Here is a 115,343-nt window from a genome sequence, read left to right on the forward strand (position 1 = left end):
ACCGAAGACGGGGTATCAACATATCTGGCGTTGACTTTTGGCACGCTGTTGAGTTCTCAAGGAACGGTCGCTTCCTTCGTACTCACCCTCTCGGGCTTTCCTCCGGGCGCTTCCCTTCGGTGTTTCCGACTCTATCAGATCTTTTCTCGATCCGATTTCCTCGGTGCTTTCCAGGTTTCCGCGTGTTTCTCGCGGTTTCCTTTCCGGCGGTTCCGACTTTATCAGAAGTTCTGAGTCGGTTTTCCCACCCGCTCCGGGCATCCGTGTCCAGCGCGTGAAGTGCTGGGGTTCCCGGTTGGGCGGAGCCGTAAACGTACTGGAGCGGGGCGCCTAGATGCAAATCGAGGCGCCCCGCTCGGGTGATGCTCCCGACGGGTCGTCAGACCTCCACGACCACAGGGAGGATCATCGGCCTGCGGCGATACGTGTCGGAGACCCACTTGCCGAGGGTGCGCCGGACGAGTTGCTGGAGCTGGTGCGGCTCCACGACGCCGTCCTGGGCGGACCGCTCCAGCGCCTCCGTGACCTTCGGGATGACGTCGGCGAAGGCCGAGTCCTCGATACCGGAGCCGCGCGCCTGGATGTGCGGGCCGCCGGTGATCTTGCCGGTGGACGAGTCCACGACCACGAAGACCGAGATGATCCCCTCGTCACCGAGGATCTTGCGGTCCTTGAGGGCCGGCTCGCCGACGTCGCCGACGGAGAGGCCGTCGACGTAGACGTAACCCGCCTGGACCTTGCCGGAGATCTTGGCCTTGCCCGCGACCAGGTCGACCACGACGCCGTCCTCGGCGATGACGATCCGGTCGTGCGGGACACCCGTCAGCGCGCCCAGCTCGGCGTTGGCACGCAGGTGGCGCCACTCGCCGTGCACCGGCATGAGGTTCTTCGGTCGGCAGATGTTGTAGAAGTACAGCAGCTCGCCCGCGGACGCATGGCCGGAAACGTGCACCTTGGCGTTGCCCTTGTGGACGACGTTGGCGCCCCAGCGGGTCAGGCCGTTGATCACCCGGTAGACCGCGTTCTCGTTGCCGGGGATGAGCGAGGACGCCAGGATCACCGTGTCGCCTGCGACGATCCGGATCTGGTGGTCCCTGTTCGCCATCCTCGACAGCGCCGCCATCGGTTCGCCCTGTGAGCCCGTGCAGACCAGGACCACCTCATGGTCGGGGAGGTCGTCCAGCGTCTTGACGTCAACGACCAGGCCCGGGGGCACCTTCAGATACCCCAGGTCCCTCGCGATGCCCATGTTGCGGACCATGGAGCGGCCTACGAAAGCGACCCGGCGGCCGTACTCGTGGGCCGCGTCCAGGATCTGCTGGATGCGGTGGACGTGGCTGGCGAAGCTCGCCACGATGATCCGCTTGCGCGCGCCGGCGAAGACCTGGCGCAGCACGTTGGAGATGTCGCGCTCGTGCGGGGTGAAGCCGGGGACCTCGGCGTTGGTGGAGTCCGTGAGGAGGAGGTCGATGCCCTCCTCGCTCAGCCGCGCGAAGGCGTGCAGGTCGGTGAGCCTGTTGTCCAGTGGGAGCTGGTCCATCTTGAAGTCGCCGGTGTGCACCGCCATGCCGGCGGGGGTGCGGATGGCGACGGCCAGCGCGTCCGGGATGGAGTGGTTGACGGCGATGAACTCGCAGTCGAAGGGGCCGATGCGCTCGCGCTGCCCCTCGGCCACCTCGAGGGTGTAGGGGCGGATCCGGTGTTCCTGGAGCTTGGCCTCGATCAGGGCGAGGGTCAGCTTGGAGCCGATCAGCGGGATGTCCGGCTTCTCGCGGAGCAGGAACGGGACACCGCCGATGTGGTCCTCGTGGCCGTGCGTGAGGACGATGCCCTCGATGTCGTCGAGGCGGTCCCGGATGGACGAGAAGTCCGGCAGGATCAGGTCGATTCCGGGCTGCTCCTCCTCGGGGAAGAGCACTCCGCAGTCGACGATCAGCAGGCGGCCGCCGTACTCGAAGACCGTCATGTTTCGGCCGATCTCGCCGAGACCGCCGAGCGGGGTGACCCGCAGGCCCCCCTCGGGGAGGGGCGGGGGCGGGCCGAGTTCGGGATGCGGATGACTCAAAAGACTCTCCTCACCACACGCGCCACGTACCGGTGGGGCACGTGGCGCGTGAGACGTTCGTGCAGAAGCAGTTGTCGTTGTGGGATGCGGGCACCGGTGGCCCGTCTATTCTGTTGATCTTCAGTTGTGAAGCCCGTGTGGTGCCAAGTCTGTTGTCAGAGCTGTACCCCGCCGGCGGCAAGATCGATCTTGAGCTGCGCGATCTCCTCGGGCGAGCACTCGACCATGGGTGAGCGCAGCGGCCCGGCGGGCAGTCCCTGGAGGGCGAGCGCGGCCTTGGTGGTCATGACGCCCTGGGTGCGGAACATGCCGGTGTATACCGGGAGCAGCTTCTGGTGGATCTCGGTGGCCTTGACGACGTCGCCGGAGACGTACGCGTCGACGAGGGCCCGCAGGTCGGGGGTGACGACGTGGCCGACGACCGAGACGAAGCCGACCGCGCCCACGGAGAGCAGCGGGAGGTTCAGCATGTCGTCGCCGGAGTACCAGGCGAGGCCGGACTGGGCGATGGCCCAGCTGGCGCGGCCGAGGTCGCCCTTGGCGTCCTTGTTGGCGACGATCCGGGGGTGCTCGGCGAGCCGGACGAGGGTCTCGGTGTTGATCGGGACGCCGCTGCGGCCGGGGATGTCGTACAGCATGACCGGCAGGCCGGTGGCGTCGGCGACGGCCGTGAAGTGCCGGTACAGGCCCTCCTGCGGAGGCTTGTTGTAGTACGGCGTGACGACCAGCAGGCCGTGGGCGCCGATGCGCTCGGCCTGGCGGGCCAGCTCGATGCTGTGGTGGGTGTCGTTGGTGCCGACGCCGGCGACGACGTGGGCGCGGTCGCCGACCGCCTCCAGTACGGCTCGTACGAGGTCCGCTTTCTCCGCATCGCTGGTGGTGGGGGACTCGCCCGTGGTGCCGTTGATGATCAGGCCGTCGTTGCCTGCGTCCACCAGGTGGGCGGCGAGCCGCTGCGCGCCGTCGAGGTCGAGTGCGCCGTCCGCCGTGAAGGGCGTGACCATGGCGGTGAGGACCCGCCCGAAGGGGGTCTGCGGAGTCGAGGTCGGAGCCATGGGTAACACGCTACTCGGTGCCCACTGTGCGGTCTGCCCTCGGGGGGTCGGGTAAGTCAGGACAAATGCGGAGCCCGGCACTGCCTGCTCGGGGGTTCAAGCAGTGCCGGGTCCGTTTGATCAGGCTAGATGAACTTCTCTAAATGCCGCAATACGGACACTTCGCCAGGCTGATCCGTACATCCGTTCCGGGCGGGGGAACAGGGCTTCGTAGGCCTTTCTTACGGGGCCAGACCCTCTTACGGGGCCACGCGCCCGTTCGCGTTGAAGGCGGCGTGCGTCAGGGGCATGAGCTTCGCCCACTCCGCCTCCATCTTCTCCCCGACCATCTCGATCTCCCGCTGCGGGAAGGACGGCACCTTGGCCAGTTCGTGCTGGGTGCGCAGGCCGAGGAAGTGCATCAGGGAGCGGGCGTTGCAGGTGGCGTACATCGAGGAGTAGAGGCCGACGGGCAGGGCCGCGCGGGCGACCTCGCGGGCGACGCCCTCGGCGAGCATCTTCTGGTACGCCGCGTACGCCTGCTCGTAGGACTCCCGCAGCGTGCCGCTGACCGCCTCGTGCTGGGCCGGAGTGCCCTCGACGAAGACGTACTTGCCCGGGCGCCCCTCCTGCACGAGCTTGCGGTCGGCGCCGGGGACGTAGAAGACCGGCTGGAGCTCCCGGTAGCGGCCGGACTCCTCGTTGTACGACCAGCCGACCCGGTGCCGCATGAACTCGCGGAAGACGAAGATCGGGGCGCTGACGAAGAACGTCATCGAGTTGTGCTCGAACGGGCTGCCGTGCCGGTCGCGCATCAGGAAGTTGATCAGGCCCTTGGAGCGCTCGGGGTCCTTCTTCAGCTCGTCCAGGGACTGCTCGCCGGCGGTGGAGACGCGCGCGGCGAAGAGGACGTCGGCGTCCGAAGCGCTGGACTTCACCAGCTCGACGGTGACGTCACTGCGGAACGTGAGCGACTCGGGGGTGGTCACGGGGGTCGGGGTCCTTCCCATCACAGCTGTGGTTCGCGCCCACCTTACGGGGCACCCGCCCGGGCCACGGCAGTACCCGGCCACACACGGCAGTCCCGGACCTCAAAAATCCCACCACGGATTTTTTCCGACATGGGCACCTTTTGTGTCACTCGAGCGTCTGTATCGGTGAGGCCCACTCGTTCGACCCGAAAACGTTGATCCCGAAAGGAGACGTACCCGCGATGTTCCGTCGGCGTGACCCCGTGCCCTTCGCCTTCCTGGCCGAGGCGGACAGGTTCCGGAGCAATGTCACTCCCCCGCCCCGTCCGCGGGCGTCCTTCGGGGAGATAGCCGGGCGCTGGCTGCTGGGGCTCACCCTCGTCGCCGGCCTGGCGGGGGCCCTGATCCTCGGGATGCCGGCGATGTCCGCTCCGTCCAGTACGCCGGCGCAGCAGTCCCAGGCCTCCCAAGGGCACTGAGCTCTTCCGGCGGCCCAAGGGTGGTGGGCGGGAACAGCGGCGGATAGCCTCACCGGGCACAGCCCAAGCACGCACCGAGTGAGGACCAGCCGTGCCCCTGTCCTTTCTGACGGCCGACCGCACGTTCGAGGCCGCGCCCGAGAGCGCGCTGCCGTACGACGACCGGGAGCGCTGGCGGCGCCCCTACCGTCCCGGTCCCTGGCGGGTGGGTGTGGCGGCGCTGGTGCTGCTGCTCGCCTCCTTCGTGATGTTCTCCGCGGTGGCCATCGCCCTGACCCGCTCGGTGTCCTCGGCCGGGGCGGTCCTGATCGCCGGGCTCGTGGTCATCGCCGGCGCGCTGCGGCTGCTGCGCATGGGCGTGTGGGTGAGCGGGCGCGGGCTGCGCCACGTCGGCTTGCTGATGACGCGTACGGTGCCGTGGGCGCGGGTGGTCTCGGTGCGAACGGTGCAACAGCCGGTGCGCTGGCTGGGGTTGCCTCGGGCGGTGCAGGGGCAGGCGCTGACGCTCGTACGCAAGGACCGGCCGGCCGAGGACACGTCGCCGCTGTTGACCACGCACACGCTGGACTTCCTGGGCCGGCCGGCCGCGTTCGATCGCGCGGCTGACACGGTGGAGGCGTGGGCGGCGGAGTACGTGCGCGGTTGACTCTGTCGGGCAAGGCCGTGCCCTGGGGTGGGCGGCCGTCCCCTGGCTGCGGCCACGTCGAGGCTGGTCGCGCCCACGCGGCGAAGCCGCACATCGACGCAGCCCCGCGCCCCTTCGGGGTGCTCAGACCTCGGCCGGATTTCCGTCGTGCAGGGCGATGGCCCGTTGCATCGCCTTGCGGGCGCGGGGCGTGTCGCGGGCGTCGTGATAGGCGACGGCGAGGCGGAACCAGCAGCGCCAGTCGTCGGGGGACGCCTCGGTCTCGGCCTTGCGCTTGGTGAAGACCTCGTCGGCGGAGTCGCGGTCGATCCGGCCGCTGGGCAGCCGCTTCAGCTCGTCCACGGGCAGCCCGCCCTCGGCGTCGAGTTCGGCGGCGAGAGCGTTGGCCCTGCGGACGAACTGGGTGTTCTTCCACAGGAACCACAGGCCGATGACCGGCAGGATCAGGACGGCCACGCCGAAGGTGACCGTCAGGACCGTGCCGGACTCGATGAGCATGACGCCGCGGCTGCCGACCAGGACGAAGTAGAAGACCAGGACGGCGGCCGTGACGAGGTAGGTGATCTTCGCGCGCATCGGAGGGTCTGTCTCAGCTCAGGTCCAGGAAGTGCTCCAGGCCCAAGGTCAGGCCCGGAGTGGTCACCACGCGGCGGGCGCCGAGCAGGATGCCCGGCATGAAGCTGCTGTGGTGCAGGGAGTCGTGGCGGATGGTCAGGGTCTCGCCCTCGCCGCCGAGCAGCACCTCCTGGTGGGCCAGGAGGCCGCGCAGCCGTACGGCGTGGACCGGGATCCCGTCGACACTGGCGCCCCGCGCGCCGTCCAGGGCCGTCACGGTGGCGTCCGGCGCCGGGGCCGTACCGGCGGCCCGGCGGGCCTCGGCGATGAGCTGAGCCGTGCGCGTGGCCGTACCGCTCGGCGCGTCCACCTTCTTCGGGTGGTGCAGCTCGACGACCTCGACCGACTCGAAGTACGGCGCCGCGAGCTGGGCGAACTTCATCGTCAGCACGGCGCCGATGGAGAAGTTCGGTGCGATGAGCACGCCGGTCTCCGGGGAGGCGGCGAGCCAGTCCTTCAGCTGTGCGAGGCGCTCCTCGGTCCAGCCGGTCGTACCGACGACCGCGTGGATGCCGTGGCGCACGCAGAAGTCGAGGTTGTCCATGACGGAGTCCGGGGTGGTCAGCTCCACGGCGACCTGGGCGCCCGTATCCGCCAGCGTCTGGAGCTTGTCGCCCCGGCCGAGGGCGGCGACCAGCTCCATGTCCTCGGCGGCCTCGACCGCCTTGACCGCCTCGGACCCGATCCGGCCCCTGGCACCGAGGACCGCCACGCGCAGCTTGCTCATCTCTTGTGCTTCCTTACGGGAGGTGTTCAGGCGACGGCGTCGTGCAGCCGCGCGGCCTGCTTGTCCTTCAGCGGGCCGATGACCGACAGCGACGGGCGCTGTCCCAGGATGTCGCGGGCGACCGAGCGGACCTCGTCCGGGGTGACCGCCGCTATCCGGTCCAGCATGTCGTCCACGGACATCTGCTCGCCCCAGCACAGCTCGCTCTTGCCGATGCGGTTCATCAGCGCGCCGGTGTCCTCGAGGCCGAGGACGGTCGAGCCCTGGAGCTGGCCGATGGCGCGGGCGATCTCGTCGTCGGTGAGGCCGTTGACGGCGACGTGGTCGAGTTCGTCGCGGCAGATCTTCAGCACGTCGTGCACCTGGCTCGGCCGGCAGCCGGCGTACACCCCGAACAGGCCACAGTCGGCGAAGCCTGAGGTGTACGAGTACACGCTGTAGGCGAGGCCGCGCTTCTCCCGGACCTCCTGGAAGAGGCGGGAGGACATGCCGCCGCCGAGGGCGGTGTTGAGCACGCCCATGGCCCAGCGGCGGTCGTCGGTGCGGGCGAGGCCCGGCATGCCGAGGACGACGTGCGCCTGCTCGGTCTTGCGGCCGAGCAGCTCGACCTTGCCGTACGTGCGGATCGTACGGCTGCCGTCGCGCGGGCCGATGGGCCGCGCGTCGAGGCCGTTGAAGGCGCCCGCCTTCTCGAAGGCCGCGCGGACCTGTCGTACGACCTTGGCGTGGTCGACGTTGCCGGCGCAGGCGACCACCAGGTGGGTGGGGTCGTAGTGCTTCTTGTAGAAGCGGCGGATGCGGTCGGCGGTGAGGGCGTTGACCGTGTCGACCGTGCCGAGGACGGGGCGGCCGAGGGCGTTGTTGCCGAACATGGTGTGCGCGAACAGGTCGTGCACACAGTCGCCCGGGTCGTCCTCGGTCATGGCGATCTCTTCGAGGATCGCGCCGCGCTCGACGTCGACGTCCTCCTCGAGGATCAGCGAGCCGGTCAGCATGTCGCAGACGACGTCGATGGCGAGCGGCAGGTCGGTGTCGAGCACGCGCGCGTAGTAGCACGTGTACTCCTTCGCCGTGAACGCGTTCATCTCGCCGCCGACGGCGTCGAGGGCGGCGGAGATGTCCAGCGCGCTGCGCTTGGCCGTGCCCTTGAAGAGCAGGTGCTCCAGGTAGTGCGTGGCGCCGTTCAGGGCCGGGGTCTCGTCGCGGGAGCCGACGTGCGCCCAGATGCCGAAGGTCGCGGAGCGGACCGAGGGCAGGGTCTCGGTGACGATGCGCAGGCCGCCCGGGAGGGTGGTCTTGCGAACCGTGCCGATGCCGCCTGTGCCCTTGATGAGGGTTTGGGTACGGGCGACGGCCCGCGCCTCCGAAGAGGGGCGGGCCGTCACCTTGGAGCTACGGGACGTCACTGCTCGGCGTCGTCCTTCTGGTTCTCGTCGGAGCCTTCCTCGCCCTCGATCACCGGGACGAGGGAGAGCTTGCCGCGGGAGTCGATCTCGGCGATCTCGACCTGGACCTTCTGGCCCACGCCGAGGACGTCCTCGACGTTCTCCACGCGCTTGCCGCCGGCCAGCTTGCGGATCTGCGAGATGTGCAGCAGACCGTCCTTGCCGGGCAGCAGGGAGACGAACGCACCGAAGGTGGTCGTCTTCACGACCGTACCGAGGTAGCGCTCGCCGACCTCGGGCATCGTCGGGTTGGCGATGCCGTTGATCGTGGCGCGGGCGGCCTCGGCGGAGGGGCCGTCGGCGGCACCGATGTAGATCGTGCCGTCGTCCTCGATGGTGATCTCGGCGCCCGTGTCCTCCTGGATCTGGTTGATCATCTTGCCCTTGGGGCCGATGACCTCGCCGATCTTGTCGACCGGGATCTTGACGGTGATGATCCGCGGGGCGTGCGGGCTCATCTCGTCGGGCCGGTCGATGGCCTCCATCATCACGTCGAGGATGTGCAGGCGGGCGTCGCGGGCCTGCTTGAGGGCCGCGGCCAGGACGGAGGCGGGGATGCCGTCCAGCTTGGTGTCGAGCTGGAGGGCGGTCACGAACTCCTTGGTGCCGGCGACCTTGAAGTCCATGTCACCGAAGGCGTCCTCCGCACCGAGGATGTCGGTGAGGGTGACGTAGTGCGTCTCGCCCTCGATCTCCTGGGAGATCAGGCCCATGGCGATACCGGCGACCGGGGCCTTCAGCGGCACACCGGCGTTCAGCAGCGACATGGTGGAGGCGCAGACGGAGCCCATGGACGTCGAGCCGTTGGAGCCGAGGGCCTCGGACACCTGACGGATCGCGTACGGGAACTCCTCGCGCGTGGGCAGCACCGGCACCAGGGCGCGCTCGGCGAGGGCGCCGTGGCCGATCTCGCGGCGCTTCGGGGAGCCGACGCGGCCGGTCTCACCGGTGGAGTACGGCGGGAAGTTGTAGTTGTGCATGTAACGCTTGCGGGTCACCGGGGAGAGGGTGTCCAGCTGCTGCTCCATGCGGAGCATGTTGAGGGTGGTGACGCCCAGGATCTGGGTCTCGCCACGCTCGAACAGCGCGGAACCGTGCACCCGCGGGATGGCCTCGACCTCGGCGGCGAGGGTACGGATGTCCGTCACCCCACGGCCGTCGATGCGCTTCTTCTCCTTGATGACGCGCTCACGGACCAGGGTCTTGGTCAGCGAGCGGTACGCGGCGGAGATCTCCTTCTCGCGGCCCTCGAACTCCGGCAGGAGCTTCTCGGCGGCGAGCCCCTTGACGCGGTCCAGCTCGGCCTCGCGCTCCTGCTTGCCGGCGATGGTGAGCGCCTGGGCGAGCTCGGGCTTGACCGCGGCGGTCAGGGCCTCCAGGACGTCGTCCTGGTAGTCCAGGAAGATCGGGAACTCGCCGGTCGGCTTGGCGGCCTTGGCGGCGAGGTCGGACTGGGCGCGGCACAGGACCTTGATGAAGGGCTTGGCAGCCTCCAGACCGGCGGCGACGACCTCCTCGGTCGGCGCCTCGGTGCCGCCCTCGACCAGCTTGATGGTGTTGTCGGTGGCCTCGGCCTCCACCATCATGATCGCGACGTCGCCGTCCTCCAGGACGCGGCCCGCGACCACCATGTCGAAGACGGCGTCCTCGAGCTCGGTGTGCGTGGGGAACGCGACCCACTGGCCGCGGATCAGCGCGACGCGGACGCCGCCGATCGGGCCGGAGAAGGGCAGACCGGCCAGCTGCGTGGACGCGGACGCGGCGTTGATCGCCACGACGTCGTACAGGTGGTCGGGGTTGAGCGCCATGACGGTGCAGACGACCTGGATCTCGTTGCGCAGGCCCTTCTTGAAGGACGGGCGCAGCGGGCGGTCGATCAGCCGGCAGGTGAGGATCGCGTCCTCGGAGGGCCGGCCCTCACGGCGGAAGAAGGAACCGGGGATCTTCCCGGCCGCGTACATGCGCTCCTCGACGTCCACCGTCAGCGGGAAGAAGTCGAGCTGGTCCTTGGGGTTCTTGGAGGCGGTGGTGGCCGACAGCACCATGGTGTCGTCGTCCAGGTACGCCACGGCGGACCCGGCGGCCTGCTTGGCCAGACGGCCCGTCTCGAAGCGGATGGTACGGGTGCCGAAGGCGCCGTTGTCGATGACGGCCTCGGCGTAGTGGGTCTCGTTCTCCACTAGCGTTTTCTCCGTTACATATCGTCTTTCGTCCCTTGGCTGCCCGTGTGGCAGGGGGACTGCGGTGGAGAAGCGCGCCGTGCGGTGCGGGCCGGTCTTCGATCGAAGCACCCGGGGCTCGCTTCCCCCCGGGGGCCACTACCGAGGACCGGCGGCGGCGAGGTGCGCTTCTCCTCGTTCTGTGTCGTACGTCGTTGTTCTGTGTCGTACGTCGTTCTGTGTCGTGCGTATTGCGTTGTGCTACCACACTACAAAGCGTGAGTGACACTCCGCACGTTTCCGCATGTGCGACAGAGGTCGCCGCGCATACGACGAAGGGAGCGGTCCCCGGGCCCTGCCCGGAACCGCTCCCTGTCACGGCGTCCTACTTGGCGCCCGCCGCACCACGGCGGATGCCGAGGCGGTCGACCAGCGTACGGAAGCGCTGGATGTCCTTCTTCGCCAGGTACTGCAGCAGGCGGCGGCGCTGACCGACGAGGATCAGCAGGCCACGGCGGGAGTGGTGGTCGTGCTTGTGGGTCTTGAGGTGCTCCGTCAGGTCGGAGATCCGACGGGAGAGCAGAGCGACCTGGACCTCGGGGGAGCCGGTGTCACCCTCCTTGGTACCGAACTCGGCGATGATCTGCTTCTTCATAGCGGCGTCGAGCGACACGCGTACTCCTCATAGTCTGTTGAGTGCCACCGAGTGCCCCCGGTCTACATCTCGGGGGAGCTTCCGTTACTCGGGAGGCGGGATCCGCTGGGCGCGGCCTCCAGGGCCCCTTCAGGGGCTCCGGGGGTGCGTACACAAACGGCCGTCACTCAGGGTACCAGGACGTTTCGACCGTCCGTGTCAGTGGTCGCGCCTGGCGTTCCAGACCAGGACAGCCACGACCACGACGACCAGGACGAGGACCCACACCCAGACGTCGCCGCCGCCGGATCCGTGGCTCCCGTAGTGGTGGTAACCGCCGGAATAGCTGCCGTGATAGCTGCTGTGGTGACCGCCGCCCCGCCCGCGGCCCAGGGCGAGTACGCCGGTCGACGGGAGGGACCATGGGGCGGTGCCAGGCATGCTCATGGCCCGGAATTTACGTGGGCATGGCATGCCATGGGCGCGCCCGTTGCGCGCCTGTGACGAAACCTCCGCCCTCCGGGCACAAGCGGCCACCCGTGGGCCCCGCGTGTCCGGCCGGACCCTCCTCCAGGCGTTGACCAGGCCGTTTCACGGTACGCGTGCGTGGCCTCCCAGTAGGGTGACAACGCAACGCCGTCCGTATGCCGAAGGGGGCCACTTCACCATGGCCGAGACACAGGGCACGAGCGCCGCGACACCGGCGCCGGAATCGCAGGAAGACGTCAAGGCACGCAAGGAGCGGGAGCGGGACGAGCTGTACGCGCTCGACATCTCCGGCGTCGACTGGCAGTGCGCGCCCGGCACGGAGGAACACGAGGAGCGGGTCGAGATCGCGTACCTGCCCGACGGGGCGGTGGCGATGCGCTCCTCCCTCGACCACGACACCGTGCTGCGCTACACCGAGGCAGAGTGGCGGGCGTTCGTGCTGGGGGCGCGGGACGGGGAGTTCGATCTGGAGCCGACGGAGCGCAATGGGGGGCTGGCGGCGCAGTGAGCAGTATGTGAAAGGGGGCGGCACGCACGCGTGCCGCCCCCTTTCACATACCGGTGTTCCCTAGCTGGTCATCGCCCGTGCACGGGCGTACACGTCGAACACGGCCAGCGCCAGCGGGACGAGGGTGAGCAGGACGAAGCTCTCGGCGATCTCCAGGAAACGGCCCCAGAAGGGGGTGACACCGCGGCGCGGAGTGATCAGACCGATCGCGGTGACCAGGGCGGTGGCCGCGCCGACCGCGGCGGCGAGCCAGATGCTGCGGATGTCGAGGGACGAGGTGTCACCCTGGACGGCGTCGATCAGATAGCCCCTGGGCGGGTTCAGGGCAAGCCCGAGGCCGAGGAAGACGAGGGCGGCGAGGCCGGCCGCCAGGGTGGCGCCGACCTGCGCGGTGTAGCGGAACAGGTGCGCCCGCATCAGCATCGCCACGCCGGTCGCGAGGGCCAGGAGCTGGGCCCAGGTGTTGCTGGAGAAGCCGAGGACGATCGACGCGCCGACGGCGACGAGGGCACAGCCCCCGACGAGGCCGACGAGGAGTTCGTGGCCGCGCCGGGCCCGGGCGGCCACCCGCTCGGCGTCCACGGGCTCCTGAGGGACGGGCTCGCCGGTGTCGTAGCCGCCGCGGGAGGGGTTGGGCGGTTCGAAGCCGATGGGCAGCCGCGCGAAGCGCATGGACAGGCCCGGCAGGAAAGCCAGCGCGACGACGGACAGGGGGGCGCAGATGGCGGCCGTCTCGATGGGCTTCAGATCGGTGAGGGTCGCGATGAAGGTGGTGACCAGACCGATGGCGGAGGCGAAGAGGAACGCCACGAAGGGTCCGTCGCCGCCGGGCGACACAAGGGTGAGCACCAGGGAGGCGACGAGGACCGCCGTGCAGGCGAGCAGGAACTGGAGCCGTCCGATGCCCTCGTGGTCGGCGAGCGGCAGCAGCCCCGAACCGGCCACGCCGATGTTCGGCAGCGCGCCGAGTCCCAGCGCGACCGCGGAGCCCCGGTCGTCGTACACGCGCGCGCGTACGCAGGCGATGGTGACCAGCAGGATGCCGGTGACGCCCGCGATGATGCCCTGCAGGCTGTGCATGTCGTGGTGGATCTGGGCGCTCCAGGCCACGAAGGCGAGCAGCGCGGGCAGGATGCCGCCCGCGACGAGGCCGGCGGCGCGGGTGAGGTCGCCGCTCCACAGGGTGCGGTCGCGGGTGACGGCGGAGGCCACCGCCTCGGAGACGTCGTCGAGGACGGCGGGCGGCAGCGACTCGGCGAACGGGCGCAGGGTGAGCAGCTCGCCGTCGAGGATGCGCTGTGCCGTGAAGGACCGGGCGCCGTCGAGGACGGTGCCGTCGCGCCGTACGAGGTGGTAACCGACCGGGGCGCCCTCGTCGGGGCTCTGCTGGGACAGGCGCAGAATCTCCGGGTAGAGGTCGGCGACGGGTACGTCGTCGGGCAGCGCCACGTCGATGCGGCTGTCGGGCGCCACGATGGTGACCCGGCAGAACCCGAATCCCATGCCCGCCCCGGAAGGGGCTCCGGTGCCGTGTCCGCCGGTCGCGCCGGCCGGCGCGGAGGCCGTCATGCTCACCTGCTGTTCCCCCTCGTCGGTGGTGGGCGGCCTGCGGTGCCGCCGCGCACCTTCCGCCCGTAAAAATCCTGTGTAGGTTGTGCGGCGCCACGCGCTCCACCGGTGAACCGAGCGGTCGCATCCGGGGTTTGCGGTCGGGCGCCTCCTTCGAACCGTTGCGGATTGCCCGGGTTTTCCCGGAACGATTCGCAACTGCTCACGCGTCTCACCGGCACCCTACCGCCAGCCGTTGTCGGTGGTTGTCAGTAGGATCGCGCTTCGCGATCGACGTTCGCCTGACACGGGGCGGTGGACGAAAAATCTCGGTCCGGCAAGGGAATTGGTGCGTAGTGAGCCACATCGTCGTCAAGCGCCCACCGCGGGCACTGCCGAAGGAAGTGCCCACGGACGAGGTCATGCTGCAGGCTCCGCCGGAACTGCCGCGCGGCCAGCAGGAAAGCGCTTGGATGCAGCTCCTGCCCATGCTCGGCATGGGCGGGTCCGTGGTGTTCTTCTTCAACCCCCAGGCCCAGCCCTTCATGAAGATCATGGGCCTGCTGATGGTGGCCTCGACGATCGCCATGGGCATCTCGATGCTGGTCCGCTACCGCCGCGGCAACCAGGGGCAGATGGCCGACATGCGCCGCGACTACCTGCGCTACCTGTCGCAGACCCGGCGCGACGCACTGGACACCGCCAAGGCCCAGCGCGACGCGCAGTACTACCTGCACCCTTCGCCGGAGCAACTGTGGGCGCTGGTCGCCGAGGGCAGCCGGGTGTGGGAACGGCGCACCGGTGACGAGGACTTCGGACAGGTGCGCGTGGGCCTCGGCCCGCAGGCCCTGGCCACTCCCCTGATCCCTCCGCAGACCGCCCCCGTGGACGAGTTGGAGCCGCTGACCGCGGGCGCCATGCAGCGCTTCCTGGTCACGCACAGCACCCTCGACGAACTGCCGATGGCGGTCTCGCTGCGCGCCTTCTACCACGTGACGATCAGCGGCGAGCCCGGCACCGTGCGCGGCGCCGCCCGTGCCGTCACCGCCTCCCTCGCCGCCATGCACTCCCCCGAGGACCTGGTCGTCGCCGTCGTCGCCGAGCGCCGGACGGCGCCCGAGTGGGAGTGGGCCAAGTGGCTGCCGCATGTGCAGGCGCAGGGCCTCGCCGACGGCGCCGGCAGCATCCGGCTGATCACCACCGACCCCGTCGAGCTGGAGGACCGGCTCGCCGCCCGTCTCCAGGGCCGCCCGCGCTTCCACCCCGGTGGCCCCCCGGTCCCGGAGCAGCCGCACGTGGTGGTCGTGCTCGACGGTGTCTCCCTGCCCCCGACCTCGCTGCTGGCCAGCCCCGAGGGCATGCAGGGTGTGACGGTCCTGGAGGTCGTGCCGGGCGACCTCACCATCGGCCGGGGCGACCTGTCCGTCATCGTGCAGCCCAAGGAGCTGCGCCTGGAGTCGGCGCACGGCATGGTCTACGAAGGGACCCCGGACGTCCTGTCGTACGAGGCCGCGGAGGCGCTCGCCCGTCAGCTGGCGCCGCTGCGGATGGCGTCGGGTGGGGACGACGACGAACCGCTGCTCGCGAACCTGGAGTTCACCGACCTGCTGAACCTGGGCGACGCGGCCTCGGTCGACCCGAAGCGGACGTGGCGGCCGCGCTCGCAGTCGGAGCGGCTGCGGGTGCCCATCGGTGTCGGTGAGGACGGCCGGCCGGTCATGCTCGACCTCAAGGAGGCCGCGCAGGAGGGCATGGGCCCGCACGGCCTGTGCGTCGGTGCGACCGGTTCCGGCAAGTCGGAGCTGCTGCGCACACTGGTCCTCGGTCTCGCGGTGACCCACTCCTCCGAGACGCTGAACTTCGTCCTCGCCGACTTCAAGGGCGGCGCCACCTTCGCGGGCATGGCCCAGCTGCCGCACGTGGCGGCCGTCATCACCAACCTCGCGGACGACCTCACCCTCGTCGACCGCATGGGCGACTCGATCCGCGGTGAGCTGAACCGCCGCCAGGAGCTACTGCGCGACGCGGGCAACTACGCCAACATCCACGACTACGAGAAGGCCCGCGCGGCGGGCGCCCCGCTCCAGCCGATCCCCTCCCTCGTCCTGGTGATCGACGAGTTCAGCGAACTGCTGACCGCCAAGCCGGACTTCATCGAGATGTTCGTGCAGATCGGCCGCATCGGCCGTTCGCTGGGCGTGCACCTGCTGCTGGCCTCGCAGCGCCTGGAGGAGGGCCGCCTGCGCGGCCTGGAGACCTATCTCTCGTACCGCATCGGTCTGCGCACGTTCTCGGCGGCCGAGTCCCGCGCCGCACTCGGCGTCCCGGACGCCTACGAGCTCCCGAACGTCCCGGGTTCCGGCTTCCTGAAGTTCGGCACCGACGAAATGGTGCGCTTCAAGGCGGCGTACGTATCCGGCGTGTACCGCACGAGCTCGCAGCAGGCCGCGGCGCTCGGCGGACCGCTGCCTGTCGACCGCAGGCCCGTCCTGTTCACCGCGGCCGAGGTGCCGGTGCAATACGCGGCGGTCCCGCAGCAGCGTCAGGAGGCCGCAGCGGAGCGGCAGGACGACGCCCTCGCCGACACCGTGCTCGACGTGATCGTGCGGCGCCTGGAGGCGCAGGGTCCGGCCGCCCACCAGGTGTGGCTGCCCCCGCTGGACAGCCCGCCGTCGCTGGACGCGCTGCTGCCGGGCCTGGCCCCGGTGCCCGGCCGTGGCATGACCCAGCCGGGCTACGAGGGCGCGGGCCGGCTCGTGGTCCCCGTCGGCCTCATCGACAAGCCCTACGAGCAGCGGCGCGACCCGCTGTGGCTCGACTTCGGCGGCGCGGCCGGCCACATGCAGATCATCGGTGGCCCGCAGTCCGGCAAGTCGACCCTGCTACGCTCGATCATCGCGTCGTTCGCGCTCACCCACACCCCATACGAAGTGCAGTTCTACGGGCTGGACTTCGGTGGTGGCGGCATGGCCGCGGTGGCCGGCCTGCCGCACGTCGGCGGCGTGGCCTCGCGCCTCGACCCGGAGAAGGTCCGGCGTACGGCGGCCGAGGTGTACGGCGTCATGACCCGGCGCGAGGAGTACTTCCGCTCCGCAGGCATCTCCTCCATCGCGGAGTTCCGCACGCGCCGGGCGCGCGGCGACATCTCGGTGACCGACCAGCCCTGGGGCGACGTCTTCCTCGTCATCGACGGCTGGGGCAACTTCCGCACGGATTACGAGGCCCTGGAACCGTTGGTCCTGGACATGGCGCAGCGCGGTCTCGGCTACGGCATCCACGTGATCATCACCGGGTCGCGTTCGATGGAAGTCCGGGCGAACCTCAAGGACCACCTGATGAACCGCCTCGAGCTGCGGCTCGGTGATCCGATGGACTCGGAGATCGACCGCAAGATCGCGGCCAACGTGCCGACCGGCGTGCCGGGCCGCGGCCAGACGCCGCAGAAACAGCACTTCATGGCGGCCGTACCGCGCATCGACGGCCTCTCCTCCGACACGGACCTGGCGGAGGCGACGACGGCTCTTGCGGCCGAGGTCACCCGCCACTGGCAGGAGCCCGGCGCACCGGACGTACGCCTGCTGCCGCGCGAGTTCCCGGCGACCCAGCTCCCGCCGGGCGACCGTTTCCCGAACCGGGGCATCTCCTTCGCGCTCGACGAGGACAACCTCGAGCCGGTGTTCGTGGACTTCGAACAGGACCCGTTCTTCCTGGTGTTCGGTGAGAGCGAGTCCGGCAAGTCGAACCTGCTGAAGCTCATCATCAAGCGCCTCACCGAGCGTTACGACGGCCACACCTGCAAGCTGTTCGTCGTGGACAACCGGCGCTCGCTGCTCGGGGTGACCCCGGACTCGCACCTGGCCGAGTACATCCCCATGTCGAACCAGATGCAGCACCACATGGACGCGCTGGCCGACCTGATGCAGCGCCGCACGCCGACGGCCGACGTCACCGCGGAGCAGCTGCGCAACCGCAGCTGGTGGCGGGGGCCCACGGTGTACGTCGTCATCGACGACTACGACCTGGTGTCCACGTCCAGCGGCAACCCGCTGGCAGGCCTGACGGAACTCCTCCCCTTCGCCCGCGACGTCGGCGTTCGCTTCATCATCGCCCGCTCCACGGCGGGCGCCGGCCGCGCCGGCTACGAGACCTTCATGCAACGCATCAAGGAACTCGGCGCGCAGGGTGTGGTCCTCGCGGGTGATCCGGCCGAGGGCGAACTGCTGGGCGGGGTCCGGCCGCGGGCGATGCCGGCGGGACGGGGGATCTTCGTGTCACGGAAGCGGGGGAAGCCGATGGTGCAGGTGGGGTTGGTGGAGTCCTGAGAGGCCCTCGCTTTCGGAGTCGTTGTCGGCAGTTGCTGTTGGCTCGACCTGGATGCCGCGGATCGTTCTGGTCCGCGGCATCCTGCCGTTGTGCGCAGGGCCGGCGTGGAGGCCCTGCGCGTATTCGGCAACGCCGCTGTGCCCATCCCGGCATCCTGCTATTTTACCTGCGCTAGACAATTCAGAGGGAAGCGCCAGACGGTCCCTAGGGAAGTCGATGACCCAGCGGGCGCTGCACGGGGGATGATCACCATGGCATGGGACGAGTGGGAGCAGCTCAAGGCGGACGCGCAGGCGCGTCGGCAGGGTGGGGAGACCCACATGCGCCTCAACCAACTGGCTCCCGACAGTGGAGGCGGCGGCGGAAGCACCCGCGGTGACCTCACCGTCCACCAGAAGGACCTCGTCGCGATCGGTTCCGCGGCGCACGAGCTGTTCAATGACTTCAGCCACTACAGCGATGGCGCCCGCCTGTCCTCCATGAAGGCGGCAGGAGGGCTCAAGAGTCAGGGCTTCGCCATCGGAGCCGCCCTCGATCACGTCGCCGAGCACTGGGTCGACCAGGTGCAGACGCTACTCGATGCCTGCGCCCACATCTCCAATCACCTGCGCTACACCAAGAACCAGCATGCCGCCGACGAGTCCTACATCGCCGGCACGCTGAGCAGCATCTCCCAGCTGGACCACGGCTTCGACGAGCGGAAGGGCAGCTGACGCAATGGATCTGGATGCGTTGCGCCATGGCAACTTCGCACAGCTCGGTGAGGCCATCACCGACTGGGAGAGGATGACCAAGGATCTCGCGACCCTGGAGGACGACGCCCGCAGAAAACTCAAGGGCACGGCCGACAAAGCACGTTGGGCCGGCGTCAACGCCCAGGTGAGCCGCGAGTTCATCGACAAAACGGCGCAGGAGTTCGCGGACGCCCACACGCAAGCGGACTCCATCACGAAGATCCTCAAGGACACCCGTGGCGAACTCGTCGGCTTTCGCGACCAGCTGAACGACACCCTCGAACGCGCACCTTACAAGTACTGCACCGTCATCGACACCGGTCAGGGCACGTTCACCGTCGCCGGGAATCCCCGTCCCGACTGGGCCTCCGATCCGAGCGGCGAGACGAGCGCCGTCAGCCAGAAGGACGTCGACGACCTGCGCAACGAGATCCAACGTATCCTCAACAAGGCGACCGAAAGCGACAACACGGCGGCAAAGGCGCTCAAACTTCTCGTCGACCAGGCCAAGTACGGCTTCTCCAGCGCCCACTACGAGAACCGGGACGAAGCTGCCAAGGCAGTCGCGGACGCCGACCGGATGGCCCGAATCCTCGCGAAGAACCCGCATGACGTGACCACCACAGAGCTCGCGTCACTCAACTCCACCTTGGCCAAGTACAAGAACGATCCCCTCTTCGCGGAGGAATTCGCCACACAGGTCGGCCCCAAGAAGGTACTCACCTTCTGGGCCGGCATCGCCGATCCCTACCAGGGCACGTACGACCCCGACCGCGCCAAGCAGGCCAAGCAACTTCAGAAGAACCTCGGGACCACCATCGGTCTGGCCACGCTCTCCGACAGCGACAAGATGCAGAGCTGGGAGAAGCAGATGATCAAGCTGGGTCCCGACCAGCTCGGCATCGACGACGCCAGCAATCCGACCGGGTACGCCGTCGTGAGCAACCTCATGCGTTTCGGCGACTACGACGACCAGTTCCTCAACGACTACGGTGACAAGCTCCTGGCGTACGACAAGAAGGTCAACGGCGAGGGCATCAACCTCTGGGTCAACAACGCCAACCAGGGCGACCTCAATTACTGGGGCTACAAGAACGACCGTGGCCGCGACCCCGTGACCGGGTTCCTGGAGGCGCTGGGCCACAACCCGGATGCGTCCACGCAGTTCTTCGAACAGCCCGAGGGCGCAGGTGACACCGTCAACAAGGACTCCGAGGTCAACGACCATCTGAAGTACCTGACCACGGAACGCGTCTGGGTGTCTGACACCACTCTCGACGGCAAGCATGATTACGTTGCCGGACGGGACTCGCTGGGGCGTGCCCTCGAAGCGGCCACCACTGGGTACTCGGCCGACGCCAGCGCGAAAGACGTTGTTGCGGGCGACCGACGCACTGCGGCCACGGCGGGGGTCATGGAGCAGGTCGTCTATCTCTACGGAGGTGAGGACGGGCCGAAGATGCTGCATGACCAGCCCGAACTCGCCGACAGTCTGGGCAAGATGGGCGGTGCGTACATCGATGACATCGATTGCGAACTCTCTGGAATCGGCGACCACGGCAAGGACGCAGGCGACTTCCCCGCTCGGTACGCGGGGCGCGCACACTTCGGAAACCAAGGAGCCATCGATTTCCTGAGCGTTCTCGGACAGGACGAGAGCTCGCACAAGGTTGTGACGACCGCCCAACACCTCTACACCTTGAGCATGCTGGATGCGCACCCGCCGACCAGCGATGCGAACATGGACCACGCACGAGACATCATGACAGTGGGTGCGGAATCCCGCGGTATCTTGGACAACTCTCGTGTACAGCAAGCAGAAACGACCTACGGCCAGAATTCTGAAGACGCCAACAAGGCACTGGGCCGGTCGGCCGACTGGAAGAAACTGATGGTCGGAGCAGTCGTCGCAGGAGGTGTGGCAGCCGTTCCCCTCCCTGGCTCAACGGCCGCCGCTCTCTTCATCGCCCCGCTCGCGGCGGACACGGCCACCGACGCGGCCAACACGCTACTCGGACAGCAAATCGACAAAGCCACGGACGACGCGGAGTCCGATCCGCTTGTCCCCTCGCAGATGACCAGCCGCCAATTCTATGGCCAAGGAACGGACGACCTTGGTTCGACCTATGACTCGTACTTCAAGGGCCACCCGGAGGCGAGGGACAAGGCTGACGACCAGCAATGGGTCCAAGAGGTGAAGAGTAGCTATTTGGGTACCGGATCACATGAAAACGACTATCGAGGCCGACCGCCGTACAAGGATTGATCAGGGATGGAAGATGCAAGCTGGGGCTGGATACAGTAGGCGCAGCACGGCCCTTTTTATCGCTGCTGTGACACTGCTCGTCGGCGGTTGTGGAGACAACTCCAAAAAGGGCGACACGGAAGAGTCGGGCACGGGTGCCGCCACGAGCAACATCTGCGACGGAACGCTCGACGCCACAGCCGCGGAAGCGCTACACCGGTTGACCGGCACGTCTCGTTTCGACGAAGGTACGGGAGCCAACGAGGAAGGTGAGCCGCGCAAGTTTTCCTTGAGGAACGCGGTCGAGCACCTGCACGACGAGTACCGCAAACGAAGCGCCTGCTGGGTGTACAAGACGGATGACAACAGCGGGGAACCGCTTCTCGAGATACGGTTCTCGGCATCGAGCAGCTATCCATCGGCCACGCAGAAGGAATCCAGCAGCGACCGGAGCCGGTATCCGCTGGGCGTGTATGCTCAGGCAGGGCCCGATGGGGCCGATCTGTTCTTTCAATGCACCACCAAAGCATCATCCAAGAATGCGTACATCGGCGATACGAAATATGTGAAGGCAGAGCTGTATTCCACCGCAGCCAGGCTGCTGCGGGGCGACAGTTCCAACAAGGACCGAATGACGATTCTCAATTCCATTTCCCGCAAATTGGCGCAGGAGGCAGGGTGCGCTTCCGAGGCCGATCTGCCGGCTGTGGTGACCTCTCAGTAATTGCGCAGGACATTCTCCTGGTCCGCGTTACTGTGCAGAATTTTGGTCATGCTCTCACCGCTCAGAACGTCGAAAGGGCGATGACCGAGCTGTCGTGCATGACGAAAACGCGGTTTCCGGCGGCAGCCAGGCGAGCGTAGTCGGGATCGGGGACCGTGTAGCTCCGTGAGTCCTTTCCGTCCGAGGCCCGCACGGCATTGATCAACAGCTGGGGTCCATACCCGTTGCTGGTGTTGCCGAACGTCCAGACGCCGTGGCCCTGCCGTACCACAGGGCTCCCGTAATTGGCGTTTTGAGAGGCCTCCCACCGCACCTTGCCGCTGTCCTTGCCCAGGCACCTGGTGCTGTCACCCGCGTTCGTGTAGACCGCGTCCGCGTAGACCGCGGCGGGGCCCCACTTGTACCCGTCCGTCGACCAGTCGTCGAGCTTGGTGTTCCAGATCCTCGTTCCGTCACTGAGCCGGCGAGCGTCCATGGACTTGCCGTTGATGTACACGGTGTCGTCGTGGACGACCGGGCTGACCGTGAGGTCCTCGTCCTGATCGAGGCGGGTCCAGGCCGTGCTGCCGTCGCTGGTGTGCACGACGAGCACGGTGCCGTCCGCAGCCGATATGACCAGCCTGCCCTGGGCGGCAACGGCAGGGGCGAGCAGATTCCCGCGGAACCTCGTGGGGACGGCAGCCGTCCAGCGGATCCTGGCGTCGGAGCGGTTCACGCTGCGCAGCCTGTGGTCCTTCGTCACGAAGTACACCGCGTCGTCGTCGGCCGCGAGCAGCGCCAACGCCTCCGCTGCCGGGCACGTCCACTTGGGTTCGCCCGTGGACGGCACGAAGGTCCGTAGGACGCCCTGGTCATCGGCGCCGATGACCAGCCGGCCGGAGAGAGGCAGATAGCCGCTCCTCGTACTGAGGTGAGGCGCGCTCCAGCGGCGCTTGCCGTTGGTGATGTCGAATCCCGCGATGCCGCCGGTCGCCACACCGAAGACGATGACGTCCCCGATCGGCAGCAGCGTCTGGGAGTAGGCGTCCGCCTCCCCGTGCACTTCCCAGAGGTCCGTCGGCTGGGCGTCGTTGTTGATCGGGTCCTTGATGCCGAGGGGGTCCAGCTTCTGCGCAGGGACGGGCACTGCCTGTGGAATGTCGAAGGGGTCGCTCTTCGTGCTCCTCGATCCACCGCGTGATCCGAACCACCACGCTGCCGTGCCGCCCCCGCCTGCCAGGGCCACGCCTCCGGTGGCAAGACCGGTGAGCAGGCGCCTGCGGGAGACGGAGGGAGCCGTCTCTGTCGTGACCGGTATGGGCAGTCGGCGGGCCGCGGCCTCTCGCTCTCTGATGGCATCGGCGACCGGTCCACGCCGCCACACCCGATCGGCCCCCTTGGGCGCCCCCATGGCCTGGACGATCTGAGGCGGGGCAGGACGCATGGCCGGGTCCTTGGCCAGGCAGGGCAGGATCAGCGCCTGCAGATGCGGTGGGATGCCGTCGAGTTGTGGGTCGCCGTGCACCACCGCGTACTGCACGGCCGCGACATGCGAGCCCTCGTACGCCCGTCTGCCCGTTGCCGCGTAGGCCAGAACCGCGCCGAGCGAGAACACGTCCGCCGACGGAGTCACCCGTCGGCCGAGTACCTGCTCGGGGGCACCGTACCCCGGAGTGACGGGCACCTGCCCGGTCGTGGTGAGGGTCAGCCCGTGCTCGGGTCGGGCGATGCCGAAGTCGATGACGCGCGGTCCGGCCGAGGTGAGCACGATGTTGGGCGGCTTCAGGTCACGGTGAATGAACCCCGCCGCATGAATGTCGGCCAGCGTCCGGGCGAGTGCGGTGGCAAGGGAGCGCAGCGCCGGCTCATCCAGCGGTCCGTAGGAGTCGACTGCCTGGTCCAGAGTGAGTCCCGCGAGAAACTCGGTGGCGATCCACGGCCGTCCACCCTCGGTCCAGGCGCCGAGCACGTTCGCGATGCCGTTGCTCCGCACCGCCTGCGCGGCCTGCGCCTCGCGCACGAACCGCTGGGCGAGGTTGGTGTCGTGGGTGAGCTCGGACCTGAGCACCTTGACAGCGGCAAGGCTCCCGGCGCCGTCCTGGCCGACGTAGACCTTGCCCATGCCGCCTTCGCCGAGAACGCCGAGCACGCGATAGGGACCGAGGCGTAGAGGGTCGCCGGTACCGAGGGGTTTCATGGTGGGTCCTTCTGCCCGGGGGCGGTGGGAGCGGCCGAACGGCGACGCCTCGTCCTGCGCCGTTACGCATGGCCGGTGTTTCGCCGCTTCGAGGTCACATCACTGGAGGGGATACGCGGTCAGGTTCTGGCTGTCCACGCCGAGGACCAGCTTCGAGTCCGGGTCCGCGTAGAACTGTTTGCCGCTCGTCTGGTACGTCAGCGAAGTCGTGTGGTTCGACAGGCTGATGGCGCGTAGCAGGGTCCCGTTCTTGTAGTACGCGTAGCGGGTGCCGAGGACGGGCGGCCAGGCGGTGGATGCCTCGGCCACCTCCCCGCCGCGCTCGGTCCAGAGCACCTTTCCGCTGCGCGCGTCCACCGCCGTCAGACCGGCGCCGGCGCCCACGGCGTACAGGATGCCTGCCTTCAGCACCGGCGGACCGTACGCTTGTTCCGTCGAAGTCTGCCACGTCACGGCCCCGTCGCTCAGCCGCAGCGCCTTGAGCCGACTGCCACCGAGATACAGGTGATCGCTGTTCGCGGCGATCACGCATCGCAGGGACTCCGCATCGTCGATGCCGTACGGCTGCTCCCACAGGACTGCTCCGGTCGAGGCATCCCGTACGACGATGTGGACGGTCTGGTCCTCCACCTGCTGCAGCGTCACCAGGCGGCTGCCGACGGCCTGCGCGGCGAGGAAGTGCAGGCTCGTACTCAACTCGAACCGAACGGGCAGCGGCTTCGACCACAGGAGCTTGCCGGTCTCGATGTCGGCGGCCCCCAGGATGGAGGTCTCCCCTTTCGAGAAGGTGCCACCTCCGTCATACTTCCCCTTGCCTACGACGACGTACGCGACGCGGTCTGTGACGCTGAGGAGTTGATGTGTCGGGAGTTCGTCGTTGGTGCCCGCGAACCGGGCCAGGGCCTTGATCGTTTTCCCGTTCTTCGGATTGACGGTCTGGAGCGTGACGGCGGACCCGATCCCGGTGTCGCTTTCCTCCCCGATCGAGAGCCGGTAGAGCCGACCACCCACCACCAGCGTCTGCCAACTGTTCTCTTCGAAGTAGCTGTCCCACTTGCGGACTCCGCTCTCCGGGCTGACGCCTTGGGTCCCACCGCCCGTGGGAATGACGATCATTCCGCGGACTGCCCGGGGGACGGGCCCTCCCAAGTCAGAATTGAGCACAGTGCCGAACGTGTACGTCCAGAGCGGCTCGATGTTCTGCGTCTTGTGGCTGCTGCTCTTCGTGTTCGTGCCACCGCCGGCCCGCGCTGGGGTGCGCTCCTGCCACCACCACGCGCCTCCGCCCGCCGCCGCGCCGACGGCGAGTGCGCCGCCGAGGGCGAGGAACCCGCGGCGCGACGGGCTACGGCCGACCGCCGTGGTGCCCACCGCGGCCTCCCCACCGCCCGCCGGCGCGGGCAGCCGCTGTGGCACCAGCCGCCAGACGTCGGCGGCCCGGCGCCCGATGTCCGCGAGCAGCCCGGGCGGCAGATGCTCGGCGAACTCGCCCGTGCCGTCGTGGAGTTGAACAGCGAGCTGTGCCGTGGTCGGTCGCTCCCCCGGATCCTTGGCCAGGCACTGGGCCAGCACCGGCGCCAGCGCGGCCGGTACGCCGCTGAGGTCCGCCTCCGCGTACCGCACCCGGTACAGCAGATCCGCCGCCTGCCCGTACCCGAACGGGCCGCGCCCGGTCGCCGCGTACACCAGCACTCCGGCGAGCGCGAAGACATCGCCGGCCGCGTCGTGCTCCTGCCCGGTGGCCTGTTCCGGCGACATGAACGCCGGCGTACCGACGGCGGCGCCGGCGCTGGTCAGCCGGTCGTCACCGATCGCCCGCGCGATGCCGAAGTCGATGACCTTCGGTCCGTAGGCGGTCAGGAGGATGTTGGACGGCTTGAGGTCGCGATGCACGACGTCCGACCGGTGCAACTGGCCGAGTGCCGAGCACAGGGCGGCGCCGAGGGCGCGTACGGACTGCTCGGGCAACGGTCCCCCGGCCTCGACGGCCTCGTCGAGTGGCGGCCCGAGCACGTACTCCGTGGCCAGCCAGGGCGTCTCCGCGAGCGGATCCGCGTCCATGACCCGGGCCCCGAACTGCTCGCCGATGACCCGGGCCGCATCGACCTCCAACCGGAAGCGGGTGCGGGCCGCCGGATCGGTGGCGATGGCGGCGTGCATGGTCTTCAGGGCGACGGTACGACCGCCGGCGGAGCGTGCCACGTAGACGGTGCCCATGCCTCCGCTGCCGAGCCGGGCTATGAGCCGGAAGGGGCCGAGGGCAACGGGGTCGTCGTGGGTGAGAGGAGTCGGCATGGGTTCTTGTCGTCAGTGGCTGGGGTGGGGTACGGGGGCCGGGGACGGCGCTTCGCCGGGCGGCCAGGACATATGCGCGAGTACCGGCGCCGGCAACTGCACCTCGGCGGCCAGGACGGACGCCGACTGGTGGACGATGGCGGCGACGAGTCGGGCGGGCAGCCAACCGGGGCTCAGGAACGTGTCCGCATGCGTAGGGGGAGCGAAACCCACGGGGCCGTCCGGTTGACAGCCTCCTGCCAATTCGTCGACGACTTCGGCGAGTTGGGGCCGGTGTGCCGGGTCCCGGGACAGGCACCTGGCGACCATGGAGCGCAGCGCGAGCGGCAGCTCCTCACGTTCCGGCATCGTGTACCCCGTGGCGGCGTAGGCGAGCGTAGCGCCGAGCGCGTACACGTCGCCCAGCGGGCGTGGCTGTCCACCCGCGGCCTGCTCGGGCGGCAGGCTGCCGGGATCGAGCCCGGGTACGTCTTGCCGTGCGGCGCCGTCCGGCGCAGCGGCCCGTACCGCTCCGAAGCAGGTGAGCCGGGGTCCGTCCGCGGCGATCAGCACGGCGGCCGGGCAGAGTCCCGCGTGGGTCAAGCTCTGGCCGTGCATGATGGCGAGGTTCTCGGCCAGCGCGATGCCCAGCGCCCGGACCGTCTGCTCGGGGAGCGGGCCGCCGTGGACGGCGAGGGCGACGGGCAGCGGAAGCGCGGGCAGGTACGGACGCGCATGCCACGCAGGCTCGCCCGGGGCGGCGAGTTCGACGGCCGGGAGGACCCAAGAACCCAGGAGATAGCGGGAAGCATCGGCTTCGGCCAGGAAACGGTGCGGGTCGGCCGTCGCCAGAGGGCTGCTGAGCAGTACGGTGCGGTCGCCGTCGGCGCTGCGGGCGATGAAGCGGTGCTCGGGGACGGGCGTCTGCGCGGGAAGGCCGGAGTCGAGCCGCGTGACCACCGTGTACGGGCCGATCTGCCGGGTACCTCGGGTACTCGGTCCATTGCCTGACGGGCGCATGCTCACTCTTTTGTCCCTCTTATTCGACAGCCCGGCCTTTGTCGCTCGGCACAGCAGCAGGGTGGGCGCCTCCCGCGCGCGCCCACCCTGGAGTTGCTTCTGCGAGCCGTGTCCTACTGGAAGTAGGAGGCCGCCTTCTTGTCGCCTTCCATGTACGTACCGCCGGACTGGGCGACGACGTGTCCGATGCCGGCCAGGGCCTGGTGGATGTCGTTCGCTTCCTTGTCCCAGCGCTGCAGCTTCTCGTGGAAGGTGCCCTGGGCCTGGCCCTCCCAGTACTGCAGGCTGTTCACCACCAGGCTGCGCAGGTCATGCAGATCCGACTCGAGCTGGCTCGCCTGGTTACCGATGCTGGTCGCCGCGGTGTCGAGCCCGTCGTAAGTGACTGAGAGGCCCTCAGCGTTGTTGGCCATGCCTGTTTACCTCGTCTCGCTGGTGTGTAGCTGGTGAGTGCGCCGGTTGCCCGGCAGATGTCCTGTGTCTCGCTCGACTCAGTAGGAGCTCAGGGAGGACGTCGGAACGGTGGAAGCGCCGTCCTGGAGGTCGATCTTGTTGACCGCCGCGCGGACCTCGTCTTCCTTGCTGTCCTTGATGTTGCGCGTCGTGGTCATGGCCTCGATGACGTCGCCGAGGATGTTGCCGATGTTGCGCAGCGACTGGTTGATCTCGTACTGCTTCTTGTCGAACGCGGCACGGCCAATACCCTGCCACTGGCCCTCGAGACCGTCGATGACGCCCTGAAGCGCGTGCACGCGCTTCTGGATGTTCTCGTACTTCTCGAGCATCTGCTTCTCGAGACGGATTACTGCTTCATCTTGGAGCTTCTGCTTTCCGCCGGCCATGGTCGGCCCTGCCTTTCGTGTGTCCGTTGTTGATGTGAAGGTTTCGGCTCACCAGTGGTGCTTAATGCTTCGAGCGGTGAGCGAGCAGTGCCTGCCCTTGGCCGAACGGCACTGGGCTGCTACGGCAGTTGATGTTGAGGGGCTCACCTGGCTCGACGTGCTCGGGCGATGGCCAGAGCGCCGCCGCCGACCACGACGACCGCGCCAACGGCGCCCAGTGCGATCCAAGTCGTGTTGCTGCTACCGCCACTTGACGACTCCGCGCTCGATCCTGCCGCCGAGGTTGCGCCGGTGGAACCCTTCTCCTGGGCTTGTGACGAGGCTGATGCAGAAGGAGAAGAAGAGCCCTTGGGGGCTACAGGGGCCACGCTTTCCCACTCACGTCCGTCCTGTTTCTGCAGCGGATCGACATTGGCAGGGCCGGGATCGTAGTTCTTGTCTGCCAAAACCAGGCGAGGACGGATGACTCCGTAGCCGAGGTACTTGCTCGGCTTGTCCTTCGGCCAGGTGCGTCCAGCGGTGTCGAGAAGGGCCCGCTCGACCTGGTACAGCGTCCAGTCGGGGTGTGCGGACCAGATCAGGGCGGCGGCGGCGGCGGTGAGGGCGGTGGCCGGGCTCGTACCTTTGTAGTTGTCGCAATACGAGCGGAAGGTGCCGTCACACCAGCCGGGGTATCCCTCACCAGGGGCTGCCACGTCGGCATAGCCCCCGCTCGAGGAAAAGCCCGACACAGTGAGGGACTTGCCGACAGACGCGACACCGAGGACGTATGGATACGCTGCGGGATAGTCGACTTGGCCGTTCTTCCCCGCGTTACCGACTGACGCGATCAGCAACTTGCCCTTTGAGAGTGCATATTTGACAGCACCCTCATCCTCATTGGCGACCAATCCGCCGAGTGAGATACTGATGATCTTTACGTCACTATCCGCAGCAGCCCTCAGTGCCGTATCGACATCCGGAGTCCGGGCCTTTTCCTGCGCCCCCTTGAGGCCGTCGAGCTTGACGCGGAACGGAACGATCTTCGCACCTGGGGCCAGCCCCTTCAGCCCACCGCCCGCGCCGGTACCCGCGATCAGCTCGGCCATGGTTGTGCCGTGACCCAAGTAGTCGTCCGTCACGTGGTAGGCCACCGCCTTGGGGACCTCATCGGTCAGAACCTGACCCTTGAGTGACGGGGTGTTCGCGTTCACCCCGGAGTCGATGACCGCGATCTTGACACCCTTCCCCGTGCTCACCTTCCACATCTGTTCGGCTTGCATGGGGCCCAAGTACCACTGCTTCGACTGTTCGTCGGATGCGGCGGCACTCGGGGCCAAACCGACGGTCACAACGGTCAGGGCACCAACTACCGCACCCACCACGCGCACTCGTCTTCCGCAGCGCGCCCTGCGGATCTCAGCCTGGTCGGCTCGTCGGCTGGTCCCTGACTTCATGGCGTTGAATGTCCTCGCTCGCGTTCAGTTGATGACCGGCGGCACATCGCGCCGGGGGCTGTTCGGCAGGTGGGTCTCTTCGTCTTCGACCAGGTAGTCGGGCCGCGCCGTCCCGTCCGTCCTTCGATCCTCGCCAGGCCGTCCGTTGTGGCCTGCGCCGCGCGTGAGACCGGTGCCACCACGGGTCATGCCGTTGCGCTCGGCTCCCGCCTCGGACGTGCGTGCGCTCGGCCGCGACGTGACAGCCTCGGGCGTTCCCGCGCCGACTCGGGAGCCAGTCGCCCCGGACCGCGCCGTGTACTCGGACTCGGGCATGCCGACGACACCACGCTGGCCAAGCCGACCAGTCGCGGGACGGGAGTTGGCCTCTTCTTCGCCACCGATGACCGTGCCGCGCGGAATCCTGGACCCGTTCTTCGACGACGGATTCGTACTGGAGGGCCGCCCCCCGACCACTCCGTTGGAGCGGCCGGCACCGGTGGTCGGCCCGCCAGTCGCACTCGATGCCGCCGTGCCTGCGGGGCGTGGCGTACCGCCCGTGATCCCTCGCCCCATGGGGGAGGTGCTCCTTGGTCCGGTACCGGTGCCCCTGACGGCGGACTGGCCAGTCGACGTAGCCCGACCCACCTGGTCCATGGGCCCACGCCCTGTGGAACGCCCGGAGCTCGGGTTGGTCAACTCGGACGTACTCGCCCGCCCTTGAGCGGTCGGAGGATTGCGGAACCCGCCCGCGCCGCTCAAGCCGCGGCCGGAGGACGCATTGGGCAATGGAAGCCTGAAGCCACCGCCGTCGAACACATTGGGCTGGCCGCCGGTTGTGGGAGGCGTGCCCGTGACCGGCGGAGTGTCGGGCCCCGGGGTGGTGGTCGTGGGCGGTGGCAGCGTACCGGTGGTGTCGATATGCGTACCAACAGGCACGTCGGGGTGCGTAACCCGGTCCGCGGCATGGCCTACAGGTGCTGGTGTGCCACTTGCGTCGGGCACAACTGCGTGATGCACCGGGGCCACCGTCGCATGATGCGCTCCGACCGCGCCTGGGCTCTGGGCTCCGGAACCATGCGACGCCGAGCCCTGCGAAGCGGAATCGACATATGGAGCGGGCTTGGGCACCCCGACGTTCGGAAGGCCGCCGAAGTCAGGCGCGCTCTTGTGCAAGTCCTGCAGCGATTGGTTCGACACCGCGTAGTAAGACGCCAAGCGGTTCATCTGGTTGAGCGCCTCTTGGCGGTGCTTCTCCACCGTTACGGCAGTGGCGTACCCCTCTTTGTCCGCCGCCTTTTCGGCCGCCGTGAATTTTTCGGGTCGCGTCGAAACCGCTCTCGTGTCGCGGGGAAGCCGCATGGCATTTCGAACAGACGCCAGACCCTCGGCAGCGGTGGCGATCGAGTCCCCGGCGCCGCCCGCGAAGTCGGCCAGTCCGTGTGCGTGCTTGACGAGATTGTCGCCCCATGTACGGAAGTCGTCGCCCGCCTTGCCGACCCAGACAACCGTATCGAACTTGCCCTTGAGTGTTTCAGCTGCCTTCCTGATGGCATCGCGCGCGTCCCAGAGGGCCCGACCGGAGGACTCGAGGTCCTCCGGGTTCGTCTGCTCCACCAGGTCGAGCATCGCGTTCAGGTCATAGTTGTCGAATTCCGTGCGCTTGACCATGGCCTGCCCGTACGGGGTGGCCTTGGCAACAGAGCGAAGGATCTCGACGGGATTGAAAAAGAGGCCGCCGGTACTGGGCTGGTCCCCGAGGCCCCGGGCGAAGTCGGTGAACTTGTTCTCGGCGGAGACCCGATCCATGTCCGCCTTGTGCTTGTCGGTCATGCTCAGATCGCCCCCTTCTCGCCGCCGCCGGTGTTAGTGGCGCCACCAGTGTTCTCGCCGCCGCCGGCATTCTTGGCGCCCTGCGAATCGAGTTGCCTGATCTCCGCCTGGATCTCGTAGAATCTGCGACGCTGCTCTTCCTCAAGGTTGTCGAAGGTGCCGTTGGCCCCCTTGACGGCGATGCCGATCGCCTCGATCTGCAGATGCAGGGCCTTGGAAAGGTTCGTCAGCTCCTCGTGGACCGCGTTGAAGGTCCCGTACAGAGCGTCGGCCTCATGGAAGGCTGCAGACCCGCCGCGGAGCGACGTGTGCCGGATCGTCTGCTCACCGACTCGCGCCGGATTGCCGGCCGACCCCTCAAGATCCTTCAGGACGCTGTCCACCGTCTTGACGAACTGCGTCAGGGCGTCACCACTGACCTTGAGGTTCGCCGCCGACACGCCCCCCACCATGTCTGCCGGAAGCACGACACTCCTCCCCGTTTCCCCGTACACCATCGGCCCTGACCGAGGCGAGCCCGGTCATCGTCCGCTCGCCGTACGATCGCAAAGTAAGCCGCGACTCACAGCACTTGACCACTGTAGTCAACCTGCCCAACGGGTCCAACATGCATATGTGTTGACTCGGTTACGAGACTGCACCAGCCGCGGCAGTTTGCCCGATTTGGGGCCGCCTGATAGGGATGAGTGGGTGACTGGCCGTGCACATTCGCAGGCGTTGCACCGACTTGAGCGCCATCGACCCGGGCCCGATGACGCCGGCTCCAATCTTCGCAGAACTTACACACGCGACCGATCGACGCAGCTCGCCTGCGCGCTTGCAGCTCCCCTTGGAGTCGCGGAGGTCAGCCACCTAATCGCGGCAGAGTCACCACCGCTCCAGATGCCTACGACCAAGCGGAAGGCTCCACTCTTTACGTCACCCAGGTCCGTCATAATCTGGGGTCATGGACCAACTGGCTGGGATCGTCGTGAAGGTACTGCTGTTCTCCTTCATCGCGGGCATGTTCATCCTTGTGTTCACCGTGTCTGCGCGTGGACGCAAGAAGGAAGAACGGATCAAGCAGGAGCACAAGCAGCTCTCCGGGATCGCTGCGGAACGTGGATGGACATATGCGACACGCGCGGGTGGCCAAATCGACCAATATTGCGGTGTGGGGCCCATGCCGGGGAAGGGGAGCAATCTGACCGCCTGGCACTACACCACGGGGGAGTTCCGCGGCCGCCCCTTCAAGTGCTTCGAGCACCGCTATATCAATCCCATGGCATCCGCTGACGCCGTAGATCGCAAGCAGCCCATCATCGAGACGGTCTTCGTCCTCACGGCTCCCGGCTCGGGACCGTCCCTGGAGATACTCCCTCCGAGTCGCCTGGACGCCGTGCTCGACCGGAGAGCCAGGATGCAGCTCGGCGTACCGGAATTCGACCAGAAGTTCCGGATCGTCGCCAAGGATGGTGATCTCGTCCAACGCGCCTTGAGCGGTGCTGTGGTGCCCTTCCTGCTCTCGGACCCCCGAGCCGAGAAGTCCCCCCTCCAAATCCGTAACAACGAACTGTTCACCTGGTACACGGGCACCTTGTCTCCGCAGGCCGTCGACGAGAAGCTGAACTTCCTGTGTGATGTCGTGGATCGGATTCCAGCTCAGGCTTGGGCCGCCGCCTGAGCAATGGGTATGCCCCTTGCTCGATGACGCCGACCCACCTGGAAATGGGCCCATGGCGACTTCTAGGTGGGGTCGGAGGGGTCTTCCTCGGCCGGTCGCACAGTCCGCAGAAACGTCTTGAAGTCCTCGAGTACCGCATCGATCTGGGTCGGCTTCGCAGTGAGGACGAGTTCGATCACCGCGCGATTGGCCGGATTCTTGACGTCCTCCATTCCGAGGTACACCTGGCTCTGGAACAATTCCAGTGGCTCTCCCCTCAGAGTGGTGTGCAGGAGGAGATTCTGGACCACGCCAGGAGCATCAGTCAGCCCCGGGATGTCCGGCGTGCCCACTTCGGTCTTCTTGAGGACCTCCACGGTCCCCGCCTGCCCCAGTCTCTGTACCGACTCGTCGGCGATCTGCCACATGGTGGCACTGTCGTTACGCATCCCACCGGCGATGGAGATGTTTGCCGTGAAGCCGTCGATGGAGGCGGGATGGAGCGCGACAAAGGCAGCACCGGGTGCTCCCACCTCGTCTGGAGGCGCGGCCTGCCAGCCATCCGGCAGCGAGAACGAGATCTTGACCGGCAGCGTGGTCGTCATGGTGAATCCATTTCCTTGATGAGCATCAGTTCAGCCTAGAGCCAGCTACCGACCGTGTGGTCCCAGGCGTCACCCACCGCGTCGGCGGCGTCATCGACCGAGTTGAGCACCTTGCTGGGATCGACGGTGACATCGAAGGAAACCTTGCCGCCGATACCCAGACCGACTCCAAGATTGCCGCCGATGGTGAACTTGCCGTCCTTCATTCCCGCGTCGACATCGGCCGAAGCACCCACGCCCGCCCATGCCTCACCAGTGACACCAGCACCGACACCGGCGACATCGCCGGAGACCGTCCCAGTGGCTTTGGCTCCGGCGAACGCCTCCGCGCCGGCGTGCAGGCCATCCTTGCCGACGCCGACATTCGCGGAGCCGTCGACTCCGACATAGGCCTTCCCGTTGGCTTGAGCCTGGGCCAAGCCGTACTTCACACTGCCGCTCGCGGTGGCTTGCGCCAGATACGCGCTTCCCGAAACGCCCGCTTGCACTCTCCCGTTGGTGTAGCTCGCACCGGCCGTTCCGTTCACTCCGAGCACGGAGACGCCGGCTTGTCCCTGCCAGTCGGCCCCACCCCACGAAGCCTTTCCGGCGGGAGTGTTTGCCGACCAGACGTCTGCGTTGCCCGTCCATTCGGCGATCTTGACCGTCAGATTCGGCTTCCTGCCCGATCCTGCCGCCTCATCGTCGTCGGACGGCGGGGTCTTGTCCCGGATGTACCAGTTGCCGTCAGCGTCCTTGCCCCACTCCTTGTTCTGGCGCCACCGGCCGGCTTCGCCACCCAGCCACTTCTGCTTCTCCTGCTTCCACCGTTTCTCGCTGGTCTTCCCGACCCCGTGGTCCTTCATCCACTTGAGGTCATCAACCTGTGAACGGAGCGCCACGAGCCAGCCAGGGCTGTGGGCGGCGTCCGCCGAGAGATCTTTCAGCTTCTTGGTGAGATTGTCGGCCTCGGACTTGAGCTGTTTGAGCGCGGAATCCAGTGTCGTTTGCGCCGCATCGTGATTCCCGGACTTCCACTGGTCGATCGCTGTCTGGGCTTGGCCCTGCGCCCAACCCAGCGTTCCGGAGTACGACGTGACCGCGGTCGCTGCGTCCGACATCGCGTCGGCCGCGAAGTACCAGTTGGCCTTCTCCTTGGCCAAGACGGGCCAAAAGACGTCATGGGCCGTACCGGTCCAACCCGGGATCTTCAGATCCCGCAAACCGTCACCAATCGTGTTGAACTTCTTCGACCAGCCGGTGAGGGTGGTGGCGAGATCGTGCAGCTTCTTGGTGTCTCCTGGGACGAGTTCCTTGGGATCCGTTGTCGACCCGAGCGCGGTTGCCATTGATTCGAATTCCCCGTCTCTAACCCAGTTCCGTCTTAACCGAATTCGCCGCGTCGCGGATGGCCTCGTCCGTCTCGGTGAAGTCGTTGTTGGCCTTGTTCAGCCCGCCTGCCAGGGTCGCCCCGCAGTCGGCGAGGTACTGGCCTCCCAGCTGCCAGGTAGCGCAGAACGTGAGCAGAGCGGCGGCCGCGTCGTCATTCCCGATCGCGGAGCCCTGCTCGGACGCTCCCTCCAAGTCCAGCTTCTCCACCGGGGTGAGGCAGTTCAGGATGTCCGAAGCTCCCTTCTTCAGAACTCCCGGCCCAACTCCCAAATCAGCCGTCACGAGATTCCCCCGTTCCTCTTCCTTTTTTTCAACTCCCGCTGGAACCACAGGTTTTGGCGACCAGCCAGCTCAGGCTAGCACTCGGCCGAGCTCCGCTGATTCGGAGTCACATCTCCTCCGCAAGGGCGGTTTTCACGCCCTGGATGCAGTCTTGACGCTATTCCTTCATAATTGAGGAAGAGTTACGAACAGCGTGAAGGGGTTATGGAATCACGCCCCGGTCTTTGCTGGTGCGAGGCTGCAAGTATCCTGCGGGTTGCCCTCTTTGCTTGATCACCTGAAATGGAGCCCCACATGACCACGGGCCGCGTTACCGCAGCAGCCTGGAGCCTCTCGGCCATCACCGTCGGTGTACTGCTCGCCGGCTGCTCGGGTTCGGTGAGCGTGGGAAAGTCCGAGCCGAAGGTGTCTGCCGCCAAGCTGGCCACCACGGTTTCCGAGCGGCTCGCCGCGCAGACGGGCCGGCCCAAGCCGCACATCACCTGCCCCGAGGACCTCACCGGGAAGGTGGGCACCAGCACCCGTTGCAAGCTGACCGCGGACGACGGCAGCACGCTGGGGGTGACGGTCACCGTCACTTCCGTTCAGGGCTCCCAGATCAACTTCGACATCAAGGCCGATGACAAGGCCTCCCCGGCGCCCAACTGACCGAGGCGTTCTTCGCAGGTCGACCCCATGGGATTCTTCGACAGTGCGGCCTGCTACCGGAGTGACGGTCGACGGAGCCGCCGGGCTGCCGATCTTCGTGCAGTCCCAGATCAGTCATAGCGCGCGGATCCGGATGCGGCCGGACCGCATGGCGCACGAGGTGCGCGCTCTTGAGGAGCAGTGGGAGGTCAAGCGGGTCGGGACGCCGACGAGGCTCGAGATCTCGTCGGAGTACACCCGCGGACCGAGCCGGACCGTGAGCCGCGAGTGGACCATCGGACGGGGTGAGAGCGGTCGGCTCGAGGCGACCGAGAGCTTCCGCTTCGACAGTGCCGAGTTGCGCGAGCCGCTGCGCGACACCGTCCTGAAGTCCGGCTGGACCTGGCGCGGAGTGGTCTTCGGCAAGCTGTGACGTCAGCCGGCGCGCCCACCACTCCCCCGGGTCAGCACTCGCCCTTCTGTGTCGTCACTGCGATCCCGTCTCCCCGGTACGTCAGTGAACTCTCCCCACCGTTGGGCCCTGGCGGGGGAGTAGTCGTCCTTCTTGAAGCGGCTGCGCTCGAGGTGGGTGCAGAACGACGCGTCCGCGCCGTCCGCCGTGACGGTGAGGTGCGCGTCGTCGGCCGTATCGGCGTCGGACGGGGTGACGGTCACGCCGGTCTGCGGGGCGTCGCCGCCGGCGTACTCGACCACTTTGTCCTTGAGCAGGGACGCGTAGTCGTAGAAGTAGAGCGGCGTGCCGGAGTCGTCGACGGTGAACCGGTAGCCGTTCAGGTCGTCCGTGGCCTGACGTACCGGGTTGGTCAGCTCGCTGTCGTCCCAGGACGTGCGGTCGGAGACGCCGAAGCCCTGGACGGCGGTGTAGATGCCATAGCAGGCGAGGCTCACGAAGAGGATCCGCGCCAAGACGAAGGCGCCGTCGGGCAGCTCCGGTGCCAATGGACTGATGCGCGCGCCAGGCCCGTACCCGGTCCGATTTCACGTAGGCCATGGCCAGCAGCACGGCGGACAGGAACAGGCCCAGCACGTTCAGCTTGTCCAGGGCGTTCATCGCCCGGACTGCAGCCTCCCGCGCCTACGCCGTGCGTCCCGTACCGCCACCGCCGTACCGCTCAGCCCGGCGACCAGGACGAGGACGCCCACGACCACGTAGGTCGCCATGCGGCTGTTGTGTTCCTCCGCCGTCTCGCCGAAGTGCAGGGGCGTGATCGACGGGGCCTCCGCCTTGGACACGCCGCCCTCGGGCTGCGGGGACTGGACGGGGTGCTCCGGGTCCACGTCCGACAGTGCCTTCACCGGGTCCACCACGCCCCAGCCCACCAGGCGGTCGTGGCCGGGGATCGAGCGTTCCGCGCTCTGTTCGATCTGGGCGACGACCTCCTGGGCCGTCCAGTTGGGGTACTTGGCCTTCAACAGGGCCGCCACGCCTGCCACATAGGGGGCCGAGAAGCTCGTGCCGTTGTCCGAGCAGTGGCCGCCGCCCGGAACCGTGGAGATCATGTCGACGCCGGGAGCGGCGACTCCCACGAATTCTCCCGACTGTGAGAACGGCGCCCGTTCATTGTTGCGGTCGGACGCCGCCACCGCCAGGACGCCCTGGTACGACGCCGGGTAGGTCACCTTGACGTTGCCGCCGAGGCCGTCGTTGCCGGCCGAGGCCACCACCACGACCTTCTGCGCCAGGGCGTAGTCGATGGCGTCCTTCAGCCTCGAGTCCTTCGGGTCGAGCGCGTTGGCCGTGTCCTGGGAGATGTTGATGACGCCCGCGCCGGCGTGGACCGCGTAGGTCACCGCATCGGCCAGCGTGTCCGCTGTGCCGTCGCCCTCGGCGTCGTTCTGCTTGATCGGGATGATCTTCGCGTCCGGGGCCAGGCCGACGAATCCCGTTCCCTTCATCGGGCGGGCCGCGATGATGCCCGCCACGCGCGTGCCGTGGCCGACCGTGTCCGTGGTGCCGGAGTTGTTGCCGCGGTCGATCTTCTCGCCCTTGGAGTTGTGGGCGGGCAGCAGATTCTTGCCCTTCGAGGCGGCCACGGCCCCGGTGAGCTGCCGGTTCTTGACGTCGACTCCGGTGTCGATCACGGCCACCTGGACGCCCTTGCCGGTCGACAGCGCCCACAGCTCGTCCAGGTTGACGCGCTGCAGCGCCCACGGCCGGCCCGCGTACGGCTTCGACGGGAACGTGCACTGGCCGTCGTCCGCCAGGGCCGGGGCGGCGGGGAGGGCGATCACCGTCGTGGTCGCGGTGAGGACCGTCGCAGCGGCCAGGGCCGCAGCCCGTGCCGCGCTCCCCGGCGTGCTTGCCTTCGCCTTCAGCATGATTCCGTTCTCCTCCGCCCCGCGCTAGGAGCCCTGCGGCTGCCGCGCCGCCGCCTCCGACAGGCGCGGGCCCGTCGGCAGGAACGTCGACCACTCCATGGGGACGGGGGTGGGAGTCACCTTCTCGTAGCCGAGGTGGGTCTGGGCGATCCTCGCCTCCTGCAGTTCTTCCTTGCGCTTGTTGGCGGAGGTGCCGATGCCCTCGTTGTTGCTGTCGCTGTCGCTGTTGGACTGCAGGGCGTAGCGCAGGCCGGTGTCGGTCACCAGGAAGACGCCGCCGACCGAGGTCTCCGTGCCCTGGAACTGGCGGTAGAGCTGGCCGGAGCCCGGGGTGACGTAGCCGCTGGAGGAGCCGGTGGGCAGCTGGGCGGGGAAGTCCGTGCCCACCCACGTGGACAGGGTGGTGCTGCCCTTGGCCCCGACCGAGCGCAGGACGTTGCAGACCGTGTTGCGGCCGCTGGTGGCGCTGGAGCCGTCGTTCACCGTCCTCGGCTCGTACGTCGGCCAGTTCTTGTCGCCCTCGAACGTGGTGCTGTCGGCGACCGCGCCGGGACTGACCTGCTGTGCCTCACCGGCCTGGCCGACGTTCACGAGCTGCCCGCTGTTGAGCAGGAGCGTGGCCGTGAACTCGGAGACGCGAGCCACCTTGCCCTGCAGTACGACGTAGTACCGGAGGGCGTGGCCGTCGTACGCCTTGATGACCTCGCCGACCTTGTCGTACTGGTCCGGCAGACCGGCTCCGGCCTTCGCGCCGGGCGTGCCCGGGATGTGGGGGATCGAGACCGCGCTGCCCTGGTGCAGGGTGGCGAGCCACTCCTGGGAGACGCGCTGCGGGGCGCGGCCCTGGGTGTCGAGGGCCTTGAGCAGTTCCTTGTCGTCCGGGTTCTCGATCTGGTAGGCCGTGCCCTGCGCGTCGACGACGTACTGGGTCTTGCCGTCCGGCGCGACGACGTACATCAGATCGCCACGGCTGAGCCGGTCGGGTCCCTCCGTCTTGGACCATTCCTTGTTCGCGAGGACGAAGGCCGCCTTCTGGATGGCCCGGCCACCGGCGCCGGGGCGCTCGCAGACCGCCCAGCGCTTGGCTGCCGAGGCCTCGTCCGGCGCGGGCAGGCGGTCGGGGGCGTAGGGGATGCCGATGGTGACGCCGTGCGGGGGCTTGCCGCTGTCCAGGACCTTCTCGTCGACGGTGATGACGCTGTCGTTCTCGGGGCTGAGCAGCAGCTTTGCGGAGGCCATGTTGAGGACCGGGTGCAACTGCACCTGCTTGCCCGTCTTCAGCACGACGTACCGGGTCGTCGACTCGCTGGCGACGATGACGTGTTTCTCCGGGTCGTCCCACCCCTTGGGCGCCGCCGGACTGAACATCCCGATCGCGCCGAACACCGCGAGGACCACGGCGCCGACGACGAGGCCGGGCACCAGTGCGCCCAGCGGCTTGGGGGCGCCCTCCTCCGAGCCGGAGGGCGAAGGCTGAAGGAATGCCGCGAGCGTGCGGCGCTTCGCGAAGGTGTAGGCGCTGAGTTCGTCCCGCCGTGATGCCATCTGTGTCCGCTCTCTCCCCGTTGCGGAGCCGTGGGGGACCTGTGAAGATCCGTCCCCCGCCCTCGGTTGCCTCTGGTGACTCGACTGTCAGACCCGCCCCCTACTATGCCTGTTGCGTGGTGGTGCTGGTGGCACGGGTAGGGTGCTCACGGCTTGAAGGGACCGGAGCTCAAAGGGTTTCCGGGTGAGTTCGGGGGTTTTGGAGTGATGGCTTCCGCAACGCGGACCCGGTCGCGATCGCAATCGGGATCACGACCTCGTCGCGCGCGCCGGTCGGGTGCCCGTGGCCCGGATTCCTCTCAGCCCATCACCCAGCAGGCACCGGCGGCCTACCAGGGTGCGTTCGCGCCGCATCCGGAGTCGCGTTCGGGCCGTGGCGGTTCGTTCGCGCTGCAGCGGCTGGTGCTGCTGGAGATCGCGGGCGCGCTCGTGCTGTGCGGGTGGCTCGTGGGGACGATCGCGCTGATCGCCGTCGCCCCGGTCGCCGTGCTGTTCGTGGTGCTCGCGGTCGTACGGCGCCGGGGCCGCTCCCTGCCGGAATGGCTCAGCACCCTGCTGGCCCTGCGGGCCCGCAACCGGCGGGCGGCGAGCACACCGGTGCCGCCGGGGACCGACGCCGGACTCGCGCCGGCGGTGGAGTGCGACCCGACCCTGCGCACCTACAGCTACAGCCGCGGTGACGACCGCGACCAGCGGCCGATCGGCATGGTCGGCGACGGCGGCTTCCTGACCGCGGTGCTCCAGGTGGAGTCGGAGGCCGGCGCGCTGCGCGCGGAGCGGGGCCGCAGACCGCTGCCGGTGGGTCTGGTCCGGGACGCCCTCGAAGTCGACGGGATCCGGCTGGAGTCGGCGCAGATCGTCGTGCACACCCAGCCCGCGCCCGCGCTGCACCTGCCCCAGCAGTCGGTGGTGGTCAGCAACTACGCGCCGCTGCAGGCCCAGACCGGCTCCCCGGCGGTCCGCATCACGTGGATCGCGCTGAAGCTGGATCCCGAGCTGTGTCCGGAGGCGGTGGCCGCGCGCGGCGGCGGACTGACGGGCGCGCAGAAGTGCCTGACCCGCTCGGCCGAGCATCTGTCGAGCCGGCTGACCGGCGCCGGGTTCCGGGCGAGCGTGCTCACCGAGGAGGAGCTGACGGCCGCCATCGCGACGTCCGCGTGCGCCAACCCCATGGTGACCGCCCAGGCCGGGCGCGGCGAGGCGCCGCAGCGCCGCACCGAGGAGTCCAGCCGCAGTTGGCGCTGCGACAACCGCCGGCACACCACGTACTGGGTGCGCCGCTGGCCCCAACTGGGCGGATCCGGCGGCTCGCTGGCGCAGTTGGTGGCGCAGCTGACCGAGGTCCCCGCCCTCGCGACGACCTTCAGCCTGACCCTGGCCAAGGGCGCGCAGCAGAACGTGGCCATCACCGGCCATGTGCGCATCACCGGCCGCAGCAACCAGGAACTGACCGACGCCCGGCGCAATCTGGAGCAGGCGGCACGGCAGACGCGGACCGGGCTCGCCCGCCTGGACCGTGAACAACTCCCCGGTGTTCTGGCCACCCTGCCGCTCGGAGGTGCCCGCTGATGGCCCTGTCGACCTCTCCCACGCCGTCGCGCACGAGTTCGCCGACGCCGGGCCTCGGCGAACGGCTGCGCACCGGCTTCGGCCTCCTCGGCCCCCGTCACCCGCGGCACGCGCTGCCCGTGGAGCAGGCGGACGCGCTGTCCCTGCCCATCGGCGACGACGGCGTGGTGGTCGGCGTCAACGCCGAGGGCCAGCCCGCCGTGCTCGGGGTGAACCGCCCGACGCCGTACGACATCGTGCTCATCGGCGGCCTGTGGACCGCGCAGGTCGTGGCGCTGCGGGCGGCCGCGACGGGCGCGCGCGTGGCCGTCGAGACGGGGCGCGCGCAGGCCTGGATGCCCATGGTGCACGCCATGGGCGGCGGGCAGAACGGCCTCGCGGTGTACGACGTCGGCCGTGTGCCCCCGCAGGGCGCCTCGGCCGGTACACCCGTGCTGGTGGTGCGGGACTGCGGCATGCGGCCGCCGCGCGGACGCGTGGTGTCGGCTCCCTGGCAGTCCGTGCTGACCCTGCTGCCGTATCTCAGCCCGGTCGCGCCGCGGTTGATGCGTCAGGCGCGCCTGGTGGGCGTGCAGCGGGTGTCGCCGGACGAAGCGGTGGAGATCGGCCGAGTGATGGGACTTCCGCGCCCCGAACTCGAGACGCTGCCCACGCTTCCGGACGGAGTGAGCCTCTGGTGCACCGAGCGGGACCGGCAGTACGTCGTGACCCGGGCGACCGACGCCGAAACGGGACTGCTGGGCGTGGCACGCCGGATGGACTGACACGTCCAACTTGCCTGGTTTTTCACGACCGCTCGTGTCACGTTTTGGTGTATATCCGCATCCGCTGTGGCGGTCTTCGGCCCGGTGTGACGCGTCGGACGGGCAGGAAGGGGCAGACGGGCCTGCCAGCGGCGTCGCTTTGGTGATTAGGCTGGGGTCGGGCAGTGCGCGCGCTGCGACGCAGGGGTCCGGTGACCCAGGGGGAAGCCCGGCGAATCGTACGACAGGAACGGTCGCCCCCAAGCACGGCATGAGGGTGTTCGACCACACCAGGAGGAACTGTGAACAGCGATCGGGACGGGATCCGCGGGGGTTGGGACACACCCGACGACGACCAGACCGACGCGGAGTCCGCCATCGAGATGACGGGCGAGTTCACCATCGACTACGCGCCGCCCGCCTGGTACACGCAGAACGCGCAGGGCGCGTCCGGTGCGTCTTCGTCGACTCCGGCGCCCCCGCCACCCCCGCAGGGCGCCCCGTTCACCCCGCCTCAGGGGACTCCGTACGCGCCGCCGCCCCCGCCGTCCCCGCCGGCCCAGGGTGCTCCCTACGCCGCGCCCATGCCGCCCGCGCCGCCCGTCGGGAACCCCGTCCCGATGCCGCGGTTGCCGGAGGGCTTCGAGGCGCAGCAGCCGCAGGCCGCGCCGCCGGCTCAGCAGGCGCAGCCGGAGGCACCGGCGCCCGCGGTCGAGCCGGAGACGAACAACGGGGACCTGGAGAGCGGGGCCACCATGCGGTTCTCCGCCGTGGCCCTGAAGCGCGAGATCGCCGAGATCGCCGAGCGCGCGGCCGCGATGCGGGACGGCGTCGGCGACGAGGGCGCCGCGGAGGCGGAGGGTACTACCTCGGGCCCCGCCGGTGCCGAGGGCGACACGTCCGAGGCGTCCGCGCAGGTGGTCTCCGCCGAGGGCGCCGAGGAGGGGGCGGACGCGACGTCCACTGACGTGGTCTCCGTGGGGGCCGGTGCTGGGGACGGCACCGGTTCCGGGCACGATGCCGGTTCCGGGGAGGATGCGGCCCTCCCCGACGCCGATGAGGAGGAAGGCGAGGGCGAAGGCGAGAGCAAGGCCCAGGTCGAGGACACGGTCGAGGGCGACGCCGGTACCGAGGCCGCGGACACCGACGGTGCTCCGGACGGGTCGGCCGCCGACACCGACGCCGACAGCGCCGGGGCCGCCAACGCCGGGTCCGGCGACGCCGAGTCCGACGCTTCCGGCGTCACCGACGGCGTGGCGCAGGGCGCCGTCGCCGCCACCGAGGCCACCACCGACGCCGCCGTGCAGAACGGCGCGCCTCAACCCGGCGTACCGGAGAACGGCGCCCAGCCCGGCGGCACCTCGCAGACTGGCGCCCCCCAGGCCGCCGCCGTACCGCCCGCGCCCGCCCAGGACGCCCGGCCCGGCTGGACGCCTCCGCCCGCGCCGCAGAGCGGGGTGCCTCCGTTGCCGCCCTCCTACCAGCCCGCGGCGCCCGCTCCGGCGGCGCAGTGGCCCGCGCAGCAGCCCGGTCCGATGCCGGGGCAGCCGCAGCCGGCGCCCGCGCAGGGCCCCGGTGGCGCGCCCGGCCAGCAGCCGCCGTTCCAGCCGCAGGCCCCGCAGCCCGCGCCCGCCGCCTGGCAGCAGCCCAACCAGGCGAACCAGCCGAACCAGCCCGGTACGCCCACCGCCGCGCAGCCCGGTCAGTCGAACCCGGCCGGCCAGCCGGCGGCGGGCCCGGGACCGCAACCGAACCCGGCGAACCCTGCCGCAGCGGGTGGTTACGGCTTCCCCCAGCCCCCGGCCCCCCAGCCGGACCCCAACAGCCCACATGCGGCTGGCGGTTACGGCTTCCCCCAGCCCCCCGCCCCGCAGCCCAACCCCAACGCCCCCCACACAACTGGCGGTTACGGCTTCCCCCAGCCCGGCCACCCCCAGCCCCATCCCCAGCCCCAGCCCCGGCCAGGCGGTTACGGCTTCCCCCAGCCCCCCGCCCCGCAGCCCAACCCCAACGCCCCCCACACAACTGGCGGTTACGGCTTCCCCCAGCCCGGCAACCCCCAGCCCCAGCCCCAGCCAGGCGGTTACGGCTTCCCGCAGCCCCCCGCCCCGCAGCCCAGCCCCAACAGCCCCAATCCGGCCGGTGGTTATGGCTTCCCGCCGCCTCCGCAAGGCCCGGACGGCGCACCCGCGGCCGAGGGGCAGCAGGCCTCCCAGGCACCTCCGGCACCCGCGGCACCCCCGGCCCCGCAGGCCCCCCAGGCGCCGGTGGATCCGCGGTCCGGGGCGGCGTGGCCGCAGCCTGTGCAGCACGACCAGCGGCAGCCGACCAACCCCGGTGCCGCACCGCTCGGTTACACGGCCGCCGTGGAGCTGTCCTCGGACCGGCTCCTCAACAACAAGCGGCAGAAGGCGAAGAGCGGGCGGCCCGCGGCGGCGGGCGGCCGGTTCAAGCTCGGTGGCAAGAAGGAGGAGGCCGAGCGGCAGCGCAAGCTGGAGCTGATCCGCACCCCGGTGCTGTCCTGCTACCGGATCGCGGTCATCAGCCTCAAGGGCGGCGTCGGCAAGACGACCACGACCACCGCGCTCGGCTCCACCCTCGCCACCGAGCGGCAGGACAAGATCCTCGCCATCGACGCCAACCCGGACGCGGGTACGCTCGGGCGGCGCGTGCGCCGGGAGACGGGTGCCACCATCCGTGACCTCGTGCAGGCGATCCCGTACCTGAACTCGTACATGGACATCCGGCGGTTCACCTCGCAGGCGTCCTCCGGTCTGGAGATCATCGCCAACGACGTGGACCCGGCCGTCTCGACCACGTTCAACGACGAGGACTACCGGCGCGCGATCGACGTCCTCGGCCGGCAGTACCCGGTCATCCTGACCGACTCGGGCACGGGCCTGCTGTACAGCGCCATGCGCGGGGTGCTCGACCTCGCCGACCAGCTGATCATCATCTCCACGCCGTCCGTGGACGGTGCGAGCAGCGCCAGTACGACGCTGGACTGGCTGGGCGCGCACGGCTACGCCGACCTGGTCTCCCGCTCGCTCACCGTGATCTCCGGTGTCCGTGAGACCGGCAAGATGATCAAGGTCGAGGACATCGTGGCGCACTTCGAGACGCGCACGCGCGCGGTCGTGGTCGTGCCCTTCGACGAGCATCTGGCCGCCGGTGCCGAGGTCGACCTCGACATGATGCGGCCCAAGACGCGCGAGGCGTACTTCAATCTCGCCGCACTGGTCGCCGAGGACTTCGTACGGCACCAGCAGGCGCACGGCCTGTGGACCAGTGACGGCAACCCGCCGCCCGTGGCCGCCCCTCCGATGCCGGGCCAGCAGATGCCGGGCCAGGCCTATCCGCAGGCCCCCGGCCAGCCGTACGCCCCGGGCCAGCAGCCGTACCCGCCGCAGCAAGGGCAGCCGTACCCGCCGCAGCAAGGGCAGCCGTACCCGCCGCAGCAGGGGCAGCCGTATCCGCCCCAGCAGCCGGGGCAGCCCTACCCGCAGGCCGCTCCGGGCCAGCCGTATCCGCCGCAGCAGGGACAACCGCCCCAGTCGCCCGAGGTGTACGGCTACCCGCAGCCCCCGCAGGGCCAGCAGCCTCCGCAGGGCCCGCCCCAGCAGTAGGCGGCACGACCAAGGGCGGCCGGTGCTCGTCGCACCGGCCGCCCTTGTGTGTCGTAGAACCGCCGGAGGCCTACTCCTCCGCCGACACGATCTCCCGGCACCGCTTCACATCCGCGGCCATCTGCTCCAGCAGGGCCTCCAGCGTGTCGAACTTCGCCTGGCCGCGCACATAGGCGAGGAAGTCGACGGCGACGTGCAGGCCGTACAGGTCGAGGCCGACGCGGTCGATGGCGTACGCCTCCACCGTGCGCTCGGTGCCGTCGAACTGCGGGTTCGTGCCGACGGAGATCGCGGCCGGCATGGCCTCGCCCTCGACGTGCAGATAGCCGGCGTAGACGCCGTCGGCGGGGATGGCGGTGTGCGGCAGCGTCTCGACGTTGGCCGTCGGGAAGCCCAGTTCGCGGCCGCGCTGGGCGCCGCGGACGACCACGCCCTCCACCCGGTGCGGGCGGCCCAGGATCTCGCGGGCGCCTTCGACGTCGCCCTCGGCGACCAGGCGGCGGGTCAGGGTCGAGGAGAACGGGAGGCCGCCGCCCGCCTCGCCGGTGACGTACAGGTCGACGACCTCGACCTCGAAGTCGTAGATCTTGCCCTGTTCCGTGAGGAATTCCACGTTGCCGGCGGCCTTGTGGCCGAAGCGGAAGTTCGGGCCCTCCACGACTGCCTTCGCGTGCAGCTTGTCCACCAGGACCTTCACCACGAAATCGGCGGGCGAGAGCTTCGAGAACTCGGTGGTGAAGGGCAGGATGAGGACCGCGTCCACGCCCAGGTCCGCCATCAGCTCGGCGCGACGGTGGTGCGGGGCGAGCAGCGGCGGGTGACTGCCGGGGCGGACGACCTCGCTGGGGTGCGGGTCGAAGGTGACCACGACGGCCGGGACGCCCAGCTGGCGGGCGCGGTCGACGGCGTGCTTGATGATCAGCTGGTGGCCGCGGTGGACGCCGTCGTAGGAACCGATGGTGACGACGCTGCGCCCCCAGTCCTGGGGGATGTCCTCCAAGCCACGCCAGCGCTGCACTGTGACCGCTCCTCGAACCCGTGTCCATGTCGATGCCTAAGACTTGCGCAGGTCTAAGGGTGCCATGCCGGGTGCCCCGGGCCCGCATCGGTATCGGGGCTGTGACCGGGCGCACGTCCCTGGCGGTCCCTTTCTCGTCCCTTGTCCGGCCCTTTGCCTGGCCCTTTTCTCGTGCCTTTGCCGCGCCGCTCACGCCGGTACGCGGACGCCGGCGAGGTTCTCGAGCGTGCGGCGGGTGCTGGGGCCCACGACGGCGGCCCAGTCCTCCGGGGTGGCGGCCAGCCAGCGCGCCATCGACGCGGCGAACCCGGGCACGTGCCGGCCCAGGTCGACCAGGCCGCGGTCGAAGCGGGTGGCGCCCTCGGGGGTGCGGACGAGGAGCAGACCGGTGCGGTGGACAAGCCCGCGGACCTCCTCCTCCCGCCCGTCCCCGGCGCCGTGCTCGGCGGCCGCGTGCAGGACGGCGTCCAGCACGGACGGTTCCTGTTCCCGGGCGAGCAGGAACTCCAGCAGCTCGCGGCGCAGCGCGCCGGAAGCGGGGGTGCCGGCGGCGGCGAGGACGGTGGCGAGGGCGGCGCGGAGCTGTTCGGGGGCGTCCTCGAGCAGGCCGGTGACCAGGGGCAGCAGGACGGGGCGAACGGTGGGGCCCTGGGCGAGGCGGCGGTCGACGTGGGCGGCGAGGTGACCGGCGGTGTGCGGGCGCAGCCGTACCGTCTCCCGCAACAGGGGCGCTACGCGGCGGGCGAGGGCCGGGGTGGGGACGTCGGTGAGGGTGCGCAGCGCGTCCCCCGCGAGCGATGCGTCCCCCGCGTGCCCCATGAGCGGCGGGTCCCCCGCGTACGGCACCTCCTCCGCGAACGACGTCTCTCCTGCGTGCGGGCCGTGCAGCCGGGCGCGGAAGGCCGCCAGGACCGGTTCGGGATGGGTGGTCAGGGCGGGGGCGAGGGCGCTCGCCGGGATCTGCGGGTCGCCGGCGGCGAAGTGCCGCAGGGCGGCGGCGAGGTGCCGGTCGCGGGTGTGCGGGTCGCGGACCAGCTGGGCGAGGGCGCCGCCGTGCAGGGTGCGGTCGGCGGGGCGGGCGAGCAGGGCGAGCGCGGCGTACCGCAGCAGCTCGCGGTCGGCCTCCGAACGGACGTGCGGGGCCGCGCGCAGGCCGTGGGCCACGGCCGCGACCCGGCGGGCGGGCCGCTCGTCGTGCGCCCAGCGGTCGACGGCCCGGCAGACGGCCGACGGCTCGTCCTCTGCGAGGGTCGCGAGCAGTTCGTCGGCGCGCCGGTGCGCGCAGGCCACCAGGATCTCGGTGAGGTCGTCCAGCGCGGCGTGCCGGTGGGTGTGCAGCAGGGCCTGCGCGGCGGTCGCGACGGTGGCGTGCGGGGTCGCGGGCAGCGGCCGTTCGTCGTCGAACCAGCGGGTCAGCCCCGGCTGTACGACGGCGGGGGCGGCGGCGAGCAGCCGGGCGACGGCGTCCAGGTAGCGCTCTCCGGACTCCGAGGCCGTCTGGGGGGCCGGGTCGGCCAGCACGAGCCGGCGCAGCAGATCCAGCCGCTCGCTGTCGCACACCGGCAGCTCGGTCCAGAAGCCGGGGCCGAACTCGGCCGGCACGGGCCGCTGTGCGCGGCGCCAGGCGACGATCCGGTCGGCGAGCAGCCGCAGCACCTCGGTGTACGGCGTCGCGTCCGGGACCTCCAGCAGGGTGCGGGCGAGCAGCCGTGCGGCCCACCAGGAGCCGGGGTCGCGGTCCAGGGCGTCCGCCAAGTCCCGGAGCCGGGCGGCCAGTTGCCGGTCTCCGTGCTGTCGGGCGAGGAGCAGCAGGGCTTGGACGACGGGGCCGACGCGATGGTGCGGCACCGGCACGGGAGCGGTCTCCAGGTCCGCACGGGGGTGGTGGACCAGGGCGCGCAGGGCCTCGTCGAGGTCGAGGTGCATGCCCTGGATCCAGTCGGCCAGCTCCTCGTGCGCGAAGCGGTAGCCCCGGCCCGCCGGGACGAGCAGGCCCTCGGTCAGTACGGCGGACGCCCAGCCGGTGCCGCCGCCGAGCCGGGCCGGGGCGGGGCCCCAGGGGAACACCGCCTCGAACGACTCCCGGTCCAGCTCGCCCTGCCCCGGGCCGAGGCTCCGCCGGGCGGCCTCGTGCACCTGCCCGGCCACGCGAGCGGCGAGCCGGCGTACGGCGGTGCCGCGCAGCCCGCTCTCCGCGGCGAGCCGGACCGCGATCCGCAGGCACATCAGGTCCAGGTGGGCGGAGAACACCGCGTGCCGGTCGACCGGCCCCGCGATCTCCGCATCCGGGTTGGTGGCCCGGACTTCGGACAGCAGCCGCAGGGTGAGCGGATGCCGGGCGTCACACTCGGCGAGGACGCCATCGGGGATCGCGAACCGGACGCGCGCCAGACGGGCCTCGTCCGCGGTCAGATCGGGCAGATGAAGGCAGGGAGGGAGGGGTGCGGTCGGCCTGCTGGGGGCAGGGGCGGCGGTGCATGGATCGGTGGGGGCTTCGGGAGCCGTTGCCGTGGGAGTCGCGGTGCCTGCCTGAACGGCGGGATCGGCACCATCGGCCGAGGCGGCGGACACTGCCGGGCCGGCCGGGGTGGCCGAAGCCCCGGGAATCCCCGACCCCGCGGACCCGGCCGGAACCATGGGATCGGTGTGGGCGGACGTGGCCATGGAACCGGTGCGGGCAGCCGACGCCCCGGGACCGACGGGGGCAGCCGGAGCCGCAAGGCCGGTAACAGCATCGGCCGAGGTAGCGGGCACCGCCGGGCCGGCCGGGGTGGCCGAAGCCCCGGGAATCCCCGACCCCGCGGACCCGGCCGGAACCATGGGATCGGTGGGGGCGGACGTGGCCGTGAAACCGGTGCGGGCAGCCGACGCCCCGGGACCGACGGGGGCGGCCGGAGCCGCAAGGCCGGTAGGGGCGCCCGGAGCCACGGGACCGGAAGGGGCATCCCCAGCCACCAGACCGGAAGGAGCGCCCGGAGCCACATGGCCGATCGCGGCGCCCGGAGCCACAGAACCGGGACAGGCAGCCCCAGCCACCAGACCGGAAGGGCCCGCCGGAGCCACCGGACCGGGAGGGGCGGCCCAAGCCAGCGGATCGGAAGCGGCCGTCGGAGCCGCGGATCCGGCCGGCGCGGGGGTGGCCGCGCAATCGGCCGGAGTCGCCCAACCGGCCGGGGCCGCGCAAGCGGCGAGCGTGCCGGGAGCCGTGAAGCCGGTCCAGGTCTCGGGTGCGGCGGACCCTGCCGGAGCCCCGGGAGCCGTCAAGCCGGTCCAGATCTCGGGTGCGGCGGACCCTGCCGGAGCCCCGGGAGCCGTCAAGCCGGTCCAGGTCTCGGGTGCGGCGGACCCTGCCGGGGCCCCGGGAGCAGCGGAGCCGGCTGAAGCCGCCGGAGCCGGCGGGGTGGCGGAGGCCGCGGGGGGTGTCGGCGTGTGCAGCACGTCGGTGGGGAACTCCGCTCCCGCTCGCTCCCAGTACTCCTCCCGGCAGGCGATCGCCAGGCGCGCCCCGGTCCGGCGCAGCCAGGCGGCGGTTCGCCTGGTCCAGTCGGGGAGGTGGTGGGCGAGGACGGGGGGCATCTCCTCGGGGCCGTCCAGGAGGAGCAGGAGCGGGCGGCCGGCCCGCGCGGCCAGATGGGCCAGGTGTTCGGGGGTGAGGTCGCCGAGGGATTCGGGAGGCATGGAACGGGCGGCGGCGACGATCCTCGCGGCCCGTTCCAGCGTGCGGCGGGCCGCGTCGGCCACGGAGACGTCGGCATCCTCCAGGTCGGCGCCGCGCAGCCACAGCGTGGGGGCGGGCCGCTCGCCGCGGGCCCGGCGCGCGGCGAGGGCCGCGAGGGCCGTCGTACGGCCGCTGCCGGGGGCTCCGACCAGCCCGAGCACGGCCCGCCCGCCGTCCTCGAAAACGGCCAACTCCCGTGCCACACCATGGCGTTCGACCGGTTCCACAGCGCCGGCGAGAAGGCCCTGCGGGCCGTCCTGGCCGACCGAGGTGGCGGTCAGCTGCAGAATCCCGGCGAGATTGAGGTCGTCGCCGTAGGCGGGCACGGTGGCCGCGTTGCGGGCGAGCAGCTCACCGAGGGGGCCGTCGGCGGGCCGGACCGGCACCGCGAAGCCCGTGTCACGCTGCGCGGAGGTCAGGGCGGTGCCGAGGACGCCGACCACCGCGCCGGTCTCCGCGTCCAGCACCGGTCCCCCGGCCGCCCCGCCGCCCAGCCGCAGCGCGTCCTGCCCGGCGGTGCCGATCGCCAGTTCCAGTGCGTCCTGGAGGAGGTGGAAGCGGTCGGTGGCGGTGTACGTCACCTCGGTGGCGGCCAGCACCCGCGCCTCCCGCCAGCAGCCCGCGAGGATCCGTACATAGGTTCCGGCGTCGATCCGTTCCCGCACGGACAGCGGCAGTGGATCCGAGTCCAGGCCCTCCGTGCGGACGAGCGCCAGGTCGCGCTCCGGCAGCGGGATGACGGCGTCGGCGGCGACCACACAGGTACGGTCGCCGCCCGCGACCTGCAGCACGAGCCGGGGCAGGCCGTCGACCGTCTCGTGGCTGGTGAGCAGGGTCCCCTGGTGATCGGCGAGGAAGCCGACGCCGCGGGGGCGGCCGGCGAGGTCGCGGATCTGGACGAGGGCGGGGTCGGGGTGCGGGTCCCGGCCTGCCGGGGGGTTCGAGGGGCCTGTTGTGGCCTCCGGGAAGTCCGAGAAGCATGTGGCGCCGCCGACAGCTGCGGCCCCAGTGGTGTATCCGGTGCTGTATCCAGTCGTGTATCCGGTGGCGGCCGCGGCGCTCCTGCCGTCCCTGCGGTTCCGCTCTCCCCGTCGGAAGCGGTCCCCCGCCTCCCGCGAACCGGCAGCCGCCTCCCGCGAACCGGCAGCCGCCTCCCGCGAACCGTCCGCCGTCCCCCACGGACCGTCCGCCGCCGGCCGGCGACCGCTTCCGGTGCGCCGTCCCGCCATGGCCGTACCTCCCCGCCCGAGCTCACGCGCACCGTCTCCCGTCGCGCTGTTGTCGACGGTAGGCGGGCGGTGATCGGCGGGACAGATCGCGTGGCGAACGCGCCCCCTTCCGCTCCCCCGGTTCACTCCGAGCGCCTGCCCGGACGGGTGAATAGGCGGGAGCCGTTGGATAACCCTAGAGGTGGGGGAACCGAGGGGGGACCGTGGAGCGGCGGCAGGGGCACGCCCCGTGGCCGGCCGCCGCTCCACGGGCAGGCGCCCAGGGCAGGAGTCCGCGCGGATGTCCCGGCGGATGTCCCGGCGGACGTCAGCCGAAGACGGCCAGGCTCTTGGCCTTGCCCTTGTACTCCTCGACGAGCGCGAGGAAGCGCCCGTCGGGGTCGAAGACGGCGACGGGGCCGGAGCCCGCGTACGCGTCGGGCATCTCCAGCCGGACGCCGTTCAGCAGCAGCCGGGCGCGCCGGGGATCCACCTGCCAGCGCGGGAACGCGGCCCCGGCGGCGTCCGCGATCGGCAGCACGGTCAGCTCCTGCTGGAGCTGGTCCAGCGTCTTCGCCGTGTCGATCTTGTACGGCCCGACGCGCGTCCGGCGCAGCGCGGTGAGGTGGCCGCCGACGCCGAGGTCGGCGCCCAGGTCACGGGCGAGGGCGCGGATGTAGGTGCCGGAGGAGCAGACGACGGAGACGATCAGATCGAGGACCTGGGTGCCGTCGTCGGTCACGGCGTCCCGGACGTCGTACACCGTGAAGGAGGAGACGGTCACCGGGCGGGCGGGGATCTCGAAGTCCTCGCCCTCGCGGGCCCGCTTGTACGACCGTACGCCGTCGATCTTGATGGCGCTGACCTTGGACGGGACCTGCATGATCTCGCCGGTCAGCTTGGCGATCCCGGCGTCGATGGCGTCCCGGGTCACCTTGGACGCGTCGGTGGACGAGGTGACCTCGCCCTCGGCGTCGTCGGTGACGGTGTTCTGGCCCAGGCGGATGGTGCCCAGGTACTCCTTCTCCGTGAGGGCGAGGTGCCCGAGGAGCTTGGTGGCGCGCTCGACACCGAGGACCAGGACGCCGGTCGCCATGGGGTCGAGGGTGCCGGCGTGGCCGACCCGGCGGGTCCGGGCGATGCCGCGCATCTTGGCGACCACGTCGTGTGAAGTGAAGCCCGACGGCTTGTCGACGATGACGAGGCCGTCGGGCGTGGTGTGCTTCTGGGTCATTCCGCGGCGTCGCCGTCCGTCTCGGTCGTGTCGTCCTCGGCCGGCTTCTTGTAGGGGTCCGGGCCGGCGGCGTATGTCGCGCCGGTGGCCGTCTCGCGGACCTTCTCGTCGGACTGCCGCGCCTTGTCGAGGAGGTCCTCGATGGTCCGGGCGGTGTCCGGGAGGGCGTCCGCGACGAAGGTCAGGGTCGGCGTGAACTTCACGCCGGCCGCGCGGCCGACCTCGGAGCGCAGGATGCCCTTGGCGCTCTCCAGGCCCGCAGCCGCGGCCTTCCGCTCCTCGTCGTCGCCGTAGACCGTGTAGAAGACGGTCGCCTCCCGCAGGTCACCCGTGACCCGGGTGTCCGTGATGGTGACGTGCGAGCCGAGCCGCGGGTCCTTGATCCCGCGCTGCAGTTTCTGGGCCACCACCTCCCGGATGAGGTCCGCCAGCCTTTTCGCCCGCGCGTTGTCGGCCACTGGTCCGTCTCCCGTTCTTTCTTCTTCTCGTGTCGCTGTGGTCTGGTCGTCGGTCGTCGGTTGTCGCCGCGCGACCTCAGTCGTCTTCGCCGTGGAAGCGGCGTCGGACGGACAGCAGCTCCACCTCGGGGCGGGCGGCGACCAGCCGTTCGCACCGGTCCAGTACGTCGGTGAGGTGCGCCGCGTCGCCGGAAACCATGGCGAGGCCGATGATTGCTCGCCGGTGGAGGTCCATGTGGTCCACCTCGGCCGCGCTCACCGCGTACTTCCGCTGGAGTTCGGCGACGATCGGGCGGACGACGGAACGCTTCTCCTTCAGCGAGTGGACGTCGCCGAGGAGGAGGTCGAAGGACAGAGTCCCCACGTACATGTTGTATGCCGGGTATACCCGCCGGTACGGGATCGATGGCCTGGAGCCACGTTACCGCTTCGGCCGACTGTGGCTCGACCGGGTTTTCCGGGCACCGGTGGCTGCGGTGCCGCCTGGGGGCTCCGCCGCCGGACCCCCGTTTCCCACCCCGCCCACCCGACACTGGCGAATGTGAAAAACCGGGAGTCCGGGGGCGGAGCCCCCAGCAATGCCGCGCTGGCCGACAGGACCGCAGTCCCGCCGGCCAGCAGCAAACCGTCGGCGATTACGCCCGCGGCTTCTCCCGCATCTCGTACGTCGCGATGACGTCGTCGACCTTGATGTCGTTGAAGTTGCCGAGGTTGATACCGCCCTCGTAGCCTTCGCGGATCTCGGTGACGTCGTCCTTGAAGCGACGCAGGCCCTCGATGTTGAGGTTCTCCGCGATGACCTTGCCGTCGCGGACGAGGCGCGCCTTGGTGTTGCGCTTGACCTCGCCGGACCGGATGAGGACACCGGCGATGTTGCCCAGCTTGGACGACTTGAAGACCTCGCGGATCTCCGCCGTACCGAGCTCGACCTCTTCGAACTCCGGCTTGAGCATGCCCTTGAGGGCCGCCTCGATCTCCTCGATCGCCTGGTAGATGACCGAGTAGTACCGGACGTCCACACCCTCGCGCTCGGCCATCTGCGCCGCGCGGCCGGCCGCACGGACGTTGAAGCCGATCACGATGGCGTCGGAGCCCATCGCCAGGTCGATGTCGGACTCCGTGACCGCACCGACGCCGCGGTGCAGGACGCGGATGTCGACCTCTTCGCCGACGTCCAGCTGGAGCAGGGAGGACTCCAGGGCCTCGACGGAACCAGAAGCGTCACCCTTGATGATGAGGTTGAGCTGCTGGATCTCGCCGGCCTTGAGCACCTTGTCCAGGTCCTCGAGGGAGACGCGGCGCGTGCGCTTGGCGAAGGCCGCGTTGCGCTCGCGGGCGGCGCGCTTCTCGGCGATCTGACGGGCCGTACGGTCCTCGTCGACCACCAGGAAGTTGTCGCCCGCACCCGGGACGTTGGTCAGGCCCAGGACCTGGACCGGCGTCGACGGGCCGGCCTCGGCGACGTTGTTGCCGTTGTCGTCGAGCATGGCGCGGACGCGGCCGTAGGCGTCGCCCACCACCATCGTGTCGCCGACCCGCAGCGTGCCTCGCTGGACGAGGACCGTCGCCACGGCACCACGGCCGCGGTCGAGACGGGACTCGATCGAGATGCCCTGCGCGTCCTGGGCCGGGTTGGCCCGCAGGTCGAGCGAGGCGTCGGCCGTGAGGACCACGGCCTCCAGCAGCGAGTCGATGTGCAGACCCTGCTTGGCGGAGATGTCGACGAACATGGTGTCGCCGCCGTACTCCTCGGCCACCAGGCCGTACTCGGTCAGCTGACCGCGCACCTTGGTCGGGTCGGCACCCTCGACGTCGATCTTGTTGACCGCGACCACGATCGGCACGTCGGCCGCCTTGGCGTGGTTGAGCGCCTCGACCGTCTGCGGCATGACGCCGTCGTTGGCCGCGACGACCAGGATCGCGATGTCGGTCGACTTCGCACCACGGGCACGCATGGCGGTGAACGCCTCGTGACCCGGGGTGTCGATGAAGGTGATCTTGCGCTCTTCGTCGTTGACCTCGGTCGCGACCTGGTAGGCACCGATGTGCTGGGTGATGCCACCGGCCTCGCCCGCGATGACGTTCGTCTTGCGGATCGCGTCGAGCAGTCGGGTCTTACCGTGGTCGACGTGACCCATGACGGTCACCACCGGCGGACGGACGACCAGGTCCTCCTCGGAGCCCTCGTCCTCGCCGAACTCGATGTCGAAGGACTCGAGCAGCTCGCGGTCCTCCTCCTCCGGGCTGACGATCTGAACCGTGTAGTTCATCTCGTCGGCGAGGAGCTGCAGGGTCTCGTCGGAGACGGACTGCGTCGCGGTGACCATCTCGCCGAGGTTCATCATGACCGCGACGAGGGACGCCGGGTTGGCGTTGATCTTCTCCGCGAAGTCGGTGAGCGACGCGCCGCGGGAGAGACGGATGGTCTCGCCGTTGCCGCGCGGCAGCATCACGCCGCCGACGCTCGGGGCCTGCATGGCCTCGTACTCCTGGCGCCTCTGCCGCTTCGACTTGCGGCCACGACGCGCGGGACCGCCGGGACGGCCGAAGGCGCCCTGCGTGCCACCGCGGCCACCGGGACCGCCGGGACGGCCACCGAAGCCGGGACGGCCACCGCCGCCACCGCCGGGACCACCCGGACGACCGGCGAAGCCACCGCCACCGCCGCCACCCGGACCAGCCGGACGACCGGCGAAGCCGCCACCGCCGCCACCGGGACGGGCGAAGCCGCCGCCACCCGGACGACCGCCGCCGCCACCGGGGCGACCGCCGCCGCCGGGACCGCGGCCGCCGGGGCCACCGCCGCCCGGACGCGGGCCGGCAGCGGGACGCTGCGGCATCATGCCGGGGTTCGGACGCGGACCGGCCGGGCCGGGACGCGGACCGCCCTGCGGGCGCGGCATGCCGGCAGGCGACGGACGGGAACCGCCCGGAGCCTGCGGACGCGGACCGCCGCCCTGCTGGCCGGGGGCCTGCGGACGGGGACCGGCGCCGGGGGCACCGGGACCGCCGGGACGCGAGCCGCCCTGCGGGCGCGGGGCCTGCGGGCGGGCCATGCCGGTGGAGCCACCGGAGGTGAAGGGGTTGTTGCCCGGGCGCGGACCGGCCGGACGGGCACCCGGACGCGAGCCCTGGCCGCCGGCACGCGGGGCACCCTGGCCCGGACGGGCCTGGCCCTGGCCGGGAGCCGGACGGCCACCGGGCTTCGGGGCACCAGGACGGGCGCCGGGACGCGGACCCTGCGCGGCCGGGGCCTGCGGGGCCTGGGCGGCCGGCGGAGCGGTGAACTCCGGGGCGGCCGGAGCCGGACGCGGCGCGGGCTTGGGGCCCGGAACCGGACGCGGACCCGGGGCCGGCGCGGGCGCCTCGGGGGCCGACGGGGCAGCGGGCTGCTGGGCAGCCGGAGCCGTCGCCGGCTTGGGGGCCGGCGGCCTCGGGGCAGCCGGACGGGCCGCCTGCGCCGGGGAGGGCGCGGCGGGCCTGGGGGCAGCCTTGCGCGGGGCGGGCTTACCGGCGGACTTGCCGTTGCCACCGCCCTGGAAGGCGTCGGTCAGCTTGCGTACTACGGGCGCTTCGATGGTCGAAGACGCCGAACGGACGAATTCACCGAGCTCCTGGAGCTTGGCCATGACGACCTTGCTCTCAACGCCGAACTCCTTGGCGAGTTCGTAGACCCGGACCTTAGCCACTTCGCTCCTTTGAGGTCCGGGTGAAGCCGGACCGTCGCTAGTTCATGGGCGTACTCATCGCGTACTCATCGAGTGCTCATCGCAATCTCGACCTGCTTTCGACTCGCGAGGTACCAGGCCGCACGGGGTTCCGTACGGCATGTCTTACGGTGTTGCCTGCTCGGCAACTGTTGTCTGCTCGACGTATTGGCGCAACGCCTTTGTGTCGAGCGGCCCCGGGGCGCGCAGTGCCCGCGGGAACGCCCGGCGGCGTACCGCCTGGTCGAGACAGACCAGGGCGGGGTGTACATACGCACCCCGGCCGGGCAGCGTACCGCGAGGATCGGGGGCGCATGCGTCCTCGATCTTCACGATCCGCAACAGATCGTTCTTGGCCGCCCGCTCCCGGCACCCCACACAGGTGCGCTCAGGGCATGCCCGGGCTTGCGTCCGGCCAGACACAGTTAAGTCTACCTCCCCGCACCGACCTCACCCCTTCGGGGGAAAGATCGAACGGTTGTTGTCGTAAACCAAGCGACCTGCGGCCCGGATCTATTCCCGGGGCCGCCCGGTTACCCAGCGTCGTTCGGTGCTACACCGGTGTTACTCGGCCACCTGTTCGGTGTCGGGCCGGATGTCGATCCGCCAGCCGGTGAGCCGGGCGGCGAGGCGGGCGTTCTGCCCCTCCTTGCCGATCGCGAGCGACAGCTGGTAGTCCGGCACGGTCACCCGGGCGGAGCGGGAGGCCAGGTCGACGACCTCCACCTTGCTCACCCGAGCGGGTGACAGGGCGTTCGCCACCATCTCGGCCGGGTCGTCCGACCAGTCGACGATGTCGATCTTCTCGCCGTTCAGCTCGCCCATCACATTGCGCACCCGGCCGCCCATCGGACCGATGCAGGCGCCCTTGGCGTTCAGGCCCGAACGGGTGGACCGTACGGCGATCTTGGTGCGGTGACCGGCCTCACGGGCGATCGCGGCGATCTCCACCGAGCCGTCGGCGATCTCCGGCACCTCCAGGGCGAAGAGCTTCTTCACCAGGTTCGGGTGCGTACGGGAGAGGGTGACCGACGGTCCGCGGACGCCCTTGGCCACCCGGACGACGTACGACCGCAGCCGCATGCCGTGCGGGTAGGTCTCGCCCGGCACCTGCTCCTGCACCGGCAGGATGGCCTCCAGCTTGCCGATGTCGACCAGCACGTTCTTCGGGTCGCGGCCCTGCTGGACCACACCGGTGACGATGTCGCCCTCGCGGCCGGCGTACTCGCCGAGCGTGGCGTCGTCCTCGGCGTCGCGCAGCCGCTGCAGGATCACCTGCTTGGCGGTGGTGGCCGCGATCCGCCCGAAGCCCGACGGCGTGTCGTCGAACTCGCGCGGCTCCTGCCCCTCTTCCAGGTCCTCGGGGTCCTCCTTCGCCCACACGGTCACATGCCCGGTCTCCCGGTTGAGCTCCACGCGCGCGTGTCGGCGGCTTCCCTCGGTGCGGTGGTAGGCGATGAGGAGGGCCGACTCGATCGCCTCGACCAGCAGGTCGAAGGAGATCTCCTTCTCCCTGACCAAGCCCCGCAGGGCGCTCATGTCGATGTCCACGGCTACGCCTCCTCTTCTTCCTTCATGTCCTTCTTGACCTTGTCGTCCTTGCGGCTGAACTCGACCTGCACGCGCGCCCTGGCGATCTCCGGGTAGGCGAGCCTGCGGTTGGTGGCCTTGCGGCCCTTCACCCCGGGCACCTCGACGTCGAGGCCCTCGTCGTCGACCTGCACAATCCTGGCGACCAGCTCGCCGCCCTCGGTCAGCTGGAACTTCACGAGCCGTTCGGTGGCGCGCACGAAGTGCCGGTGCTCGGTGAGGAGGCGCTCCGCGCCGGGGGTTCCGACCTCCAGGTCGTACGCCGCGTCACCCATCGCGTCGGTCTCGTCGAGCTTCGCCGAGAGCGCACGGCTCACATCGGCGATGGCGTCCAGATCGGCTCCGTCGTCGGAGTCGACGACCACGCGCAGCACCCGCTTGCGTCCGACGGAGTCCACGGCGATCTCTTCGAGATCCAGACCCTGGGAGGTGACGAGCGGTTCGAGCAGCTCTCGCAGCCTCTCGCTCTGGGTGGTGCTCATCCGGGTGACTCCTCGGCCGCGTGTGCTGTTGTGGGATGGGTCGCGTGTCTGGTCAAAGGGTATCCGGTCGCGGGGGGTGTTGCGTGTTGCCTCCGGCGGTAGGACCGGTTCGCCTTCGAGCGCGGGTAGCTGGGGTTTTCGGGCGGGTGCGGGTTGTGGGGGCCGTTCGCGCCCACGCGGCACAGCCGCATATCGATGCAGCCCCGCCCCCTTGAGTGGGTGCACCGAGCCGGTGACATCGGGCAAGGGGACGCGAGGGTACCGTGATCAACGGCGGGCGCTCTTCCCGCCCGTGTGTTCGTACGAGCCCCCGAGGACGTCTGCAGTGCCGTACCCCTCGTCGCCGCGCATCCCCTCGGGGCCGCGCAGAAGATCCCTGCTCGCCTCGGCCGCCGGGGCCGCCCTGCTGGTGGGGTGTTCGGCTGAGCCCGACTCCGGCGGCGGCGGTGGCGTGTCGGTGACGGAACGGGCACGCGCACGTGCGGCACGGGACAGCCGGGAGCTGCTCGCCCGGTACGACGCCGTGCTCGCCGTACACCCCGGCCTGGCGGAGCGGCTGGGCCCGCTGCGGGCCCAGGTCGCCGCCCACAGCGCGGCCTTCGGAGGGTCCACGACGCCCACGCCCACCATGTCCTCGGCGTCACCGACTCCTGTGCCGGCCACCGAGAAGGACGCCCTCGCCGGCCTGGCCGCCGCCGAGCGCTCCCTCGCCGACCGGCGCGCGGGGGCCCTGCTGGAGGTGCCGGGCGAACTGGCGCGGCTGCTGGCGTCGGTGGCGGCGGCCGGGGCCACGCACGCGTACCTGCTGACGGAGGGGGCGAAGTGAGCGACGAGGCGAGGTCGGCCGAGCTGAGGGCGCTGCAGGCGGCGCTGGCGGCGGAGCACGCGGCGGTGTACGGCTACGGAGTCGTCGGCGGCAAGATCAGCGCGGCCCGCCGGAGCGAGGCACGGGCGGCGTACGACGCCCACCGGGCACGCCGGGACGCGCTGACCCGCGAGGTCCGCGACCTGGGCGGGCAGCCGGTCGCCGCGAACGCCGCGTACGCGCTGCCGTTCCCGGTGGGCGACTCGGCCGCGGCCGTGCGGCTCGCCGCGCGGCTGGAGGAGCGGGTGGCCGGCGTCTACGCGGACCTGGTGCGGGCCGCGACGGGCGCGCGGCGCGGCTCGGCCGCCGCCGCGCTGCGGGAGGCCGCGGTGCGCGCGGTGCGCTGGAGCGGGGAGAGCGTAGCCTTCCCTGGGCTCGCCGAGCGGTCCTTCGGCGAAGGGACCGGTGCGGCCGGTACGACACCGTCGGCCTCCGCCTCGGTGTCTCCGTGACCCCGTAGGCGCCCGTACGACAGGACACCCGGACCGGATTGGAAGGGAACGACTCGCGCATGGCTTTCGAACCGCCGCCGCGCCTGGTACGGGCGCTCGGTGAGACGGCACCGGCCGGGGACGACTGGCTCGCTCAGCTGCCGGCGATCGCCGAACGGGCCGTTGCCAGGCGCGAGTTGACCGTGGAGCGGGTTCAGGTGCCGGGCGGGCGCAGCAGTCTGGTGGTGCTGGTGCGGCGGGCCGACGGCACCCCGGCCGTGCTGAAGCTGGCCCCGCCCCGGGCCCGTCCGGAGAGCGAGCGGGCGGCGCTGGCGCACTGGGCCGGGCTGGGCGCCGTACAGCTCCGGGAAGCCGATGCGGAGGAGGCGGAGGAGGGGGTGCTGCTGCTGGAGCGGCTGCACCCGGATGTGTCCGTGCGTTCGCTGCCGGAGGCGAAGGCGCTGCTGGAGGCCGCGGGCACGCTGCGCCGGCTCTGGGCCGAGCCGCCGGCCGGCCAGGCCTTCGAGACCGTCGCCGAGCGCACGGGGCGCCAGGCGGCGGCGATGCGGGCGGGCGCGGAGGCCGACCCCGAGGTGGCACCGCTGGTCGACGCGGCGCTCGCGGCCCGCGAGGAGCTGCTGGCGGCGCCGCCCGAGCACCGGTTGCTGCACGGTACGTTCCGGCAGAGCAAGGTGCTGGCCGGGGAGCGGATGCCGTGGCTCGCGGTGGGCCCTGATCCGGTGGTGGGCGAGTGCGCGTTCGATCTGGCGCGGTTGGTCCGCGACCGGGTGGAGGACCTGATCGCGGCACCGTCCGGCCCGTCGACGACCCGGCGGCGCATCAAACGGCTCGCGGAGTCGCTGGAGGTGGAACAGGAGCGGTTGCGCGGCTGGACCCTGTTCCGGGCGGTGGAGTCCGGTGTGCGGGCGCTCCGCGTGGGCCGGCCGAAGGACGCCGAGCTGCTGCTGGAGTTCGCCGGCTGGTTGTAGACCGGTGAACGTCGAAGAAGCCCCCAAGCTCTGCGGAGCTTCGGGGGCTTCTTCGACGGTTTCTCTCGCTACGCCGTCAGGCGGGCGATCGCGTCCTCGACCGTCAGTTCCTCGCGCTCGCCGGTCTTGCGGTCCTTCAGTTCCAGGACGCCCTCGCCGGAGCGGCGGCCGGCGACCAGGATCTGCGGGACGCCGATCAGCTCGGAGTCGGTGAACTTCACGCCCGGGGAGACGCCGGCCCGGTCGTCGACCAGGACGCGGAGGCCGGCGGCGGCCAGCTTCTCGGCGACGTCGAGGGCCAGCTCGGTCTGCAGCGCCTTGCCGGCGGCGACCACGTGCACGTCGGCCGGGGCGACCTCCTTGGGCCACACCAGGCCCTTGTCGTCGGCGCTCTGCTCGGCGATGGCCGCGACCGCGCGGGAGACGCCGATGCCGTAGGAGCCCATGGTGACGCGGACCGGCTTGCCGTTCTGGCCGAGGACGTCGAGCTTGAGGGCGTCGGTGTACTTGCGGCCCAGCTGGAAGATGTGGCCGATCTCGATGGCGCGGTCCAGCTTCAGGCCGGTGCCGCACTTCGGGCAGGGGTCGCCCTCCTGCACGACCACGACGTCCACGTACGCGTCGACCTCGAAGTCACGCCCGGCGACCACGTTCTTGGCGTGGGTGTTGTCCTTGTTGGCGCCGGTGATCCAGGAGGTGCCGGGGGCCACGCGCGGGTCGGCGAGGTACTTCACCTTCTCGCCCAGGCCCTGCGGGCCGACGTAACCGCGGACCAGGTCGGGGCGGCCCGCGAAGTCCGCCTCGGTGACCATCTCGACGACGGCCGGCGCGAAGTGCGCCTCGACCTTGTCCAGGTCGACCTCGCGGTCACCGGGCACGCCGACGGCGACGATCTCGCCGTCCACCTTCACCAGCAGGTTCTTCAGCGTGGCGGAGGCCGGGACGCCGAGGGAGGCGGCCAGCGTCTCGATGGTGGGGGTGTCCGGGGTGGGGATCTCCTCCAGCGCGGGCACGTCCGAGGCGTCGACCGGCTCGAGCGCGTAGGTGATCGCCTCCGTGTTGGCGGCGAAGTCGCAGTTCGGGCAGTCCGCGAAGGTGTCCTCGCCGGCCTCGGCCGGGGCCAGGAACTCCTCCGACTTCGAGCCGCCCATGGCGCCGGCGGTGGCGGCGCAGATGCGGTAGTCCAGGCCGAGGCGCTCGAAGACGCGCTGGTAGGCCTCGCGGTGCAGGGCGTACGACTGCGCGAGCCCCTCGTCCGCCAGGTCGAAGGAGTACGAGTCCTTCATCAGGAACTCACGGCCCCGCAGGATGCCGGCGCGGGGCCGGGCCTCGTCACGGAACTTGGTCTGGATCTGGTACAGGATCACCGGCAGGTCCTTGTAGGACGTGCACTGGTCCTTGACCAGGAGGGTGAAGATCTCCTCGTGGGTCGGGCCGAGGAGGTAGTCGCCGCCCTTGCGGTCCTTGAGCCGGAACAGCTCCTGGCCGTACTCGTCCCAGCGGCCGGTCGCCTCGTACGGCTCCCGGGGCAGCAGGGCGGGGAGGGTGACCTCCTGGGCACCGATGGCGTCCATCTCCTCGCGGACGATCCGCTCGACGTTGGAGAGGACCTTCTTGCCGAGGGGCAGCCAGCTCCAGATGCCGGCGGCCGTGCGGCGGACGTAGCCGGCGCGGACGAGGAGCTTGTGGCTGAGGACCTCGGCGTCCGCCGGGTCGTCGCGCAGCGTCTTCGCCATCAACTGGGACATGCGCTGGACCGGTGCGTTCGCCATGGTTCTCGTACTCCTGCCGGGTAAGGGTGATGGCATAGGAGGTTAGCCGGGCGGCCTGTGCCGGTGGAAATCGGATTCGTCCCGCCTTCATCCACGGCGCAGGGGCAGGTGGGCGCCCATCACCGCGTACGGCTTCGGCGCGCTCGGGAAGTGGACCTGGCGGGCGAGATCGACATAGCCGAGGGAGAAGTACAGACCGCGGGCGGGGCTGTCGGCGTCGATCGCCGAGAGGATCGAGCGCGGCTCGCTGGCGGTGTCGGTGATCATGGTGATCAGGCGCCGCCCGATGCCCCGGTTCTGGTGGCCGGGGTGGACGTGCAGCTCGGTGATCACGAAGGAGTCGTCCAGCCAGAAGTCGTTGCCGGTCGCGCGGAGGTACGGCTCCACGACGGTGGACCACCAGTGGGTGCGGGAGTTGGGCATGCCGTAGACGAAGCCGACGAGACGCCCGCCGGCGCTCGCGCCGAGGGCCCGCGCGCCCGGGAACTGCATGTGGCGCTGGACGATCTGCCGCCGTACGGCGACCTCGTCGGCGCCCAGCCCGAAGGCCAGCGCCTGGACGGCCAGGGCCTCGTCGACGCGGGCAGCGAGGTCCAGGGGGCCGATCACGAGGTCCATGCCGGGAGCGTACAGCCGGTTCAGAACAGGACGCTCATGAAGGCGCCGACCTCCTGGAAGCCCACGCGCCGGTACGTCCTTCTCGCCGCCGTGTTGAAGTCGTTCACGTACAGGCTGACCACCGGGGCGACGTCGGCGAGGGCATAGCGCAGGACCGCCGCCATGCCGGGGGCCGCAAGGCCCCTCCCCCGGTACTCGGGGGCCACCCACACGCCCTGGATCTGGCAGGCCTGGCTGGTCGCGGCGCCGATCTCGGCCTTGAAGACGACCTTGCCGTGCTCGTCGAGGCGGGCGAAGGAACGGCCGGAGCCGACGAGTTCGGCGACGCGGGCCTGGTAGAGCAGCCCGCCGTCACCCGCCAGCGGCGATACGCCCACCTCCTCGGTGAACATCGCCACGCACGCCGGCATGATCGTCTCCATCTCGTCCTTGCGGACGCGGCGGAGATAGGGGTCCGGGGCGATGTCGGCGGGCATGCGGTCGGTGACCATCAGGGGCTGGTGGGCGCGGACCTCGCGGGCGGGGCCCCACTGGGGTTCGAGCAGGCGCCACAGCGCGGCGGTGGCGTCGGCGGGGCCGACGATCGAGGAGCAGCGCCGGCCGGCCCTCCGCGCCCGGTCCGCGAAGGCGCGCACGGCGCGCGGGGTGGCGCACACCGGGACCAGATTGGCGCCCGCGTAGCACAGCGACGTGAGCATGCCGTCCTCGTACCAGCCCCACATCTCGCCGCCGAGCCGCCACGGGTCGAGGCCCGCGACCTGGACCCGCGAGGTCACGAAGGCGTTCGCGACCGGCTCGCGGTGGAGGACGGCGAGCGCGGCGTCAAGGTCGCTCGGTTCGAGCACCCGTGAGGTGGTCTGGGTCAACACGTGCGGGGCCTCACCCTGAGGGTTCTGCTGGTCCGGGCACTTTACCCCGAGGGTTTGTGGAGCGCTTCCGGGTGAGAACGGCTCTGCAGGACGACCAGCCGGGGTGGGCTTCGCTGCCCCTGGAGCGGTGATGAGAACAAGCGGCGCGCCGAGCCGGTGCAGGTCACCACGCCAGTTGAGATGAACGGAACGCAGTCTATTTCAATCTTCGTTTATGTACGGCCACTCAAGCAAAGCTCGATCTGCACTGTATTGAAACCCTGTGCGACCCATTTGTGCGGAGGCTGGTCCGGGTAACGGGTGAGGTCCAGGCGAAGCTTCAAGGTCGGTCCGTCCACCACCCTTCCGGCTCGGGGTACTCGGAATGCTGTGCGGTCCCTGGAGCCTTGCCGGTTCGTGGATTCTCCCACACTTCCGTCACTTCGCGTGAACACGTATTCCCGCGTCATTACCGGATTGCGTGAGGCATCCATGGGAGATCCGAATGAGGGAGTCAGGCAGCTAGCCGTCGGTGCAGTAGGTCATGTGTCGATGCCCCGAAGCCGCCGTGCGATGTCGATGTCCCGCTGCAGTGCGCTGAGCCGGGGCGGCTCTCGGCTGGCGTCGAGGACGACGACATGCAGGCGATCTCCTACCTGGGGTGGTGCGGTGCTTTGATCCCACCAAGAAGGATGCTTCACCTGATCGATGAATCCGGTCTCGCCGTCGGCGTCGACCTTTGCCCCCACAGGGGCTACTGCGACCACAGTCACGTCAAGCTCCTGATGATTGCGGAACGTCATTTCGGTCCTCCGAATATGGAAACCCAGCTGCGTCCCTGGGTCAGCTCGTTGAACCGATCCAGCTTTTCCACCGGAATTTCGAACTCCAGGCGGGGCGCTCCATTGGGGCCGTTGTAGTCGTGAATCTTCGCATGCTCGCCGAATTCCTCAAGGAACGACGGATGCATGTCATATTTAACCATTCCCTTGGCGAAGTTGGCGCCTGTCGGCCCAGCGTATTCCGCTGCGACGGCCCGTTCGCCAAAGTAGATCTTCCCGTCGGACATGATGCCGCCGCCGATGTCCACCCCGGGCTGGTGGTTGGCCGGATTCGGGCCGTTCGCGAGTTCGTATTCCGCATGCGCTCCCTTCGGGGTCCGGTAGATCGCAATGTAGTCCGGCGCCAGACCCAGGTAGTCCGTCCACGACAGGGGGTTCGGCACATACGTAGAGGCGTTGGGTGCCGGTGCGAGGCCGAGGGGATCGGGGGTAAGGTACCGGGCGGTTTCAGGGTCGTAGTGGCGGAAGTAGTTGTAGTGGAGGCCGGTTTCCGGGTCGTAGTACTGGCCCGGGAAGCGGAGGGGTGTGTAGGTGGTGCTGTTTGCCGCCCATGCCGTTGTTCCCCAGAGCGTGCTGCGGGTGCGCCAGGCAATCTCGCCCTGTTCGTCTATGAGTTCGTTGGGGGCGCCGACGAGGTCGGTGACTATGGCGAAGAAACGGGAGTCGATCTCGTCCTGCGGGGCTTCGGCCGGTGTGATGCGTTCCGTCTGGGTGAGGGGACGTAGGCCCTCGTGCTCCCAGGTGAGAGTGACCGGGTTGAGGAGGGACGAAGACGTCGTCGTCTGTTCACAGAGAGTTGTGCCGTCCCAGGTGAAGTCCACCCTTTCCAGCACCGTTTCGCCGTCCGAAGCGAGGCGGAGTTTCGCGGTGCGGCGGCCCAGGGGGTCGTAGGTGTAACGCCAGCGGGCGCCGTCGGGCGTGACTACCGAGGTCAGGCGGTCCTCAGTGTCCCATTCGTAGCGCCAGGTGTCCGGCTTCTTCGACAGGCGGGTTTTCTGGCGGAGGGTGATGCGGCCGAGAGCGTCGTGTTCGTAGCGGACATTGCCGGCGCGGGTGATGCGCGTGCCCGTGTAGGTGCGGGGGCCCGTTGCCTCCGTGCCCGGGTGGTTCGTCGGCCAGACTGCCTCGGTCTGGTTGCCCGCCTCGTCGTAGGCGTAGCGCTCGGTCCAGTTCGCCGCGTGGACCGCCGTCACCCTGCCCGTCGCGTCCAGGTCGAAGCGGCGGGTGCCGGAGAGGTGGTCGTCTATGGCGGTCAGGTTGCCGTCGGCGCGGTAGGTATACGCCCTGCTTTGCAGCATGCGGCCTTCGGCGCCGGTCACCGACTGGGTGGTCAGGCGGCCCAGGGGGTCGAAGGTGTGGGCCAGGGTGATCGTTTCGGCTATGTGGCGGGTCAGTTCGCGGCCCGCCTCGTCGTAAGTGAAGTCGATCGTACGGCCGTTGGTGGTCAGCTGGGCGCGGTTGCCCGCCGCGTCGTACGTCCAGGTGCTGTGGGCGCCGGTGGGGGTGGTGCGGGCGGTGCGGCGCCCCAGGGCGTCGTAGGCGTACGTCACCGTCCGGCCGTCGACCGTCTCCGAGTGCAGGCGGCCGTAGCGGTCGCGCAGCAGCGTCAGTGTCGTGCCGTCCGGGCCCGTGGCCTGGGCAAGGTGGTCGGTGAAGTCGTAGGCGTAGGTGGTGACGGCCCCTGCGGCGTCCTTGGTCGTGATGCGGCCCAGGGCATCGCGTTCGAAGCACGTCAGTTCGCCGAGGGCGTTCCGGCGTGAGGTCAGGCGGCCGGCGGTGTCGTAGGCGTACGTCAGCGTCCGGTCGTCGAAGTCCGTCTCCGACAGCAGACGGCCGGCCGGGTCGTAGGCGTACTCCCACGTCAGGCCCTGGGGGTTCGTGACCTTCGTCAGGCGCAGTTCCGCGTCGTGGGCGAATTCGTAGCGGACGCCGTCCGGGCCCGTGCGGGCCGACAGGAGATCGAAGTGGGTGTATTCGAAGTGGGTGACGCCGCCGATCGGGTCGGTGTGGCTGGTGCAGTTGCCCTCGCCGTCGTACGTCCAGCTCTCCGACGTGCCGTCCGGGGCCGTGCGGCGCGCCAGGTGGCCTTCCACCGTCCATTCCAGGTGGGTCGTCGCGCCGGTCGGGTCCGTGATCGCGACTGGGCGGCCGAAGGCGTCCCGGGTATAGCGGGTGACTGCGCCAAGTGGGTCCGTGACCTCGATGGGCAGGCCCGCGCGGTTGCAGCTCACCCTGGTCGTGTGGCCCAGGGGGTCCGTCACCGATGTCAGGTGGCCGGCCTCTGTGTAGGTGAAGTGCGTTGCCTGGGCCGCCGGGTCCGTCATCGACGTGCGGTTGCCCCGCTCGTCGTACGTGCGGCGGCGGGCGTTGCCGTCCGTGCCGGTCACCTTCACCGGCAGGCCCAGGTCGTCGTACTCCGCCCTCGCCTCGCGGCCGTCCGGGCGGATGACCGAGATCAGGTTGCCCTCGTCGTCGTAGCGGAACGAGGTCGTGTGGCCCAGCGGGTCCGTCGTGGACAGCAGGCGGTTGTAGCGGTCGCGGGTGAAGTGGGTCGCCGCGCCCAGCGGGTCGATCTCCGTGACGACCTGGCTGTTGGCGTTGATCAGGTAGCGGCGGGTGTGGCCCTCGCCCGTCACCGTCGTGGTGACCCGGTGGCCGGTCGCCGGGTCCGTGTCGTCGTAGGAGAGGCGCAGGGCCATGTGGCCGTGGGAGCCGCTCTCGGCGATGCAGCGGTCCCGGTCGTCGTACTCGTAGGTGTAGCTGCGGTCGTTCGTGTCCGTCCAGGACACCACCCGGGCGCGGTCGTCGTAGCCGAAACGCAGGGGCGCGCCCGAGGAGTTGATGACCTCCGTCAGGTGGCCTTCGGGAGAGTAGCCGTACTGCTTGATCTCCTGGTCCGTGCCGTCCGGTGCCGCGCCCGCCAGGTGCAGGGCCGTGACCCGGTCACCGGCTGTCGTGATCTTCAGGCGGTTGCCGCCGGAGGAGGCGATCGCCAGCGGGGTGCCTTCGGCGTCGTACTCGAAGGTGAGCCAGTTGCCGTTGCGGTCGTCGATCTGCTCGATCACCGCGCGGTCTTCGCCCTGGTCAGCGAAATGCCAGACCCGGCCCGAGCGAGGGTCCGTGACCGTGTAACCGCCGTCCACCCGGGCCAGCGGCCAGCGGTTGCTGCCGTGGGTGGGCAGGGTCGGGGCGCCCGGCTCGGGGTGGGGGTAGGTGAGGAGGAGTCCGTCCTCGGTGACGAAGATGACTCCCCCGGCGTCGATCGACAGGTGCTGGTCGACCGTGGAGGACCAGGACGGGCCGAACCAGTGGCCCAGGCGATAGCCGGATTCGACTCGGCGGGTGAAGACCAGGGGCAGGGTGCCGGGCAGGGTGATGTCGGTCTGCGGCAGGTACATCTTGCCGGTGATCAGGTCGACCGGGTCGGTGTTGTCGTCCTGGACCTTGTTCTTCGGGTTCTCCGCCACACCCTCCGGGTCCTCACCCGCGGCCTGACGGGCCGTGCTCCGCGCGTCGCTCGCGGCCACGTCACCCAGCCCGTCCAGCTCACTGGGCAGCGCACGGGCACCGGGGATCGAGATGCCGTCGAAGAGGGCACCGAAGCCGCCCGCCTCGCCGGCGACCTTGGCCATGGCGCCGGCCCCGCCGAACATGCCGCCGAACACCATCCCGGACGTCGCCGCGTCGCTCGCCTCGTCCAGGCTGAAGCCCTTGCTCTCGCCGGTGGCGATGGCGACCGGCTGACTGACGGCCAGGTCGACCGTGACCGACTCCACGCCGCCCATCGCAGCCGTGGCCAGGGTGGTGCCCGCGATCGTGGCGATCTCGGTGGAGACCTCGATGCCCAGGGTCCCGGCCAGTTCCACGATGCCGGCGGTGGCCGCCGCCGCAGCGCCCTCGGAGATACCGGCCGTGAAGATGGCGAGCGCCGTGCCCGCGACGATCGTCGCGCCGACGATCTCCAGCTCGTGTTCCAGGCGTGTGACCGCGTGGTGGACGGCGTCGGCGTACTTGTCCAGCGCCTTGGCCATGTCCCGGGCGCCGTCGGCCATGTCCTTCAGCCAGCCATGGCCGTTGTAGTAGTAGCGGCGCCAGAACGGGTCGTCGAAGGCGGAGATCGCCTCGCCCTTGTTGTCCTCGATGATGTGCCGGGCCGTCTTGTTCGCCGCCGACAGCACGTCCTCGATGTCGTCGGCGAAGGTCCGCCACGCCTTGGCCGCCTCCCGCAGCCCGTCCTCGTCGGCGGCCGGCCACCACATGCCGGTCATGTCCTGGACGATCTGCTTCGCCTTGTCGGCCGCGCTCACTTGGCCTGGCCTCCGCCCTGGCCGCGGCCCTGCACATGGATCCGGCTGAACATCGAGCGGACGAGTTGCTCGTTGTCGATGTGGCCGTCCGCCATGTCGCTCATCGCCTCATGGATGCTGGCCAGACCCTGGGCGAGGATGTGCGCCGCGTTCTCGATCTTCGTGACGTTCGGGCCGTAGGCGTTGTGGAACTGCTTGCCCTGCTTGTCGTCGCCCCACGGCGAACCGGCCGCGGCGAGCGCCGTCTTGAGCTTGGTCAGCGCCTTGGTGAGGTCGGTGCTGTGCGTCTGGAAATGCGGAGCCGTCTGCTTCAGATCGGCGATCTTGATATCGAGTATCTTGCCGTCGCCGCCGCTGCCGCCCTGGTCACCCATGGTGCCGCGTCCCTCCCCGTCAGTCTGCTCACCAGCCCGAAGACACTAGTGGACAAGACGAGTTCGCAATCGGGAGCGGCACCAAAGGGACGGTAAAGCGCAATTCAAGCTTGGACAAGATCGAGGAACGCCTGCCATGCAGCGGCGGACAGCGCGAGGGTGGGGGCCGTGGCGGGGTTCTGCTTGGAGTCCCGTACGTGGATGGTGGTGGGGCGGGTGGCGACCTCGACACACTCGCCGCCCTCGCCGTCGCTGTAGCTGCTCTTGAACCACACCAACTCGGTCGGCTCTTCGACGTTCATCTCTCTCCCAGCAACTTCTCTACGAGGGCCAGTGATTCACGCGGAGACAGGGCCTGGGCCCTGAGGGGACCGTACCGCTCCTCCAGTTCCCTGACCGTCGAGCGATCGATGAAGAGACGACTGCTCTTGTACGCCTCCACGTACGCGATCCTGCGCCCTTTCGTCGTCTCGATCAAGGTGAATCGTCCGGAGAGGGCCGCATGCTCCTCGCGACCGTCCGGCATGACCTGGATCTCCACGTTGGACCGCTGACCGATGAGCAGGATCTGCTCCAACTGGCCTCGCACAACGTCCCGTCCGCCCAGCCCCTTTCGCAGAACCGCCTCCTCCATCACGAAGGTGATGGTGGGCATCGGTTTCCGCCCGAAGATCTCCTGGCGGGCCAACCTGGCCGTCACGCGCTGCTCGATGGTCGCCTCGTCCAGCGGCGGACGCCGAACAGTGAAGACCGCCCGCGCGTAGTCCTCCGTCTGCAGCAGACCGGGCACGGTCTGCACAGCAAAGAAGTGCAACGCGACCGCCTTCTTCTCCAGCGCCGCCGCATCCTGGAAGAACGCCGGATACTGCGCCTTCTCCATCTCCTCGATGAAATCGACCAGCACCCCCTGCGCACCCAGCACCTCGTCGGCCTGCATGATGAACCGGGCCGACGGAATGCGTCTGCCCTGCTCGAACGACGCGACGGTCGCCGCCGAGTACCCGGTACGGGAACCGAGTTCGGCACGTTCCATGCCCGCCTGAGTCCTCAGCCGCTTCAACAGCCGCCCGAAGATGAGCGGGACGGCCGAGTCCGGCCCCGACTCCCCCTCCGGCTCCGGCGCTTCGGGTTCTGCCTGTACTTCCTCGCTCACGCACACCCCCAATTCCCTCGCGCCGTCATCGGTCACGGCGCGCCCGTGTACAGCCGCACCACACGCTCATACAACGCGCGTTGGTCAAGGTGCGGCCGCTGTTCAACGTTACTGAGCGTGCGCGAACGTAAGCGACATGAAGTCAGGAATCTCCACCCCCGAGTTCGCCATGCGGTTCACCTCCACCCCGCGCGGCGCCCGGCTCGCCCGGCGGCTGGTCTCGCTCCGGCTGGACGAGTGGGGGCACGCCTACGACAGCCCCGTGAACGAAGCCGTCACGCTGATCGCCGCCGAACTCGTCGCGAACGCGGTCCGGCACGGTCACGTACCCGGGCGGGACTTCCACCTCCGGCTCACCGAGTCGTACGGCACCCTGCGCCTGGAGGTCTCCGACACGCGTACTGAACGGTTGCCCGAGGTGCGGGTGCCGACCGACGAGTCCGGCCGCGGCCTGCTGCTGATCAAGGCGCTCGCCGACAAGTGGGGCGTCACGCCACGGCAGCCAGGCAAATCCGTCTGGGCGGAGGTACACGTGAGTCCCGCCACCCAGCGGTGACGGGACTCACGAAGGCCGAAAGGATCAGCCGGCCACCGACACCGACGGCTCGCCCGACTCCACGCCCTCGTCCTGCATCTGCTCGGCCAGCTTCATGGCCTCCTCGATGAGGGTCTCCACGATCTTGGACTCGGGGACGGTCTTGATGACCTCGCCCTTGACGAAGATCTGGCCCTTGCCGTTGCCGGAGGCGACACCGAGGTCGGCCTCGCGGGCCTCGCCGGGGCCGTTGACGACGCAGCCCATGACGGCGACGCGCAGCGGGACCTCCATGCCGGTCAGGCCGGCCGTGACCTCCTCCGCGAGCTTGTAGACGTCGACCTGGGCGCGGCCGCAGGACGGGCAGGAGACGATCTCCAGGCCGCGCTGGCGCAGGCCGAGCGACTGCAGGATCTGGAGGCCGACCTTGACCTCCTCGACGGGGGGAGCCGAGAGGGACACGCGGATCGTGTCGCCGATGCCCTGGGAGAGGAGCGCGCCGAAGGCCACCGCCGACTTGATCGTGCCCTGGAAGGCGGGGCCCGCCTCCGTCACGCCGAGGTGGAGGGGGTACTCGCACTGCTCGGCGAGCTGGCGGTAGGCCTCGATCATCACGACCGGGTCGTTGTGCTTGACGGAGATCTTGATGTCGCGGAAGTCGTGCTCCTCGAAGAGGGACGCCTCCCACAGGGCGGACTCGACCAGGGCCTCGGGGGTCGCCTTGCCGTACTTCTGGAGCAGGCGCTTGTCCAGGGAGCCGGCGTTGACGCCGATGCGGATCGGGGTGCCGTGGTCCTTGGCGGCCTTGGCGATCTCCTTGACCTTGTCGTCGAACTGCTTGATGTTGCCGGGGTTCACGCGGACCGCCGCGCACCCCGCCTCGATCGCCGCGAAGACGTACTTCGGCTGGAAGTGGATGTCCGCGATCACCGGGATCTGGGACTTCCTCGCGATGGTCGCCAGGGCGTCGGCGTCGTCCTGGGTGGGGCACGCCACGCGCACGATCTGGCAGCCGGACGCCGTCAGCTCGGCGATCTGCTGGAGGGTGGCGCCGATGTCGGACGTACGGGTCGTGGTCATCGACTGGACCGAGACGGGCGCGTCTCCGCCGACCGCCACGCTTCCGACCTGGATCTGCCGGCTCTTCCGGCGCTCGGCGAGCTTGGTCGGAACGGACGGCATGCCGAGAGAAATCGCAGTCATCTGCTGTGCAACCCCAAGTCGTGGATCAAGGTCCGGTCCCGTCTACGGTCGGGCTCCAGGCTTCGAGATTACGGCACGGCCCCACGCGCCAGCACATCCCACCCGGCAAACCCACTCGATGGAAGGCGGCCCGGAACACCGTGTTCCGGCCCGCCCCCAACGCCGCATGGCTACGAGATTTTCACGGGGTTAACGACATCGGCCACGAGGACCAAGAGCGTAAAGCAGACAAAGATCCCCGCCACCACATACGCCACCGGCATCAGCTTCGCCACGTCGAAGGGACCCGGGTCCGGGCGGCGCAGCACCCGGGCCACGTTGCGCCGCAGGGCCTCCCACAGGGCGCCCGCGATGTGGCCGCCGTCGAGCGGGAGCAGCGGGAGCATGTTGAACAGGAACAGGGAGAGGTTGAAGCCGGCCAGCAGCATCACGAACATCGCCACCTGCTGTGAGGCGGGGATGTCGAGGGTGGCGATGTCGCCGGTGATGCGGGCGGCGCCGACGATGCCGACCGGGGAGTCCGGCTGGCGCGGGGCGTTGCCGAAGGCGGCGTCCCAGAGGGCCGGGATCTTGGCGGGCAGGGCGGCGAGGGAGTCGACGGCGTCGCCGACCCGGTCGGTCATCCAGGTCACGGACTGGCCGAAGTCCTGGTGGACGACGCCGGTGGCGGCGCTGAAGCCGAGGAAGCCGGCCTGGACGTACTTGCCCTGGACGTACTGGCCGCTGGAGTCCTTCTTGGCGACCAGGTTGGTGGCGATCTTGGCGTGCAGGGTGACCTGCGTGCCGTCGCGCTGGACGACGATCGGGACGGTCTTGCCGGCGCTGTCCCGGATCAGGTCCGAGAGGGTGTTCCAGTCCTTGGTCGGCTTGCCGTCGAAGGAGACGATCTTGTCGCGCTTCTTCATGCCGGCGGCCTCGGCCGGGGACGCCGGGTCGGCCTTCTTGCAGCTGTCGCGGTTCTCGCTCTGGGCGATGACGCAGGGCGAGACGGAGGCGACGGTGGTGGTCTGCTGCTGGATGCCGAAGCCCATGAGCACGGTGAAGAACAGGGCGATCGCGAGGATCAGGTTCATGAAGGGGCCGGCGAACATGACGATGACGCGCTTCCACGGCTTGCGCGTGTAGAACATGCGGGTCTCGTCGCCGGGCTGCAGTTCTTCGAAGGCAGCCGAGCGGGCGTCCTCGATCATGCCGCGCCACGGGGAGGTGGAGCGGGCGGAGACGCGGCCCTGGTCGTCGGGCGGGAACATGCCGATCATGCGGATGTAGCCGCCGAGCGGGACCGCCTTGACGCCGTACTCGGTCTCGCCCTTCCTCCGCGACCAGACGGTGGGGCCGAAGCCGACCATGTACTGGGGGACGCGGATGCCGAAGAGCTTGGCCGTGGACAGGTGCCCCAGCTCGTGCCAGGCGATCGAGACGAGCAGGCCGACCGCGAAGACCAGTATGCCGAGGATGAACATCAAGGTCGTCATGCACGCGCCTCCGCGGTCGCCGTCGTGGCTGTGAGTTCGCGGGCCCGGGCGCGGGCCCAGGCCTCCGCTTCGAGGACGTCCGACACGGTGAGTGAAGTTCCCGCGGCCGGGGTGCCGTGTTCCTCGACGACCCGGGTGACGGTCTCCATGATGCCGTTGAAGGGCAGTGCGCCGGTGCGGAAGGCCTCGACGCATTCCTCGTTGGCCGCATTGAACACCGCCGGGGCGGTGCCGGCGAGCTGCCCCACGTGCCGGGCGAGGTTCACCGAGGGGAAGGCCTCGTTGTCCAGGGGGAAGAACTCCCAGGTGGAGGCCTTGCTCCAGTCGAAGGCGGGCGCCGCGTCCGGGATCCGCTCGGGCCAGCCCAGGCCGATGGCGATGGGCCCGCGCATGTCGGGGGGCGTCGCCTGGGCGATCGTGGATCCGTCGGTGAACTCGACCATCGAGTGGACATACGACTGGGGATGCACGACCACCTCAATGCGGTCGAAGGGAATGTCGTAGAGGAGGTGTGCCTCGATGACTTCCAGGCCCTTGTTGACGAGGGTCGCGGAGTTGATCGTGATCACCGGGCCCATGGCCCAGGTGGGGTGGGCGAGGGCGTCCTCGACGGTCACCCGGGCCAGGTCGGCCTTCGTGCGGCCCCGGAAGGGCCCTCCGGACGCCGTGACGACCAGCTTGCGTACGTCGGCCCGCGTCCCTGCCGCCAGGGCCTGGAAGAGGGCGGCGTGCTCGGAGTCGACGGGGATGATCTGTCCCGGCTTGGCGAGCGCCTTGACCAGCGGCCCGCCGACGATCAGGGACTCCTTGTTGGCGAGCGCCAGGGTGCGGCCCGCCTCCAGGGCGGCGAGGGTGGGCGCCAGGCCGATGGAGCCGGTGATGCCGTTCAGCACGGTGTGGCAGTCGGAGGCGGCGACCTGGGTGGCCGCGTCGGGTCCGGCGAGGATCTCGGGCAGCGGCTCGCCGGGGCCGTACTCGGCGGCGAGCGCCTCGCGCAGGGCGGGTACGACGTCCTCGCGGGCGACCGCCACGGTGCGCACCCGCAGCCGGCGGGCCTGCTCGGCGAGGAGGGCGACACGGCCGCCGTTCGCGGACAGGGCGGTGACCCGGAAGCGGCCGGGGTGGCGCAGGACGAGGTCGATGGCCTGGGTGCCGATGGATCCGGTGGAGCCGAGGATCACCACGTCCTTGGGGCCGTCGCCCGCGAGGGGGTCGTAGACGAGGTGCGGGTCGGCGAGGGGTGCCGGATGGGCGGGGCTGTCGGTCATCCCCCCATTGTTGCCCCAACCGGTGACGGCACGGACACGGCGTCCCTCGCGCGGGTGTGTCCGTACCCTTCGTCATGGGTTGGGATGGTCCTCCCGATATGAAGGCAGGGTGAAGATCGGGACCGGCCTCGGGAAATCGTGCGCACGCGGTGGCCGTCGATGGCATCCTTCCGGTGCAGCCCGTCCGAAGGGCGACAAAGGGGGAGTACCACCATCATGAATCGCATGCGCGCGACCGCGGCCGTCCTGACCACCGCCGGAATGCTGACCGCTGCTCAACTCGGTCTGGCCGCTGCGGCGTCGGCCGCCACGCAGACGCCGCAGAGTTCCGGCTGCCCGGTCAACCTGGTCTACCCGAGCCGCTTCTACATCGACTCGCACGGCTGGGTGACCAACGGGGGTCTGTACTTCGGCATCAAGAACAAGAGCACGACGACGAGCTTCAAGAAGGTCAGCTTCACCGTCACGGACGTGAAGAACATCCGCTTCGGCTCGGCCAGGGCGACGGGTGGCAAGGTCACCCACAAGACGTCGAAGACGGTGACCGTGTACACGGGGACGCTGAACAAGAAGGCGAGTCTCGGGGTGAAGGTGCAGACGCATCTGCTCAACACCCACACCTACAAGGTGCAGTTCACCCTGCACGGCTCGGGCTGGACCTGCGCCGTGAACCAGGGCACCTGGGGCAGCTGACCGGCCCCAGGCGCCCGGTCGGCAGGCGGGAGGGCGGCTCAGTCCCCGTAGGGGCGGCGTTCGTTCTCCCGCGTGGCGGGTCCGGGGGTCGCGTCGGCGATCCACGGGCCGTCCCCGGACGGATCGATGACGCCTTCCTCCAGCCAGGTGTAGGCCCCGCCGAGCACGCCCTTGACCACCTTGCGGTCGAGGGCGTCGGTGTTGGTCCACAGCCGGTCGAAGAGTTCCTCGATGCGGATGCGGGCCTGCCGGCAGAAGGCGTCGGCCAGCTGGTAGGCCTCGCGGCCGTGTTCGTCCCGGCTGCGCAGCAGTTCGGCCCGGACGCAGACCGCGCTCATCGCGAACAGCTCGGCGCCGATGTCGACGATCCGTCCGAGGAAGCCCTGTTTGGTCTCCATCCGGCCCTGCCAGCGGGACATGGCGTAGAAGGTGGAGCGGGCCAGCTTGCGGGCGGTGCGCTCGACGTAGCGCAGGTGCCCCGACAGGTCGACGCCGTGTTTGAACCGACCGTAGGACGTGGGGAGTTGGCCGGGTCCGGCGACCAGTTTCGGCAGCCATTTGGCGTAGAAGACGCCCGCGTTCGCGCCCGCCTTGGCCTTGTCGGCCAGGGTCTTGTCGGGGTCGATGAGGTCACCGGCGACCGAGAGGTGGGCGTCGACGGCCTCGCGGGCGATCAGCAGGTGCATGATCTCCGTCGAGCCCTCGAAGATGCGGTTGATGCGCAGGTCGCGCAGCATCTGCTCGGCCGGGACCGCCCGCTCGCCGCGTGCCCTGAGCGACTCGGCCGTCTCGTAGCCCCGGCCGCCGCGGATCTGGACCAGTTCGTCGGCCATCGTCCAGGCCATCTCGGAGCCGTAGAGCTTGGCGAGGGCGGCCTCGATGCGGATGTCGTTGCGGTCCTCGTCGGCCATCTGGGAGGAGAGGTCGAGGACGGCCTCCAGGGCGAAGGTGGTGGCCGCGATGAAGCTGATCTTGGAGCCGACGGCCTCGTGCAGCGCGACCGGCTTGCCCCACTGCTCGCGCTCCGCCGACCATTCGCGGGCGATCTTCAGGCACCACTTGCCGGCGCCCGCGCACATCGCCGGCAGCGACAGCCGCCCGGTGTTCAGCGTCGTCAGCGCGATCTTCAGGCCCGCACCCTCGGGGCCGATGCGGTTGGCGGCCGGGACCCGGACCTGGTGGAAGCGGGTGACGCCGTTCTCGATGCCGCGCAGGCCCATGAAGGCGTTGCGGTTCTCGACGGTGATGCCCTCCGAGGTCGCCTCCACCACGAACGCGGTGATGCCGCCCTTGTGTCCCTCGGACTTCGGCACCCGCGCCATGACGACGAGCAGGTCGGCGACCACGCCGTTGGTGGTCCACAGCTTCACCCCGTCGAGGACGTAGGTGTCCCCATCGGGTACGGCGGTGGTGGCGAGGCGGGCCGGGTCGGAGCCGACGTCCGGCTCGGTGAGCAGGAAGGCGGAGATGTCGGTGCGGGCGCAGCGAGGCAGGAAGGCGTCCTTCTGCTCCTGGGTGCCGAAGAGCTTCAGCGGCTGGGGTACGCCGATCGACTGGTGGGCGGAGAGCAGTGCGCCGACGGCGGGGCTGGCGGAGCCGACGAGGGCGAGGGCCTTGTTGTAGTAGAGCTGGGTGAGGCCGAGACCGCCGTACTTGGGGTCGATCTTCATACCGAGGGCGCCGAGTTCCTTCAGGCCGGTGACGACCTCGTCGGGGATGCGGGCCTCGCGCTCGATGCGGGCGGTGTCGATCGTGGACTCGCAGAACGCGCGCAGCTTGGCGAGGAACTCCTCGCCGCTCCGGACGCTGTCGGGGTCCGGGAGCGGGTGGGGGTGGATGAGGTCGAGTCGGAAGCGCCCGAGGAACAGTTCCTTGGCGAAGCTGGGCTTGTGCCAGTCCTGCTGCCGGGCGGCCTCCGCCACCTGGCGCGCCTCGCGCTCGGTGACGGTGGTACGTGACTTGGTGGGGGCGGACATGAGGCTCACCTCGCCGCGAAGAGGGATGATTGCGGACCGTTCGTTACCGACCAGTGCTACTGGATCGTTGGTACCCGAAACGGGCCGACCCCACCACCCCTCGCGCGTCCATCCGGCCGAAAGCCGGGCCGGAGTCCCGCCGCGCGGGTGTGTACTGGTCCTCTGGAGCACGCCCTGTTCGGCTGTCCTGGAAAAGCTGTCGAAGCGCTTCGACATTCTCTGGACACCCCACCTCGGCTGAGGCTAGTGTCAATCTCACCCTCACACGCCCACATCAGCGACGCGCAGCAGTCGAAGCGCTTCACACAGCTTGGAGCACGGATGGTCACCCTTGCCGAGGTCGCCCAGCACGCCGGAGTCTCGGCGAGCACGGTGAGCTATGTCCTCAGCGGCAAGCGGTCCATCTCCGCGACCACCCGGCACCGGGTCGAGCAGAGCATCCGGGAACTGGGCTACCACCCGAACGCGGGCGCCCGCGCCCTGGCCGGCAAGCGGTCGAACATCGTCGCGCTGATGATCCCACTGCGCACCGACATGTACGTGCCGGTGATGATGGAGATCGCCATCGCGGTGGCCACCACGGCCCGCACCCACGGCTACGACGTCCTGCTGCTCACCGGGGAGGAGGGGCCCGACGCGGTGCGCCGGGTGACCGGCAGCGGTCTCGCCGACGCGATGATCCTGATGGACGTCGAACTGGAGGACGAGCGGCTGCCGCTGCTGCGGGGGACCGACCAGCCCTCGGTGCTGATCGGCCTGCCTGCCGACACGGGCGGTCTGACCTGCGTGGATCTGGACTGGACGGCGACCGGCGCGCTGTGCGTGGAGCATCTGGCGGGGCTCGGTCACCGTGACATCGCTGTCATCGGCGAGGCCCCGGCCGTCTACGAGCGGCACACCGGTTTCGCCGAGCGCACCCTCGACGGACTGCGCTCCCGGGCCCGCGAGACGGGCGTACGGGTGCTGCACCGGCCGTGCGACGGCGGCTACGACGCGATGGCCGTCACCCTGGCCCGGATCCTCGACGAGCGGCCCGGCACGACCGGGTTCGTGGTGCAGAACGAGTCGGCGGTGGAGCCGCTGCTCGCGCTGCTGCGCCAGCAGGGCCGGGCCGTGCCGGAGGACGTGTCGGTGGTCGCGATCTGCCCGGACCAGGTCGCCGTCCAGGCCTCGGTGCGGCTGACCTCGGTCGCCATCCCGGCGCAGCAGATGGGCCGGTACGCGGTCGAGCACCTGGTGGCCAAGCTGGACGGGCGAGGCGCCGACGAGGTCGTGCTGATCACGCCCGAACTGACGGTACGCGCGAGTTCGGGACCGGCACCGGCCGTCTCCTGACGCGTCTTCCCGTGCCCCCGTGCGTCCGGGGCACCCCTCTGCCTGCCTTGTCCCTGTCCCGCACTCCTTCAGGAGCATGCAGTGAACCTTCAGGAACATGCAGTGAACCAGCCTGCCGCCGCGCAGCCCAAGGTCTCCCTCGCCCAGTCCTCCCCCACCGTGGGCACATTCCGTGAGCGGGACGGGGCGCTGGAGTGGAGCGGCCGTCAGGAGACGGTGCGGATCGAGCCGTGGGGTCCGGACGCGGTCCGGGTGCGCGCCCGGCTCGGCGGCCCGGTGCTGGACGGGCTGCCGGGCGCCCTGCTCGACCCCCCGCCCGCCCAGGACGCCACGGCCCGGATCGGGGACGGCGGGGCACGGCTGACGGTCGGCGCGCTGACCGTCGAGGTGGACGGCGAGGGCCTGGTCCGCTTTGTGCGCACCGAGGACCGTACGGAGCTGCTCGCCGAGGAGCGGGCCCACTTCTGGTGGCCGGGCCCGCGCCTGTACACGGCGGTCGGAGGCGGCCACCACCGGCTGGAGCAGCGCTTCGCCGCCTACGAGGGCGAGAGGCTGTACGGCCTCGGCCAGCACCAGCACGGACGCCTGGACCAGAAGGGTCTGGTGGTGGACCTGGTGCAGCGCAACGCCGAGGTGAGCGTTCCGGTGCTGGTGTCCAGCCGGGGCTACACCCTGCTGTGGAACAACCCGGCGATCGGCCGGGTGGAGCTGGCGGGCAACGGCACCCGCTGGGTCGCGGACTCGGCCCGGCAGATCGACTACTGGATCACGGCGGGCACCCCGGCCGACGGACAGCGCGCCTACAGCGCGGTCACCGGGCGCTCCCCGATGCTGCCGGAGTGGGCGGCCGGCTTCTGGCAGTGCAAGCTGCGCTACCGCACCCAGGACGAACTGCTCGACGTGGCCCGGGAGTACAAGCGCCGGGGCCTGCCCCTCTCGGCGATCGTGTGCGACTTCTTCCACTGGACCCACCTCGGCGAGTGGAAGTTCGACCCCAAGGAGTGGCCCGACCCGGCGGCGATGGTCCGCGAGCTGGAGGAACTGGGCGTCAAGCTGGTGGTGTCCGTGTGGCCGTCGGTCTCACCGCTGTCGGAGAACCACCCGCTCATGGAGCAGCGCGGCTATTTCATCGGCACCCAGTACGGCCCGATGGCGCACGCCGACTGGCCGGACAAGGAGGTCGACTCCACCGTCCAGGTGGCCTTCTACGACGCCACGAACCCGGAGGCGCGGGAGTTCGTGTGGTCGAGGGTCCGCGACAACTACCTCGCCCCCTACGGCATCACGGCCTTCTGGCTGGACGCCTGCGAGCCCGAGCTGAAGCCGGGCTTCCCGGAGAACCTGCGCTACTGGGCGGGCCCGGGGCTGGAGGTCGGCAACCTCTACCCGCGCGAGAACGCCCGCACCTTCCACGAGGGCCTGCGCGCACGGGGTGAGGAGGTCATCACCCTCAACCGCTCGGCGTGGGCGGGCAGTCAGCGCTACGGCGCCGCCCTGTGGTCCGGTGACATCGGCACCGATTTCGCGACCCTGCGCCGCCAGATCGCGGCCGGCCTCAACACCGCGCTGTCCGGCATCCCCTGGTGGAACACCGACATCGGCGGCTTCCACGGCGGCGACCCGGACGACCCCGCCTACCGCGAGGTGATGATCCGCTGGTTCCAGTTCGGCGCGCTGTCCCCGCTGATGCGGCTGCACGGCTTCCGCGACCCGGGCATGCCGCTGGGCCCGGAGATGACGGGCGGCCCGAACGAGGTGTGGTCGTACGGCGAGGCGGCCGGCCCGATCCTGCAGAGGTACCTGCGCCTGCGCGAGCGTCTGAAGCCGTACGTCCTGAAGGTCATGCGGGAGGCCCACGAGGAGGGGCTGCCGGTCATGCGCCCGCTGTTCCTGGAGTTCCCGGACGACCAGGCGGCCTGGTCGGTGGACGACGCCTACCTCTTCGGCCGGGACCTGCTGGTCGCCCCGGTGCTGACGGCCGGCGCGACGGCCCGCACGACCTACCTCCCTTCGGGCGCGCGCTGGACGGACGGGTGGACGGGTGCGACGTACGAGGGCGGTACGGCGGTGACGGTGGACGCGCCGCTGGACCGCATCCCGCTGTTCCTGCGGGACGGGGCGCTGCTGCCGATCGCGGAGTGAGCGCGTGAGGGGGGCCGGTCCGCGCGGGACCGGCCCCCCCCTTTCTTCCGTCGCCTCTTCCGTCGCCGTCGCTCAGCTGCTGCTGACACTCTCGCTGTTGACGGTGAAGTTCAGCCCGCCGGAGGAGGAGGTGATCTCGAAGCCGAGCTGGAGGTCACCGATGGTCACGTCGCCGAACCAGCCCTTGGTGTCCTTGATCCACTTCAGGATCGGCAGGATGTTCACCGTGCCGGAGCCGGAGTTGGAGGTGCGGACGAAGGAGAAGACGTCGTTGGAGCCGTTGTTGCCCTTGTAGACGGTCCAGGTGGAGCCGCCGAGGCTCACCGTGCCCTGGGAGGTGCCGAGCGGGCCGACGGCGCCGGTCTTGTTGACCCAGAGCATGATCTCGTACTTGTAGCCCGTGTCCCAGATGTCGTACGCCGTCTCGTAGGCGCCGGACGACGGGACGGTGACGTTGTAGCTGCTGGAGAGCGAGCTCATGGAGGTGATCGACTTGTTGATCACCTTCTTGGCGTTGGGGTAGGACTTGATGCCGCCGGTGTTCGGGTGGTCCGCCCAGACGCCCCAGTTGGTGCCGGAGTTGGCCCAGATGCACTGGCTGCCCGCGCCGGAGCCCCAGATGTCGTTGTAGAGGGTGTAGCCGTTCAGCGTGGTGCTGCCCCACTGGTCGCAGGAGCTCCAGACGGCGGCGGAGGCGGGGGCCGAGGCGAGGCCGACGGTGGCGCCGAGGGCGAGGGTGGGGGCGATCAGGGCCTTGGCGACCCTGCCGAGTGTGCTTGTTGCCATGGGGTCCCTTCCATGGGTGGGGGGAATTGCTCGGATTTCCCGGTCACCGCGCCCCCAGGGTGAGGACGCGGTCTTCTCCGGCGACGAGGTCGAGCGGTCGGGTGCCGGAGGAAGTCCGCAGGTCGATGCGGGCGGTGCGGCTCGGTCTGAGGGTGACCGTGGCGTGCTGCGGATCCCAGCTGAGGTGGACCTCCGCGCCGAACCGGGTGCGCACGCCCCGGAGTTCGCCGCGCGGGCACGCCTCCGGGACGGCGGGCAGCAGGACGAGCCGGTCCGGGGTGGACTGGACGAGCATCTCGATCAGCACGCCGGGCAGGGTGTGCGCGGCGTCCGCGTTGTAGACGTCCCGGTGCGGGTAGTGGGCACTCATCAGGGAGGTGTGGAAGTAGTCGCCCTCCAGGACCTGGCGCAGGGCGTGGGCGGCGCGGGGGCCGTCGCCGAGCCGGGAGGCGACGAGGGCGTGGTGGAGATGGCCGTGGGCCGAGTGGTTCTCTGCGCCGCGCAGTTCGAGGGCGCGGTGGGCGGCGGCGGCCAGGTCGGGGGTGTCGTGGGGGTTGATCTCGTCCAGGGGCCAGACGCCGTAGAGGTGGCTGAGGTGGCGGTGGTCGTAGGTGTCGTCCAGTCCGGGCCAGGCCCATTCGGCGAGGGCGCCGTCCTTGTTGGTCCGGTGCGGCGCCAGCCGGTCCGCCAACGCCCGCCATTTCGTGGCCTGTTCGGGGTGGTAGCGAGCGGCGGTGAGCAGGGCGTGCCGGGCGGCGGAGAGGTCCATGGCGGCGTTGACGGCGCCCCAGCTGCCGTTCGCGGGTCGGTTCTCGGGCGAGTAGGAGGGGACGACGACGAGCCGGCCCTCGGCGTCGGTGCGGGTGAGGAAGTCCTCGTAGAAGAGGGCCGCCTCGGCGAGCGCGGCGGCGGTGCGCGGGTCACGGGTGCCGTGGATCTCGTCGTGGTCGACGAGCGGTTTGAGCAGCCAGTCCGCTCCGGCCGTCCACAGGTGCAGGGGGTATGAGCGGCTGAAGTGGTACGTCAGCCCGGACTCGCCGTCGGTGTGCGAGGGCGCGACGGCGCCCCGGGTGCCGAAGATCGCGCGGGCGTTGGTCCGCCAGTCGGGCAGCTGCCGGGCGACGAGGGCGGCCAGCGCCTCGGTGACCTCGGGGAGGGCGGCGGCGGGCGCGGAGGCGGTCTGCAGGTTGAGGTTGGCGTTGGTGGTGAAGGCGCCGGACCAGGCGGTGTCCCAGTCACCGGTCCACAGTCCGGTGAGCCGGGGCGGGTTGAGGCCGCTGCTGGAGAGCAGGTGGTGGCGGCCGGCGGCGAAGAGCCGTTCCAGCAGGGCCGGGCTGTGCGGGCGTTTCAGCAGTTCGGAGCCGGGCAGCGCGCGCTCGGCCGGGTCGGCGCCGAGGTCCAGCGATACCCGCTCGTAGGCGATGCGGTGCCGGTGCAGATGGCGGGCGAGGAGGGTGTCGTAGGGCCGCTCGGTGCCGTCGGCGAGGGCCTGGAGCCGGCGGGTCTCGGCGATCACGTCGGCCTCGCCGGTGTGCCGGTGCACGCGGGTGAGCAGCAGGACCCGGTGGGCGCCGGTGACGCGGACGCCCGGCGGGGCGAGTTCGGTGCTGCCGCCGCACGCGGCGACGAGGGTCACGCCGGTGTAGGCGCGGTCGCTGCCGGGGTAGCGGGCGCGCAGGCTCAGCAGGGCGCCCTCGGGGGTGAGCAGCGCGCCGTGTCCGACCCGCAGCCCGGCCGGTGCGCCCGGCAGCCGGTGGTCCAGGTCGATGTCGAGGTCGGCCGCCGCGATCTCGTGCACGATCACGTCGTCCGCGCGGGAGACGAAGGCCCGGCTGCGCCAGTCGGCGCAGCGGGCCGTGATCTCTCCCGTGGTGAAGTCGACGGCCCGGTGGTAGCCGTGCCCGGGCCCGCTGCCGTCGGGCCTGCGCAGCCGTACCTGGAAGGCGGGGTGGAAGGGCTGCACCCACTGCAGGGGGCGGCCGTCGGTGAAGCCCTCGGCGGCGGTGCGGTCACCGGCGAGCAACCGGTCCTGGAGTGCGGGGAGTTCGGCGGCCAGGCGGGGTGGCCGGCCCCGTTCGCCACCGTTGGGCCGGACCAGGGTGTGATGGGTGACGATGACCCGGTCGTCGTCCGGATCCCCGAACGCGAGTACGCCGTGGTGGCCGTTCCCGGCCAGGAACGCATCCTCCCAGCGGACCGCCGGAGCCGGTTCCCAGGTGCCGTGGACCGGTCCGCCGCTCATGGCCGCAGCACCGCCACGCCGTAGCGGCCGAGGGTGAGCGAACCGGTGACGGTACCGCCGCCGAGCAGGTCGTGGTGGCTGCCCGGGACCTCGACGGTGACCGGCTCCCGCCCGTGGTTCAGCAGGAACAGCAGCTCGCCCCGGCGCACCGCCTCGACACCGGCGGGCAGCCCCTCCAGCACCGGCCGCACCCCGGCCCCGGCGGCGATCGAGGCGAGCAGCGCGCGCAGCGCCTCCGGCTCGGGCAGCGTGGAGAGGTACCAGGCGCGGCCCCGGCGCAGCACGGCGGGCAGCCCGTCCAGCTCACCGCCCTTGTACGGCACGACCTCCGCCGCCCCGGGCTCCGGCTCGATCTCCTCCGACCACAGCGTCCCGCGGAACCCCTCGCACTCGACGGTCTCCCCCGCCGCCAGCGGCCACCACTCGTGCAGCACGCGGATGCCGAACAGCTCGCGCAGCCGGGCGTCGATGCCGCCGGGCCTGATCCGGTCGTCCTCGTCGGCGACGCCGGTGAGGAAGCCGCAGACCAGGGTGCCGCCGCCGCGGACATAGCCGAGGAGGTTGTCGAGGGCGGTGTCGGTGAGCAGGTAGAGCTGGGGTGCGACGACGAGCCGGTACCCGGTCAGGTCGTCCTCCGGGCGGGCGAAGTCGCAGGTCAGATGAGCCTCCCAGAGCGCCCGGTGCCAGGCGGTGAGCACCTCCGGCAGCCCCACCTCCGTGGACAGCCGCCCTTCGTGCGCGCCGGCCCACCAGGAGTGCCAGTCGTGCAGGACCGCGATGCCGGAGTCGATCCGGCTCCCCGTCACATGGGCGCCGATGGCCGCGAGTTCGGCACCGAGCCGCCGTACCTCCTGATACGTACGGCCCTCCTCCCCCGCGTGGCTGAGCATCCCCGAGTGGAACTTCTCGGCGCCCTGCCGGGACTGGCGCCACTGGAAGTAGCAGACGGCGTCGGCGCCGCGGGCGACGGCCTGCAGGGACCAGAGCCGGCCCAGGCCGCGCGGCTTGGGATGGTTCACCCCGCGGAAGTTGACCGGTCCGGCCGCCTGCTCCATGAGCATCCAGGGGCCGCGGGCCTGCGAACGGGTCAGGTCCTGCACCAGAGCCCCGTGCTGCGCACCCAGCGGATCACGCGGATCGGGATACAGATCGACGGAGACGACGTCCTCCTCCCCCGCCCAGCGCCAGGCGTCCTGGCCGATCCACAGCGGCATGAAGTTGGTGGTCACCGGGATGTGCGGGGTGTGCCGGCGGACGATGTCGCGTTCGGCGGTGAAGCACTCGAGGAGCATGTCGGAGGTGAACCGCCGGAAGTCCAGCACCTGGGCGGGGTTCTTCAGATAGTGCGTGTGCCGCGCGGGCAGGACGCCGTCCCAGGTGTCGTACGCCTGGCTCCAGAAGGCTGTACCCCAGGCGGAGTTGAGGGCGTCGAGCGAGCCGTACTTCTCCCGCAGCCAGCGGCGGAAGGCGGCGGCCGCCTCGTCGCCGTGGTCGACGGTGCAGTACTCGTTGTTGATGTGCCACATCCTGAGGGCCGGGTGGGTGCCGTAGCGGGCAGCCAGGTCCTCGGTGATGGCGGCGGCGTAGCGCCGGTAGGTGGCGCTGGAGTGCGAGAAGTGCTGCCGGCCGCCCCACCACTCGGTCCGTCCGTCGGCGTCGCGGGGCAGCGTGTCCGGGTGCAGCCGGCCCATCCAGGGCGGCGGGGAGGCGGTCGGGGTGGCGAGCACGACCCCGATGCCGTTGTCGTCCATGAGGTCCATCAGCCGGTCCAGCCAGCCGAACTCCCGTGCTCCCGGCTCGGGTTCGAGTTTCGCCCAGGAGAACACGCCGAGCGTGACGGAGTTGACCGACGCCTCCTTCATCAGCCGGACGTCGTCCTGCCAGGTCTCCTCCGGCCACTGCTCGGGGTTGTAGTCGCCGCCGAAGAGGATGCGGCCCCGGCCGGCGTCGGCGAGGGCCGGTGTCATGCGGGCTCCCCGTACTGGATGCCGCGCCCGTTGGTGGCGAGGTACACGCGGCCGTGGATGCGCGGATCGCCGGTGACGGCCTGTCCGGTCCAGCCCCACTGGTGCGCGTCGTCGTTGATGCGGACCCACGTCCTGGCCCGGTCGTCGGAGCGGAGGACGGCGGTGACGGTGTCCGTGGCGCCGACGAGATAGATCGCCGGATAGTCGACGCCGGGCGCGGCCTTCCCGAACCCGAGGGTGTACGCGGCCCACGCGCTGCCGACCTTGCCGAAGCTCGCCCCGCCGTCGGTGGACCGGTACAGCCCGTTCCCCTTGGTGCTCAGCCACAGATCACCGCCGCGCCCCGGCGCCGCGACGAGCTGGAACTGGCTGTCGCCGGACGGCAGCCCGGTCGCGCGGGCGGCGAAGGTGCGGCCGCCGTCGGTGCTGGCGTGCAGCGTGCCCGTGGCGGTGTCGTACGCGTAGAAGACGGCGGGGTCGACCGGATCCGCGAGGGGCGTGGCGCCCTTCGGGGAGGTGGCCACCTGAGCCCAGGTCGTGCCGCCGTCCGTCGATCGGTGGGCAGGGTAGGTGGTGCCGTCGCCGTGCACGAAGGTCCACAGCAGCACACCGCCGTCGGCACTGACCGCGATCGGCCCCGGCGCGTCCCTGGCGAGAGCCGGCTGGCTCGGGAAGGGCGCCCAGGTCCGCCCGCCGTCGGCCGAGAAGGCCCCGTTGCCGTGGTCCCCCCATCCGGTGCGCACGACGTACGACGGTTTCGCCGCGGCCTGCGCGAGTCCGGTGGCGGTGCCGAAGACGGGGTCGGTGGCCATGCCGCGCGCCGGGGAGGCGGTGAGCCGCTCGTGGTACAGCACGCCGATGTCACCGTTCGCGCTGATCAGATGCGCCCCACCGGTGGGCGGCGAGATGAGCTGCCGGACGGAGGTCTCCTCGAGGCCGCGGATCCGGGGTGCCCAGGTCCGCAGATCGCGGGTGCCGTAGAGGGTGGCACCGGTGCCGTAGAGGATGTGCTCGGGGTCGTACGGATCGACGGCGACGGCCTGGATCCACCAGCCGAACTTGGGGTCGGCCTCACCCCACTTCAGGTAGGGCGTCTCGGAGACGTCGAGGACGGCGGTGTCCTTCAGCGAGACCCAGCTGCGGCCGCCGTCGGTGCTGCGGTACAGGGTGTCCACGGCGGACCAGCGGTTGTTGGTGGAGACGACGACGGTGCCGGGCCGGTGGGCGGCGACGGCGACTCCTCCGTACCCGAAGGTGTCGGTGCCGCCGGGGGCCGCCGGGGTGACGTCGGTCCAGGTGCCGGTGGTGATGTCCAGCTTGTGCACGCTGCCGTCGGTCTGGCCGTTGGGGCCCGGGGCGTTCGCGTACGTCACGTACAGCTCGTGGGCGTGTGGGTCGTACGCGGCGCGGATCGGCACCTTGGCGGCGGTGCCGGTGGGCTGTCCCGGTACGGGCTCCCAGGTGGTGCCGTCGGTGGTGCGGTAGAGGTTCGGGGTGGTGTCGCTCGCGTCGCCCCAGCCGGCGTAGAGGGCGCGGCCGGCGGCGACGAGGAGGGTGACGCCTTGGCCGGCGGGGGTGGGGGCGGCCGGGAAGCGGGTGTCCGTGGCCCAAGTGGCCCCTCTGTCGGTCGACTTGAGGAGTCCGTCGTGGCGGGTGCCGAGCCAGAGGGTGTCGCTGTCGCGTGGGTCGACGAGGAGGCGTTCGCCCGTGCCGCGGCCGTCTTCGTTGGCGCCGAGTTTCACGGTGAGGCCGGTGCGCTGCCAGGTGGCGCCCCGGTCTTCGGAGCGGAGGACGGCTCCGTCGCCGGCCCAGGACTGGGCGTACGTACCAAGGGCGAGATAGAGCCGGTCGGGGTGGTCCGGGTCGACGGCCAACGCCTCCACACCGAGGAGGTTCCAGTCGTCCCAGCCGAGATGGTCGGTGAGGGGGGTCCAGCGGGCGGTGTCCTCGTCCCAGCGGTAGGCGCCGCCGATGTCCGTGCGGGCGTAGGCGAGGCCGGGGGTGGTGGGGTGGAAGAGGACACCGGTGACGAAGCCGGTGCCGCCGATGACTGCGTTGCGCCATCTGTAGTGCTGGGTCGGCTGTGTGGCCGCGGTGGCCCTGGCGGGGAGGCTGAGGAGGGCCGCGGTGGCTGCGGTGGCGGTCAGGACGGTTCTGCGGGTGGGTGTGGGCATGGGGTACCTCGGTGGGCGTGGGTCTGGTGGATGGACCGGTGCTGATGCGGGCCGGGGGTGGGTTCGCTTGCCCGCGCCGGCGGGGTGCCTCCCCGGAGGGGGTTCCCCAGCACGGGTACGGCTGCTCGCGGCTGCGGGCCTCGCAGCCGACGGCAGGTGCAACTCCCTAGGGGCGCGGGGAGCCGCGCGACCAGCCACGACGGACCCGCGCCCCGCAGACGGCCGCAAGCTCAACGGCGAGGCCGGCGCAGCGAACCGTCACCCCTTCACCGCCCCCGTCAGCATCCCCTTCTTGAAATGCCGCTGCACGAACGGCGAAAGCACGGCGACCGGCAGCAACGCCATCACCATCACGGCCATCTGCACGGCCAGCCCCGACAGCTGCCCGGTCCTGATGGCCTGTCCCAAGCCCACCGGCGCCTGCTGCTTCTGCACCAGCTGGATCATGACGTTCTGCAGCGGCATCTTGTCCTGGTCGTTCAAATACAGCGACGCGTTGAACCAGGCGCTCCAATACCCGACGGCGTAGAACAGCGTGATGACCGCCAGCACCGCCCGCGACAACGGCATCACGATCTGCCACAGAATCCGGAAGTCCCCGGCCCCGTCGATCCGCGCGCTGTCGATGAGTTCCTGCGATATCCCCATGAAGAACCCGCGCAGGACAAGGATGTTGAACACGCTGATCGCACTCGGCAGGATCAGCGCCAGATAGCTGTCCGTCAGCCCGAGGGACTGCACGAGCAGATACGTCGGGATCAGACCGGCACTGAAGAACATGGTCGCCAGCAGGACCATCAGGATCCACCGGTGCCCCAGCGAACCGGTTCGCGAAAGCCCGTACGCGCACAGCACGGACACCGTCATCGAGAACAACGTGCCGACCAGGGTGATCAGCACGCTGATGACCGCGGCCCGGGTGACCTGCCCCCCGCTGAGCAGTTCCTTGTAGGCGATGAAGGTGATTCCCTTGGGCACCATCACCAGGCCGCCGGCCGCGTCGATGGTCTTGCGGGAGGACAGGCTGGTGACCACGACGATCCAGAGCGGGAAGAGGATCCCCAGGCAGGCGAGACCGAGGACGAGCCCCTTGCTCGCCAGGCCGACCTTGCTGGGTTCCTCCTCCCACGCCGGCCGGGGTGGGGCGGCCCACCGGCTCCGCTCGGCCGCGGGCTCACTCACGGGCTTGTCGATGACGGCGGTCACTTCTTGTACACCCCCTGCTCGCCCATGAGGTGGGCCACCTTGTTCGCGGCGAGCACCAGAGCGATGCTGATGACGCCCTTGATGAGGCCGGCGGCGGCCGCGTAGCCGAAGTCCTGGTTGCGGACGCCGTTCCACCACACGAAGGTGTCGAGGACCTCGCCCGCTCCGGGCCCGACGGCATCGCGCTGGAGCAGGATCTGCTCGAAGCCGACGGTCAGCGCGTCGCCCACGCGCAGCACCAGCAGCAGGGCGATCACCGGCCGCAGTGCCGGCAGGGTGACGTGCCACATCCGCCGCCAGCGCCCGGCACCGTCCATGGCGGCCGCCTCGTACAGGTCCGGCGGGACGGAGGCGAGCGCGGCGAGGAAGACGATGATCCCCCACCCGGCGTCCTTCCACACGCTCTGCGCGGTGACGAGGAACTTGAAGGTCGACGGGTCGGTCATGATGTCCAGTCCGTCGAAGCCGTGTTGCCTGAGCAGCTGCGACAACAGCCCGGCGCCGCCGAACAGTTGCTGGAAGACGGCGATGACCAGCACCCAGGAGAAGAAGTGCGGCAGGTAGAGGATCGCCTGGGAGAACGCCCGGACCCGGGGCCGGATCACGCTGTTGATGAGCAGCGCGAGCAGGATCGGGATCGGGAAGAAGAGCACGAGCTGGACGAAGAACAGCACCAGCGTGTTCTTCACGGCGTTCCAGAACGCCGAGTCGGCGAAGATCTGCTGGAAGTTCTCCAGGCCCACCCAGGGGCTGTGCAGGATCGCGACGACGCCGTTGTCGCTGATGTAGGGGTCGTAGTCCTGGAAGGCGACGACGTTGCCGAGGATCGGCAGGTAGTTGAAGACCAGGACCAGCACGAGGGCCGGCACGGTCATCATGATCAGGAGACGGTCGCGTCGGAACCTGAGCCGGAAGCTCAGCTTGCCCGACTCCTTCTTCTCTCTGGAGCCGGTGGCGCCACCGGACGCCACCGGGGTCTTCACCGGCGTGCTGGCCTCGGCGCTCCGAGGCACCGTGCTGTGGGACACGGCGGGTCTCCTTGCCTCGGTGCCGGGTCAGCTCGCCGCCGAGCCGTTGTCGTCGAGGAGCTTCTTGTACCAGTCGCGCAGCCGGTCCCCGCCCTTGCTCTTCCAGTCGGAGATGTACTGCTGCATGTCGCTGATCTTCTTGTGGCCGCGGACGATGTCGTCCTCCAGCTGCTCCATGTCATTGGTGAGGTTGGTGTAGCGGTTGGGTTCGACGACCTGCAGGCCCCAGAAGGACGACTTCTTGGTGAAGGAGCCCATCCGCTGCTGCCACTCGACCATGCCCTTGGTGTAGTCGGGGAAGTCGGGATGGGCGATGGTCGCGGCGGGGCTCGCGACCATGACATAGGCGTTGGCGACCTCGTTGTTGCCCTTGTCGGTCTTGACGGGCACACCGTTCTTCAGCGTGTAGTCGGTGCCCTCGACGCCGTAGTTGGTCATCATCCACTCCCTGGTGCCGTACGGCGCCGCGGTGGCGTTGGCGACGGCCAGCACATCGCGGATGACGGACTCGGAGGCCTTCTTGTTGACGAAGGCGAAGATGGAGGCCGGGTTCGCGGCCCACAGGACGGGGTTGCCGCCGTCGTGGCCCCACAGGTCCATGCCCCAGACCTTGAAGTCGGGGTTCTGGGCGGCCTGGATGGCCTGCTGTCCGTACCAGTTGGAGATGTCGTTGTTCCAGATCAGGAACTCGCCGGCGGCGAACGTGGGGCTGGGGTCGGTGGCCTGGCTCTTGCCCAGCTTGAAGTCGGGGTGGACGTACCCGGCGGCGAACAGCTTCCGCGTCCACTCCAGCGCCTCGAGGTACTCCGGGGTCTCCATGCGGTGGGTCATCTTGCCGTCGACCACGGTCCAGCTGAGCGACTTCTCACCGCCGCTGATCACGCCGAAGGTGTTGAACGCGGTCCACTTCATGTCGCCGCAGGCCCACCGCTTGGCCCTGGCGTTGGTGATCTCCTTGGCCAGGGCCATGAACTCGTCGGCGGACTTCGGGACTTCGTAGCCCTGCTTGTCGAAGATGTCCTGGCGGTAGAGCGGCACGATGTTCTGGACGTACGACGCGGGCATCGGCAGGCCCATCAGCTTGCCGCCGAAGATGGACCGCTGCCAGGCGTCGGTGGGGATCGCCGCGAGGTTCGGGTACTCCTTGACCTTGTCGCCGGACAGGTAGGGCCCGAGGTCGGTGAACTTGCCGATGATCGCGCTGGGTATCTTGGCGGTCATGTTCCAGCCCGGGATGACCACCGCGTCCGGGATGTCGCTGGAGGCGAGGACCGCGCCGAGCTTCTGGTCGTAGGTGTTGCCGTCCTGGTTCTGCCACTGGACGTCGACGCCGATCATGGCGTTCGCCGCCGTGTAGTAGGCGCAGTTCTGCTTGGGCGGGGAGCCCCAGAACGGCGACATGATGGTGACCTTGCCGCCCTTGCCGAGCTTCTTCGGAACCGAGGTCTTGAGGGTGTCGACGTCGAGCTTGCCGGTGAAGCCCATCGAGGAGCCGTTCTTGGACGGGATGTCCGGGGTCACCACGCTGCTGGCCACGTAGGCCGGGAGGATCTTCTTCGCGTTCTTGCCCGACGTGGTGCCCCCGCCCGACCCGCTGTCCGATCCCACGCAGGCGGCGAGCAACGGCATTCCCCCGGCCACCGCTGCGGTGGCGACCGCCGTGGAGGCGAGGAAACTTCTCCGGCTGGGCCCGGACGATGCGGAGGCGGCGTTCGGCGTCATTGCGTCAACCCTTCATGGCGCACCAGGACACCCGGCGGTGGCCGTCGGCTGCGGTGTCTCGAGTGGATCTGGCTGAGCGGAAATACGCTTCGACGAAGGCGGACGTCGAACGAAGTGAGGCGTCGAAGCGCTTCGATGTTGCTGCGAGGTTAAGTGAACACCTGGGGGCGCACAAGGGTCGCTTCCAAGATTCCCCGATTGCGCCGCGAGACCGGCCGGTGGTCCATACCCATGGGGAAGTCGGCGACAAACACGCCGACTTCAGGTCCGGCACCTTGACACTCCACCCTTGGCCCCATGAGCATCGAAGCGCTTCGAAAGCGTCTCGTCGCTCCATCCGCAGGGGGAACCACTCGTGACCGTTGACTCACCGTCCACGCCGCCCTTCCGTGATCCGCACCTGCCGTTCACGAAGCGCATCGACGACCTGCTGGCGCGGCTGACGCTGGACGAGAAGACCGCCTTCCTGCACCAGTTCGCGCCCGCCGTGGAGCGCCTGGGCATCGCCGCCTTCCGCACCGGCCAGGAGGCGCTGCACGGCGTCGCCTGGATGGGCCCGGCCACGGTGTTCCCGCAGGCCGTGGGGCTCGGCGCGACCTGGAACCCGGAGCTGGTGCGACGCGTCGGCGAGGCGGTGTCCAGGGAGGTGCGCGCGATGCGGGCCCGGGACGACCGGGTCGGCCTCAACGTCTGGTCGCCGACGGTCAACCTGCTCCGGCATCCGCTGTGGGGCCGTAACGAGGAGGGCTACTCGGAGGACCCGAAGCTGACCTCGGCGATCGCCACGGCGTACACCCGGGGCCTGCGCGGCGACCATCCGGTGTACTGGCGTACGGCGCCCGTCCTCAAGCACTGGCTGGCCCACAACAACGAGACGGACCGGGCCACGTCGAACGCCTCCGTCCGTCCGCGCGTGCTGCACGAGTACGATCTGCGCGCCTTCAAGGAGACCGTCGAGGCCGGTGCGGTGGCCGGGGTCATGCCCGCCTACAACCTGGTCAACGGCCGCCCCAACCACCTCTCCCCCTACCTGCGCTCGGAGCTGCGCACCTGGACCGACGAGGAGCTGCTGGTCTGCTCGGACGCGAGCGCGCCCTCCAACCTGGTGGACGCCGAGCACTACTTCGCCACCCACGAGGAGGCCACCGCCGCCGCCCTGCTGGCCGGCGTGGACAGCTTCACCGACCACGGCACGGACAGCGCGCAGATCGTCGGGCGGGTCGAAAAAGCCTACGAGAAGGGCCTGTTGACGGAGGCGGACATCGACACCGCCGTACGCCGTCAGCTCTCCGTCCGCTTCCGGCTCGGCGAGTTCGACCCGCACGACGACCCGCACGCCGGCACCGGCGCGTTCGACACCCCGGCGCACCGGGCGCTCGCCCGGGAGGCCGCCGAGCAGGCGATCGTGCTGCTGAAGAACGAGGAGGACCTGCTGCCGCTCGCGCCCGACAGCCGGATCGCGGTGGTCGGTCTGCTCGCCGACGAGTGCAAGCTCGACTGGTACAGCGGCAGCCTCATCCATCGCTCCACTCCCCTGGAAGGCCTGTACGAGCGGTTCGGCGCGGACCGGGTGGAGTTCGCGGAGGGCGTGGACCGCGTCCGGCTGCGCACCGCCGCCGGTGCCTTCCTGCGCGTGCCGGCCACGGACGCGCCGGACGAGGTGCGCGGCGCCGAGGGCGCCCTGGACCCGGCGCTGCTGCATGGCCGTACCGATCTGCCGCCGCTCGTCGCGGACTCCGTCGGCACCGAGTTGGCACTGGTGGACTGGGGCGAGGGCGTGCTGACCCTGCGCGCGCCGGACGGCCGCTGGCTCTCGGTCGCCGACGACGGCTATGTGCGCGCCGCCGCGGACCAGCCGGGCGGCTGGGTGGTCCAGGAGACGTTCCGCCTCGAACCGCACCGGGGCGGTCACCTCCTCACCCACCTGGGCACGGGTCGTCAGGTGCGGGTCGCCGCGGACGGCGTGAAGGTCGCCGAGGCCGGCGGCTCCGGGGACGTCTTCGAGGTGATCACGGTCGAGCGGGGCGAGGAGGCCGTGGCCCGGGCGGCCGCGCGGGCGGACGTCGTCGTGGTGGTCGCGGGCAACGACCCGCACATCAACGGCCGTGAGACCGAGGACCGTACGACCCTGGAGCTGCCCGGACACCAGCAGCGGCTGCTGCGCGCGGCCCGAGCCGCGAACCCGCGCACCGTGCTGGTCCTGACCTCGGCCTATCCGTACGCGGTGGACGTGGCACGGCTGCCGGCGGTGCTGTGGACGGCGCACGGCGGACAGGCGGCGGGCACCGCCCTGGCCCGCACCCTGGCCGGCGACGTCTCACCGGCCGGCCGTCTCCCGCAGACGTGGTACGCCTCCGACGCCGACCTGCCCGGCCTGCTCGACTACGACATCATCGGCGGCCGGCAGACCTACCTCTACTTCGAGGGCACACCGCTCTTCCCCTTCGGCCACGGCCTGTCGTACGCGTCCTTCGCCTACGCCGACCTCGAGGCCCGCGTCGAGGACGGCTCGGTGCACGTCTCGTGCGCGGTGACGAACACCGGGGACCGGGCGGCGGACGAGGTGGTGCAGCTCTACGGCCGGGCCGTGGACCCGTCGGTGCCCCGCCCGCGCCGTGAGCTCCTGGCCCACCGCCGGCTCTCCCTCGCCCCCGGCGAGACGGCCCGGGTCTCCTTCGACGTCCCGTCGGCCGCACTGGAGTTCTGGGACGTGGCCCAGGGCTGCCGACGGCTGGAGCAGGGCCCGTACGACCTGTTGCTCGGCGCGTCCAGCGAGGACGTCCGCCTGCGCACGACCGTGCACCTCGACGGCACGGCGCCGGCCCCGCGCCCCGTGCTGCGACGCGGCCTGGCGGCGGCCGACTTCGACGAGCAGTCCGGTGTCGCGATCGTGGACCGGACGAGGACGGCGGGCGACGCGGTGACACCCGCGCACGGCGGCACGGCGGAACTCGTCTACCGGGCCTGCGACTTCGGTACCGGGGTGGGCGAGGTGACGGCACAGGTGGCGGGCGAGGGCGTACTGGAGGTGTCCCTGGACGGCGGCCCCGTGCTGGCCGCGCTGAGCCCGGCCGGCCCCACCACCGACGTCTACGCCTACACCACCCTGGGCGCCGGCCTCGCCGCCGACGGCGTGCACGACGTCCACCTCAGGCTGCGCGGCCCGCTGCGGCTCGCGCACGTCGGCTTCTCCGGTTGAGGGTCCGGAGGAGACCGACGACGTGAAGGGGCCCGGCACCGGAAGGCAGCGGTGCCGGGCCCCTTCTGCATGGCGGCCGGCGCCACGCTCAGTCTACATGAAAATGATTACCGTTAGTGCTGCTTGGCGAGGGCCTGCACGAGACGCAGGGCGTCCAGCGTGCCCACGCCGGTGGCCATGTCGTATCCGTTCACGGCCTTGTAGCCCTTGACGCCCTCGTAGCTGTTGTCGGTGCCGTCGTTGACGTCGACGATGCCCGGGTTCTTCTGCTTGAGAAGCGTGTAGAGCGCCGGGTTGATGTCGCCCAGGCGGTGGCCGGCCGCCTGGTCGGCGAGGGCGACGATGCCCGAGAACAGCGGGCTGGCCTCGCTGGTGCCGCCGGAGACGTCCCAGCCGGTGGCGGTCGGGTCGTAGCTCGAGTAGACCCACGCACCGCCGTTGACCGCGGCGGCCATCGAGATGTCCGGGGTGCCGCGGCGGGTGCCGACGACGTTCTTCACCCCGTCCTGGAAGGCCGGGCGGGTGAACACGTGCGACTGGCCGCCGCCGCCCGCGCCGTAGTCGTTGTAGACGCTGTCCGGCTTGGTCCGCTCACCCTTGTCGTTCAGGTGCAGCTGGGTGCCGCCGATGGAGGTGACCAACGGGTCGGAGGACGGCCAGGAGTTGACGCGCTTGGTGTAGTACGTCTTGCCGTCGGCCTTCATGTCGGTGGCGCCGCCGTCACCGGAGGAGCCGAGGACCGTCACGTGCTTGCGCTGCGCGGCCTCGAAGGCGTACCGGAGCTTCTTGATGCTGGAGAAGTCACCCTTGTCGAAGCCCGGGAAGGTGTTCTCGGTGGCGCCGAAGCTCTGGCTGATGACGTCGCCGACACCGTGGTCGATCAGGTACTTCTCGGCGGACATCATCTCCGGCAGACCCGTGGTGCCCTCGGTCTCGGAGACCGCCGTCTCCACCAGGACGATCTTCGCGCCGGGCGCGACGGCGTGGGCCATCTCGACGTCCAGCGAGGTCTCGCCGGCCCAGCCGGTCATGTCCGAGTTCTTCGGGTCGAACTTCGGGACGTGGCCCCACTTGACGACCTGGACCTTGGTGCTGGGCAGCCCGAACTGCTTGCTGTAGACGTCCAGATCGTGCTGGACGGTCGGGGACCCGAAGGAGTCGACGATGACGATCGTACGGCCCTTGCCCGTGATGCCCTTCTTGTACAGCGGGTTGAGGTTGTACGCCGTTCTGTACTGGAGCGGGTTGTAGCAGTTGATGTGCCATTTCGCCTGGCACTGGGCGATGGGGAGGGGGCTGGCCACGTCGTGGACGAGCGTCTGCCCCGCGATGGCCGGCTGCGCGAAGGTGTGCGGCACGCCGGCGGGCGCGGCGGTGGTGGCGCCGGCCGAGGAGAGGGTCGCCACTCCTGCGGCGACGAGTGCGGCGGTGGCGGCGGAGGCCGCGAGGCCGCGCCCGGTTCGGGCTATGTGCATGTGTTCCCCTGAGTGGTCCGGTGTCGGACGTATTCGGTCGCCTTAGTCGACACGGGGACCGGCAGCTGAGTCATGCACAGAACAAGATTATTGACCGGCCGATGCCAAATCCTTTACCCGACCAGACCATTTGGTGAACACGAACGGCCGCAGCCCCCGCACAGTGGGCTGCGGCCGTTCTGTTCCTGACCTGTCCGTGGCAGGTCAGAGCGCGATGCCGGTCAGGACCAGCACACGCTCGTAGGTGTAGTCCTCCATCGCGAACCGCACGCCTTCGCGGCCCACGCCGGACTGCTTGGCGCCGCCGTACGGCATCTGGTCGGCGCGGTAGGACGGGACGTCGCCGATCACCACGCCGCCGACCTCGAGGGCGCGGTGGGCGCGGAAGGCGACCTGCAGGTCGTGGGTGAACACGCCCGCCTGGAGGCCGTACTTTGAGTCGTTGACCGCGGCGAACGCCTCGGCCTCTCCGTCCACCTTCCGCACGGTGAGGACGGGACCGAAGACCTCCTCGCAGGCGATCGTCACGTCCGCCGGTACGTCGGTGAGGACGGTCGGCGCGTAGGAAGCGCCGTCGCGGTCCCCGCCGGTGAGCAGCTGGGCACCGGCCTCGACGGCCTCCTTCACCCAGGACTCCACGCGCTTGGCGGCGTCCTCGCTGACCAGCGGGCCGACGTCCGTCTTGGCGTCGGACGGGTCACCGGTGACCTGGGCCTCGACGGCGGCGACGATGCGCGGCAGCAGGCGGTCGTAGACGGAGGCGTCGGCGATCACGCGCTGCACGGAGATGCAGGACTGGCCGCCCTGGTAGTTGGAGAAGGTCGCGATGCGGGTCGCGGCCCAGTCCAGGTCCTCCTCGCTCGCGAAGTCGGCGAGGACGACGGCCGCGCCGTTGCCGCCGAGCTCCAGCGTGCAGTGCTTGCGCGGCACCGAGTCCATGATCGCGTAACCGACCTTGTCGGAGCCGGTGAAGGAGATCACCGGCAGGCGCTCGTCCTGGACGAGGGCGGGCATGCGGTCGTTGGGCACCGGCAGGACCGACCAGGAGCCGGCCGGCAGGTCGGTCTCGGCCAGCAGCTCGCCGAGGATCAGGCCGGAGAGCGGGGTGGCCGGGGCCGGCTTGAGGACGATCGGCGCGCCGACGGCGATCGCCGGGGCGACCTTGTGGGCGCACAGGTTCAGCGGGAAGTTGAACGGCGCGATGCCGAGCACGACACCCTTCGGGAAGCGGCGGGTGAGCGCCAGCCGGCCCTGGCCGCCGGCGTCGGTGTCCAGCCGCTGGGCCTCGCCGCCGTTGAACCGCCGGGCTTCCTCGGCGGCGAACCGGAACACGGAGACGGCACGGCCGACCTCGCCCCGGGCCCACTTGACGGGCTTGCCGTTCTCGGCGGAGATCAGCTGGGCGATCTCCTCGGTGCGCTCGATCAGCCGCTTGCTGACGTGGTCGAGGGCGGCGGCGCGTACGTGCGCCGGGGTGGCGGCGAACTCGTCCCGTACGGCGTACGCGGCGGCCACGGCCTCCTCGACCTGGGCGTCGGTCGGCACGCTGACCGTGCCGACGAGCCGGCCGTCCCACGGGGAGGTGACGTCGAAGGTGTCCTCGCCGGTGACCTGGCGGCCGGCGAGCCAGAAGGCGTGGGTGGAAGTCATCTGTGATTCCCGGCCCTTCCGCGTTTGGGGGTGTGCTTGGCTTTCGTGCTCCACGGTAGGGCGGGGGCGGCCGGGGGTCGCTTGTCCGAGTCGTAGCAGTGGCCGGACCGCACACTACTGTTTGGACTACTCGACGCCTCGCTGTCCGGCCTATTCGGCGCTGGTCGCCTTCAGGGCGAGCCACAGCTCCATCCGGACGTCCGGGTCGTCCAGGGACCGCCCGAGGATCTCCTCGACCCGGCGCATCCGGTACCGCAGCGTGTGCCGGTGCACCCCCAGGTCCGCGGCGGCCGCGTCCCACTGCCCGTGCCGCGACAGCCACGCCCGCAGCGAGGCCACCAGATCCCCCCTCCCGGTGGCGTCGTGCTCGTGCAGCGCCCGCAGCAACCCGTCCGCGAACGCCTTCACCGCGTCGTCGGCCAGCAGCGGCAGCACGGACCCCGCGGCCAGCTGCTCGTGCTCCACCAGCACCCGCCCGCGCCGGCGCGCCACCGACAGCGCCTGCTCGGCCTGCTTGTAGGCCACGGCGGCGGCGATCGGCCCGGCCGGCGCGGACAACCCGACGACCAGGTCGTCCTCGTCGCCCGCGGCCTGCTCGGGCACCGCCCGCGCCGCCTCCAGCACCGCCGCGTACTGCGTGCAGGCGGCCACCGCGGCGCCGCCGTCGGCGGCGAGCACCACCAGCCGCTCACCCTCGGGCACGACCAGCACGGCCTCCCCGGAGCGCGCGGCGGCGGATTCCACGCCCTCCGCGAGACCGCCCAGCGGATCACCACCCGGGTCGCCGGTGACGGGCGCGCCGCCACCGGCACCCGGCGCCCGCACGTGCCCCTGCGCATCGGCGTGCGCCCGGGCGGCGGGTCCCGGCACCGACTCGGCGACGATCATCCGGAACGGCGCGTCGAGCAGCCCGCCGTACAGGTCCCCGGCGACGGCCCGGGCGTGGTCGGGCTCCCCGGCCAGGAGCATGCGCAGTACGGCCGTGCCGATGCGCTGTTCGGCGGCGTGCAGGGAGCGGGAGCGTTCGGTGGTGAGGGTGAGCAGGGCGATGGCGGAGTGCACGGCGTACCGCTCGGCGGTGCCGAGGGTGGCGGCGGTGCCGACGGCGAGCGCGGCGCGCGGCCGCCGCCCCGTGCCCAGGGAGTGCAGCTCGACCCGGTCCTCGTGATCGGGCCCGCCGACGACGGACGAAGCCGGCGCGGGCCGCTCCCGCAGCCGCTCGACGTCCGCCGTCAGCCGGGCGGCGCGCCGGCCGGCCCACTCGGGCGCGGCGGCGACGACGGAACCGGAGGCGTCGTACAGTGCGGCCCACCCGTCGACCTGCCCGGCGAGCGCGCCGAGCAGCCCCTCGGGTCCGGCGTTCAGCGCCTGCTTGGTCAGCTCCCGCTGCGCGGCGAACCCGGCGGTGACGGCGCGGTACTGGTCGGCGGCGATGGCGGCGGACACGGCCTTGCTGATGGCGAGGAAGGGGGTGCGGCGGGGCACCTCCAGCAGCGGCAGCCCCTCCGTCCGGCAGGCGTCGACGAGAGCCGCCGGGATCTCCTCGTAGTTGACCCCCACGGCGAACCCGAGCCCGACGACGCCGGCCCCCACCAGCCGCTTCACATACCGCCGCATGCCCTCGGGGTCCTCGGCGTCCAGCTTGAGCGCGGTGATCAGCAGCAGCTCACCGCCCTCCATGTACGGCACGGGGTCGGCCAGCTCACTGACGTGGGCCCAGCGGACGGGCACATCGAGGCGGTCCTCGCCCGCGCGCACGGTCAGCTTCAGCGCGGAGTGGTGGACGAGCGAGGCGAGGGTAGGGGGCATCGGTCCTTCAGTTGCCGCAAACCGGGCACCCAGCCGTTCGACAGCTGAATGCATCCTTGCATCCTTTGGCCGAACCGTATGAACGACCTACACCGATTCTGCCTCACCGTACGATCCCGCGCCGCCCCCTCACCCCCTCAGATCCACCAACAACGGCGGCGCGTGCTCCCCCCGCACACTCGTCAACGACAACACCGCATGCCCCGCCGGCACCCCATGCGCCAACTCGGACGCGGACCACCTCTCACGCTCCACCTGCCGGACGGTGACGGCCTCGGTCGTCACCGCCTTGCCGGTCACGAGCTTGCGCAGGGCGTGAATGGCGCGTGTCATCGGCTGGTCCGCGAAGACGGTGTGCCGGGCCACGTCCCGGGTCTCCACCCACTGGGTGCCCCAGGCGTCCGCGAACCTGCCGCCGTCCCATGTGGTCACACCGGAGAACGCCATATGGCAGCCGACAGCCGCGTACAGCGGTCCGTGCAGCGCCTCGGGGACATCGCCGATCGTGCGCAGGGCGAGCACCACGCCCGCGTTGCGGGAGCGCAGGCGCTGGATACGGCGGACGGACTCGGCCGTCACCGCGCCGGTGGCGTCGTCCACGACGAGGCAAGTGAAGTGGGTGGGTTCGCCTGCCGAGGCCACGGCACCGAACTGGGCGAGCAGCAGCCGCGTGACGATCCGGGACGCCTCCTCGTGTCCCCGGTCGGGCAGGTCGATACGGACGCGCAACGGATGGTGGGCGACGGCGCGCAGGGAGAACGGCCGGGCGCTTCCGCCGTGCCCGCCGAAGAACCCGGCGAACGCCGGCCGGTCCAGCACCGCGAGCCGGTCGGCCAGGACCTGCCCGGGATCGCCGGCGCTGTCCGACTGGCGGGCACGCGCCTCGAGTTCGCGGCGCATGACGGCGTGCTCGTCCCCGGCGAGCGCGTCACGCAGCGCGGCCAGGACCGAGGAGTCACCTTCCAGGAGTTCCCGCAGCACGGGCAGGGCCGGGAACCGCCCGTACGCCGCCTGGTAGGGGCCGAGGAGCTGGGCGAGGGCGGTGACCGCTCGCTGACCGCTCACGGTGTCCAGGTCGCCGGCCAGCCCTTCCGCCAGAAAGGCGGCCGCCTCGTCGGGGTCGTCGGAGTCCGCGTACGGGTCGAGATCGTGCACGGACTCCGGGTCGCCGAGGCGTACGACCACGTCGTAGGCCGAGTCGGGTCCGAGCGGGGTGCCCGCCGCGCACACGGCGACGACGGCGCACTGTCCAGCGAGTGCCTGCAGGCCGAGCGACTCGACGACGGGCCGGACCAGGTGGCGAGTCTTGCCCGAGCCCGAGGGCCCGACGGCCAGCAGTGAGGTGCCCAGCGTGTCCGGTGCAAGAGCCGCCCCGGCACCGCCGTAGGCGAGGGGGGTACGGTCCCCGGCCACCCACTGTCCGAGGCGCACCTGCTTGGTGAGCACATCGTGCCGGGGGGCTCGGCCGGGCAGATCGCGGTCTCCGGAGGGGTGGGTCCAGGCGGCGGCACCCTCGCGCAGCACGGTGTCGGTGAAGGAGGACAGCCGGGCCCGGGCGCGGGCCACGGTCCACATGTGGCCGATCCTGGCACAGTCCACGTCGTTCATCCGGCCTGCATCCACCTCGGCGGTGAGCATGTCCGCGGCCTGGTGCTGACCGGCCTCGCGCAGTTCGGGCCACTGCGAGGGCCGCCGGTCGACGGTCGGCGGTACAGCCTCGGCCGTCCCCGCCCGAGCCCGCGCGGCGAGCGCCTCCTTCACGAGGGGCCACCAACCGCCGATCCGGGCGAACGGCCACAGCACCAGCAGGGTGATGAGCGCGTACATCCCGTCCGTCAGCGGCTTCGATGCGAACACGCCGTAGTCGCCGCCGTTGATCAGGACGATCAGGGAGAACAACGGATCCTGGACGGGCAGGGCGTCCCAGCCGAGGCCGAACCAGCTCGGGAAGACGAAGGCCAGCGCGATCAGCGCACCGAGGGCGGCGATGAGGGCGCGAGCGGATTGCCCGCGTCGGGTGACGAAGTGCCGAATGACGTCGGGCCAGCTGCCGAGGCGCGCCATGGCATAGACGAGGATCGCGAAGAACACCCCGTCGGCGACCGTCTTGACCTCGCGGCCCTGGTAGCCCTTCGGCGACGTGGTGCCGGGCCACCACCAGTCGTCGGGGGTGAGCATCTTGAGGACGGTCCACTGGTAGGGGAGGCCGCCGTGCCGCCACAGTGACCACAGAAACAGTCCCGCCACGAGGGGGACGGCGAAGCCGACGATGGTGACCGGGGCCAGGCGCTGTCCTTGGTGTGCCGCCTTGGGCAGGCGGTAGCCGTAGCGCCAGATGCCGGGCTCGACCGCCGGGCGCGGCTGGTCGAGCCAGTCGGCGACGGGCGAGCGGGGGTGCGGCGACTGGGGGGCGCGCCCGGGCTGCGCGGCCGGCGGTGGCATGTCCGGCGCGCGCACCGGCCGTGGCGGCACGGCGGGGGCCTCGTACGGCGTCGCCCCGGCGTTGTACGGCGCCGCGGGCCCGTTCCGGGGCACCGCGGGCACGTCCGTCGGCTCCGCCGGCCGCGGCACGGGGTGAGCATGCGTGCCCCGCGCGTCCTGCGTCCCGTCGCTGTCCATTGCCCTTGCCCCCTGACCAGAGCTTCCGTCCACCATCAGCGAGCCAATCTAATGCCCTTCCAAGGGGAGTTCGGCGATTGCGTGGCAGGGCACCCGAAGAGATGCGAGCATGCCGCCGCGTCCCTCTCCCGGTTCCTCTATGTCCACTCCGGACAACGGCATACCCCGAAGACGCCCACATGGAGCATGCCCACCCCCCACCCCCGGCCCTAGCCTGCGAAGAAAGATAGGTAAGCGGGCGAAAACTCACCGCTCGGGTACGCAAGATCATCAGGAGCCCCCATGACCGCACTTCCGCAGGAGCGCCGCGTCGTCACCGCCATCCCCGGCCCGAAGTCGCAGGAGCTGCAGGCCCGCCGCACCGCCGCGGTCGCGCAGGGCGTGGGCTCCGTGCTGCCGGTCTTCACCGTGCGCGCGGGTGGCGGGATCATCGAGGACGTCGACGGCAACCGGCTCATCGACTTCGGGTCCGGTATCGCCGTGACCAGCGTCGGCGCGTCCGCCGAGGCCGTTGTGCGGCGGGCCAGCGCCCAGCTCGCCGACTTCACCCACACCTGTTTCATGGTCACCCCGTACGAGGGGTATGTGGAGGTCGCGGAGGCGCTCGCCGAGCTGACGCCCGGCGACCACGCCAAGAAGTCCGCGCTGTTCAACTCCGGCGCCGAGGCCGTCGAGAACGCCGTCAAGATCGCGCGTGCGTACACCAAGCGGCAGGCCGTCGTCGTGTTCGACCACGGGTACCACGGGCGGACCAACCTGACCATGGCGCTCACCGCCAAGAACATGCCGTACAAGCACGGATTCGGGCCGTTCGCCCCCGAGGTGTACCGCGTGCCGGTGGCCTATGGCTACCGCTGGCCGACCGGGCCGGAGAACGCCGGGCCGGAGGCCGCCGCGCAGGCCATCGACCAGATCACCAAGCAGGTCGGCCCGGACAACGTGGCCGCGATCATCATCGAGCCGGTGCTGGGCGAGGGTGGCTTCATCGAGCCCGCGAAGGGCTTCCTTCCGGCCGTTCGGCAGTTCGCCGCCGACAACGGGATCGTCTTCGTCGCCGACGAGATCCAGTCCGGCTTCTGCCGGACCGGGCAGTGGTTCGCCTGTGAGGACGAGGGCGTCGTGCCCGATCTGATCACGACCGCCAAGGGCATCGCCGGCGGTCTGCCGCTCGCCGCGGTCACCGGGCGCGCCGAGATCATGGACGCCGCGCACGCCGGTGGCCTGGGTGGTACGTACGGCGGCAACCCCGTCGCCTGTGCGGGCGCGCTCGGCGCCATCGAGACCATGAAGGAGCTCGACCTCAACGCCAAGGCCAAGCGCATCGAGGAGGTCATGAAGGGTCGCCTCACCGCCATGGCCGAGAAGTTCGACGTCATCGGTGACGTGCGCGGGCGTGGCGCCATGATCGCGATCGAGCTGGTCAAGGACCGGGCCACCAAGGAGCCCGACCCGGAGGCCACCGCCGCCCTCGCCAAGGCCTGCCACGCCGAGGGCCTGCTGGTCCTGACCTGCGGCACCTACGGCAACGTGCTGCGCTTCCTGCCCCCGCTGGTGATCGGCGAGGACCTTCTCAACGAGGGCCTGGACATCATCGAGCAGGCGTTCGCGCGCATCTGAGCAGGCGCGGCCGAAAACGGTCCCTGCGGCAGGCCGTGTGAAGAACGTGTGCGGGGTGGATGACGGGAGCCGATTCCGTCTGCCCAAGCGGCCCGGCCTGCCGTAGGTTCTACTCAGATGAGAGATACACCCCGCCCACAGGGGACTGTGGGCGATCTCAGGCCGAGGCCTCCCCAGCTTCGACCTGGTCGTGCCCTCGCGCACACAACCGGCGCCTGACGGCTCCGGGATCTCCTCACCGATCGGACGGTCGCCGCCCCAAACCCCCCGGGGCGCGCGACGTTCCGATCCGGACGGCCGCCTCGGAACTACCCCCCCTGTTCCGGGGCGGCCGACCTCCTTTTCCGCTGTCCGGCTTCTGCGTGTCGCGAGGACGGACCTGCGAAGCTGGGTGCCGTGTCGACCTCAGCCCGCCGCGTCCTGGCCTTCCTCCTCCTCGGCGTCCCGGCCGTCCTCTTCGCACTGATCACCTGGCAGGTCCTGGCCCACGGCCCACTGCTGCGCCTGGACGCCCGGCTCAGCCGGGCCCTCGTCGAGCCGGACCGGTTCGGCGGGTTCCTCTCCGACTTCGGCAACGTCCAGGTCGCCGTCCCGGCCCTCGTCGCGGCCGTGGGCTACGCCCTCTGGCGGGGACGGGCCGCCGGGGCGGACCGGTGGTGGCTGCCGCCGCTGGCCGCGGCCGTCCTGATGGCACTGGTCCCGGCGATCGTCGTACCGCTCAAGGACTGGACCGCACGGCCGGGGACCCCCGTGGTGCCCCCCGGCGTCGGCTATTTCCCCTCCGGGCACACGGCCACGGCGGCCGTCGCCTACGGCTCCGCGACCCTGATCCTGCTCCCCTGGCTCCGGTCGGCCGTCACCCGCCGGTGCCTGGTGACCGGCTGCGCGCTGCTGGTCCTCGGGGTGTCGTACGGCCTCGTCCGGCGCGGCTGGCACTGGCCGCTGGACGTGGTGGCCAGCTGGTGCCTGAGCACCATGGTGCTGACCACCCTCGGCCTGCTGACGGGCCTCAGCCGAAGTACCCGTCGAAGGTCTTCTGGAACTCCCAGTTCGAGTAGCGGTCCCAGTTCACCGACCATGTCATCAGGCCCCGCAGCGACGGCCAGGTCCCGTGCGTCGCGTACGAGCCGCAGTTCGTCCCCTTCGTCAGACAGTCCAGGGTCTTGGTGACCTCGGAGGGGGCCACATAGCCGTTGCCCGCGTTGGTCGAGGCCGGCATGCCGATCGCCACCTGGTCGGGGCGCAGCGGCGGGAAGAGGTTGTTCGGGTCGCCCGCGACCGGGAAGCCGGTGAGCAGCATGTCGGTCATGGCGATGTGGAAGTCGGCAGCGCCCATGGAGTGGTACTGGTTGTCCAGGCCCATGATCGGCCCGGAGTTGTAGTCCTGGACGTGCAGGAGCGTGAGGTCGTCGCGCAGGGCGTAGATGACCGGGAGGTACGCCCCGCAGCGCGGGTCCTGGCCGCCCCACTTGCCGGTGCCGTAGTACTGGTAGCCCATCTGCACGAAGAAGGTCTCCGGGGCCATCGAGAGCACGAACTTCGAGCCGTACTTCGCCTTCAGGGTCTTCAGGGCGGAGATGAGGTTGACGATCGCGGGGGTCGTCGGGTTCTTGAAGTCGGTGTCGCTCGTGTCGAGGGACAGTGAGTGGCCCTCGAAGTCGATGTCGAGGCCGTCGAGGCCCCAGGTGTCGATGATGTTCGAGACCGAGGAGACGAAGGTGTCGCGGGCGGCGGCGGTGGTGAGCTGGACCTGGCCGTTCTGGCCGCCGATCGAGATCAGCACCTTCTTGCCTGCCGCCTGCTTGGCCTTGATCGCGGCCTTGAAGTCGGCGTCGCTCTCGACGTTCGGACACTCGGTGACCGAGCAGCGGTTGAAGCGGATGTCCCCGGACGTGGGCGAGGTGGGCTCGCCGAAGGCGAGGTCGATGACGTCCCAGCTGTCGGGTACGTCGGCGAGGCGGGTGTAGCCGGAGCCGTTGGCGAAGCTCGCGTGCAGGTAGCCGACGAGGGCGTGGGTGGGCAGGTCGCCGGAGCCGCCGCCGGTGCCGGCGCTGGTCGTGGCGGTGACGACCGCGGACTTCGCGGACTCGCCGGCGGCGTTGCTCGCGGTGACCTGGAAGCCGTACGCCGTCGAGGCGGACAGCCCGGTCACGGTTGCCGATGTGCCGCTCACCGTCTGGGACCTGGTCCCGTCGCGGTAGACGGTGTAGCCGGTGGCGCCGGTGATCGCCGACCAGGACAGGGTCACGGAGGAGGAGGTGACGGCGGTGGCCTGCAGGCCGGTGGGCGCGGCGGGCGGCTGTCCGGTGCCGCTGCCGCCGGGGCCGACGAGGGAGATGTCGTCGGCGTAGTACGTGCCCGTGCCGTACCAGCCGTGCGTGTAGATGGTGACCTTCGTGGTGGTGGCGCCGGTGGTGAAGGTGGTCGTCAGCTTCTGCCAGTCGGGGGCGGACTGGGTCCAGGTGGAGACGTCGGTGGTGCCGGTGCCGTTCGCGCCGAGGTAGACGTATGAGCCACGGACGTAACCGGACAGCGTGTACGAGGAGTTGGGCTGGACGGTCACCGTCTGCGAGCACTGCGCGTTGTCGCTGCCGGCCGGGGTCGCCTGCAGCGCCGAGGTGCCGCTGTGCACCGGTGAGGTGACCGCCGTGCCGGCCGTGCAGGTCCAGCCGGTCAGGCCGGACTCGAAGCCGCCGTTCGTCGCGATGTCCGCGTCGGCCGCTCGGGCGGCCGACGAGAGTGCGGTGATGCCGGGCACGGCCAGCAGGGCGGCCGTGAGCAGGGCGAGGACGGATCTGGGACGTCGCGCGCGCGGGGCGCGTGGGGCGCGTTCCACAAGGGCCTCCGGTGTCGGGGGAGTTGGAGGGTGAAGCGCACTCAACTTGGTCCAGACCAATCCTCTTGTCAAGGTTTCCGGGCGCTACCCGCCCCCGCTCTCTCCCCCGGCCAGCCACGCCGCCGCCTCGTGCATCGCCAGCTCCAGCAGCGCGGGGTCGGTGAGGGTGCCCGAGCCGTCCGGCGGCACCAGCCAGCGCACGCCCCGGGTCGCCCGGCCGGGATACGGCACGACGATCCAGGTGCCGGGTCCGGCGGTGCGGACGCCGGTGCCGACCCAGCGGGCCGCGGTGCCGGGCGGCACGAAGAACCCGACCCGGTTGTCGCCGAAGTCGACGAGCACCGGGCCGGGTTGGTCGAGCACGCGGGTGAGCACGTCCAGGGTCGGATAACCGAGGTCGCCCGGCAGGATCAGTACGTCCCAGGCCCGGCCGGCGGGCAGCAGCGCGACCCCGAGGGGGTTGCGCTCCCATGCCCAGCGGCAGGCTTCGGGGTCAGGTGCGACGGACGCCAGCCACTCGACGGCCGTCTTCGCCCCAGTCATCAGAAGGCCTCCCTCTCTCTCGCCCGACCGTCCGGTGCGTCCGGCACGGTCGCGTCAGGAGGAGAGAGGGAGGCCTTCCGGGGGCATTACGCGAGTTCCGCATCCCCCTTGAGTGATCTAGATCACACTTCAGTCCCAGTCCTCATGGTCGTGGTCGTGGTGATCGCGGTGGTCGTGGTCGTGGTGACGGAAGAAGAAGTAGTCGTCGTAGCCGTCCCCACAGTGGTGCCGGTGGTGGTGGTCCCCGTAGTCGTCGTGGTCCTGGTGGTGCCGGGGAGTCATCGTCACCGCGGAAGCCGGGTGCATCGGCGCCGCCGAGGCGGCCGCGGCCGGGAGCATGACGCCTGCGGCGACGACGGCGGCGGAGACCGCGGCCGTCGCCAGGCACGGGCGGCGCTTGGCACGGGAGTCGTCGTGGTGGCGGAAGATGCCGGTGATGCGGTTCATGATCTGCTCCTGCTGGTCCGGTGTGGAAGTCGGTGCCTCCCGGTGAGGCCCGTGCTTCAAGTACGCCGGAATACGGGAGCGGGGTCATGCTCCGGAAACTCGTGGCTTGACGCCGCCATAACGACCAGGTAGCAGCCCTCAGCTGTCGAAACCCAGCCCCAGCCGGTCCATCGTCCGCAGCCACAGGTTGCGGCGGCCGCCGTGGGCGTCCGCGCGGGCCAGGGACCACTTGGTGAGGGCGATCCCGGTCCAGGCGAACGGCTCGGGCGGGAACGGCAGCGGCTTCTTGCGGACCATCTCCAGCTCCGTCCGCTGCGTGCGCTCCCCGGCCAGCAGGTCGAGCATCACGTCCGCGCCGAAACGCGTCGCGCCCACGCCCAGACCGGTGTAGCCGGCCGCGTAGGCGACCCTCCCCTGGTGCGCCGTGCCGAAGAACGCCGAGAAGCGCGAGCAGGTGTCGATCGCGCCGCCCCAGGCGTGGGTGAAGCGGATGCCCTCCAGCTGCGGGAAGCAGGTGAAGAAGTGGCCCGCGAGCTTGGCGTACGTCTCCGGCCGGTCGTCGTACTCGGCGCGCACCCGGCCGCCGTAGTGGTGGATCGCGTCGTAGCCGCCCCACAGGATCCGGTTGTCGGCGGACAGCCGGAAGTAGTGGAACTGGTTGGCGCTGTCACCGAGTCCCTGTCTGTTCTTCCAGCCGATCGACGCCAGCTGGTCGGCGTTCAGCGGCTCGGTCATCAGCGCGTAGTCGTAGACCGGGACGGTGTAGGAGCGCACGCGGCGCAGCAGGCTCGGGAAGATGTTGGTGCCGAGCGCGACCTTGCGGGCGCGGACCGCGCCGTACGGAGTGCGTACGGCCATCCCGGCGCCGTACTGCTTCAGTGTGAGCGCCGGTGTGTGTTCGTACACCCGCACCCCGAGCTTCAGGCACGCCCGCTTCAGGCCCCAGGCCAGCTTCGCCGGGTGCAGCATGGCCACGCCCCGGCGGTCCCACAGGCCGGCCTGGAAGGTGGGCGAGTTCACCTGCTCGCGCACGGCGTCTGCGTCCAGGAACTCGATGCCGTCCGCGAGCCCCTTCTCCGCCGACTCCCGGTGCCAGTCCTTCAGTTCCCGGGCCTGGTAGGTCTCGGTGGCGACGTCGATCTCGCCGGTGCGCTCGAAGTCGCAGTCGATGCCGTGCCGGGCGAGCGCGGCCTCGATCTCGTCGAGGTTGCGCCGGCCCAGCTCCTCCAGCGTGTGGATCTCACCGGGCCAGCGGGTGAGGCCGTTGGGCAGGCCGTGGGTGAGCGAGGCGGCGCAGAAGCCGCCGTTGCGGCCGGAGGCGGCCCAGCCCACCTCGCGGCCTTCCAGCAGGACCACGTCGCGCTGCGGGTCGCGCTCCTTGGCGTTCAGCGCGGTCCACAGCCCGCTGTAGCCGCCGCCGACGACCAGCAGGTCGCAGGTGTCGGTGCCGGTGAGGGCTGGCTCGGCGGGTGGCTTGCCGGGGTCTTCCAGCCAGTACGGGACCGGCTGGGCCTCGGAGAGAGATGCGATCCAGTTGTCTTTGCCACGGCTCATGGCGCTTGGGGCCATGATTTCAACTCCCTACAGAGCCTTTTACGCCTTCTGGTTGTTACGGCGATTGGTGACGAGCATCGAGAACAGCGTGATGAGGACGGCGACCAGGAACATGGCCGTACCGATGACATTGATCTGGACGGGCGTGCCGCGCTGCGCCGAACCCCACACGAACATCGGGAAGGTGACGGTCGAGCCGGCGTTGAAGTTGGTGATGATGAAGTCGTCGAAGGAGAGTGCGAACGACAGCAGCGCACCCGCGGCGATGCCCGGTGCCGCGATGGGCAGGGTGACCCGCGCGAAGGTCTGCACCGGGCCGGCGTACAGGTCCCGGGCGGCCTCCTCCAATCGCGGGTCCATCGACATCACGCGCGCCTTGACCGCGGTGACGACGAAGCTGAGGCAGAACATGATGTGGGCGATGAGGATCGTCCAGAAGCCGAGCTGAGCACCCATGTTGAGGAACAGGGTGAGCAGCGAGGCGGCCATGACGACCTCGGGCATCGCCATCGGCAGGAAGATCAGCGAGTTGACGGCGCCGCGCGCCCGGAAGCGGTAGCGGACCAGGGCGAAGGCGATCATCGTGCCGAGGATCGTGGCGCCGATCGTCGCCCAGACCGCGATCTGGAGGCTGATGGACAGCGAGCCGCACATGTCGGCGACGCCGCACGGCTGCTTCCAGGCGTCCAGGGAGAACTGCTGCCACTGGTAGTTGAAGCGTCCCTTCGGCTTGTTGAAGGAGAACACCGTCACGATGACGTTGGGCAGCAGGAGATACGCGAGCGTCAGCATTCCCGCGATGACGACGAGATGGCGCTTGAGCCAGTTGACGAAGGGCATTTAGACCAGGTCCTCCGTCCCGGACCGGCGGATGTAGATCGTGACCATGGCCAGGATGGCGGCCATGAGGATGAAGGACAGGGCCGCGGCCGTCGGGTAGTCCAGGATCCGCAGGAACTGCGTCTGGATGACGTTGCCGATCATGCGGGTGTCGGTGGAGCCGAGGAGCTCGGAGTTGACGTAGTCGCCCGCCGCCGGGATGAAGGTCAGCAGCGTGCCGGAGACCACGCCCGGCATCGACAGCGGGAAGGTGACTTTGCGGAAGGTGGTCCAGGGCTTGGCGTACAGGTCGCCGGCCGCCTCGTGCAGCCGTCCGTCGATCCGCTCCAGCGAGGTGTACAGCGGCAGGATCATGAACGGCAGGAAGTTGTACGTCAGTCCGCACACCACCGCCAGCGGTGTGGCGAGGACGCGGTCGCCGGCCGTCCAGCCGAGCCAGCCGGTGAGGTCCAGGACGTGCAGCGAGTTGAGGAGGTGCACGACCGGGCCGTTGTCGGCGAGGATCGTCTTCCAGGCCAGGGTGCGGATCAGGAAGCTGGTGAAGAACGGCGCGATCACCAGGATCATGATCAGGTTCCGCCAGCGGCCCGCGCGGAAGGCGATCAGATAGGCCAGCGGGTAGCCGAGCAGCAGGCACAGGACCGTGGCCCCGGCCGCGTAGAAGACGGACCGCAGGAACTGCGGCCAGTACTCGCTGAACGCGTCCCAGTAGGTGGCGAAGTGCCAGGTGACCTTGTAGCCCTCCTCCAGCGAGCCCGTCTGCACGGACGTGGAGGCCTGGTAGATCATCGGCAGCGCGAAGAAGACGATCAGCCACAGCAGGCCGGGCAGCAGCAGCCAGTACGGGGTGAACCGGCCGCGCTTGCGCGGGGGCTTCTTCTCCGGTGCGGTGGGCGCGAGGGGCGGTGGCGCCTCGGCTTCGGCGAGCGTCGTCATCAGGCGGCCGCCTCTTCCTCGGTGCCCGCGTCGATGTCCTGCGCGGCGTCCAGACCGAAGGTGTGCGCCGGGCTCCAGTGCAGCACGACGTCGGCGCCGGGCACGAGCCGGCCGTCGCGCTCGACGTTCTGGACGTACACCGACAGCTCGTCGCAGACCGGGCTGTCGATCACGTACTGCGTGGAGACGCCGATGAAGCTCGCGTCGGCTATCTTGCCGGTCAGCCGGTTGCGGCCCTCGGGGATGTCCCCCGCGTCGTCGGCGTGCGTGAGGGAGATCTTCTCGGGGCGGATGCCGACCAGCACCTTGCCGCCGGTGCTCGTCGGCGCGGAACAGCGGGACTCGGGCAGCACCAGCTTGCCGCCGCCCGCCTTGAGCACGATGTCGTCGCCGTTCTTCGTGTCGACCTCGGCCTCGATGAGGTTGGAGGTGCCGAGGAAGTTCGCCACGAAGGTGGTGTCCGGGTTCTCGTACAGGTCGGTCGGCGAGCCGAGCTGCTCGACGCGGCCCGCGTTCATCACGGCGACCGTGTCGGCCATGGTCATGGCCTCCTCCTGGTCGTGGGTGACGTGGATGAAGGTGATGCCGACCTCGGTCTGGATGCGCTTGAGCTCCAGCTGCATCTGGCGGCGCAGCTTGAGGTCGAGGGCGCCGAGCGGCTCGTCGAGCAGGAGCACCTTCGGGTGGTTGATGAGGGCGCGGGCGACGGCCACACGCTGCTGCTGGCCACCGGAGAGCTGGTGCGGCTTCTTGCGCGCCTGCTCGCCGAGCTGGACCAGCTCCAGCATGTCCTCGACCTGCTTCTTCACGCTCTTGATGCCGCGCCGGCGCAGACCGAAGGCGACGTTCTCGAAGATGTCGAGGTGCGGGAAGAGGGCGTAGGACTGGAAAACCGTGTTCACCGGCCGTTTGTACGGCGGCAGGTGGGTCACTTCCTGGTCACCGAGGCGGACGGTGCCGCCGGTGGGCTCCTCCAGGCCGGCGATCATGCGCAGGGTGGTGGTCTTGCCGCAGCCCGAGGCGCCGAGCAGGGCGAAGAAGGAGCCCTGCGGCACGGTCAGGTCCAGCGGGTGTACGGCGGTGAAGGCGCCGTAGGTCTTGGAGATACCGGAGAGGCGGACGTCGCCGCTGTTGTCTGGTGTCGTCATCGTCGTCACGCCCCTGTGAGCTTCGAGAACTTCTGCTGGTAGGCGGTCTCTTCCTTCTGCGTCAGGGCGCGGAAGGCATGGGACTTCTCCTGCATGGCCTTGTCGGGAAGGATCAGCGGGTTGCTCGCCGCCGATTTGTCGATCTTCGCAAGATAGGGCGCCACCCCCGCGACGGGGCTCACGTAGTTGACGTACGCGGCGAGCTCGGCGGCCGGCTCGGGCTCGTAGTAGAAGTCGATGAGCCGCTCGGCGTTCGTCTTGTGACGCGCCTTGTTGGGAACGAGCATGTTGTCGGTCGACGTCATGTAGCCGCTGGCGGGGATGACATAGCCGACGTCCGGGTTGTCCGCCTGGAGCTGGACGATGTCGCCGCCCCAGGCCACACAGGCGGCGAAGTCGCCCTTGGTGAGGTCCGAGGTGTAGTCGTTGCCGGTGAAGCGGCGGATCTGGCCCTTGTCGACGGCCTTCTGGAGGCGGGCGATCACCTTGTCGTAGTCGTCGTCGGTGAACTTCGCCGGATCGAGGCCCATGTCGAGCATGGTCATGCCGATGCTGTCGCGCATCTCCGTCAGGAAGCCGACGCGGCCCTTGAGCTTGGGGTTGTCGAGCAGGTCGGAGACCGACTTCACCTCGAGGCCGTCGAGCGCCTTCTTGTTGTACGCGATGACGGTCGAGATGCCCTGCCAGGGGTACGAGTACGCCCGGCCCGGGTCCCAGTCGGGCGCGCGGAACTGGTCCGACAGGTTGGCGAAGGCGTGCGGCAGGTTGGACGGGTCCAGTTTCTGGACGTACCCGAGGCGGATCATGCGGGCGGCGAGCCAGTCGGTGAGCACGACGAGGTCGCGGCCGGTGTCCTGGCCCGCGGCGAGCTCCGGCTGGATCTTGCCGAAGAACTCGTCGTTGTCGTTGATGTCTTCGGTGTACTTCACCTGGATGCCGGTCCGCTTGGCGAACGCGTCGAGCGTGGGGTGCCGCTTCGTCTTGTCGTCCACGTCGATGTACTCGGGCCAGTTGGAGAAGTTGAGGACCTTCTCCTTGGCCGAGTGGTCGTCGGCGGACACGCCTCCTTGCGTCTTGGTCGCCGCGGGGATCCCGCAGGCGCTCAGCGCCCCGAGTCCGCCGACCGTGAGCACGCCGCCCGCGGAGGCGCGCAGCAGCGAGCGGCGGGTCATCGCGGCCCGGCCGTTGCGGAAGCTCCGCCGTATGGCGGCCAGTTCGACCGGTGTGAAGCGGTCGGGCTCGTACTGCTCCATGCGCGTGGTGCCCTTTCGGGAGGAAGAGGTGGTCGGCCTGGTCCCGGGCCGGAACGTCGCACCCGGCGGCAGCCGGTCGAACGGCTGCTACCGGTCCCCGAAGATCGTGCGGTGCCAGTCCTTGCGGGCCACCGCGGTGTTGTCGAACATTACGTGTTTGACCTGCGTGTACTCCTCGAAGGAGTACGCCGACATGTCCTTGCCGAAGCCGGAGGCCTTGTATCCGCCGTGCGGCATCTCGCTGATGATCGGGATGTGGTCGTTGATCCACACGCAGCCCGCCTTGATCTCGCGGGTGGCGCGGTTCGCCCGGTACACGTCGCTGCTCCACGCGGAGGCGGCGAGGCCGTACGGGGTGTCGTTGGCCAGCCGGATGCCCTCGTCGTCGCTGTCGAAGGGCAGGACGACCAGGACCGGGCCGAAGATCTCGGACTGGACGATCTCGCTGTCCTGGGCGGCGTCGGCGATCAGGGTCGGCAGGTAGTAGGCGCCCTTCTCCAGGTCGCCCTTCGGGGCCTCGCCGCCGGTCACCACGCGCGCGTAGGCACGCGCACGGTCCACGAAGCCGGCCACCCGGTCCCGCTGGACGTGCGAGATGAGCGGCCCGAGGTCGGTGCCGGGGGCGAACGGGTCCCCGAGCCGCACGCTCTCCATCAGGGCGGCGGTCTGCTCCACGAAGGCCTCGTACAGCGGCCGCTGCACGTACGCGCGCGTGGCGGCCGTGCAGTCCTGCCCGGTGTTGATGAGCGCGCCGGCGACGGCGCCGTGGACGGCGGCCTCCAGGTCGGCGTCGTC

The 115,343-nt window shown here is 70.1% G+C and carries 88 protein-coding genes and 2 pseudogenes (1 of these 90 running past the window's edge); 24 read left to right on the forward strand and 66 right to left on the reverse strand.

The features are described from left to right. A partial coding sequence (locus SRB17_RS46870) for a hypothetical protein (RefSeq protein ID WP_228396472.1) occupies window positions 1-234 on the forward strand: 234 nt, incomplete at its 5' end. Between the two features lie 145 nt (window positions 235-379). On the opposite strand, the gene SRB17_RS36200 is transcribed toward SRB17_RS46870, so the two are convergent. The 3 genes from SRB17_RS36200 to thyX all read right to left on the reverse strand — a co-directional run bounded on the left by SRB17_RS36200 (window position 380) and on the right by thyX (window position 4,109). Further along, complete coding sequence (locus SRB17_RS36200; protein WP_153545053.1) at window positions 380-2,065, reverse strand: ribonuclease J; 1,686 nt, start codon at window positions 2,063-2,065, stop codon at window positions 380-382. A gap of 155 nt (window positions 2,066-2,220) precedes the next feature. Next, entirely contained in the window at window positions 2,221-3,120 is a 900-nt protein-coding gene (gene dapA, locus SRB17_RS36205) for a 4-hydroxy-tetrahydrodipicolinate synthase (RefSeq protein WP_153545055.1), read from the reverse strand. Window positions 3,121-3,359: 239 nt separating this feature from the next. Next, window positions 3,360-4,109 carry an FAD-dependent thymidylate synthase gene (gene thyX / locus SRB17_RS36210; protein WP_153545057.1) on the reverse strand — a complete coding sequence of 250 codons (750 nt, stop codon included), beginning with the start codon at window positions 4,107-4,109 and terminating at the stop codon, window positions 3,360-3,362. A 203-nt stretch (window positions 4,110-4,312) separates the two neighbouring features. On the opposite strand from thyX, the gene SRB17_RS36215 reads away from it, so the two are divergent. Both SRB17_RS36215 and SRB17_RS36220 read left to right on the forward strand, forming a co-directional pair. After that, the gene (locus tag SRB17_RS36215) at window positions 4,313-4,549 is read left to right on the forward strand and encodes a hypothetical protein (RefSeq protein ID WP_153545059.1); all 237 of its coding nucleotides are present in this window, start codon (window positions 4,313-4,315) and stop codon (window positions 4,547-4,549) included. Window positions 4,550-4,640: 91 nt separating this feature from the next. Next, window positions 4,641-5,195, forward strand: a complete 555-nt coding sequence (locus tag SRB17_RS36220; RefSeq protein ID WP_323376867.1) for a phage holin family protein — start codon at window positions 4,641-4,643, stop codon at window positions 5,193-5,195. A gap of 123 nt (window positions 5,196-5,318) precedes the next feature. Here the strand turns inward: SRB17_RS36220 and SRB17_RS36225 are convergent, their stop codons facing one another. From SRB17_RS36225 to SRB17_RS36250, 6 genes are all read right to left on the reverse strand, one after another. Next, window positions 5,319-5,771 carry a tetratricopeptide repeat protein gene (locus SRB17_RS36225; protein WP_153545061.1) on the reverse strand — a complete coding sequence of 151 codons (453 nt, stop codon included), beginning with the start codon at window positions 5,769-5,771 and terminating at the stop codon, window positions 5,319-5,321. A gap of 13 nt (window positions 5,772-5,784) precedes the next feature. Next, on the reverse strand, window positions 5,785-6,537 hold the full coding sequence (gene dapB, locus SRB17_RS36230; protein WP_153545063.1) for a 4-hydroxy-tetrahydrodipicolinate reductase: 753 nt from the start codon (window positions 6,535-6,537) through the stop codon (window positions 5,785-5,787). A gap of 26 nt (window positions 6,538-6,563) precedes the next feature. Next, window positions 6,564-7,943, reverse strand: a complete 1,380-nt coding sequence (locus SRB17_RS36235) for a pitrilysin family protein (protein WP_323376869.1) — start codon at window positions 7,941-7,943, stop codon at window positions 6,564-6,566. Next, window positions 7,940-10,162, reverse strand: coding sequence for a polyribonucleotide nucleotidyltransferase (locus SRB17_RS36240; RefSeq protein ID WP_323376871.1), 2,223 nt, complete (start codon window positions 10,160-10,162; stop codon window positions 7,940-7,942). The genes SRB17_RS36235 and SRB17_RS36240 overlap by 4 nt, the downstream gene beginning before the upstream one ends. A 364-nt stretch (window positions 10,163-10,526) precedes the next feature. Then, the gene (gene rpsO / locus SRB17_RS36245; protein ID WP_323376872.1) at window positions 10,527-10,814 is read right to left on the reverse strand and encodes a 30S ribosomal protein S15; all 288 of its coding nucleotides are present in this window, start codon (window positions 10,812-10,814) and stop codon (window positions 10,527-10,529) included. A 180-nt stretch (window positions 10,815-10,994) separates the two neighbouring features. After that, a complete protein-coding gene (locus SRB17_RS36250) occupies window positions 10,995-11,222 on the reverse strand; it encodes a hypothetical protein (protein WP_153545065.1) in 228 nt (75 codons plus the stop codon). Between the two features lie 220 nt (window positions 11,223-11,442). Between SRB17_RS36250 and SRB17_RS36255 the strand changes: the two genes are divergently transcribed. Beyond that, window positions 11,443-11,772, forward strand: coding sequence for a DUF397 domain-containing protein (locus SRB17_RS36255; protein WP_153545067.1), 330 nt, complete (start codon window positions 11,443-11,445; stop codon window positions 11,770-11,772). Window positions 11,773-11,832: 60 nt separating this feature from the next. Here the strand turns inward: SRB17_RS36255 and eccD are convergent, their stop codons facing one another. Continuing rightward, window positions 11,833-13,341, reverse strand: a complete 1,509-nt coding sequence (eccD, locus tag SRB17_RS36260) for a type VII secretion integral membrane protein EccD (RefSeq protein WP_153545068.1) — start codon at window positions 13,339-13,341, stop codon at window positions 11,833-11,835. A 335-nt stretch (window positions 13,342-13,676) separates the two neighbouring features. Between eccD and eccCa the strand changes: the two genes are divergently transcribed. The 4 genes from eccCa to SRB17_RS36280 all read left to right on the forward strand — a co-directional run bounded on the left by eccCa (window position 13,677) and on the right by SRB17_RS36280 (window position 21,346). Next, a complete protein-coding gene (eccCa, locus tag SRB17_RS36265) occupies window positions 13,677-17,642 on the forward strand; it encodes a type VII secretion protein EccCa (protein ID WP_323376873.1) in 3,966 nt (1,321 codons plus the stop codon). Between the two features lie 252 nt (window positions 17,643-17,894). Continuing rightward, entirely contained in the window at window positions 17,895-18,356 is a 462-nt protein-coding gene (locus SRB17_RS36270; RefSeq protein WP_153545070.1) for a hypothetical protein, read from the forward strand. Between the two features lie 4 nt (window positions 18,357-18,360). Then, window positions 18,361-20,643 (forward strand): DUF6571 family protein, encoded by a 2,283-nt coding sequence (locus SRB17_RS36275; protein ID WP_153545072.1) that lies wholly within the window; start codon window positions 18,361-18,363, stop codon window positions 20,641-20,643. A gap of 67 nt (window positions 20,644-20,710) precedes the next feature. Beyond that, a complete protein-coding gene (locus tag SRB17_RS36280) occupies window positions 20,711-21,346 on the forward strand; it encodes a hypothetical protein (RefSeq protein WP_153545074.1) in 636 nt (211 codons plus the stop codon). Between the two features lie 61 nt (window positions 21,347-21,407). On the opposite strand, the gene SRB17_RS36285 is transcribed toward SRB17_RS36280, so the two are convergent. The 8 genes from SRB17_RS36285 to SRB17_RS36320 all read right to left on the reverse strand — a co-directional run bounded on the left by SRB17_RS36285 (window position 21,408) and on the right by SRB17_RS36320 (window position 31,346). Continuing rightward, window positions 21,408-23,522: a protein kinase domain-containing protein gene (locus SRB17_RS36285; RefSeq protein ID WP_153545076.1), complete on the reverse strand. Its 2,115-nt coding sequence runs from the start codon at window positions 23,520-23,522 to the stop codon at window positions 21,408-21,410. 99 nt (window positions 23,523-23,621) lie between these two features. Next, window positions 23,622-25,817 carry a protein kinase domain-containing protein gene (locus SRB17_RS36290; RefSeq protein ID WP_153545078.1) on the reverse strand — a complete coding sequence of 732 codons (2,196 nt, stop codon included), beginning with the start codon at window positions 25,815-25,817 and terminating at the stop codon, window positions 23,622-23,624. Between the two features lie 12 nt (window positions 25,818-25,829). Further along, window positions 25,830-26,816, reverse strand: a complete 987-nt coding sequence (locus tag SRB17_RS36295) for a serine/threonine protein kinase (protein ID WP_228396473.1) — start codon at window positions 26,814-26,816, stop codon at window positions 25,830-25,832. A 113-nt stretch (window positions 26,817-26,929) separates the two neighbouring features. Continuing rightward, window positions 26,930-27,229: a WXG100 family type VII secretion target gene (locus SRB17_RS36300; protein WP_153545080.1), complete on the reverse strand. Its 300-nt coding sequence runs from the start codon at window positions 27,227-27,229 to the stop codon at window positions 26,930-26,932. 78 nt (window positions 27,230-27,307) lie between these two features. Then, window positions 27,308-27,658, reverse strand: coding sequence for a WXG100 family type VII secretion target (locus SRB17_RS36305; RefSeq protein ID WP_153545082.1), 351 nt, complete (start codon window positions 27,656-27,658; stop codon window positions 27,308-27,310). 143 nt (window positions 27,659-27,801) lie between these two features. Next, the gene (locus SRB17_RS36310; RefSeq protein WP_323377086.1) at window positions 27,802-29,028 is read right to left on the reverse strand and encodes a S8 family serine peptidase; all 1,227 of its coding nucleotides are present in this window, start codon (window positions 29,026-29,028) and stop codon (window positions 27,802-27,804) included. A 90-nt stretch (window positions 29,029-29,118) separates the two neighbouring features. Beyond that, window positions 29,119-30,906, reverse strand: coding sequence for a hypothetical protein (locus SRB17_RS36315; protein ID WP_153545086.1), 1,788 nt, complete (start codon window positions 30,904-30,906; stop codon window positions 29,119-29,121). 2 nt (window positions 30,907-30,908) lie between these two features. Beyond that, the gene (locus SRB17_RS36320) at window positions 30,909-31,346 is read right to left on the reverse strand and encodes a hypothetical protein (protein WP_323376875.1); all 438 of its coding nucleotides are present in this window, start codon (window positions 31,344-31,346) and stop codon (window positions 30,909-30,911) included. 506 nt (window positions 31,347-31,852) lie between these two features. Between SRB17_RS36320 and SRB17_RS36325 the strand changes: the two genes are divergently transcribed. Further along, window positions 31,853-32,569, forward strand: coding sequence for a hypothetical protein (locus SRB17_RS36325; protein ID WP_153545090.1), 717 nt, complete (start codon window positions 31,853-31,855; stop codon window positions 32,567-32,569). A gap of 62 nt (window positions 32,570-32,631) precedes the next feature. On the opposite strand, the gene SRB17_RS36330 is transcribed toward SRB17_RS36325, so the two are convergent. From SRB17_RS36330 to SRB17_RS36340, 3 genes are read right to left on the reverse strand one after another with little or no spacing between them, the layout of a single operon-like run. Continuing rightward, window positions 32,632-33,153 carry a hypothetical protein gene (locus SRB17_RS36330; RefSeq protein WP_194294244.1) on the reverse strand — a complete coding sequence of 174 codons (522 nt, stop codon included), beginning with the start codon at window positions 33,151-33,153 and terminating at the stop codon, window positions 32,632-32,634. 35 nt (window positions 33,154-33,188) lie between these two features. After that, entirely contained in the window at window positions 33,189-34,481 is a 1,293-nt protein-coding gene (locus SRB17_RS36335; RefSeq protein ID WP_153545092.1) for a putative T7SS-secreted protein, read from the reverse strand. Window positions 34,482-34,500: 19 nt separating this feature from the next. Next, the gene (locus SRB17_RS36340; RefSeq protein ID WP_153545093.1) at window positions 34,501-34,806 is read right to left on the reverse strand and encodes a hypothetical protein; all 306 of its coding nucleotides are present in this window, start codon (window positions 34,804-34,806) and stop codon (window positions 34,501-34,503) included. A gap of 294 nt (window positions 34,807-35,100) precedes the next feature. On the opposite strand from SRB17_RS36340, the gene SRB17_RS36345 reads away from it, so the two are divergent. Further along, window positions 35,101-35,454, forward strand: a complete 354-nt coding sequence (locus tag SRB17_RS36345; protein WP_153545095.1) for a DUF4333 domain-containing protein — start codon at window positions 35,101-35,103, stop codon at window positions 35,452-35,454. Between the two features lie 94 nt (window positions 35,455-35,548). Continuing rightward, window positions 35,549-35,866 (forward strand): annotated as a pseudogene (locus SRB17_RS36350) (hypothetical protein); the annotation flags it as partial. Window positions 35,867-35,868: 2 nt separating this feature from the next. Here SRB17_RS36350 and SRB17_RS36355 read toward each other — a convergent pair. The 3 genes from SRB17_RS36355 to eccB all read right to left on the reverse strand — a co-directional run bounded on the left by SRB17_RS36355 (window position 35,869) and on the right by eccB (window position 39,318). Beyond that, on the reverse strand, window positions 35,869-36,393 hold the full coding sequence (locus tag SRB17_RS36355) for a hypothetical protein (protein ID WP_153545099.1): 525 nt from the start codon (window positions 36,391-36,393) through the stop codon (window positions 35,869-35,871). Window positions 36,394-36,501: 108 nt separating this feature from the next. After that, on the reverse strand, window positions 36,502-37,773 hold the full coding sequence (gene mycP / locus SRB17_RS36360; protein ID WP_153545101.1) for a type VII secretion-associated serine protease mycosin: 1,272 nt from the start codon (window positions 37,771-37,773) through the stop codon (window positions 36,502-36,504). Between the two features lie 24 nt (window positions 37,774-37,797). Further along, window positions 37,798-39,318, reverse strand: coding sequence for a type VII secretion protein EccB (eccB, locus tag SRB17_RS36365; RefSeq protein ID WP_153545103.1), 1,521 nt, complete (start codon window positions 39,316-39,318; stop codon window positions 37,798-37,800). A gap of 207 nt (window positions 39,319-39,525) precedes the next feature. Here eccB and eccE point away from each other — a divergent pair, with 207 nt between their 5' ends. From eccE to SRB17_RS36380, 3 genes are all read left to right on the forward strand, one after another. Beyond that, window positions 39,526-40,887 (forward strand): type VII secretion protein EccE, encoded by a 1,362-nt coding sequence (eccE, locus tag SRB17_RS36370; RefSeq protein WP_153545105.1) that lies wholly within the window; start codon window positions 39,526-39,528, stop codon window positions 40,885-40,887. Continuing rightward, window positions 40,887-41,651: a hypothetical protein gene (locus SRB17_RS36375; RefSeq protein ID WP_228396475.1), complete on the forward strand. Its 765-nt coding sequence runs from the start codon at window positions 40,887-40,889 to the stop codon at window positions 41,649-41,651. Before eccE ends, SRB17_RS36375 begins: the two co-directional genes overlap by 1 nt. 281 nt (window positions 41,652-41,932) lie before the next feature. After that, window positions 41,933-45,256: an SCO5717 family growth-regulating ATPase gene (locus SRB17_RS36380; protein WP_323376878.1), complete on the forward strand. Its 3,324-nt coding sequence runs from the start codon at window positions 41,933-41,935 to the stop codon at window positions 45,254-45,256. Between the two features lie 70 nt (window positions 45,257-45,326). Here the strand turns inward: SRB17_RS36380 and SRB17_RS36385 are convergent, their stop codons facing one another. The 9 genes from SRB17_RS36385 to rimP all read right to left on the reverse strand — a co-directional run bounded on the left by SRB17_RS36385 (window position 45,327) and on the right by rimP (window position 58,671). After that, window positions 45,327-46,274 carry a bifunctional riboflavin kinase/FAD synthetase gene (locus SRB17_RS36385; RefSeq protein WP_323376880.1) on the reverse strand — a complete coding sequence of 316 codons (948 nt, stop codon included), beginning with the start codon at window positions 46,272-46,274 and terminating at the stop codon, window positions 45,327-45,329. 189 nt (window positions 46,275-46,463) lie between these two features. After that, a complete protein-coding gene (locus SRB17_RS46875) occupies window positions 46,464-51,221 on the reverse strand; it encodes a hypothetical protein (RefSeq protein ID WP_228396476.1) in 4,758 nt (1,585 codons plus the stop codon). Window positions 51,222-51,528: 307 nt separating this feature from the next. Continuing rightward, window positions 51,529-52,434 carry a tRNA pseudouridine(55) synthase TruB gene (gene truB, locus SRB17_RS36400; RefSeq protein ID WP_153545106.1) on the reverse strand — a complete coding sequence of 302 codons (906 nt, stop codon included), beginning with the start codon at window positions 52,432-52,434 and terminating at the stop codon, window positions 51,529-51,531. Beyond that, window positions 52,431-52,892 (reverse strand): 30S ribosome-binding factor RbfA, encoded by a 462-nt coding sequence (rbfA, locus tag SRB17_RS36405; RefSeq protein ID WP_323376882.1) that lies wholly within the window; start codon window positions 52,890-52,892, stop codon window positions 52,431-52,433. Before rbfA ends, truB begins: the two co-directional genes overlap by 4 nt. Window positions 52,893-52,968: 76 nt before the next feature. Beyond that, the gene (locus SRB17_RS36410; RefSeq protein ID WP_059252917.1) at window positions 52,969-53,262 is read right to left on the reverse strand and encodes a DUF503 domain-containing protein; all 294 of its coding nucleotides are present in this window, start codon (window positions 53,260-53,262) and stop codon (window positions 52,969-52,971) included. A 265-nt stretch (window positions 53,263-53,527) separates the two neighbouring features. After that, window positions 53,528-56,581, reverse strand: a complete 3,054-nt coding sequence (gene infB, locus SRB17_RS48255) for a translation initiation factor IF-2 (protein ID WP_323376883.1) — start codon at window positions 56,579-56,581, stop codon at window positions 53,528-53,530. A gap of 144 nt (window positions 56,582-56,725) precedes the next feature. Further along, on the reverse strand, window positions 56,726-57,022 hold the full coding sequence (locus SRB17_RS36420; RefSeq protein WP_323376885.1) for a YlxR family protein: 297 nt from the start codon (window positions 57,020-57,022) through the stop codon (window positions 56,726-56,728). 141 nt (window positions 57,023-57,163) lie between these two features. After that, on the reverse strand, window positions 57,164-58,150 hold the full coding sequence (nusA, locus tag SRB17_RS36425; RefSeq protein WP_323376887.1) for a transcription termination factor NusA: 987 nt from the start codon (window positions 58,148-58,150) through the stop codon (window positions 57,164-57,166). 2 nt (window positions 58,151-58,152) lie between these two features. Further along, entirely contained in the window at window positions 58,153-58,671 is a 519-nt protein-coding gene (rimP, locus tag SRB17_RS36430) for a ribosome maturation factor RimP (RefSeq protein ID WP_153545108.1), read from the reverse strand. Between the two features lie 325 nt (window positions 58,672-58,996). Here rimP and SRB17_RS36435 point away from each other — a divergent pair, with 325 nt between their 5' ends. The 3 genes from SRB17_RS36435 to SRB17_RS36445 are packed head-to-tail and all read left to right on the forward strand — an operon-like array spanning window position 58,997 to window position 60,956. Further along, entirely contained in the window at window positions 58,997-59,497 is a 501-nt protein-coding gene (locus tag SRB17_RS36435) for a hypothetical protein (RefSeq protein ID WP_323376888.1), read from the forward strand. Beyond that, on the forward strand, window positions 59,494-59,988 hold the full coding sequence (locus SRB17_RS36440; RefSeq protein ID WP_323376889.1) for a ferritin-like domain-containing protein: 495 nt from the start codon (window positions 59,494-59,496) through the stop codon (window positions 59,986-59,988). Before SRB17_RS36435 ends, SRB17_RS36440 begins: the two co-directional genes overlap by 4 nt. Before the next feature lie 59 nt (window positions 59,989-60,047). Continuing rightward, the gene (locus SRB17_RS36445; RefSeq protein ID WP_153545110.1) at window positions 60,048-60,956 is read left to right on the forward strand and encodes an aminoglycoside phosphotransferase family protein; all 909 of its coding nucleotides are present in this window, start codon (window positions 60,048-60,050) and stop codon (window positions 60,954-60,956) included. A gap of 68 nt (window positions 60,957-61,024) precedes the next feature. Here SRB17_RS36445 and SRB17_RS36450 read toward each other — a convergent pair whose 3' ends face one another. The 9 genes from SRB17_RS36450 to SRB17_RS36490 all read right to left on the reverse strand — a co-directional run bounded on the left by SRB17_RS36450 (window position 61,025) and on the right by SRB17_RS36490 (window position 70,906). Then, window positions 61,025-62,728, reverse strand: a complete 1,704-nt coding sequence (locus SRB17_RS36450; protein ID WP_153545112.1) for a proline--tRNA ligase — start codon at window positions 62,726-62,728, stop codon at window positions 61,025-61,027. 87 nt (window positions 62,729-62,815) lie between these two features. Beyond that, window positions 62,816-63,346, reverse strand: coding sequence for a GNAT family N-acetyltransferase (locus SRB17_RS36455; protein WP_153545114.1), 531 nt, complete (start codon window positions 63,344-63,346; stop codon window positions 62,816-62,818). A gap of 20 nt (window positions 63,347-63,366) precedes the next feature. Then, window positions 63,367-64,215, reverse strand: coding sequence for a GNAT family N-acetyltransferase (locus tag SRB17_RS36460; RefSeq protein WP_323376890.1), 849 nt, complete (start codon window positions 64,213-64,215; stop codon window positions 63,367-63,369). Between the two features lie 212 nt (window positions 64,216-64,427). Beyond that, window positions 64,428-64,688: an Imm50 family immunity protein gene (locus SRB17_RS48630; protein WP_153545116.1), complete on the reverse strand. Its 261-nt coding sequence runs from the start codon at window positions 64,686-64,688 to the stop codon at window positions 64,428-64,430. Window positions 64,689-64,736: 48 nt separating this feature from the next. Beyond that, window positions 64,737-64,997, reverse strand: a complete 261-nt coding sequence (locus tag SRB17_RS36470) for a hypothetical protein (protein ID WP_153545118.1) — start codon at window positions 64,995-64,997, stop codon at window positions 64,737-64,739. After that, the gene (locus tag SRB17_RS36475) at window positions 64,994-69,343 is read right to left on the reverse strand and encodes a DUF6531 domain-containing protein (RefSeq protein ID WP_323376893.1); all 4,350 of its coding nucleotides are present in this window, start codon (window positions 69,341-69,343) and stop codon (window positions 64,994-64,996) included. The genes SRB17_RS36470 and SRB17_RS36475 overlap by 4 nt, the downstream gene beginning before the upstream one ends. Further along, a complete protein-coding gene (locus SRB17_RS36480) occupies window positions 69,340-69,717 on the reverse strand; it encodes a WXG100 family type VII secretion target (RefSeq protein ID WP_153545119.1) in 378 nt (125 codons plus the stop codon). Before SRB17_RS36480 ends, SRB17_RS36475 begins: the two co-directional genes overlap by 4 nt. Window positions 69,718-69,821: 104 nt before the next feature. After that, on the reverse strand, window positions 69,822-70,019 hold the full coding sequence (locus SRB17_RS36485; protein ID WP_153545121.1) for a DUF397 domain-containing protein: 198 nt from the start codon (window positions 70,017-70,019) through the stop codon (window positions 69,822-69,824). Beyond that, entirely contained in the window at window positions 70,016-70,906 is an 891-nt protein-coding gene (locus SRB17_RS36490; RefSeq protein ID WP_416237118.1) for a helix-turn-helix domain-containing protein, read from the reverse strand. The genes SRB17_RS36485 and SRB17_RS36490 overlap by 4 nt, the downstream gene beginning before the upstream one ends. 100 nt (window positions 70,907-71,006) lie before the next feature. Between SRB17_RS36490 and SRB17_RS36495 the strand changes: the two genes are divergently transcribed. Continuing rightward, window positions 71,007-71,426, forward strand: a complete 420-nt coding sequence (locus tag SRB17_RS36495) for an ATP-binding protein (RefSeq protein ID WP_228396477.1) — start codon at window positions 71,007-71,009, stop codon at window positions 71,424-71,426. A 24-nt stretch (window positions 71,427-71,450) separates the two neighbouring features. Here SRB17_RS36495 and ispG read toward each other — a convergent pair whose 3' ends face one another. From ispG to dxr, 3 genes are all read right to left on the reverse strand, one after another. Beyond that, window positions 71,451-72,608 (reverse strand): flavodoxin-dependent (E)-4-hydroxy-3-methylbut-2-enyl-diphosphate synthase, encoded by a 1,158-nt coding sequence (gene ispG, locus SRB17_RS36500; RefSeq protein WP_153545123.1) that lies wholly within the window; start codon window positions 72,606-72,608, stop codon window positions 71,451-71,453. 170 nt (window positions 72,609-72,778) lie between these two features. Beyond that, window positions 72,779-74,083 (reverse strand): M50 family metallopeptidase, encoded by a 1,305-nt coding sequence (locus SRB17_RS36505; RefSeq protein ID WP_153545125.1) that lies wholly within the window; start codon window positions 74,081-74,083, stop codon window positions 72,779-72,781. Further along, window positions 74,080-75,351, reverse strand: a complete 1,272-nt coding sequence (gene dxr / locus SRB17_RS36510) for a 1-deoxy-D-xylulose-5-phosphate reductoisomerase (protein ID WP_153545127.1) — start codon at window positions 75,349-75,351, stop codon at window positions 74,080-74,082. The genes SRB17_RS36505 and dxr overlap by 4 nt, the downstream gene beginning before the upstream one ends. A 225-nt stretch (window positions 75,352-75,576) precedes the next feature. On the opposite strand from dxr, the gene SRB17_RS36515 reads away from it, so the two are divergent. Further along, on the forward strand, window positions 75,577-76,044 hold the full coding sequence (locus SRB17_RS36515) for a hypothetical protein (RefSeq protein WP_228396478.1): 468 nt from the start codon (window positions 75,577-75,579) through the stop codon (window positions 76,042-76,044). Window positions 76,045-76,082: 38 nt separating this feature from the next. On the opposite strand, the gene SRB17_RS36520 is transcribed toward SRB17_RS36515, so the two are convergent. Further along, window positions 76,083-78,020, reverse strand: coding sequence for an acyl-CoA dehydrogenase family protein (locus SRB17_RS36520; protein ID WP_153545131.1), 1,938 nt, complete (start codon window positions 78,018-78,020; stop codon window positions 76,083-76,085). 321 nt (window positions 78,021-78,341) lie between these two features. Between SRB17_RS36520 and SRB17_RS36525 the strand changes: the two genes are divergently transcribed. Together SRB17_RS36525 and SRB17_RS36530 are read left to right on the forward strand one after the other, a co-directional pair. Then, the gene (locus SRB17_RS36525; RefSeq protein ID WP_153545133.1) at window positions 78,342-79,355 is read left to right on the forward strand and encodes a LacI family DNA-binding transcriptional regulator; all 1,014 of its coding nucleotides are present in this window, start codon (window positions 78,342-78,344) and stop codon (window positions 79,353-79,355) included. Window positions 79,356-79,457: 102 nt separating this feature from the next. After that, window positions 79,458-81,497, forward strand: a complete 2,040-nt coding sequence (locus SRB17_RS36530; protein ID WP_323376895.1) for a glycoside hydrolase family 31 protein — start codon at window positions 79,458-79,460, stop codon at window positions 81,495-81,497. 72 nt (window positions 81,498-81,569) lie between these two features. On the opposite strand, the gene SRB17_RS36535 is transcribed toward SRB17_RS36530, so the two are convergent. From SRB17_RS36535 to SRB17_RS36565, 7 genes are all read right to left on the reverse strand, one after another. After that, on the reverse strand, window positions 81,570-82,283 hold the full coding sequence (locus SRB17_RS36535; protein WP_153545137.1) for a glycoside hydrolase family 12 protein: 714 nt from the start codon (window positions 82,281-82,283) through the stop codon (window positions 81,570-81,572). A gap of 43 nt (window positions 82,284-82,326) precedes the next feature. Continuing rightward, on the reverse strand, window positions 82,327-84,525 hold the full coding sequence (locus SRB17_RS36540; protein ID WP_153545139.1) for a glycosyl hydrolase family 95 catalytic domain-containing protein: 2,199 nt from the start codon (window positions 84,523-84,525) through the stop codon (window positions 82,327-82,329). Next, window positions 84,522-86,492, reverse strand: coding sequence for a beta-galactosidase (locus SRB17_RS36545; RefSeq protein WP_153545141.1), 1,971 nt, complete (start codon window positions 86,490-86,492; stop codon window positions 84,522-84,524). Before SRB17_RS36545 ends, SRB17_RS36540 begins: the two co-directional genes overlap by 4 nt. Then, a complete protein-coding gene (locus SRB17_RS36550) occupies window positions 86,489-88,666 on the reverse strand; it encodes a sialidase family protein (protein ID WP_153545143.1) in 2,178 nt (725 codons plus the stop codon). Before SRB17_RS36550 ends, SRB17_RS36545 begins: the two co-directional genes overlap by 4 nt. A gap of 258 nt (window positions 88,667-88,924) precedes the next feature. Continuing rightward, window positions 88,925-89,872, reverse strand: a complete 948-nt coding sequence (locus SRB17_RS36555; protein ID WP_323376896.1) for a carbohydrate ABC transporter permease — start codon at window positions 89,870-89,872, stop codon at window positions 88,925-88,927. After that, the gene (locus tag SRB17_RS36560) at window positions 89,869-90,900 is read right to left on the reverse strand and encodes an ABC transporter permease (RefSeq protein WP_323376898.1); all 1,032 of its coding nucleotides are present in this window, start codon (window positions 90,898-90,900) and stop codon (window positions 89,869-89,871) included. The genes SRB17_RS36555 and SRB17_RS36560 overlap by 4 nt, the downstream gene beginning before the upstream one ends. Window positions 90,901-90,927: 27 nt before the next feature. Beyond that, on the reverse strand, window positions 90,928-92,622 hold the full coding sequence (locus SRB17_RS36565; protein ID WP_153545145.1) for an extracellular solute-binding protein: 1,695 nt from the start codon (window positions 92,620-92,622) through the stop codon (window positions 90,928-90,930). 355 nt (window positions 92,623-92,977) lie between these two features. Here SRB17_RS36565 and SRB17_RS36570 point away from each other — a divergent pair, with 355 nt between their 5' ends. Continuing rightward, window positions 92,978-95,821, forward strand: coding sequence for a glycoside hydrolase family 3 C-terminal domain-containing protein (locus tag SRB17_RS36570; protein WP_323376899.1), 2,844 nt, complete (start codon window positions 92,978-92,980; stop codon window positions 95,819-95,821). A 113-nt stretch (window positions 95,822-95,934) separates the two neighbouring features. On the opposite strand, the gene SRB17_RS36575 is transcribed toward SRB17_RS36570, so the two are convergent. From SRB17_RS36575 to SRB17_RS36590, 4 genes are all read right to left on the reverse strand, one after another. Next, window positions 95,935-97,296: a S53 family peptidase gene (locus SRB17_RS36575; RefSeq protein WP_153545147.1), complete on the reverse strand. Its 1,362-nt coding sequence runs from the start codon at window positions 97,294-97,296 to the stop codon at window positions 95,935-95,937. Between the two features lie 204 nt (window positions 97,297-97,500). Beyond that, window positions 97,501-98,946: an aldehyde dehydrogenase family protein gene (locus SRB17_RS36580; RefSeq protein WP_153545149.1), complete on the reverse strand. Its 1,446-nt coding sequence runs from the start codon at window positions 98,944-98,946 to the stop codon at window positions 97,501-97,503. 150 nt (window positions 98,947-99,096) lie between these two features. Next, a complete protein-coding gene (locus SRB17_RS36585) occupies window positions 99,097-100,755 on the reverse strand; it encodes a PucR family transcriptional regulator (RefSeq protein ID WP_153545151.1) in 1,659 nt (552 codons plus the stop codon). Between the two features lie 129 nt (window positions 100,756-100,884). Then, entirely contained in the window at window positions 100,885-103,374 is a 2,490-nt protein-coding gene (locus SRB17_RS36590; protein ID WP_153545153.1) for an ATP/GTP-binding protein, read from the reverse strand. Between the two features lie 282 nt (window positions 103,375-103,656). On the opposite strand from SRB17_RS36590, the gene gabT reads away from it, so the two are divergent. Both gabT and SRB17_RS46880 read left to right on the forward strand, forming a co-directional pair. Then, window positions 103,657-104,991 carry a 4-aminobutyrate--2-oxoglutarate transaminase gene (gabT, locus tag SRB17_RS36595; RefSeq protein WP_153545155.1) on the forward strand — a complete coding sequence of 445 codons (1,335 nt, stop codon included), beginning with the start codon at window positions 103,657-103,659 and terminating at the stop codon, window positions 104,989-104,991. A gap of 687 nt (window positions 104,992-105,678) precedes the next feature. After that, a pseudogene (locus SRB17_RS46880) lies at window positions 105,679-105,918 on the forward strand (hypothetical protein); the annotation flags it as partial. An 82-nt stretch (window positions 105,919-106,000) separates the two neighbouring features. Here SRB17_RS46880 and SRB17_RS36605 read toward each other — a convergent pair. The 9 genes from SRB17_RS36605 to SRB17_RS36645 form a co-directional block, all read right to left on the reverse strand. After that, window positions 106,001-107,827: a glycoside hydrolase family 18 protein gene (locus SRB17_RS36605; RefSeq protein WP_323376901.1), complete on the reverse strand. Its 1,827-nt coding sequence runs from the start codon at window positions 107,825-107,827 to the stop codon at window positions 106,001-106,003. An 84-nt stretch (window positions 107,828-107,911) separates the two neighbouring features. Further along, on the reverse strand, window positions 107,912-108,370 hold the full coding sequence (locus SRB17_RS36610) for a hypothetical protein (RefSeq protein WP_153545169.1): 459 nt from the start codon (window positions 108,368-108,370) through the stop codon (window positions 107,912-107,914). 129 nt (window positions 108,371-108,499) lie between these two features. Further along, window positions 108,500-108,817, reverse strand: a complete 318-nt coding sequence (locus SRB17_RS36615) for a hypothetical protein (protein WP_153545171.1) — start codon at window positions 108,815-108,817, stop codon at window positions 108,500-108,502. A 138-nt stretch (window positions 108,818-108,955) separates the two neighbouring features. Next, window positions 108,956-110,386 (reverse strand): NAD(P)/FAD-dependent oxidoreductase, encoded by a 1,431-nt coding sequence (locus SRB17_RS36620; RefSeq protein ID WP_153545173.1) that lies wholly within the window; start codon window positions 110,384-110,386, stop codon window positions 108,956-108,958. Between the two features lie 24 nt (window positions 110,387-110,410). Then, window positions 110,411-111,211: an ABC transporter permease gene (locus SRB17_RS36625; protein WP_153545175.1), complete on the reverse strand. Its 801-nt coding sequence runs from the start codon at window positions 111,209-111,211 to the stop codon at window positions 110,411-110,413. After that, window positions 111,212-112,147 carry an ABC transporter permease gene (locus tag SRB17_RS36630; protein WP_153545177.1) on the reverse strand — a complete coding sequence of 312 codons (936 nt, stop codon included), beginning with the start codon at window positions 112,145-112,147 and terminating at the stop codon, window positions 111,212-111,214. Then, window positions 112,147-113,304, reverse strand: coding sequence for an ABC transporter ATP-binding protein (locus SRB17_RS36635; protein WP_323376903.1), 1,158 nt, complete (start codon window positions 113,302-113,304; stop codon window positions 112,147-112,149). The genes SRB17_RS36630 and SRB17_RS36635 overlap by 1 nt, the downstream gene beginning before the upstream one ends. Next, on the reverse strand, window positions 113,301-114,548 hold the full coding sequence (locus SRB17_RS36640; RefSeq protein WP_153545181.1) for an ABC transporter substrate-binding protein: 1,248 nt from the start codon (window positions 114,546-114,548) through the stop codon (window positions 113,301-113,303). The genes SRB17_RS36635 and SRB17_RS36640 overlap by 4 nt, the downstream gene beginning before the upstream one ends. An 87-nt stretch (window positions 114,549-114,635) precedes the next feature. Beyond that, on the reverse strand, window positions 114,636-115,343 hold the end of the coding sequence (locus tag SRB17_RS36645) for a gamma-aminobutyraldehyde dehydrogenase (protein ID WP_153545183.1). Its footprint extends 828 nt past the window's final position; the window shows 708 of its 1,536 coding nt (coding positions 829-1,536); its start codon lies off the right edge, out of view; it ends in the stop codon at window positions 114,636-114,638.

This window comes from Streptomyces sp. RB17 (assembly GCF_009604455.1).
In the GTDB taxonomy this organism is placed as follows: domain Bacteria; phylum Actinomycetota; class Actinomycetes; order Streptomycetales; family Streptomycetaceae; genus Streptomyces.

Bases quoted from the DNA above. Each gene is read 5' to 3' on its own strand.
- dapA (WP_153545055.1), bottom strand. From the start codon at position 3,120: ATGGCTCCGACCTCGACTCCGCAGACCCCCTTCGGGCGGGTCCTCACC.
- thyX (WP_153545057.1), bottom strand. From the start codon at position 4,109: ATGGGAAGGACCCCGACCCCCGTGACCACCCCCGAGTCGCTCACGTTC.
- SRB17_RS36215 (WP_153545059.1), top strand. From the start codon at position 4,313: ATGTTCCGTCGGCGTGACCCCGTGCCCTTCGCCTTCCTGGCCGAGGCG.
- SRB17_RS36225 (WP_153545061.1), bottom strand. From the start codon at position 5,771: ATGCGCGCGAAGATCACCTACCTCGTCACGGCCGCCGTCCTGGTCTTC.
- dapB (WP_153545063.1), bottom strand. From the start codon at position 6,537: ATGAGCAAGCTGCGCGTGGCGGTCCTCGGTGCCAGGGGCCGGATCGGG.
- SRB17_RS36250 (WP_153545065.1), bottom strand. From the start codon at position 11,222: ATGAGCATGCCTGGCACCGCCCCATGGTCCCTCCCGTCGACCGGCGTA.
- SRB17_RS36255 (WP_153545067.1), top strand. From the start codon at position 11,443: ATGGCCGAGACACAGGGCACGAGCGCCGCGACACCGGCGCCGGAATCG.
- eccD (WP_153545068.1), bottom strand. From the start codon at position 13,341: ATGACGGCCTCCGCGCCGGCCGGCGCGACCGGCGGACACGGCACCGGA.
- SRB17_RS36270 (WP_153545070.1), top strand. From the start codon at position 17,895: ATGGCATGGGACGAGTGGGAGCAGCTCAAGGCGGACGCGCAGGCGCGT.
- SRB17_RS36275 (WP_153545072.1), top strand. From the start codon at position 18,361: ATGGATCTGGATGCGTTGCGCCATGGCAACTTCGCACAGCTCGGTGAG.
- SRB17_RS36285 (WP_153545076.1), bottom strand. From the start codon at position 23,522: ATGAAACCCCTCGGTACCGGCGACCCTCTACGCCTCGGTCCCTATCGC.
- SRB17_RS36290 (WP_153545078.1), bottom strand. From the start codon at position 25,817: ATGCCGACTCCTCTCACCCACGACGACCCCGTTGCCCTCGGCCCCTTC.
- SRB17_RS36295 (WP_228396473.1), bottom strand. From the start codon at position 26,816: ATGCGCCCGTCAGGCAATGGACCGAGTACCCGAGGTACCCGGCAGATC.
- SRB17_RS36300 (WP_153545080.1), bottom strand. From the start codon at position 27,229: ATGGCCAACAACGCTGAGGGCCTCTCAGTCACTTACGACGGGCTCGAC.
- SRB17_RS36305 (WP_153545082.1), bottom strand. From the start codon at position 27,658: ATGGCCGGCGGAAAGCAGAAGCTCCAAGATGAAGCAGTAATCCGTCTC.
- SRB17_RS36315 (WP_153545086.1), bottom strand. From the start codon at position 30,906: ATGACCGACAAGCACAAGGCGGACATGGATCGGGTCTCCGCCGAGAAC.
- SRB17_RS36325 (WP_153545090.1), top strand. From the start codon at position 31,853: ATGGACCAACTGGCTGGGATCGTCGTGAAGGTACTGCTGTTCTCCTTC.
- SRB17_RS36330 (WP_194294244.1), bottom strand. From the start codon at position 33,153: ATGACGACCACGCTGCCGGTCAAGATCTCGTTCTCGCTGCCGGATGGC.
- SRB17_RS36335 (WP_153545092.1), bottom strand. From the start codon at position 34,481: ATGGCAACCGCGCTCGGGTCGACAACGGATCCCAAGGAACTCGTCCCA.
- SRB17_RS36345 (WP_153545095.1), top strand. From the start codon at position 35,101: ATGACCACGGGCCGCGTTACCGCAGCAGCCTGGAGCCTCTCGGCCATC.
- mycP (WP_153545101.1), bottom strand. From the start codon at position 37,773: ATGCTGAAGGCGAAGGCAAGCACGCCGGGGAGCGCGGCACGGGCTGCG.
- eccB (WP_153545103.1), bottom strand. From the start codon at position 39,318: ATGGCATCACGGCGGGACGAACTCAGCGCCTACACCTTCGCGAAGCGC.
- eccE (WP_153545105.1), top strand. From the start codon at position 39,526: ATGGCTTCCGCAACGCGGACCCGGTCGCGATCGCAATCGGGATCACGA.
- SRB17_RS36375 (WP_228396475.1), top strand. From the start codon at position 40,887: ATGGCCCTGTCGACCTCTCCCACGCCGTCGCGCACGAGTTCGCCGACG.
- SRB17_RS46875 (WP_228396476.1), bottom strand. From the start codon at position 51,221: ATGGCGGGACGGCGCACCGGAAGCGGTCGCCGGCCGGCGGCGGACGGT.
- truB (WP_153545106.1), bottom strand. From the start codon at position 52,434: ATGACCCAGAAGCACACCACGCCCGACGGCCTCGTCATCGTCGACAAG.
- SRB17_RS36410 (WP_059252917.1), bottom strand. From the start codon at position 53,262: ATGTACGTGGGGACTCTGTCCTTCGACCTCCTCCTCGGCGACGTCCAC.
- rimP (WP_153545108.1), bottom strand. From the start codon at position 58,671: ATGAGCACCACCCAGAGCGAGAGGCTGCGAGAGCTGCTCGAACCGCTC.
- SRB17_RS36445 (WP_153545110.1), top strand. From the start codon at position 60,048: ATGGCTTTCGAACCGCCGCCGCGCCTGGTACGGGCGCTCGGTGAGACG.
- SRB17_RS36450 (WP_153545112.1), bottom strand. From the start codon at position 62,728: ATGGCGAACGCACCGGTCCAGCGCATGTCCCAGTTGATGGCGAAGACG.
- SRB17_RS36455 (WP_153545114.1), bottom strand. From the start codon at position 63,346: ATGGACCTCGTGATCGGCCCCCTGGACCTCGCTGCCCGCGTCGACGAG.
- SRB17_RS48630 (WP_153545116.1), bottom strand. From the start codon at position 64,688: ATGGATGCCTCACGCAATCCGGTAATGACGCGGGAATACGTGTTCACG.
- SRB17_RS36470 (WP_153545118.1), bottom strand. From the start codon at position 64,997: ATGACGTTCCGCAATCATCAGGAGCTTGACGTGACTGTGGTCGCAGTA.
- SRB17_RS36480 (WP_153545119.1), bottom strand. From the start codon at position 69,717: ATGGGTGACCAGGGCGGCAGCGGCGGCGACGGCAAGATACTCGATATC.
- SRB17_RS36485 (WP_153545121.1), bottom strand. From the start codon at position 70,019: ATGAACGTCGAAGAGCCGACCGAGTTGGTGTGGTTCAAGAGCAGCTAC.
- SRB17_RS36495 (WP_228396477.1), top strand. From the start codon at position 71,007: ATGAAGTCAGGAATCTCCACCCCCGAGTTCGCCATGCGGTTCACCTCC.
- ispG (WP_153545123.1), bottom strand. From the start codon at position 72,608: ATGACTGCGATTTCTCTCGGCATGCCGTCCGTTCCGACCAAGCTCGCC.
- SRB17_RS36505 (WP_153545125.1), bottom strand. From the start codon at position 74,083: ATGACGACCTTGATGTTCATCCTCGGCATACTGGTCTTCGCGGTCGGC.
- dxr (WP_153545127.1), bottom strand. From the start codon at position 75,351: ATGACCGACAGCCCCGCCCATCCGGCACCCCTCGCCGACCCGCACCTC.
- SRB17_RS36515 (WP_228396478.1), top strand. From the start codon at position 75,577: ATGCGCGCGACCGCGGCCGTCCTGACCACCGCCGGAATGCTGACCGCT.
- SRB17_RS36520 (WP_153545131.1), bottom strand. From the start codon at position 78,020: ATGTCCGCCCCCACCAAGTCACGTACCACCGTCACCGAGCGCGAGGCG.
- SRB17_RS36525 (WP_153545133.1), top strand. From the start codon at position 78,342: ATGGTCACCCTTGCCGAGGTCGCCCAGCACGCCGGAGTCTCGGCGAGC.
- SRB17_RS36535 (WP_153545137.1), bottom strand. From the start codon at position 82,283: ATGGCAACAAGCACACTCGGCAGGGTCGCCAAGGCCCTGATCGCCCCC.
- SRB17_RS36540 (WP_153545139.1), bottom strand. From the start codon at position 84,525: ATGAGCGGCGGACCGGTCCACGGCACCTGGGAACCGGCTCCGGCGGTC.
- SRB17_RS36545 (WP_153545141.1), bottom strand. From the start codon at position 86,492: ATGACACCGGCCCTCGCCGACGCCGGCCGGGGCCGCATCCTCTTCGGC.
- SRB17_RS36550 (WP_153545143.1), bottom strand. From the start codon at position 88,666: ATGCCCACACCCACCCGCAGAACCGTCCTGACCGCCACCGCAGCCACC.
- SRB17_RS36565 (WP_153545145.1), bottom strand. From the start codon at position 92,622: ATGACGCCGAACGCCGCCTCCGCATCGTCCGGGCCCAGCCGGAGAAGT.
- SRB17_RS36575 (WP_153545147.1), bottom strand. From the start codon at position 97,296: ATGCACATAGCCCGAACCGGGCGCGGCCTCGCGGCCTCCGCCGCCACC.
- SRB17_RS36580 (WP_153545149.1), bottom strand. From the start codon at position 98,946: ATGACTTCCACCCACGCCTTCTGGCTCGCCGGCCGCCAGGTCACCGGC.
- SRB17_RS36585 (WP_153545151.1), bottom strand. From the start codon at position 100,755: ATGCCCCCTACCCTCGCCTCGCTCGTCCACCACTCCGCGCTGAAGCTG.
- SRB17_RS36590 (WP_153545153.1), bottom strand. From the start codon at position 103,374: ATGGACAGCGACGGGACGCAGGACGCGCGGGGCACGCATGCTCACCCC.
- gabT (WP_153545155.1), top strand. From the start codon at position 103,657: ATGACCGCACTTCCGCAGGAGCGCCGCGTCGTCACCGCCATCCCCGGC.
- SRB17_RS36610 (WP_153545169.1), bottom strand. From the start codon at position 108,370: ATGACTGGGGCGAAGACGGCCGTCGAGTGGCTGGCGTCCGTCGCACCT.
- SRB17_RS36615 (WP_153545171.1), bottom strand. From the start codon at position 108,817: ATGAACCGCATCACCGGCATCTTCCGCCACCACGACGACTCCCGTGCC.
- SRB17_RS36620 (WP_153545173.1), bottom strand. From the start codon at position 110,386: ATGGCCCCAAGCGCCATGAGCCGTGGCAAAGACAACTGGATCGCATCT.
- SRB17_RS36625 (WP_153545175.1), bottom strand. From the start codon at position 111,211: ATGCCCTTCGTCAACTGGCTCAAGCGCCATCTCGTCGTCATCGCGGGA.
- SRB17_RS36630 (WP_153545177.1), bottom strand. From the start codon at position 112,147: ATGACGACGCTCGCCGAAGCCGAGGCGCCACCGCCCCTCGCGCCCACC.
- SRB17_RS36640 (WP_153545181.1), bottom strand. From the start codon at position 114,548: ATGGAGCAGTACGAGCCCGACCGCTTCACACCGGTCGAACTGGCCGCC.